General features: G+C 70.0%; 97 protein-coding genes and 3 pseudogenes (1 of these 100 running past the window's edge). 27 read left to right on the top strand and 73 right to left on the bottom strand.

From position 1 onward, the window contains the following. Positions 1-12 precede the first annotated feature (12 nt). The 8 genes from casA to K311_RS0106710 form a co-directional block, all read right to left on the bottom strand. Positions 13-1,629 carry a type I-E CRISPR-associated protein Cse1/CasA gene (gene casA, locus K311_RS17580; protein ID WP_051239648.1) on the bottom strand — a complete coding sequence of 539 codons (1,617 nt, stop codon included), beginning with the start codon at positions 1,627-1,629 and terminating at the stop codon, positions 13-15. A 165-nt stretch (positions 1,630-1,794) separates the two neighbouring features. Beyond that, positions 1,795-4,575, bottom strand: a complete 2,781-nt coding sequence (cas3, locus tag K311_RS0106740; RefSeq protein ID WP_154659473.1) for a CRISPR-associated helicase Cas3' — start codon at positions 4,573-4,575, stop codon at positions 1,795-1,797. A 148-nt stretch (positions 4,576-4,723) separates the two neighbouring features. After that, entirely contained in the window at positions 4,724-5,830 is a 1,107-nt protein-coding gene (locus K311_RS0106735; protein WP_026816675.1) for an alpha/beta fold hydrolase, read from the bottom strand. Positions 5,831-5,921: 91 nt separating this feature from the next. Beyond that, positions 5,922-7,217 (bottom strand): ABC transporter permease, encoded by a 1,296-nt coding sequence (locus K311_RS0106730; protein ID WP_026816674.1) that lies wholly within the window; start codon positions 7,215-7,217, stop codon positions 5,922-5,924. After that, positions 7,214-7,933 carry an ABC transporter ATP-binding protein gene (locus K311_RS15800; protein ID WP_043797855.1) on the bottom strand — a complete coding sequence of 240 codons (720 nt, stop codon included), beginning with the start codon at positions 7,931-7,933 and terminating at the stop codon, positions 7,214-7,216. Before K311_RS15800 ends, K311_RS0106730 begins: the two co-directional genes overlap by 4 nt. After that, the gene (locus K311_RS15795) at positions 7,930-9,423 is read right to left on the bottom strand and encodes an efflux RND transporter periplasmic adaptor subunit (RefSeq protein WP_051239645.1); all 1,494 of its coding nucleotides are present in this window, start codon (positions 9,421-9,423) and stop codon (positions 7,930-7,932) included. The genes K311_RS15800 and K311_RS15795 overlap by 4 nt, the downstream gene beginning before the upstream one ends. 172 nt (positions 9,424-9,595) lie before the next feature. Beyond that, positions 9,596-10,897, bottom strand: a complete 1,302-nt coding sequence (locus K311_RS0106715; RefSeq protein ID WP_026816673.1) for a sensor histidine kinase — start codon at positions 10,895-10,897, stop codon at positions 9,596-9,598. Positions 10,898-10,917: 20 nt separating this feature from the next. Beyond that, the gene (locus tag K311_RS0106710) at positions 10,918-11,631 is read right to left on the bottom strand and encodes a response regulator transcription factor (protein ID WP_026816672.1); all 714 of its coding nucleotides are present in this window, start codon (positions 11,629-11,631) and stop codon (positions 10,918-10,920) included. 150 nt (positions 11,632-11,781) lie between these two features. Here K311_RS0106710 and K311_RS0106700 point away from each other — a divergent pair, with 150 nt between their 5' ends. Further along, the gene (locus K311_RS0106700) at positions 11,782-12,129 is read left to right on the top strand and encodes a DMT family protein (RefSeq protein WP_026816671.1); all 348 of its coding nucleotides are present in this window, start codon (positions 11,782-11,784) and stop codon (positions 12,127-12,129) included. Positions 12,130-12,255: 126 nt separating this feature from the next. Here the strand turns inward: K311_RS0106700 and K311_RS0106695 are convergent, their stop codons facing one another. The 4 genes from K311_RS0106695 to nudE form a co-directional block, all read right to left on the bottom strand. Next, entirely contained in the window at positions 12,256-12,561 is a 306-nt protein-coding gene (locus K311_RS0106695) for an Mpo1-like protein (protein ID WP_026816670.1), read from the bottom strand. 205 nt (positions 12,562-12,766) lie between these two features. Beyond that, positions 12,767-13,633, bottom strand: a complete 867-nt coding sequence (gene mazG, locus K311_RS0106690; protein WP_026816669.1) for a nucleoside triphosphate pyrophosphohydrolase — start codon at positions 13,631-13,633, stop codon at positions 12,767-12,769. Between the two features lie 15 nt (positions 13,634-13,648). Further along, positions 13,649-14,473, bottom strand: coding sequence for a 3'(2'),5'-bisphosphate nucleotidase CysQ (gene cysQ / locus K311_RS18820; RefSeq protein ID WP_281168213.1), 825 nt, complete (start codon positions 14,471-14,473; stop codon positions 13,649-13,651). Continuing rightward, positions 14,470-15,015, bottom strand: a complete 546-nt coding sequence (nudE, locus tag K311_RS18815; protein WP_026816668.1) for an ADP compounds hydrolase NudE — start codon at positions 15,013-15,015, stop codon at positions 14,470-14,472. The genes cysQ and nudE overlap by 4 nt, the downstream gene beginning before the upstream one ends. Positions 15,016-15,121: 106 nt before the next feature. Between nudE and bioA the strand changes: the two genes are divergently transcribed. The 3 genes from bioA (at position 15,122) to K311_RS0106665 (ending at position 18,005) form a co-directional block, all read left to right on the top strand. After that, the gene (gene bioA, locus K311_RS0106675; RefSeq protein ID WP_026816667.1) at positions 15,122-16,510 is read left to right on the top strand and encodes an adenosylmethionine--8-amino-7-oxononanoate transaminase; all 1,389 of its coding nucleotides are present in this window, start codon (positions 15,122-15,124) and stop codon (positions 16,508-16,510) included. Between the two features lie 8 nt (positions 16,511-16,518). Further along, a complete protein-coding gene (locus K311_RS0106670) occupies positions 16,519-17,250 on the top strand; it encodes a 16S rRNA (uracil(1498)-N(3))-methyltransferase (RefSeq protein WP_026816666.1) in 732 nt (243 codons plus the stop codon). 284 nt (positions 17,251-17,534) lie between these two features. After that, positions 17,535-18,005 carry a hypothetical protein gene (locus K311_RS0106665; RefSeq protein ID WP_026816665.1) on the top strand — a complete coding sequence of 157 codons (471 nt, stop codon included), beginning with the start codon at positions 17,535-17,537 and terminating at the stop codon, positions 18,003-18,005. Between the two features lie 385 nt (positions 18,006-18,390). Here the strand turns inward: K311_RS0106665 and K311_RS0106655 are convergent, their stop codons facing one another. The 7 genes from K311_RS0106655 to pilG all read right to left on the bottom strand — a co-directional run bounded on the left by K311_RS0106655 (position 18,391) and on the right by pilG (position 32,333). Further along, positions 18,391-19,287, bottom strand: coding sequence for an IS1595 family transposase (locus K311_RS0106655; RefSeq protein ID WP_026816664.1), 897 nt, complete (start codon positions 19,285-19,287; stop codon positions 18,391-18,393). A 169-nt stretch (positions 19,288-19,456) separates the two neighbouring features. Further along, entirely contained in the window at positions 19,457-19,930 is a 474-nt protein-coding gene (locus K311_RS0106650) for a chemotaxis protein CheW (RefSeq protein WP_026816663.1), read from the bottom strand. A 14-nt stretch (positions 19,931-19,944) separates the two neighbouring features. Then, on the bottom strand, positions 19,945-22,092 hold the full coding sequence (locus tag K311_RS15785; protein ID WP_154659472.1) for a chemotaxis protein CheB: 2,148 nt from the start codon (positions 22,090-22,092) through the stop codon (positions 19,945-19,947). Then, entirely contained in the window at positions 22,085-29,194 is a 7,110-nt protein-coding gene (locus tag K311_RS18750) for a FimL-related protein (protein WP_026816662.1), read from the bottom strand. Before K311_RS18750 ends, K311_RS15785 begins: the two co-directional genes overlap by 8 nt. A gap of 76 nt (positions 29,195-29,270) precedes the next feature. Beyond that, the gene (locus K311_RS0106630) at positions 29,271-31,313 is read right to left on the bottom strand and encodes a methyl-accepting chemotaxis protein (RefSeq protein ID WP_026816661.1); all 2,043 of its coding nucleotides are present in this window, start codon (positions 31,311-31,313) and stop codon (positions 29,271-29,273) included. A gap of 53 nt (positions 31,314-31,366) precedes the next feature. Continuing rightward, entirely contained in the window at positions 31,367-31,924 is a 558-nt protein-coding gene (locus K311_RS0106625) for a chemotaxis protein CheW (protein WP_051239643.1), read from the bottom strand. Between the two features lie 7 nt (positions 31,925-31,931). Next, on the bottom strand, positions 31,932-32,333 hold the full coding sequence (pilG, locus tag K311_RS0106620) for a twitching motility response regulator PilG (RefSeq protein ID WP_154659471.1): 402 nt from the start codon (positions 32,331-32,333) through the stop codon (positions 31,932-31,934). A 169-nt stretch (positions 32,334-32,502) separates the two neighbouring features. Between pilG and gshB the strand changes: the two genes are divergently transcribed. Then, positions 32,503-33,459, top strand: coding sequence for a glutathione synthase (gene gshB / locus K311_RS0106615; protein WP_026816658.1), 957 nt, complete (start codon positions 32,503-32,505; stop codon positions 33,457-33,459). A gap of 1 nt (position 33,460) precedes the next feature. Beyond that, positions 33,461-34,327, top strand: coding sequence for a TonB family protein (locus tag K311_RS0106610; protein ID WP_026816657.1), 867 nt, complete (start codon positions 33,461-33,463; stop codon positions 34,325-34,327). A 125-nt stretch (positions 34,328-34,452) separates the two neighbouring features. On the opposite strand, the gene K311_RS0106605 is transcribed toward K311_RS0106610, so the two are convergent. From K311_RS0106605 to K311_RS18060, 6 genes and pseudogenes are all read right to left on the bottom strand, one after another. Then, the gene (locus K311_RS0106605) at positions 34,453-35,406 is read right to left on the bottom strand and encodes an aspartate carbamoyltransferase catalytic subunit (protein WP_026816656.1); all 954 of its coding nucleotides are present in this window, start codon (positions 35,404-35,406) and stop codon (positions 34,453-34,455) included. Then, positions 35,403-35,861 carry a Holliday junction resolvase RuvX gene (ruvX, locus tag K311_RS0106600; protein ID WP_026816655.1) on the bottom strand — a complete coding sequence of 153 codons (459 nt, stop codon included), beginning with the start codon at positions 35,859-35,861 and terminating at the stop codon, positions 35,403-35,405. Before ruvX ends, K311_RS0106605 begins: the two co-directional genes overlap by 4 nt. After that, positions 35,858-36,379: a YqgE/AlgH family protein gene (locus tag K311_RS0106595; protein ID WP_051239679.1), complete on the bottom strand. Its 522-nt coding sequence runs from the start codon at positions 36,377-36,379 to the stop codon at positions 35,858-35,860. Before K311_RS0106595 ends, ruvX begins: the two co-directional genes overlap by 4 nt. A gap of 66 nt (positions 36,380-36,445) precedes the next feature. Then, positions 36,446-37,288 (bottom strand): hypothetical protein, encoded by an 843-nt coding sequence (locus tag K311_RS15780; protein ID WP_051239641.1) that lies wholly within the window; start codon positions 37,286-37,288, stop codon positions 36,446-36,448. A 182-nt stretch (positions 37,289-37,470) separates the two neighbouring features. Then, positions 37,471-38,601, bottom strand: coding sequence for a PilT/PilU family type 4a pilus ATPase (locus K311_RS0106585; protein WP_026816653.1), 1,131 nt, complete (start codon positions 38,599-38,601; stop codon positions 37,471-37,473). 39 nt (positions 38,602-38,640) lie between these two features. Next, positions 38,641-39,645: pseudogene (locus K311_RS18060) on the bottom strand (type IV pilus twitching motility protein PilT); the annotation flags it as partial. Positions 39,646-39,731: 86 nt separating this feature from the next. On the opposite strand from K311_RS18060, the gene K311_RS0106580 reads away from it, so the two are divergent. From K311_RS0106580 to K311_RS0106560, 5 genes are read left to right on the top strand one after another with little or no spacing between them, the layout of a single operon-like run. After that, positions 39,732-40,430 carry a YggS family pyridoxal phosphate-dependent enzyme gene (locus tag K311_RS0106580; protein WP_051239639.1) on the top strand — a complete coding sequence of 233 codons (699 nt, stop codon included), beginning with the start codon at positions 39,732-39,734 and terminating at the stop codon, positions 40,428-40,430. A gap of 9 nt (positions 40,431-40,439) precedes the next feature. Beyond that, positions 40,440-41,261, top strand: coding sequence for a pyrroline-5-carboxylate reductase (gene proC / locus K311_RS0106575; protein ID WP_026816651.1), 822 nt, complete (start codon positions 40,440-40,442; stop codon positions 41,259-41,261). Positions 41,262-41,265: 4 nt separating this feature from the next. Then, complete coding sequence (locus K311_RS0106570; protein WP_026816650.1) at positions 41,266-41,949, top strand: histidine phosphatase family protein; 684 nt, start codon at positions 41,266-41,268, stop codon at positions 41,947-41,949. Positions 41,950-41,956: 7 nt separating this feature from the next. Beyond that, positions 41,957-42,457, top strand: coding sequence for a hypothetical protein (locus tag K311_RS0106565; RefSeq protein WP_026816649.1), 501 nt, complete (start codon positions 41,957-41,959; stop codon positions 42,455-42,457). Further along, entirely contained in the window at positions 42,454-43,494 is a 1,041-nt protein-coding gene (locus tag K311_RS0106560; protein WP_043798073.1) for a phosphotransferase family protein, read from the top strand. Before K311_RS0106565 ends, K311_RS0106560 begins: the two co-directional genes overlap by 4 nt. A 204-nt stretch (positions 43,495-43,698) precedes the next feature. Here K311_RS0106560 and K311_RS0106555 read toward each other — a convergent pair whose 3' ends face one another. Continuing rightward, a complete protein-coding gene (locus tag K311_RS0106555) occupies positions 43,699-44,541 on the bottom strand; it encodes an ABC transporter substrate-binding protein (protein WP_043798105.1) in 843 nt (280 codons plus the stop codon). Then, on the bottom strand, positions 44,514-45,149 hold the full coding sequence (pdxH, locus tag K311_RS0106550; RefSeq protein ID WP_051239635.1) for a pyridoxamine 5'-phosphate oxidase: 636 nt from the start codon (positions 45,147-45,149) through the stop codon (positions 44,514-44,516). The genes K311_RS0106555 and pdxH overlap by 28 nt, the downstream gene beginning before the upstream one ends. A 317-nt stretch (positions 45,150-45,466) precedes the next feature. Between pdxH and K311_RS0106545 the strand changes: the two genes are divergently transcribed. The 4 genes from K311_RS0106545 (at position 45,467) to hemE (ending at position 48,482) form a co-directional block, all read left to right on the top strand. Further along, a complete protein-coding gene (locus K311_RS0106545; protein WP_026816645.1) occupies positions 45,467-46,006 on the top strand; it encodes a shikimate kinase in 540 nt (179 codons plus the stop codon). Then, positions 46,003-47,067 carry a 3-dehydroquinate synthase gene (gene aroB / locus K311_RS0106540; protein ID WP_026816644.1) on the top strand — a complete coding sequence of 355 codons (1,065 nt, stop codon included), beginning with the start codon at positions 46,003-46,005 and terminating at the stop codon, positions 47,065-47,067. Before K311_RS0106545 ends, aroB begins: the two co-directional genes overlap by 4 nt. Positions 47,068-47,154: 87 nt before the next feature. Next, complete coding sequence (locus K311_RS0106535) at positions 47,155-47,406, top strand: WGR domain-containing protein (RefSeq protein WP_026816643.1); 252 nt, start codon at positions 47,155-47,157, stop codon at positions 47,404-47,406. After that, positions 47,400-48,482 carry a uroporphyrinogen decarboxylase gene (gene hemE / locus K311_RS0106530; protein ID WP_026816642.1) on the top strand — a complete coding sequence of 361 codons (1,083 nt, stop codon included), beginning with the start codon at positions 47,400-47,402 and terminating at the stop codon, positions 48,480-48,482. Before K311_RS0106535 ends, hemE begins: the two co-directional genes overlap by 7 nt. 27 nt (positions 48,483-48,509) lie before the next feature. Here hemE and K311_RS15775 read toward each other — a convergent pair whose 3' ends face one another. After that, complete coding sequence (locus K311_RS15775) at positions 48,510-50,366, bottom strand: ATP-binding response regulator (RefSeq protein ID WP_154659470.1); 1,857 nt, start codon at positions 50,364-50,366, stop codon at positions 48,510-48,512. A 117-nt stretch (positions 50,367-50,483) separates the two neighbouring features. Here K311_RS15775 and K311_RS15770 point away from each other — a divergent pair. Both K311_RS15770 and K311_RS0106515 read left to right on the top strand, forming a co-directional pair. Beyond that, positions 50,484-51,026: pseudogene (locus K311_RS15770) on the top strand (cytochrome b); the annotation flags it as partial. A 131-nt stretch (positions 51,027-51,157) separates the two neighbouring features. Beyond that, positions 51,158-51,706 carry a YceI family protein gene (locus K311_RS0106515; protein WP_026816641.1) on the top strand — a complete coding sequence of 183 codons (549 nt, stop codon included), beginning with the start codon at positions 51,158-51,160 and terminating at the stop codon, positions 51,704-51,706. A gap of 95 nt (positions 51,707-51,801) precedes the next feature. On the opposite strand, the gene K311_RS0106510 is transcribed toward K311_RS0106515, so the two are convergent. Beyond that, complete coding sequence (locus K311_RS0106510; RefSeq protein WP_026816640.1) at positions 51,802-52,026, bottom strand: glutaredoxin family protein; 225 nt, start codon at positions 52,024-52,026, stop codon at positions 51,802-51,804. Positions 52,027-52,188: 162 nt separating this feature from the next. Between K311_RS0106510 and K311_RS0106505 the strand changes: the two genes are divergently transcribed. Beyond that, the gene (locus K311_RS0106505) at positions 52,189-53,571 is read left to right on the top strand and encodes an L-serine ammonia-lyase (protein ID WP_026816639.1); all 1,383 of its coding nucleotides are present in this window, start codon (positions 52,189-52,191) and stop codon (positions 53,569-53,571) included. On the opposite strand, the gene K311_RS0106500 is transcribed toward K311_RS0106505, so the two are convergent. Continuing rightward, complete coding sequence (locus K311_RS0106500) at positions 53,552-53,878, bottom strand: hypothetical protein (protein WP_026816638.1); 327 nt, start codon at positions 53,876-53,878, stop codon at positions 53,552-53,554. The genes K311_RS0106505 and K311_RS0106500 overlap by 20 nt on opposite strands. A 147-nt stretch (positions 53,879-54,025) precedes the next feature. On the opposite strand from K311_RS0106500, the gene K311_RS15765 reads away from it, so the two are divergent. The 6 genes and pseudogenes from K311_RS15765 to K311_RS15740 all read left to right on the top strand — a co-directional run bounded on the left by K311_RS15765 (position 54,026) and on the right by K311_RS15740 (position 63,883). Further along, positions 54,026-57,079, top strand: a complete 3,054-nt coding sequence (locus tag K311_RS15765; RefSeq protein WP_051239629.1) for a ligand-binding sensor domain-containing diguanylate cyclase — start codon at positions 54,026-54,028, stop codon at positions 57,077-57,079. A 116-nt stretch (positions 57,080-57,195) separates the two neighbouring features. Next, the gene (locus K311_RS17575) at positions 57,196-59,391 is read left to right on the top strand and encodes a putative bifunctional diguanylate cyclase/phosphodiesterase (RefSeq protein ID WP_051239627.1); all 2,196 of its coding nucleotides are present in this window, start codon (positions 57,196-57,198) and stop codon (positions 59,389-59,391) included. Positions 59,392-59,570: 179 nt separating this feature from the next. Next, the gene (locus K311_RS15755; RefSeq protein WP_051239625.1) at positions 59,571-60,263 is read left to right on the top strand and encodes a M23 family metallopeptidase; all 693 of its coding nucleotides are present in this window, start codon (positions 59,571-59,573) and stop codon (positions 60,261-60,263) included. Between the two features lie 27 nt (positions 60,264-60,290). After that, complete coding sequence (locus K311_RS15750) at positions 60,291-61,412, top strand: phytase (protein WP_051239623.1); 1,122 nt, start codon at positions 60,291-60,293, stop codon at positions 61,410-61,412. 155 nt (positions 61,413-61,567) lie between these two features. Then, a pseudogene (locus K311_RS15745) lies at positions 61,568-63,160 on the top strand (peptide chain release factor 3); the annotation flags it as partial. 201 nt (positions 63,161-63,361) lie between these two features. Next, a complete protein-coding gene (locus K311_RS15740) occupies positions 63,362-63,883 on the top strand; it encodes an REP-associated tyrosine transposase (RefSeq protein ID WP_051239621.1) in 522 nt (173 codons plus the stop codon). 109 nt (positions 63,884-63,992) lie between these two features. On the opposite strand, the gene K311_RS0106465 is transcribed toward K311_RS15740, so the two are convergent. From K311_RS0106465 to mtgA, 3 genes are all read right to left on the bottom strand, one after another. Next, on the bottom strand, positions 63,993-64,421 hold the full coding sequence (locus K311_RS0106465) for a CBS domain-containing protein (RefSeq protein ID WP_026816637.1): 429 nt from the start codon (positions 64,419-64,421) through the stop codon (positions 63,993-63,995). A gap of 28 nt (positions 64,422-64,449) precedes the next feature. Beyond that, the gene (locus K311_RS15735) at positions 64,450-65,424 is read right to left on the bottom strand and encodes a glycosyltransferase family 2 protein (protein ID WP_081683316.1); all 975 of its coding nucleotides are present in this window, start codon (positions 65,422-65,424) and stop codon (positions 64,450-64,452) included. Positions 65,425-65,512: 88 nt separating this feature from the next. Continuing rightward, on the bottom strand, positions 65,513-66,220 hold the full coding sequence (gene mtgA / locus K311_RS0106455; RefSeq protein ID WP_026816636.1) for a monofunctional biosynthetic peptidoglycan transglycosylase: 708 nt from the start codon (positions 66,218-66,220) through the stop codon (positions 65,513-65,515). A gap of 169 nt (positions 66,221-66,389) precedes the next feature. Between mtgA and hslO the strand changes: the two genes are divergently transcribed. From hslO to K311_RS0106440, 3 genes are all read left to right on the top strand, one after another. Then, positions 66,390-67,286, top strand: a complete 897-nt coding sequence (hslO, locus tag K311_RS0106450) for an Hsp33 family molecular chaperone HslO (RefSeq protein WP_026816635.1) — start codon at positions 66,390-66,392, stop codon at positions 67,284-67,286. A 119-nt stretch (positions 67,287-67,405) separates the two neighbouring features. After that, positions 67,406-68,389 (top strand): XOO1806 family protein, encoded by a 984-nt coding sequence (locus tag K311_RS0106445; protein ID WP_026816634.1) that lies wholly within the window; start codon positions 67,406-67,408, stop codon positions 68,387-68,389. Between the two features lie 60 nt (positions 68,390-68,449). Further along, positions 68,450-69,754, top strand: coding sequence for a hypothetical protein (locus K311_RS0106440; RefSeq protein WP_026816633.1), 1,305 nt, complete (start codon positions 68,450-68,452; stop codon positions 69,752-69,754). A gap of 6 nt (positions 69,755-69,760) precedes the next feature. Here the strand turns inward: K311_RS0106440 and K311_RS0106435 are convergent, their stop codons facing one another. From K311_RS0106435 to K311_RS17565, 40 genes are all read right to left on the bottom strand, one after another. Continuing rightward, on the bottom strand, positions 69,761-71,125 hold the full coding sequence (locus tag K311_RS0106435; RefSeq protein WP_051239619.1) for an FAD-binding oxidoreductase: 1,365 nt from the start codon (positions 71,123-71,125) through the stop codon (positions 69,761-69,763). Between the two features lie 16 nt (positions 71,126-71,141). Beyond that, complete coding sequence (locus tag K311_RS0106430; protein WP_026816631.1) at positions 71,142-72,128, bottom strand: NAD-dependent epimerase/dehydratase family protein; 987 nt, start codon at positions 72,126-72,128, stop codon at positions 71,142-71,144. Beyond that, positions 72,125-73,288: a glycosyltransferase family 4 protein gene (locus tag K311_RS15730; RefSeq protein WP_043798079.1), complete on the bottom strand. Its 1,164-nt coding sequence runs from the start codon at positions 73,286-73,288 to the stop codon at positions 72,125-72,127. The genes K311_RS0106430 and K311_RS15730 overlap by 4 nt, the downstream gene beginning before the upstream one ends. 10 nt (positions 73,289-73,298) lie before the next feature. After that, a complete protein-coding gene (locus K311_RS0106420) occupies positions 73,299-74,222 on the bottom strand; it encodes a sulfotransferase (protein WP_026816630.1) in 924 nt (307 codons plus the stop codon). After that, positions 74,219-75,094 (bottom strand): sulfotransferase family protein, encoded by an 876-nt coding sequence (locus tag K311_RS0106415; RefSeq protein ID WP_026816629.1) that lies wholly within the window; start codon positions 75,092-75,094, stop codon positions 74,219-74,221. The genes K311_RS0106420 and K311_RS0106415 overlap by 4 nt, the downstream gene beginning before the upstream one ends. 1 nt (position 75,095) lies before the next feature. Beyond that, on the bottom strand, positions 75,096-76,295 hold the full coding sequence (locus K311_RS0106410) for a glycosyltransferase (protein WP_026816628.1): 1,200 nt from the start codon (positions 76,293-76,295) through the stop codon (positions 75,096-75,098). A 54-nt stretch (positions 76,296-76,349) separates the two neighbouring features. Beyond that, positions 76,350-77,765, bottom strand: a complete 1,416-nt coding sequence (locus tag K311_RS0106405) for a hypothetical protein (protein ID WP_154659468.1) — start codon at positions 77,763-77,765, stop codon at positions 76,350-76,352. A 12-nt stretch (positions 77,766-77,777) separates the two neighbouring features. Next, on the bottom strand, positions 77,778-79,202 hold the full coding sequence (locus tag K311_RS15725) for a polysaccharide deacetylase family protein (protein ID WP_051239615.1): 1,425 nt from the start codon (positions 79,200-79,202) through the stop codon (positions 77,778-77,780). Beyond that, positions 79,202-80,173, bottom strand: coding sequence for a GNAT family N-acetyltransferase (locus tag K311_RS0106395; RefSeq protein WP_026816626.1), 972 nt, complete (start codon positions 80,171-80,173; stop codon positions 79,202-79,204). The genes K311_RS15725 and K311_RS0106395 overlap by 1 nt, the downstream gene beginning before the upstream one ends. After that, positions 80,170-81,048, bottom strand: coding sequence for a sulfotransferase family protein (locus K311_RS0106390; protein ID WP_026816625.1), 879 nt, complete (start codon positions 81,046-81,048; stop codon positions 80,170-80,172). Before K311_RS0106390 ends, K311_RS0106395 begins: the two co-directional genes overlap by 4 nt. After that, entirely contained in the window at positions 81,045-82,034 is a 990-nt protein-coding gene (locus K311_RS0106385) for a sulfotransferase family protein (RefSeq protein ID WP_026816624.1), read from the bottom strand. The genes K311_RS0106390 and K311_RS0106385 overlap by 4 nt, the downstream gene beginning before the upstream one ends. Continuing rightward, entirely contained in the window at positions 82,031-83,275 is a 1,245-nt protein-coding gene (locus K311_RS0106380) for a lipopolysaccharide biosynthesis protein (protein WP_026816623.1), read from the bottom strand. Before K311_RS0106380 ends, K311_RS0106385 begins: the two co-directional genes overlap by 4 nt. Then, the gene (locus tag K311_RS0106375; protein WP_281168212.1) at positions 83,263-84,360 is read right to left on the bottom strand and encodes a DegT/DnrJ/EryC1/StrS family aminotransferase; all 1,098 of its coding nucleotides are present in this window, start codon (positions 84,358-84,360) and stop codon (positions 83,263-83,265) included. The genes K311_RS0106380 and K311_RS0106375 overlap by 13 nt, the downstream gene beginning before the upstream one ends. Then, the gene (wbpD, locus tag K311_RS0106370) at positions 84,360-84,941 is read right to left on the bottom strand and encodes a UDP-2-acetamido-3-amino-2,3-dideoxy-D-glucuronate N-acetyltransferase (RefSeq protein ID WP_026816621.1); all 582 of its coding nucleotides are present in this window, start codon (positions 84,939-84,941) and stop codon (positions 84,360-84,362) included. The genes K311_RS0106375 and wbpD overlap by 1 nt, the downstream gene beginning before the upstream one ends. A 1-nt stretch (position 84,942) precedes the next feature. Next, positions 84,943-85,893, bottom strand: coding sequence for a Gfo/Idh/MocA family oxidoreductase (locus K311_RS0106365; protein WP_026816620.1), 951 nt, complete (start codon positions 85,891-85,893; stop codon positions 84,943-84,945). Positions 85,894-85,924: 31 nt separating this feature from the next. Further along, positions 85,925-87,202 (bottom strand): nucleotide sugar dehydrogenase, encoded by a 1,278-nt coding sequence (locus tag K311_RS0106360; protein ID WP_026816619.1) that lies wholly within the window; start codon positions 87,200-87,202, stop codon positions 85,925-85,927. A 52-nt stretch (positions 87,203-87,254) separates the two neighbouring features. After that, positions 87,255-88,262, bottom strand: a complete 1,008-nt coding sequence (locus K311_RS0106355; RefSeq protein WP_026816618.1) for an NAD-dependent epimerase — start codon at positions 88,260-88,262, stop codon at positions 87,255-87,257. Further along, on the bottom strand, positions 88,259-89,635 hold the full coding sequence (locus K311_RS0106350; RefSeq protein ID WP_043818006.1) for an O-antigen ligase family protein: 1,377 nt from the start codon (positions 89,633-89,635) through the stop codon (positions 88,259-88,261). Before K311_RS0106350 ends, K311_RS0106355 begins: the two co-directional genes overlap by 4 nt. Positions 89,636-89,741: 106 nt before the next feature. Then, positions 89,742-90,185: a hypothetical protein gene (locus tag K311_RS0106345; protein ID WP_026816616.1), complete on the bottom strand. Its 444-nt coding sequence runs from the start codon at positions 90,183-90,185 to the stop codon at positions 89,742-89,744. A gap of 130 nt (positions 90,186-90,315) precedes the next feature. Beyond that, positions 90,316-91,653 (bottom strand): tetratricopeptide repeat protein, encoded by a 1,338-nt coding sequence (locus K311_RS0106340; RefSeq protein ID WP_026816615.1) that lies wholly within the window; start codon positions 91,651-91,653, stop codon positions 90,316-90,318. Next, positions 91,640-93,259: a J domain-containing protein gene (locus K311_RS0106335; protein ID WP_154659467.1), complete on the bottom strand. Its 1,620-nt coding sequence runs from the start codon at positions 93,257-93,259 to the stop codon at positions 91,640-91,642. The genes K311_RS0106340 and K311_RS0106335 overlap by 14 nt, the downstream gene beginning before the upstream one ends. Before the next feature lie 7 nt (positions 93,260-93,266). Then, positions 93,267-95,546, bottom strand: coding sequence for a GumC family protein (locus K311_RS15720; RefSeq protein ID WP_043796936.1), 2,280 nt, complete (start codon positions 95,544-95,546; stop codon positions 93,267-93,269). Positions 95,547-95,565: 19 nt separating this feature from the next. Continuing rightward, positions 95,566-96,288, bottom strand: a complete 723-nt coding sequence (locus K311_RS15715) for a polysaccharide biosynthesis/export family protein (protein ID WP_081683313.1) — start codon at positions 96,286-96,288, stop codon at positions 95,566-95,568. Between the two features lie 101 nt (positions 96,289-96,389). After that, a complete protein-coding gene (locus tag K311_RS0106320; protein WP_026816613.1) occupies positions 96,390-97,400 on the bottom strand; it encodes an NAD-dependent epimerase in 1,011 nt (336 codons plus the stop codon). After that, positions 97,397-98,176 carry an acyltransferase gene (locus K311_RS0106315; protein ID WP_026816612.1) on the bottom strand — a complete coding sequence of 260 codons (780 nt, stop codon included), beginning with the start codon at positions 98,174-98,176 and terminating at the stop codon, positions 97,397-97,399. The genes K311_RS0106320 and K311_RS0106315 overlap by 4 nt, the downstream gene beginning before the upstream one ends. Then, positions 98,173-98,853, bottom strand: a complete 681-nt coding sequence (locus K311_RS0106310) for a sugar transferase (protein WP_026816611.1) — start codon at positions 98,851-98,853, stop codon at positions 98,173-98,175. Before K311_RS0106310 ends, K311_RS0106315 begins: the two co-directional genes overlap by 4 nt. After that, entirely contained in the window at positions 98,853-100,040 is a 1,188-nt protein-coding gene (locus K311_RS0106305; RefSeq protein ID WP_026816610.1) for a UDP-N-acetylglucosamine 4,6-dehydratase, read from the bottom strand. Before K311_RS0106305 ends, K311_RS0106310 begins: the two co-directional genes overlap by 1 nt. Beyond that, a complete protein-coding gene (locus tag K311_RS0106300; RefSeq protein ID WP_026816609.1) occupies positions 100,037-101,218 on the bottom strand; it encodes a LegC family aminotransferase in 1,182 nt (393 codons plus the stop codon). Before K311_RS0106300 ends, K311_RS0106305 begins: the two co-directional genes overlap by 4 nt. Further along, a complete protein-coding gene (locus K311_RS15710; protein ID WP_043796939.1) occupies positions 101,215-102,366 on the bottom strand; it encodes a glycosyltransferase family 4 protein in 1,152 nt (383 codons plus the stop codon). Before K311_RS15710 ends, K311_RS0106300 begins: the two co-directional genes overlap by 4 nt. After that, a complete protein-coding gene (locus K311_RS15705) occupies positions 102,359-103,879 on the bottom strand; it encodes an MATE family efflux transporter (protein WP_043796940.1) in 1,521 nt (506 codons plus the stop codon). Before K311_RS15705 ends, K311_RS15710 begins: the two co-directional genes overlap by 8 nt. 219 nt (positions 103,880-104,098) lie before the next feature. Continuing rightward, entirely contained in the window at positions 104,099-104,572 is a 474-nt protein-coding gene (locus tag K311_RS0106285; RefSeq protein WP_026816608.1) for a VanZ family protein, read from the bottom strand. Between the two features lie 99 nt (positions 104,573-104,671). Beyond that, positions 104,672-105,682 carry an NAD-dependent epimerase gene (locus tag K311_RS0106280; RefSeq protein ID WP_026816607.1) on the bottom strand — a complete coding sequence of 337 codons (1,011 nt, stop codon included), beginning with the start codon at positions 105,680-105,682 and terminating at the stop codon, positions 104,672-104,674. Beyond that, positions 105,683-106,948 carry a glycosyltransferase family 4 protein gene (locus tag K311_RS0106275; RefSeq protein ID WP_026816606.1) on the bottom strand — a complete coding sequence of 422 codons (1,266 nt, stop codon included), beginning with the start codon at positions 106,946-106,948 and terminating at the stop codon, positions 105,683-105,685. It lies immediately after the preceding gene. Further along, positions 106,945-108,564 carry a heparinase II/III family protein gene (locus tag K311_RS0106270; RefSeq protein WP_026816605.1) on the bottom strand — a complete coding sequence of 540 codons (1,620 nt, stop codon included), beginning with the start codon at positions 108,562-108,564 and terminating at the stop codon, positions 106,945-106,947. The genes K311_RS0106275 and K311_RS0106270 overlap by 4 nt, the downstream gene beginning before the upstream one ends. Continuing rightward, positions 108,557-109,663, bottom strand: coding sequence for a non-hydrolyzing UDP-N-acetylglucosamine 2-epimerase (gene wecB / locus K311_RS0106265; protein WP_043796943.1), 1,107 nt, complete (start codon positions 109,661-109,663; stop codon positions 108,557-108,559). The genes K311_RS0106270 and wecB overlap by 8 nt, the downstream gene beginning before the upstream one ends. Before the next feature lie 580 nt (positions 109,664-110,243). Next, complete coding sequence (locus tag K311_RS18055) at positions 110,244-111,113, bottom strand: glycosyltransferase family 4 protein (protein ID WP_169742228.1); 870 nt, start codon at positions 111,111-111,113, stop codon at positions 110,244-110,246. A gap of 227 nt (positions 111,114-111,340) precedes the next feature. Continuing rightward, the gene (locus K311_RS18050; protein WP_081683310.1) at positions 111,341-112,414 is read right to left on the bottom strand and encodes a glycosyltransferase; all 1,074 of its coding nucleotides are present in this window, start codon (positions 112,412-112,414) and stop codon (positions 111,341-111,343) included. A gap of 98 nt (positions 112,415-112,512) precedes the next feature. Then, the gene (locus K311_RS18045) at positions 112,513-113,727 is read right to left on the bottom strand and encodes an O-antigen ligase family protein (RefSeq protein ID WP_081683309.1); all 1,215 of its coding nucleotides are present in this window, start codon (positions 113,725-113,727) and stop codon (positions 112,513-112,515) included. After that, positions 113,724-114,923, bottom strand: a complete 1,200-nt coding sequence (locus K311_RS18040; RefSeq protein WP_161627303.1) for a lipopolysaccharide biosynthesis protein — start codon at positions 114,921-114,923, stop codon at positions 113,724-113,726. Before K311_RS18040 ends, K311_RS18045 begins: the two co-directional genes overlap by 4 nt. A 53-nt stretch (positions 114,924-114,976) precedes the next feature. Further along, positions 114,977-115,343 carry the 3' portion of an acyltransferase gene (locus K311_RS17565; RefSeq protein WP_161627302.1) on the bottom strand. It continues 203 nt past the right edge of the window, so 367 of the gene's 570 nt are visible here — the last part of the coding sequence; the start codon falls outside the window, past its right edge — the gene reads right to left on this strand; it ends in the stop codon at positions 114,977-114,979.

Genomic DNA, 115,343 nt, shown 5'->3' with positions numbered 1-115,343 from the left:
CCCGATCATTGCTCATGCTTCCGTCCTCCGCTTGCTCCCGGTGCGTCCCCGCTTCTCGTCTGCCGGCGCCAGACCGAGGACCTTGTCGAGGCCGAAGTGCACCGCCCGTGCCAGCTCCGCGTGGGCGCGAGAGGTGCGTTTCAATGCCTGCAGGGACATTTCCGCAGCATCGCCGCGCTCTGCGTGACGCCTGAACACATCCATCGCGGCCCGCACCAGACGCCCCTTCCACTGCGTGCGCATCCGGCGGTGCGCGGCGACGATCACTTCCCCGGAATCGGTGACCAGCGCCGCGCGCTCGACGAGCAGGTCATAGAAGTCGCTTTCGGTAGCCGCGTACAGCTCGCGCTCGGCCACGCTGGTACCACTCGGCTTGTCGGCTCCCCACGCCTGGCGCAGGAGCCTGGTCAGCAGGTCGCGCACCGACTTGACTGCCCCGATCCAATGTTGGGCCTCCGCGAGCACACCCGCCGCACGCTCGGAGTCTTCGATCGCCAGGTAGCGGAACCGGGTCTCGTGCCAGGCCAGACACTTCATGTTGTCGAAGGCGAACCCGAAGGCCCATACGGCATCCGGCGGCAGTTCGCGTGCCAGGGCCAGACCGAGCCGATCCGTCGACAGGACCGCTGGACGGGCACTTGCGTCATCCTCCGCCTGGGCCGTCACCCAATCGGCGTAGGTGAAACCGGTGGGGCCGAGGTGCCGGGGCAACCAAGCGCCGTTCTTGTCCCGGTAATACGGCGACAGCGGATGCCGGAAGAGTTCGCTGCGGTAGTTGGCGCCGAGATTGCGCGCCAGCATGCCGACCGCGCAGGGCCCGCGCTCTCCACTCAGCGTGCAGCAGCGTTCTTCGGAGAAGCGCAGGCGGATGCGGCGGGGCGTGGCGAAATAGCAAAGCAGGGTCAGTTCCAGGCGAGTCGGCGACCGCGGTGACAACTGGGCGTGCACGTCCTTGCCTTCTTCGCTGGTCAGGCTGTCGGCCATCCACGGGAAGATGACTTCCGGCCGCGGTTCCGGATCCTCCTCGATCACGATCGTGTTGAGCCAGAGCTTCCGCCACAGCGGCACGGCCTCCCCGCCGATGCGTGCTGGCCACAGCAGCATCGTCAGCGGGCCGCCGCCGCGCAGCGACGTGCGATGACCCTTGCCACCCGACGGCGCATTGGTCTGCAGCGTCAACAGGGCCTGCGCCGCCAGCGACAGCGACAGGCACATCCCCGGACTGCGCTTCACGAACAGGTCGGCGTTGTTCCTGGTCGTGTTTCCGCCGGGGGCATCGAGCAGGAGGGCGGAGACATCGTCCTCCTCGTCGCCCGCTTCACCGAGCGCCATGTCCTGCATGAAGCGACGGGCGCCCGTGTCGAATTCGAAACAGGGGGCCAGCTCGCGCCAGCGCGCCAAGTCAGGAAGCCGGCGACCACTCGCGACTTCGCGCCAGTCGGAGGCCGACGGGGGCACCAGCCACTGCACCATGCCGATCAGGAGCTGGACGATGGCGGCGCCGAAATCGGGCCTGATCGCCGCGATGTCGACGACCGGATCTTCCCCGACTAGATCCAGTGGGGAAATCACGCGCTCCCGGCCGCTGGCAGTGCGAACCGGAATCCACGGATCGTTGACCAGATTCACTCGACCTCCTCTCGTCGAAAGACGGATGCCATTCACTCAGGTCTTGAGGCAGGATTTACGCCCACCGACGTTCGCTGTCAACATCTCCGCTCCCTGCCCGTGCAGGGATCCTCCGACGGAGGCCGTACGGTCTGGTCGTAATCGTTCCCCGCATCCCGCGGGGATTCAGCCCGGAGAGCGGAATAACCCGCGCCTGTCGCAATAGCTGAGACGCAGACGGGAGGAGCCGGCGAACTCGCAAGTCGCGGCGCCGCCCTCCCCGGTGCTCAATGGGATGACGAGCCGGTGCCGCAGTGCCGGCCGTGCCTGCGTGAGGCTCTCGACGAGGGCGGCGATCCGCGCATCGCCGATCACTGGAGGCGACTCCGACGAAGCCAGCCAGAAGCCCGGCACCCGGATCGCGCTCAGCTCCCAGACGTCCTCATCGGGATCGCATCGCCCGCACGCCCAGGGCTCCAGGCCGGACTCCGTCACCCGCAGCAGCACCGCTTCGATGCTGTCGCCCAAACGGGTACCGATCCGCTCGTCGGCGGTCCATCGATCTCCCCCGTATCCTTTGCCGAGGTCGATCGCGTTGTTGTCGGCGTGCGCCGACTGTGCACTGGCTGTGCCCAAGGCCCGATCCTCCGCCGTCCGCAAGCATTCGGGCAGCTCCGGCCCATCTTTCGCGTAGACGGTCTCCACCAGCGTGCGGAACTGCGCAGGCAGGTCGATTCGGTTTCCGATCGCCAGCGCGGTTCGGTGAACGACGCCGTGCGCGGCGTAGACATGTGCGCCGCCGCGGGAGAACCGCGAGTACCAGGCCGAATCCGGAACGGCATCGCGATCGGGACCGAAAACGACGACCGCCGACGGTGCGCGCCCATCCGCCGCCGCGCCTGCCGGCAACCGGTTGCCGGAGTCGTCGCGCGGGTGTCGGCGCCAGCGGCCCATCCGCTGCAGCAACACGTCCGCCGGACAGAGATCGCAGACCATCTGGTCCGCATCGATGTCCAAGCTCTCCTGCAGCACCTGGGTGGCGACGACGATGCGCCCCCGGCGCATACCGGCGTCACTGTCCCGGCCGAGCCCGCGCAAGACGCCATCCTGGATCCGGCGCCGGTCCACGGCGGCGAACCGCGAATGGAACAAGGTGCAGGCGGCATCGCCGAAGCATTGCGCTAGCAGCGACCAGGCGGCGATCGCGTCGCCGACGGTATTGCGGACCCACACGACCGCATCGCCACGCTCGTGCCAGAGCGAGATGCGCGCCAGCACTTCTTCCAGCCTTGCGACATAGTCGACCGGGATCGAGCGAACGCTGTGGGCGGCCGCCGGGAACGCAAACTCGGCCACCGAGCGCTGCATCGATGGCGCCCACTGGGTCAGCAGCGGGTAGCTGGTCGACTCGACCCGGGGTCCTTCACCGGAGTCGACCGGACGCCGAACGCGCGCGGATGCCGGTCGCGAACACCTCAGTCCCCGTTCGACACCCCGCGCGTGCGTACGCAGGAACTGAACGCGCAGGTCGCAGGGCAAGGTGGCGGACAACAGGATCGTGCTGCCACCGGCCGCGGCATGCAGCTCCACCGTGGTCAGGAGCAGCTTGCGCAGGTACGGATCGAACGAATGCACTTCGTCGACCAGCAGCACCTTCCCGAACAGACCCAGCAGTCGCAGCGACTGGTGCTTGACCCGCAATGCTGACATCAGGATCTGGTCGATCGTACCGACGCCGATCTGCGCCAACAGGGCGCGCTTGTTCCCCTGTGCCAGCCATTCGGTCATGCCCAGCGTCGCGGTGTCGGCTTCGTCGCGCAACTGATCGTCGACCGCGGCCAACCGGCGCAACAACCCCAACGTCTGATCCCGTGCGCTGTGGGCGAGCACGAAACTGACGATCGAGGGATCGTGGAACCAGCCGGGGATATCGGCGAGCACCCGCTCGTAGATCTGGTCCGCCGTCGCCTGCGTGGGCAAGCCGATGAACATGCCGTCGGCGCACCCGGCATCGATCAGTCGCGCCGCGAGGATCAGCGCCGCCTCCGTCTTTCCCGACCCCGTCGCGTCCTCCAGCACGAGGATCTGCGGCTCCGGGGGCAATGCGATCTCGCTCGCGAGCACCTGCGCAGGACGCAGTGGAAAGGCGGAGAGTCGGGGGAGCAGGGTCACGACATCGAGATACGGCTTGGGAGGCACGCGGAGCACGCCCGTCTCGGTCAATGCTTTCCGCGCCCGGACCAGGGCGTGCTCCTGCCAGTAGTGATCGAGCGGGAGCTGCCGCATGTCCTCGGTCGCGTACGGAAACCAGGTCGTGTTCGAACCGATCCAATCGGCAAGCACGGCCAGCCCTGCGATCCACCAGCTCGCCAGGTTCGCACCTTCATCATGGCCGACCGGCAATCTCCCGAAGGCGAATGTCGACGCACACCAGCCGAAGAACTCGAAGGCTGCTTCCCTGCTCCGGTGGGACATCCGGTCGTTCAGTTGCGTATGCAGGGCGCCCGTCCCGGGATCGGCCGCCGGCTTTCCGTGGTGCCCGAAAGAAGCCCCGAGTATCACGGCGAGGACATCCACGTCGGCGCCCTTCAACTCGCCGGGTAGTCGTCCTTCCGAGACGAGCCAGGCGAAGAAGAGCCGTCCGATGCCGTCATGGCGAAGCCCGTCGTCCAGTCGCTGCGGCAAAGGCTCGGCGAAGCACCGTCGAACGATCTCCGGCTGCCGCGACTGGAACGCCTCCGAGAACTTGCCGATGTCGTGCACGGCCAGAGCGAACGTCAGCAACTTCAGCGCCGCATCGGCATCGATGCCGAGCCAGCACGCCAGCCGGCGCAGCAACGCTGGATTGGCCTCGAGATAGAGCCGGCCACAGGCGGCGACATCGAGACTGTGGAAGACGAGTGGATGATCGAGTAGCTGTTCCCCGCAACGCGCCGACTTTCCCCAGTAGGTCTTGAAGTCGTCCACCGAAGGCTCTCCTTCACATCTCCCGCAACCACCCCACGTCGCGACGCGAAACAATCGGCCGTCGCAGGGCGACGCACCTGCCACGCGCCAGCCCCCCCCCCCAGCCGGTGCCGGGTTCAAGAGCAGCGGCAACAGGTGCTGGCGGCGCTCAACGTGTGGGCGATTCCTGTGCCAGCGGCCGCACGTGCTCCAGCAGCGCCACCAGCGTGTGCCCCGGCTCCTCCCACGGAATCATGTGCGCGGCGTGCTCGAACCAGACCGCGCGCTTGTGCGGCGCCTGCACGCGCTCCAGCCACTCCGCGGTCGGCGCCGACGGCGTCGTGTAGTCGTGGCGGCCGAGGAACATCACCACCGGGATCGGGAAGCGCTCGACCGGCAGGAAGTCGACGGTCAGGAATTCGTCCAGCACCTCGTTCAGGGTGAATACGTTGCCGGCGAAGAAGGCCCGGCGGTCGGCGCAATCGTATTCCGGCGACAGCAGCGAGGCGCCGTAGTAGTAGTCCTGCTCGGCGTCGCGGTAGGCGTTGAGGCCGCCGTAATGCTGCGGCCACTTGCGCGCGACGATGATGCGGTCGCGGGTGATCGGCTGGTCGCCGGGATAGGGCGCGATCGATTCGAGCTCGGCGACCGCCGTCGCGTTGCCGTCGGCGCGTGCGCGCTGCAGGCCGTACTCGAAGCTCAGCCGCTCGTTGAGTCGCGTGTTGATCACCTGGCCGATGCCGACGTAGGCATGGAACAGGTCGGGCCGCGCCAGTGCCGCCTTCATCCCGACGACGGTGCCCCAGCTGTGGCCCACCAGGATCAGCTTCTCTTTGCCGAGGCGTTCGCGCACGTGTTCGGCGATGGCGATCGCGTCCTGCACGTAGCGGTCGATCGCCAGCGTGCCGGCGACGGCATCCGCGTCCGCGCTGCGATGGGTCTTGCCGGCGCCGCGCTGGTCGTAGTGCACGACGGTGAAGAATTCCTCCCAGCCGCGCTGGAACTGCCAGTGGCTCGGCATCGCCGGCGAGGCCGGGCCGCCGTGCACGAACAGGATCACCGGGTTGTCGCGGTCCTCGCCGCGGATGTCGATCCAGTGCTCGACGCCACCGATCGGCGTCGCGTAGGTCTCCTGCACGCCGTTCGGGGTGACGATGCGCTGCAGGTCGGCGATGACGGCGCGGGCGCGGGCGTCGTCGGCGCCGGTGGGGCAGTCGGCGGCGGTGGCGGTGGCGGCCAGCGTCGCGAGTAGAAGCAGGAGAACGATGTGGCGCATCGGAGACCCTCCGGTGGGGAGGGCTCCAGTCTAGTCAGTCGGGAGAGGGATCGCGGCTGAAGCCGCTCCTACAAAAAAAAGCGGGAGGGGCTCAGCCCTGGTGGCGGAGGGCTTCGATCGGGTCGAGGCGCGCGGCCTTGCGTGCCGGATAGAAGCCGAAGAACAGGCCGGTCGCGACCGAGAAGCCGGTCGCGAGCAGTACGACCTGGGCATCGAGTTTCACCGGCAGCGTCGCGAACTTCGCGGCGAGCAGCGCACCGCCGACGCCGAGGGCGATGCCGATGAAGCCGCCGCCGAGCGAGATCAGCATCGCCTCGGCGAGGAACTGCCGCTGGATCTCGCGCGGGCCGGCACCGACCGCCATGCGCAGGCCGATCTCGCGGATACGCTCGGTCACCGACACCAGCATGATGTTCATGATGCCGATGCCGCCGACGATCAGCGAAATGCCGGCGACCGCGCCGAGCAGGATCGACATCAGCCGCGTCGTCTCGGTGCGGGTGCTGACGATCTCGGCGATGTTGCGCACCGCGAAGTCGTCGTCGGCGCCGGGCTGGATGCGGTGGCGCTGGCGCAGCAGCGCGGCGATCTCATCCTCGACGTAGGCCAGGTCCTCGGCGCGGGTGACGCCGACCGAAATCTGCTGCACGGTACGCGCCTGCCGCGGCTGCGAGGCGCCGGCGGCGGCCGTGCCGGAAGCGGTGGCCGAAGCCGGCGTGGTGTTCGCGGCCGGCGCGAGGCGGCGGCGGCCGGTTTCGATCGGCACCAGGATCACGTCGTCGGCGTCCTGGCCCCAGCTGCCCTGCCCCTTCGGCGCCAGCACGCCGACCACGCGCAGCGGCACGCGGCCGAGGCGGATCGTCGCGCCGATCGGGTCGTCGCTGCCGAACAGCTCGCGGCGCACGGTTTCGCCGAGGATCACCACTTTCGCGGCGCTGCTGTAGTCGCGGGCGCTGAATTCCTCGCCGAGCCCCATCTTCCAGTCGTTGACCGGGAAGTAGTCGCTGTTGACGCCGTACCAGCTGGTGGACCAGTTGTTCTCGGCGAAGACCACCTGGCCGCCGCCACGGTTCTGGATCGCGACGTACTGCACTTCCGGGATTTCGCTGCGGATCGCGTCGGCGTCGTCATCGGTGATGGTGCCGCCGCTGCCGGCGGCGCCGCGCACCGGTGACGGGCCGCGGCTGCCGGCCGAGAACACTTCGAGCCGGTTCGAGCCCAGGCGCGAGATCATCTGGTCGAGCTCGCTCTGCGTGCCCTGGCCGACCGACACCATCACGATCACCGCGGCGATGCCGATGATCACGCCGAGCGCGGTCAGGATGCTGCGCATCCAGTTGCCGCGCAGCGACGACACCGCCGAACGCATCACGTCACCGAGCGTCATGCCGTCGCCTCCGCGTGCTGCGGCACCCAGCCATCCGGGTGCAGCTCGCCGTCGTGCATCACGACGATGCGGTCGGCGTGTTCGGCTACAGGCCGTTCGTGGGTGATGATCACGACCGTGCGGCCGCTGGCCTGCAGGCGTTCGAACAGCGCCATGATCTCCTCGCTGGTGCGCGAATCGAGGGCGCCGGTGGGTTCGTCGGCGAGGATCAGCGCCGGTTCGTTGATCAGCGCGCGGGCGATCGCCACGCGCTGCTGCTGGCCGCCGGAGAGTTCGTTCGGCTTGTGGCGGGCGCGTTCGGCGAGGCCGACCTCGGCCAGCGCGGCCAGCGCGCGCGGTTCGCGTTCGTGCACCGGCACGCCGGCATAGGCCAGCGGCATCATCACGTTCTCCAGCGCGCTCTGCCGGCTCAGCAGGTGGAAGCCCTGGAACACGAAGCCGAGCTTCTCCAGGCGCAGGCGCGCGAGACCGGTCGCGTCGAGGCCGCCGACGTCGACGCCGTCGAGCCGGTAGCTGCCGGCGGTCGGGGTATCGAGGCAGCCGAGCAGGTTCATCATCGTCGACTTGCCGGAACCCGAAGCGCCCATGATCGCCAGGAATTCGCCGCGTTCGACCCGCAGGTCGACGCCGCGCAGGGCCAGCACTTCGCCGGCGGTACCGGCGTTGTAGACCTTCGTCAGGTCGACCGCGTCGATGATCGGGACCGCGGCGCTCATGCCGACGGACGCTCCTGGCCGGTCACGACCCGGGTGCCTTCCTCGACCGCCCCGTCGACTTCGGTGACGGTGCCGTCGGAGGCGCCGAGGCGTACCGGCGCCGGCTTCAGGCGGCCGTTCTCGAGCACCCAGAGCAGGCCGCGGCGGGCGGTGGCCTGGGCGCGCAGCGCGGCATCCCAGCGCTGCTGCTGATCGGGGCTCAGGGTGGCGCGGAACGGCGCGAAGTTGCGGTTCATCGCCTCGGCCATGCGCGCGCGCATCGCCTCCTGCGAGGGACCGCCGGCGCCGGGACCGCCGGGGCCGCGCATGCCGCCCATGCCGCCCGGCGCGCTGCTTGACGGCGGCGCCTGGCGGGAAGCGGCGCGCTCGCGCAGCTGCGCCATCGCCGCGTCGAAGGCGGCCTGCTGGTCGGCGTTCAACTGCAGCTCCGCGGCGATGCGCGGCAGGTCCTGCATCATGCCGCCGCGACCGCCACCGGTGCCGCCGGCCTGCCCGGCCGCCGCGGCGACGTCTTCCGGCGGGGTGAAGCGCAGCGCGGCATTCGGCACCCGCAGCAAGTTCTCGCGCTGGCTGACGACGATCTCGGCGCTGGCCGTCATGCCCGGGAGCAGGCTGAAGTCGGGGTTGTCGACGATCACGACCACCGGGTAGCTGATGACGCCCGACGTCGCGGTCGCGGACAGCCGCACCTGCTTGACCTCGCCGTGGAACTGCCGGTCGGGGAAGGCATCGACGGTGAACGCGACCTCGAGACCCTCGCGGATCTGGCCGACGTCGGCCTCGTCGATGCTCAGGTCGATCTGCATCTGCGCCAGGTCCTCGGCGATCTGGAACAGCACCGGCGTCTGGAAGCTGGCGGCGACGGTCTGGCCGGGCTCGACCTGGCGCAGCAGCACGACGCCGTCGACCGGCGCACGGATCGTCGTGTAGTCGACGTCGAGGCGGGCGTTGCTCACGGCCGCCAGCCGCTGCTGCACCGCGGCCTGGGCGGACACCACCCGGGCGCGCGCCTGGTCACGCGCGGCCAGGGCCTGGTCGGCCTCGCTGCGGGCGATCAGCTGGCGGGCGACGAGGTCGGCCTTGCGGGTGTAATCGGCCTCGGCATTCTTCAGCGTCGCCTGCGCTTCGTTGACCGAGGCGCGGGCGCTGGCGAGGTCGGCCTCGGCCTGCTGCAAACGGGTCTGGAACGGCGCCGGATCGAGGCGGGCGATCGGCTGGCCCTTCTCGACACGATCATTGAAGTCGACCAGCACCTCGAGCACCTGGCCGCTGACCTGCGAGCCGACGTCGACGGTGGTGGTCGCGCGCAGCGTGCCGGTCGCCGAGATCACCACGCGCACGTCGCCACGCTCCACCGCCGCGGTGCGCCAGGCACCGGTGGCCGACGCGCCGCGCTGGCTCCACCACCACCATCCGCCGGCCAGCAGGGCCAGCACGACGACGACGGGAATCAGGGGGAAGCGCGTACGCGCGGATTTGGCGGCGGGCATTTGAACTCCGGAATGACGCGGGGTGCCGACCTTAACGCACGACGTGCGGAAAGGTTGACGGGAGGCCGGGGATTTTCGGCTGACGACACTGAAGACGCAGTGAGAGGCGAAGAAAGCAGAAGTAGCGGAAGCAAGGTCCCGGCCGCCCACTACGTCCTGCCGCCTGTTTCCCCTACTTCTGCTTCTCCGGGAACGCCAGGGTCGCCACCGTGCCCTCGCCCGGCGTGCTCTGCAGGCCCACCTGCCAGCCGTAGCGGCCGGAAAGCCGGCGCACGAGCGACAGGCCGAGACCGCGACCGTGGCCGCCGAGCGAATGCCAGGCGGCATCGAAGGCGTGGCTGAGTTCCTCGGCGCTCATGCCGACGCCGGTGTCGGCGATCGTCACGAGGCCGGGCTTCAGGCTCACGGTGATGCTGCCCTCGTCGGTGTGCTGAACGGCGTTGCGCAACAGGTTCGCGACGATCACCGCGAGTACCCGCGCCGGCGCGCGCAGGTGGAAGTCGGTGTCCTTGACCAGCTCCAGCGCGACCGGCTTGGCGCCGAGCATCACCCGGGCCTTCTGCACTTCCTCGTCGAGGATGTCGCCGACCGCGAAGTCGTCGTCGGGCAGTCCGGTATCGCCTTCGCGCGCGAGGATCAGGAACGCCTCGATCAGCGCCTCCATGTCGCGGCCGGCGCCCTGGATGCGGGCCAGCGCGCGGCGCGCCATCGGCGACAGCCCGGCATCGGCCGACATCATGTCGCCGGCGACGCGGATCACCGCCAGCGGCGTGCGCAGTTCGTGCGAGGCGTCGCGGGTGAAGTCGCGCTCGCGGTCGATGAAGGCGCCGATGCGGCTGGCGTAGTCGTGCAGCGAGTTCGCCAGCACGCGGCTCTCGCCCTCCACGCCCTCCGGCAGGTTGCGCGGATGCAGCACGCTGGTTTCCGGGCGCATCGGGTCCCAGCGCTGCACGACCTCGGCGAGCCAGACCAGTGGCGCCACCGCGCGACGGGTCGCGCGGTAGGCCAGCCAGGCCAGCACCCACATCGCGATCAGCATGATCGCCAGCGGCGACACGCCGAGCCACCAGGCCAGGCGGTCGACGACTTCGGGATGGAAGGCCGCGGCGATCGTGCTGCCGTCGGCACCGACGTCGACCAGCACCAGGTATTCGACGTCACTGCCGGGCGGCACGTGCGGGTGGTAGCCCGGTGGCAGCGCCTGCAGCCAGTCCGGGAAGGCCGCGCGTTCCTCGGGGCTGCGCGCGTACCAGACGTCGAGACGGGCGGTGTCGGGCAAGGCCGCGCCGGGGTCGGTGGCCAGCCGCTCGCGCAGGTAGGCCACCTCCTCGGTCAGCGCGCGGTGCACCAGCACCTCGCGCATCAGTATCGTCGCCGCGATCACGCTCAGCATCGCGACGATCGCGATCGCCGACGCCTGCCAGAGGAAGGCGGTACGGAGCTTGCTGCGCAATCCCTGGCGCGTGGTCGGCATGCGGAGAGTCTAGTCGTGGATCAGGCGGCCGGCGGCGCGTCGAGGTCGGCGATGCGATAGCCGGCCGTCTGCACGGTATGCAGCAGCGGACGCTCGAACGGACGATCGATGGCCTTGCGCAGGTTGTACAGATGGCTGCGCAGGGTATCGGAATCCGGCAGGCCGTCGCCCCAGATCTCGCGCTCGATGTCGCGGCGGGAGACCACGCGCGGCGACTCGCGCATCAGGATGCCGAGCAGGCGCAGACCGATCGGCGACAGCTGGATCTCCTGGTTCCCACGGGTCACGCGCAGGCTGGCGGTGTCGAGCACGAGGTCGGCGACCTTCAGTACTTCGGCGCTCACCTGGCGACGATCGCGGCGGATCAGGGCGCGGACGCGGGCCTCGAGCTCCTGGATCGCGAAGGGCTTGACCAGGTAGTCGTCGGCACCGGCCTCGAGGCCGACGACCTTGTCGTTGAGGGTGTCGCGGGCGGTCAGCATCAGCACCGGCGTCGACTTCTTGGCCTCCGAGCGCAGCCGGCGGCAGACCTCGAGGCCGTCCAGGCGGGGCAGCATCAGGTCGAGCACGATGACGTCGTAGCTGTTCTCGGCCGCCAGGCGGTAGCCGTCCAGGCCGTCGCTGGCGTAGTCGACGCCGAAGCCTTTCGACTCCAGGTATTCACCGACCATCTCGGAAAGGTTGCGGTTGTCTTCGACGACGAGGATCAGACCGGCGGGATCGTCACGACGCATGGGAAAGTCCTTCTGTGTCAGGGTGGAGGGGGAGGGCTTCAGGTTTGTGAACCTTCACATCGGGACGGTGATACGGGTGTGAAGCCCCTGCCCGGGGACACGTGGAAGGTCTAAGCTCGCGCGATTTTCCCCAGCCCGCGTCGCCTTCCCATGAATGCCCTGTCCGCCTACGTCGTGCCGGTCGTGCTGCTGCTCGTCGCCAACGTGTTCATGACGTTCGCGTGGTACGGGCACCTGAAGTTCAAGGGCAGCGCGCTGTGGCTGGTCGTGCTGGCCAGCTGGGGCATCGCCTTCTTCGAGTACTGCCTGCAGGTGCCCGCGAACCGGATGGGCCACGCGGTGTATTCGGCGCCGCAGCTCAAGGGCATCCAGGAGATCCTGACCCTGCTGGTGTTCGCCGGCGTCTCGGTCTGGTACCTCGGCGAGCCGCTGAAGTGGAACCACATCGCCGGCTTCGTACTGATCGTCGTCGCGGCGTTCCTGATCTTCCTCGACTGACAACGGGGGTTAACAACTGGGGTCAGATTCCTTCGTTAAGGCGGGTGACGGCCCTCGGGATCCTGCCGGACAGCGTTCGACTTAACGAAGGAATCTGACCCCAGTTGTTAACCCCCCGTTGTCAAGTCAGAACGGGATGCGCCCCGTGAGCATGTCCCTGAACATCACCCAGTCCCCGGCGAAGGAATAGAAGGGGTGTTTGAAGGTCGCCGGCCGGTTGTGCTCGAAGAAGAAATGGCCAACCCAGGCGAAGGCGTAGCCGCTGAGCAGCGCACCGAGCAGCCACCACGCGTTGAGCGTGACGATCGCCGCGGCGATGAAACCGAGCGCGACGCAGCTTCCGGTGAAGTGCAGGCGGCGGCAGATCCGGTTGGCGTGTTCGCCGAGATAGAACGGGTAGAAATCGCGGAACGAGGCGAAGGGACCGGGCATGTCGGGTTCTCCGTCGGATGCCGGAATCCTGCCTTCACAGCCCTGCCGGCGTCGAGTGCCGTCGCGACTGCCATCCCCGATGCCATCCCGGATGCCATCCCGTAGGAGCGGCTTCAGCCGCGATGCCTTTCCGGATGCGGCGCCATACGCGATCGCGGCTGAAGCCGCTCCTACAGGGGTGAGGTGATCGCGGCTGAAGCCGCTCCTACGGGGGGTGTTTTTCTTCGGCTTTGGCGCGGTCCCAGTAGCGGTCCTGCGCGACCAGGTCGAGGTCGGACAGCGCCACGCCGTCCTCGGACGCCAGCTGCTCCATGCGGCGGAAGCGGCGTTCGAACTTCGCGTTGGCGCGGCGCAGCGCCGCGCCGAAATCGACCTTCGCGTGGCGGGTGAGGTTGGCGACGACGAACAGGACGTCGCCGAGCTCGTCTTCGAGACGGTCGCGTGCAGCCGCGTCGTCCGGCGCTTCGGCGACGGCATTGAACTCGACGCGCACTTCCTCGATCTCCTCGTGCAGCTTGGCGATCACCGGCGCCGGTCCGGGCCAGTCGAAGCCGACGGTCGCGGCGCGCTTCTGCAGCTTCACCGCGCGCTGCCATTCGGGCAGGCCGCGGGCGATGCCGGCGAGGGCGCTGGGGTCGGGAGCGGAAGAAGTAGAAGAAGTGATCGCGCCTGAAGGCGCTCCTACGGGGGGGCGGGATTCGCGCTCGCGGCGCTTGATGTCTTCCCAGGCGGCGAGCTGGGCTTCGGCGTTTTCGGCGCGCGCCTCGTCACCGAAGACATGCGGATGCCGGCGCAGCATCTTGTCGACGATCGCGGCGACCACGTCGGCGAAGGCGAAATGCCCGGCCTCCTCGGCCATCCGCGCGTGGAAGACGACCTGCAGCAGCAGGTCGCCGAGTTCGTCGCGCAGGTCGTGCATGTCGTCGCGCTGGATCGCGTCGGCGACCTCGTAGGCTTCCTCGATCGTGTACGGGGCGATCGTCGAGAAATCCTGGGCGACGTCCCAGGGGCAGCCGCGCTCGGGATCGCGCAGCCGCGCCATGATCGCCAGCAGTTCGTCGACCTGTGCCATCGCCGCCGTCCCCGCTCAGCCGCCGGCCGCGGCGGCGCCCGCGGCGCCGGTGTCGGGGTCGAGCCAGTCCCGCCACGGCAACGCGGCGTCGCCCAGCGCGATGAAATCGGGATTGAGGATGTTCTCCTTGCGCCCGTAGTCCAGCGGCTGGCCGTCCAGCCGCAGCACGACACCGCCGGCGGCCTCGAGCACGCACTGCGCGGCGGCGGTGTCCCATTCGCTGGTCGGGCCGAAGCGTGGATAGACGTCGATCACGCCTTCGGCGATGCGGCAGAACTTCAGCGACGAACCGAGGCCATGACGCTCGGTCTCGCCCATGCGCTCGAGCGCGGCGGCGGTGCGCGGGTCCAGGTGCGAGCGGCTGGCGGCGACCCGCAGCGGCGCGGTCGCCGGCCGCCGGGTCGACAGCGCGACATCGCCGCCATCGCGGCGCAGGAAGGCGCCGGCGCCGCGTTCGGCATGCAACAGGTAGTCGAACACCGGCGCGTAGACGACGCCGAGCACCGGCTGGCCGTCCTCGACGAGGGCGATGTTGACGGTGAACTCGCCGTTCTTCTTGACGAACTCGCGGGTGCCGTCGAGCGGATCGACCAGCCAGTGCCGCTTCCAGTGGCGGCGGGTTTCCCACGGGATGTCGGCATCCTCCTCGCTGAGTACCGGGATGTCCGGCGCCAGCGCGCGCAGGCCGTCGACGATGATGCGGTGCGAGGCCAGGTCGGCCTGGGTCAGCGGCGAGGCGTCGTCCTTGAACTCGACGTCGAAGTCGCGCGCATAGACCTGCATGATCGCCGCGCCGGCCGCCTGCGCCAGGCCGACGCAGGCTTCGCGCAGGCCGCTCAAGCGCGCCTCCGCACGAGTTCGCGGACGATGAAGAGCGCGGCCAGCGAGCGCCCTTCCGAGCAGTCGTCGCGCAGCATCAGCTCGTGCAGTTCGTCGAGTTTCCAGGGCACCACTTCGAGCTCCTCGGGTTCGTCGCCGGGCAGGCGTTCGGGATACAGGTCTTCGGCCAGCACGAGGTGGATCTCGTGGGTCATGTAGCCCGGCGCCTGGGTGATCGCCCGCAGGCGGGTCAGCTTGCGGGCGCCGTAGCCGGCTTCTTCCTTGAGTTCGCGGTTGGCCGCGGCCAGCGGGTCCTCGCCGGCGTCCATCCGCCCCTTCGGCAGGCCGAGCTCGTAGCGCTGGGTGCCGGCGCAGTATTCGCGCACCAGCAGTACGGTGTCCGGATCGGGCAGCGCGGCGATGATCACCGAGCCGTGGCCACTGCTGACCAGGCGGTGGTAGCGGCGGCGCTCGCCGTTGCCGAACTCGAGGTCGAGCAGCTCCCGGCGCGAGTCCACCACGTGTTCCGTGCGGGAATGGATGATCGGCAGCGGGCGCATCAGCGGCGCAACCCCGGGCGCGTGTCGAAGGCAGGCATGTCCCGATTCTAGCCGCGAACGCGCCGTTTCCGCCGTGGACAGTGCCGGCCGCGGCGCGGATCATCCGCACATGGACGACGCAGCACGCCGCCTCGCCGAGGCCCGGGCCTGGCGCGACCGCGACCTCGCGGTGCTCTGGCATCCCTGCACGCAGATGAAGGAGCACCCGGACACGCTGCCGCTGGTGCCGATCCGGCGCGGCCGCGGCGCCTGGCTCGAGGGTGTCGACGGCCGCCGCTACCTCGACGCGGTCAGCTCCTGGTGGACCAACCTGTTCGGCCATGGCGAGCCGCGCATCGCCGCGGCGATCGCCGCCCAGGCCGGCGAACTCGAGCACGTGATCTTCGCCGGCTTCTCGCACGAGCCCGGGCTGAAGCTCGCCGAAGCCCTGCTCGCGGCGGCGCCGCGGCAGCCGGACAGGCCGCCGCTGGCGCGCGTGTTCTACGCCGACAACGGCTCGGCGGCGATCGAGGTGGCGCTGAAGATGAGCTTCCACGCCCATCGCAATGCCGGCGACACCCGCCGCAGCCGCTTCATCGCGCTCACGAACGGCTACCACGGCGAGACCATCGGAGCGCTGTCGCTGGCCGACATCCCGCTGTACCGCCGCGTCTACGCGCCGCTGCTGCTGGAGCCGCTGTTCGCGCCCTCCCCGGATGCCTACGAGGCCGAGCCCGGCGAGTCCGCCGAGGCCTGCGCGCACCGCCGCGCCGATGAACTGGCGGCGATTTTCGCGGCCCACCCCGGCGAGATCAGCGCGCTCGTCGTGGAACCGCTGGTGCAGTGCGCCGGCGGCATGCGCATGCACCACCCGGCCTACCTGCGCCGCGCACGCGAACTCTGCGACGCCCACGGCGTGCACCTGATCGCCGACGAGATCGCGGTCGGCTTCGGCCGCACCGGCACGCTGTTCGCCTGCGAGCAGGCCGGCATCGCCCCGGATTTCCTGTGCCTGTCGAAAGGCCTGACCGGCGGTTTCCTGCCGATGTCGGCCGTGCTGACGACCGCGGCGGTCTACGAAGCCTTCCTCGACGACTCGCGCGAGCGCGCGTTCCTGCATTCGCACAGCTACACCGGCAACCCGCTCGGCTGCGCGGCCGCGCTGGCCTCGCTCGGCATCTTCGCCGAGGACGACGTGCTCGCCGGCAACGCTCGCCGTGCCGCGCGCATGGCCGAACTGGCGGCGCCGCTGCGCGATCACCCGAACGTGGCCGAAGTCCGGCAGACCGGCATGATCCTGGCGATCGAACTGGTCGCCGACCGCCCGACGCGGGCGCCCTTCGCCGCCAGCCGCCGCGCCGGCCTGCGCGCCTACCGGCACGCGATCGAACGCGGCGTCGTGCTGCGTCCGCTCGGCGACATCCTGTACTGGATGCCGCCCTACTGCGTCGGCGAGGAGGAACTGCAACACCTCGCCGACGTCACCACGACGGCGATCGCCGCCGCCTGCGCCGACTGAGACCCCCGATGCGCACCATCCGCTGCCATGTCGATGCCCCGCTGGCGCCCGGCGCCACGGTGACCCTTCCGGAGAGCGCGAGCCAGCACCTGCTGCGCGTGCTGCGCCTGGCCGTCGGCGACGAGGTGCGCCTGTTCAACGGCGACGGCCACGACTACCCCGCCCGCGTGACCGCGGCCGGCAAGCGTGGCGCCGAGGCGGAAGTCACCGGCAGGATCGCCGTCGACAACGAATCGCCGCTGCGCATCACCCTCGTCCAGGGCATCGCCCGCGGCGAGAAGATGGACCTGGTGCTGCAGAAGGCGACCGAACTCGGCGTCGCCGCGATCGTGCCGGTGGTCACCGAGCGCACCGAGGTGAAGCTCGACGCCGAGCGCGGCGCCAGGCGGCTGGCGCACTGGCGCGGCGTGATCGTCGCCGCCTGCGAGCAGAGCGGCCGCGCGACGATCCCGCAGCTCGCCGAACCGCGTCCGCTGTCGCACTACGCCGGCAGCGAAACCGCCACCCATCGCCTGGTGCTGGACCCGCGCAACGGCGTCGGCCCACGCGCCCTCGCCCTCGCCGCCGACACCAGCGTCGCGCTCGCCGTGGGCCCCGAGGGTGGCCTCGCCGATCGCGACCTGGACACGCTGCGCGCCGCCGGCTTCACCGGCCTGCGCCTCGGCCCGCGCGTGCTGCGCACCGAGACCGCCGGCCTCGCGGCGATCTCTGCCCTCCTCGCCCTCTATGGGGACTACTAGTTCGTAGTTCGTACGAGGTACGAGTTAGTTGTCGACTGCCTAGTTCGTAGTTCGTACGAGGTACGAGTTAGTCGTCGCCCACGACTTCCCCTCCACCCGATCGAACGAATCCGTCTGGTGGAAAGCCCCCCTTGGTAAGGCGATTATGTAGCTGACAAACCCACAACTGCTAACCCATCCGGCCATCCGGGTGGAAGCGTTGGGCTGAACGCCACTTAAACGCCGTGATCGTTAGTTAAATTACACAACTGTGACGCGCTCCTGTCATGGGATATGCTCGCGTCATGGACAACAACGACACCCGCTCCATCCCCGACCTCATCGCTGAGCGCAAGGCTTTAGCGAGGCAGGCAGCGGAGATTAATACCAAGCTCGAAGTGATCGACCGGGCGCTGTTTGCGCGCCTGGAATCGGCGCTCGACGCCTTCGGCGTGCGGCCGCAAGCCACGCTCTTCCCTGATCCGCCGCCGCCCGCGCCCATCGCGCCGCCTTGGGTGAAGCCGGCGAATACTCTGGTTCCGCCGCCGCCCGCCCCTCAGGCCCCTAAGGCCAATGAGGGCACCCAGATCATCATGCGCGGCGTCCGCGAAATTCTGGCGTCGGGTCGCCCCATGAAGATTCGAGAGATTTACGACGCCCTGATGGCTAGGAACATCAAAATCCCGGGCAAGGTCCCGATGAATAATCTGAGCGCTCACATGTCGCGCTCAAAGGAGTTCGCGTTGGTGAGCGGTAATCGCTGGACATTAGCTTGAAAAAACAAACGACCCCCGAAGGGGTCGTCTGAGGTTCGTGGGGCAGGATGGTCGGGCGGTCGGCTACCCACCTGTACAGCCCGGGGGTTCGAGTCCCCTCTGCTCCACCATTTTGTACAACCTGTGCCCGTGTGGCGAAATTGGTAAACGCAGCGGTCTTTAAAACCGAAGCTGACTAGGCAATTGCGGGTTCGAATCCCGCCGCGGGCACGCCTCTTTGTACACTATTAGCCCCCAAGTTCAAGAGCTTGGGGGTTTTTTCTTACGCTTGGGGACAGGATTGGGCGTTGGAGGAGTCCCCAACAGCTTCAGCAGAACCTGATCGAAGGTCGGGGCCGCTTCCACCGCCGCGATCTTCGGCTTCTTCGCCGGTGCCGGCGTCTTTTTAGGCACGGTACGTCAGCCTCTTTCCTGCAACTGATTGCAGCAGCTTGTCGCTACGCTCCCGGTCCGAAATCTTCCGATGGTTCCAGCGGAAGTCGAACTCGGTCACGTACCGCTGAAGGTGCTGCTCGCCCACATGGTGGAAGGTGCCGATCAGGCCGCGCTTCAGCAGGCTGAAGGACGACTCGACTGTGTTGGAGTGCGTGTTGCCGTCGGCGTACTGGCCGGACTGATGCGTCGTGAAGCGATGGGACGCGAACTCCTTGCCCAGCTTCTTGTAGCCGCCGAACTCGTCGGTCATCAGATGGGCGGACTTGCACACGTTCGATTCAAGGACGACTCGAAGCGTCTTCGAATTGACACTCGGCACGACGATCGAACGCTTCTCGCCGCCGCGTTCGACCAGCGAAACCACCTTCATCTTGTGCTCGTAACCGCGCGCGTTCACCGGCTTGGACTTAGATGTACCCCAGTACGTTTCGTCGGCTTCGACCACGCCGCCGTTGGTGCCCATCAGGCCGGCGTTTCCCGGCTTCATCGCCTCGCGTACGCGGTGAGTCATGAACCACGCGGACTTGTACGTGATGCCGATCATGCGCGAGATCTGAAGGCTAGAAATCGCCTTCTTGCTCGCGCACATCAGATGCACAACCATCAGCCACTTGTTGAGCGGAACCTTGCTCTTCTCGAATACGGTGCCCACGGTGACAGAGAACTGCTTGCGGCAGTCCTTGCACTTCCACAGGCCCGGGCGATGCGCCGCGCCTTTCAGCGCGTAGTGCTCTCCTTCGACCCCGCAATGCGGGCAAACCGGGCCGTTCGGCCAGCGCAGCTTTTCCAGATACGCGCGAGCCTTATCAGCGTCGTGGAAGTGCGGGGCAAAGAGGTCGGCGGTCATGACTGGCAACTCCTAGAGTGGGTCCAGTTTCGGCCCCTCTCGTGGGTTTGTCAAGTATATAGTCGCCCTTGGTAAGGGGGGCGCGCCGAAGGCGCGGGGGATTGGAAGTGATGAGCTTGGGGCCCGCGCTTTGCGCAGCAAAGCGTGGGGTAGTTCCGCGAATGCGGAACTACGCGGCCACCTGGTCGAGCGCCTTCTGGATGAGGAGCTCGATCGACATCAGGTCGGGGACCGCCGCCGGGTCGTCGTTGAGGGACACGCGCGAGTGCACGCCGAGTGGCAGTTCCTTGATCTCGTGCGCTTCGGCCAGAGCGGTGCGGGACACCGTGACCAGGCGCGGGAAGCCCTGCGACAGCACCGCGAAGAACGGCAGCTTCGGGTTGCCGCCGAGCGCTTTCAGCACCGCGACCTTGGCGCCGAGATGGCCGTCTTCGTGCGACCAGTCGGCCAGCCGCGAGAAGGAGATCAGCGGCAGCCGCCAGCCGCGCCAGCGCACGCGGCCCAGCAGCCATTCCGGGGCGTTCTGCACGGCTTCCGGTTCCGAATACGTGATGACCTCGGCGACGCTGGCATTGGGCAGCAACAGGCGGCCGCTGGTGACGGAGATCAGCACGCCGCGGATGTCACGGGCGGGGGCATTCATGGTCGGTACGGTCCTCAGCTCCAGCGTTCGATGATCCGGCGCGCCAGTTCGGCGATCGCACCGGTGCTGCCGCCGGCAGCGATGGCCGCCTGCGGCGCGACCGGGTCGAAACAGGTTTCCGGGTCCTGTGCCAACAGCAGGCCACCGGCGGCGCCCAGGGCCAGCGCCGCCGGCATCACCGCCGGATCGGCACCGCTGAGCACCAGCACCGCGCTGTCGGCCGCCGGCAGCGCGGCGACCACCGCGGCGAGCCCCTCGGAGCCTTCGGTGAACTCGACGTGCTCGCCGCGCACGCTGATGCCGATGCCGGGCTGCAGCACCGCGACGCGGCCCGGGAACGCCATCTTGCCGGCGACCGCGAGGTCGAGCGGCAGCTTGCTGGCCTTCGACAGCTGGGTGACCAGGCGCTCGTGCTTGCCGGTATCGAGATGCTGGTACAGCAGCACCGGCACCGGCAGCGTCGGCGGCAGCGCCGCGAGCAGCTGGCGCACGCCGTCCGGACCGCCGAGGCCGGCGACCACGAACAGCGCGCCCGACACCGCCTGCACATTGCGGGTTTCGTTCTCGCCGGCGAGGTTCAGCACCGTGCGCTTTTCGGCGACAGCGGCCAGCGACGGCGCCGGCGGGGTGTTGGCGTCGGCGGCGGTGACCTTGCCGAGGTCGGCATCCATCGGCACCAGCTCGAGGTTGTCGAACAGGCTGCCACCGGCGGCGGGCGCGGCCGGCGCGGCAGGCGCACCCCGACCAGGACCCGCGGCGGCCGCCGGAGTCGGCGACGGGTCGAGCGCGATGTTGGCGAAGTCCGGCTCCCGCGGCATTTCGCGGGTGTCGTTGGCTTCGAAGGCCTCGAGCTGGGCGGCCAGTGCGGCGACGTCGTCGTCCATCGCCGGCTCGGCCGGGGCCCCTTGCTCATCTTCGGTGAAGGTCGAGAAACGCACCGGACCGTCGCCGATCTCGAGCTCGGGCAGCGGTGCGTCGTCGCCGGCGGCGACCGGCACGTCGACGCCGGAGTCGAGATCGAGGTCGAGATCGCCATCGGCGGCCGGTCCTTCGCTCTCGGCGGCGTCGGCGGTGAAATCGAGCGGCGTGTCTTCCATGCCGTCGAAGGCCATCGGCTCGTCGGCGGAAGCGAAGTCCAGCGGTGCCTCGTCGCTGGTCTCCAGGTCCAGTGGCGCCTCTCCGGCGGGGTCGAAGTCCAGCGGCACGTCGCCGGCGTCGAAGTCCAGTGGCGTGTCGTCGGCCTCGAGATCCAGCGGGGCGTCGCCGCCGTCGAAGTCGAGCGGTGCGTCGGCAGCCTCCAGTTCGAGCGGGGCGTCAGCGTCCTCCAAGCCCAGCGGGACCTCGGCGGTCGGGGCCTCGGCGCTCGCGGGCGCGCCGGCCGCGGTGTCCTCGAGATGCAGCGGCACCTCGTCGGCGTCGAGCTGCTGCGGCACGTCGATGCCGGAGGCTTCGAGCGCGCTGGCCAGGGTCGGCGCCGCGGCATCGGCGCCGGCGGTCAGTGCCTGCTCGAGGCCGGCGAGGTCGAGGTCGAGGTCGAGTTCCAGGGACGGTTCTTCGCCGGCCGCGGCATTCGCCTCGGCGAGCGGCGCCTCGACCGGTTCGGCGGCGAGCGAGGGATTGCTCGGGACCCAGTCGGACAGTTCCAGCGATTCGGCGGCGTAGTCCTCGAGCTTCTCGGCGTCCATCTCCTGCGCCGGCGTCGGCGGCGCCCCGGGCTGGATCGCCGCCGGATCGACTTCCGGCAGTTCCAGGGCCGGCGCATCGTCGGCGTCGGCGGGCGCGGCGACGGGAACGTGCAGTTCCTGCCCTTCCGGCGCCGGCGGCAGCACTTCGGTCGCGCCGGTCAGCTTGGCGGCGAGGTGGCGGGCCCAGCGCGCGAGGTCCCAGCCGTCGAGCTGGCGGGTGACCTCGGCGTCGTCGTAGATCACTTCGATCGCGTCGGCATGCAGCAGCTCGTCGAAGCGCTCGAGCGCTTCCTCGATCGCCGGCTCCAGGCTGACGACGACGATGCCGGGCTGGCCGCCGGCGACGGCTCCCGGATCGAGCTCGGCCGGATCGCCCTCGGCGACCAGTTCGGCACCGGCGTCGGCGAGCGCACGCCGCAGCTGGTCGCGGGCATCGCCGGGGCGGGCCAGCAGGGCGACGCGCACGGCCTCAGGCATGGGCGGGCTCCAGGCCGAGCATCTCGAACACGTTCCGCATCAGTTCCACTTCCTGGTAGGGCTTGCCGAGGTAGCGGTTGACGCCGATGTCGAAGGCGCGCTGGCGGTGCTTCTCGCCGGTACGCGAGGTGATCATGATGATCGGCACGTCCTTCAGGCGCGGATCGGACTTCATGTTCTGCGCCAGCTCGTAGCCGTCCATGCGCGGCATCTCGATGTCGAGCAGCATCAGGTCGGGCACGCGTTCGGCCATCTTCTCGATCGCGTCGACGCCGTCCTTCGCGGTGATCACTTCCATGTTGTGGCGCTCGAGCACGCGGCCGGTGACCTTGCGCATCGTGATCGAGTCGTCGACCACCATCACCACCGGCACCCGCTGCGCGACCGCCTGCGGCGCCGGCGGCGCGGCCTCGGCGGCACGGTCGAGCACGGCCTGACGGCGCACCAGCGGCGCGACGTCGAGGATCACGACGACGCGGCCGTCGCCCATGATCGTGGCGCCGAAGATGCCGGGGATCGAGTTCACCTGCGGGCCGACCGGCTTGACGACGATTTCGCGGCTGCCGAGCACCTGGTCGATGCAGATCGCCGCGCGCAGGTCACCGGAGCGGGCCAGCAGCAGCGGCATCTGCAGGCTGTCCTGCGCCTTCGCCGGCGCATGCCCGATCAGCTTGCCGAGGTCGTGGATCGCATAGCTCTCGCCGGCGTAGACGAAGCTCGGCGACTCCGAGGCGAGCTGCTTGTCGAGCTCGTCGCGGGAGATGCGGCCGACGCCCTGCACCGAGGCGATCGGCACCGCGTAGCTGGTCTCGCCGATCTTCACGAACACCGCCTGGGTGACCGCGAGGGTGAACGGCAGGCGGATCGTGAAGGTGCTGCCCTTGCCGGGCTGCGAGTCGATCGTCAGCGAACCGCCGAGCTGGCGGATCTCGCTGTAGACCACGTCCATGCCGACGCCGCGGCCGGCGAGGCGGCTGACCGACGCGGCGGTCGAGAAGCCGGACTCGAGGATGAACGCGTAGATGGCCTGGTCGGACAGTTCGGCATCGGCCTTGGTCAGGCCGCGCTCGATCGCCTTCTTCAGGATCGCGTCGCGGTCGAGGCCACGGCCGTCGTCGCTGACGCGCAGCACGACTTCCGAGCCCTCACGCAGCACCTGGATGCGGACGGTACCCTCTTCGCCCTTCTTCGCCTTGCGGCGATCGGCGGGCGCCTCGAGGCCGTGGGCGACCGCATTGCGCAGCATGTGCTCCAGCGGCGCGGTCATGCGGTCGAGCACGTTGCGGTCCATTTCACCGCTGGCGCCGTCGACCTTCAGGTTGACCTGCTTGCCGGTTTCGCTGCCGGCCTGGCGCAGCACGCGGCGCAGGCGCGGTACCAGCGCGTCGAAGGGCACCATGCGCGTGCGCATCAGGCCTTCCTGCAGGTCCGAGCTGACGCGCGACTGCTGCAGCAGCAGGGTTTCGTACTGGCGCACGAGGTCGTCGAGCGACTGCTGCAGGCTGGTCAGGTCGGCCGCGGACTCCGCCAGCGAGCGCGACAGCTGCTGCTGGGTCGTGAAGCGGTCGAGCTCGAGCGGATCGAACTCTTCCGCCGCCTCGTCGCCTTCGCGCTGGTAGCGGGCGACGATCTGCGCCTCGGTCTCGATGTCGAGCTTGCGCAGCTGCTCGCGCAGTCGCGTCGTCGTCTGCCCGAGCTCGCCGAGGTTGGCGCGGAAGGCACCGAGCTGCTGTTCCAGACGGGCGCGGTAGATCGCGACCTCGCCGGCGTAGTTGACGAGGCGGTCGAGCAGGTCGGCGCGGATGCGCACCTGCTCCTGCGGCGCCGCGACACCGGCGGCATCGCCCTCCTCGCCCAGGCCCTCGATCGGCGCCGACAGCGGCGCCATCGGGCCGGTAGCAGCGCCGGCGGCCGGTCCGCGCGGGGCGACCGGACGCGCGACCGCGGCTTCCTCCGCGGCGGCGGCCTGCCGATCGAGCGCGGTTTCGGCGGGTGCCGCGCGCGGCGCCTCGGCCGGCTTCGCGCCTTCCGCGGCCGGCGCCGGGGCGACTTCCAGCGGCTTGCCCTTGGCGAGCGCGTCGATCTGCGCGATCAGGTTCGCCGGCAGTGCGAGCGCCTTGCGCTCGCCGACGCGGGTGACCATGCCGTGCAGGCGGTCGAAGGCGCGTTCGAGCACGACCAGGCCGGCCTGGTCGAACTGGCGGCGTCCCTCGGCGACGGCCTCGAGCAGCGATTCCATCGCGTGGCCGAGTTCGCCGACCGCGAAGATGCCGGCCATGCGCGCACCGCCCTTCAGCGTGTGCAGGTCACGCTGCAGGCCGACCACGATCTCGCGGTCGCCGTCGGCATCGCGCAGCCGCGCCAGCAGGCCGTCCGAGTGGTCGAGCAGGTCGGCCGATTCCTCGAGGAAGATGTCGAGCAGATCGACGTCCAGGTCGCTGGTGTCCAGCGCCTCGTCCGGATCCGGCGGGTCGACGGCGACCGGCACGTTGACGGTGGCGTCCTCGGCGTCGGCGTCGACTTCCGCGGCGGCGGCGGCGACGGGTTCCTCAGCAACGGTTCCCTCAGTGACCGGTTCTCCCGGAACGGTTTCGTCGGCGGCCGGTTCTTCGGCGGCGGGTTCGGCCGCGGCGAATTCGGGCTCGGCGGCGGCTTCGGCTTCCGCGGCGGCTTCGGCTTCCGTGGCGGCTTCGACTTCCGCGTCGGCCTGCGCATCGGCGGCCGCCTCGGCGGCGAAGTCCTCCTGCGCCGCCTCGTCGACCGCGAACATCGCCGACAGATCGACGTCCTCGGCGTCGGTGACGGACTCGGCGGCCGGACCGGCAACCTCGACCTCGCCAGCGGCCGTATCGGCATCGACCACCGGCACCGCCTCGACGGCATCGGCGTCGGGGATCGGCTCGGCCGCGGTCTCGGCGTCGTCCAGCGACAGCGGTTCTTCGGCGAGGGCCTCGACCGGCGTTTCGAGGTCCGGCGTACCGGCCAGCATGTCCTCGATGGAGGCGTCTTCGGCAGGCGCCGCCGCGGCAGTCGGCTCGTCGGAGGTGACGTCCGCGTCGCCCAGGTCGAGCGGCTCGTCCAGCGATTCGGTCGGTGTCGTGGCCGGGAGATCGGGCGCGGTGAGCGCCTCGAGTTCCTCGAGAGTGAGATCGCCGAAGCCCTCGAGGCCGCTGGCCTCGGTCGGCGTTTCCTGGGCCTCGGCCGGCGTCGGCTCGACCGCACCCATCTCGCTCAGCAGCGCGGCCTCGAACTCGGCGGCGGCGGCTTCGGCGGCGGCAGCCTCGGCGGCGGCGGCTTCGGCGGCGGCGGCTTCGGCGGCAGCGGCTTCGGCGGCGGCGGCTTCGGCGGCGGCGGCTTCGGCTTCGGCGGCGGCGGCGGCTTCGGCGGCTTCGGCGGCGGCGGCGGCGGCTTCGGCGGCAGCGGCTTCGGCGGCAGCGGCTTCGGCGGCAGCGGCGGCAGCGGCGGCGGCCTCGGCGGCAGCGGCTTCGGCAGCGGCGGCTTCGGCAGCGGCGGCTTCGGCGGCAGCGGCAGCCTCGGCGGCAGCGGCGGCTTCGGCAGCAGCAGCCTCGGCGGCAGCGACTTCGGCGGCGGCGGCTTCGGCAGCAGCGGCTTCCGCAGCGATCGCCTCGGCAACCGGGTCGTAGCCGTCGCTCAGCGACAGCGCCGGCGCGTGCTCATCCGCGGCTTCGACGACGGTGAAGGCCGCGGCGTCGGACGGAATCGCATCGACCAGGAAGGCGTCGAGAGAAATGCGCTCCTGCGCCTCCGTCGGCATCTCCGCGGGCGCTTCGTCGTCGGCGGTGGCGGTATCGAAGACCGGCAGTTCGGACGTATCCGGCGGCGGCATCGGCACCGGGGTCGGCAGGACCTCGGTGATCTCGTCGGGCGTCGGCATCGCCAGCGAGCCGGCGGCTTCGGGCAGGCTGTCGCGCGCGCGTTCGGCACGGCCGGCGAGTTCGGAGTAGTCCGGCAGGCCGCGGCGCGGATCCTCGAGCGCGGCGATCACCGCGCGGATCGCGGCGGCGGACTCGGCGACCAGCTGCACGCCGTCGACGTCCGGCGTGCGCTGGTTGGCCAGCGAACGCTTCATGAAGCCTTCGAGCGGCGCGGTGACCTCGGTGAGCGCGGTCACCTCGGTCATCGCGAACGCGCCGTTCATCGTGTGCACCGAGCGCAGCAGCGGATCGCTGATCGGCTGCGGTCCGCCCGCCGCGCAGGCGGCGAGCCAGGCGTCGACGGTCTCGAGATGGCCGGCGACTTCCGGCTTCAGGATCTCGAACAGCACCGGATCGATGACGAAGCCGGCCTCGGCGATGTCTCCGGCCGGGGTCTCGGCGGCCGGCGCCGGCGCGGACTCCGTTTCCCGGGTCGCTTCCACCACCGGCTCGGGCTCGGGCGCAGGCGGCGCTATGTCGGCGACCGGCGCCGCGGCTGCGGCCTCGACGACCGGTTCCGGCGCCGGCGCTGCTTCGACCGCGAAGGGCGCGGCGGCGGGTTCGCTGTAGAAGGCGTCCTCGCCGGCGGCGACGCGGTCGGCGATCGCCTCGATCCCGGCCAGGTCGGCGTGCACGGTGGCGCCGCCGAGCGCATCGCGCAGCAGCGGCAGGGTGTCGTAGGCGCGCTGCACGAGGGCGACGACCGCCGGGCTGGCCGGGCGGGTGCCGTCGAGCACGCGGTTGAGCATGCTCTCGATCTTCCAGCTGAACTCACCGAGGGTCCTGGCGCCGACCAGGCGGCCGCTGCCCTTCAGCGTGTGGAACACGCGGCGGATCGGCCGCAGCTGCTCGACGTTGTCCGGCTGGCTGCGCCAGGTCGGCAGCAGCTGCTCGAGGTTGGCGATCTCTTCCTGGAACTCCTCGAGGAAGACCTCGCGGATCTCGTCGTCGATCTCATCGCTCGAGCCGTCGAAACCGCCGACGACCGGGAACGCCGCGGCCGCGGCGGGCGCGGGCGCTTCGACGCCGCGCTCTTCGACGGCCGGTTCCGGCGCCGTCTCGACCGCCGCAGGCGCTTCCGCGACCTCGGGTTCGGTCGGGAGCTCGAGCGGGACCTCGGGCGCCGCCTCGGGCACGGCCGTGGCGGTTTCGACCGGCGCCGCCGGCGGTGCCAGCGGCTCGATCTGGAAGACGGGGACGAACGGCGCTTCCGCGGGGGCCGGGGCCGGCGCGGGGGCGGTTGCAGGCGCGGCTGCAGCGGGCGCCGGTTCCGGCGCAGGTTCGGCGGCCGTGAACGGCTCCGGAGCAGGCTCCGGCGTGGGTGCCGGTGCCGGTTCGGGCATCGGGCCCGGCGCGATGTCAGCCACCGGCGGCGGCGCGGCCGGTGCCGGCGCCGGCGCGCTCACCTTCTGGGCCGGCGCCATCGCCTCGAGATCCTCGGCGGGCAGCGGCCAGTAGCCGAGTGCTTCCAGGTTCTGGCGGACGGTGTCGAGGATCTGGTCGCGCTTCGGGCGGCGGTCGCGCAGCGCCTCGAGGTAGTACTCGAGGCCGGCGAGCACGTCGGCGAGGCGGTCCATCTGCTGCCCGTTCGGCACGCGCTGGCGGCGGACGAGCTCGATCTCGGAGAAACGGCGGATCGCCGCGAGGTATCTCGGCGCATCCTCGAGTTCGAGGATGCGCAGGGCGCCGGCGACTTCCTCGAGCAGGCGCGGCACGTCCGCGAGCTGAGCGTGGTCCCAGTGCGTCTCGACGAAGGCGACGAAACACTGGCGGGCCTGGGCGAAGTTGCCGATCGCCTCCTTGACCAGCACCTCGAGGACCTTGCGGGCCTCGCTGCCGGGCAGCATCGACCCGTCCGGCGCCGGCGCCGCGGCCTCGCCAGCCGGCGCCGGGGCATCGGCCTCACCGAGGCGGGCGACCTGGTCGTCGAGCGAGGCTTCGACGTAGAGCAGGGCGCCGGCGATGTCGAGCAGGTTCGACTCATCGGCCGCGCGCTGGCCACCGACGATCGCCTGGATCGCGCTGCGCTGGTCCTGCACGACCCGGCGCGGCACGCCGAGGCCGAGCATGCCGAGGGTGTCGGCGACGCGGTCGAGCGCCTCGACCTGGTCGGACAGCGCCAGCGAGGGCGCGTCGGGGGTGCGCATGTGCAGGTCGAGGGCGTCCTTGACCCGCAGCAGGTCTTCCTTGATCGCCGCGGCGACCGTCGACAGCAGTGCGCGGTTGCGGCCGCTGAGGCTGCCGCGGGCGTGCGCGAGTTCCTGCTCGCTCGGCAGGTATTCGCCGAGGCCGAACACCTGGCGGATCTCGCCGATGCGGCCGCCCTCGGTCGGGGCGTGCGCGACGAAGTAGAGCAACTGCCGGGTCAGTTCCAGCGGCGGGTCGCTGCGGAACGCGGCGTCACCGCCCTCGGCGAGGCGCTTGATCTCGCGCTCGAGCTTGGCGATCGCCTGCTTCAGCGACTTGTCCGGCTCGAAGGCGTGCTTGGCCAGCGCGTCCAGGGTGCCGGCGGCGACCCAGAACAGGCGGCGGGCGTGCTCGGAATCGGTGATCGGCACCAGCTGTTCGCAGACGTCGGTCAGGTCGCGCACGGTGGCGGCGCTGTCGTCGTCCTTCAGCCAGCGCAGCAGGGCCGACTGGAACAGGCTGCGCAGCATCTCGGCGCGGCGCTTGACCTCTTCCGGCGGCAGGCTCGCCTTCGGGCCGGCGGCACTGGCCGGCAGCGGCCGCGACAGGTCCGGCGAGAACAGCACCGCCTCCGACAGTCCCTTCTCGCCGCGCGGCTCGCGCAGTTCGTTGAGCAGCGGCAGCAGCACGATCGGAATGTCGCGGTGGCCGCTCTGCAAACGCTCCAGATAGTCGGGCAGCTGCACGATGCCGCGCATCAGCGCGGCGTAACCGCTGTCGCGCTCGGCGACCTGGCCCTCGACGAGGGCGCGCGCGAGCTGCTCCATTTCCTCGGCGACCATCGCCGCGCCGTACAGCTCGACCATCCGCAGGGTGCCGGACACCTGGTGCAGATAGGTGGCGCAGGACCGCAGCTGGCCGGGGTCCTCGCCGTCCTCGACGTAGGCCTCGAGCGCTTGCCGCGCCTGCCGGAGCGTCTCGTCGAGCTCCGGCTTGACCCAGGTGAGGGTGGTGAAATCGATATTCTCGTGCAGCCTCATCGCGAGGTCCTTGCAGGGTCAGGACGCCGGGAGGGACGTCCTGACCGTGGGTTCAGGGGCGGCCGGATCCGGGGGATCAGTCCGGCAGCTTGAAGTCCGCGACCGAACGGCGCAGGTCGGCGGCGAGCTGGGCCAGGTTGCCGATCGACTCGGCCGTCTGGTTGGCGCCCTGCGAGGTCTGCGTCGTGATCTCCTGAATCACGCTCATCGTCGCCGTGATGTTGGTCGCCGCGGTGGACTGCTGGCGCGCCGCCTGCGAGATGTTCTGGATGAGGTCCGCGAGGTCGTTCGACACCTTTTCGATCTCGCCCAGGGCCAGACCCGCGTCCTCGGCCAGGCGGGCACCGGCGACCACCTCGGCGGTCGTCTGCTCCATCGAGCTGACCGCTTCGTTGGTGTCGGACTGAATCGTCTGCACCAGCGCCTCGATTCGCTTCGTCGCGTTGGACGCGCGTTCCGCGAGTCGCTGCACTTCGTCCGCGACGACCGCGAAGCCGCGGCCCGCCTCACCCGCCGAGGCCGCCTGGATCGCGGCGTTCAGCGCGAGGATGTTCGTCTGTTCCGAGATGTCGTTGATGAGTTCGACGATCGAGCCGATTTCCTGCGAGCTCTCACCGAGGCGCTTGATTCGCTTCGAGGTCTCCTGGATCTGGTCACGGATGTTGTCCATGCCCTGGATCGTCTGGCGCACGACCTCGGCGCCCTTCGCGGCGATCTGCACCGAGCGCATGGCGACGTCCGCGGATTCGGCGGAGTTCTTCGACACCTCGTCGATCGAGCTCGCGATCTCGTTGATCTGCGCCGAGGCGCTGGTGATCTGCTGCGCCTGGTGTTCCGCGGCTTCCGCCAGGTGCATCGCGGTGGCCTGGGTTTCCTGGGCCGCCGCGGCGACCTGCACCGCGGTCTCGTTGATCGTCGACACCAGGGATCGCAGCGCTTCGACCGCGAAGTTGATCGAGTCCGCGATCGCGCCGGTGATGTCCTCGGTGACCGTCGCCTTGACCGTCAGGTCGCCTTCGGCGAGCGAGCCCATTTCGTCCAGCAGGCGCAGAATCGCCTCCTGGTTGCGCTGGTTCAGTTCCTGCGTGCTGCTGAGGCGGCGACGCTGGTCGCGGAAGATCGTGAGCAGCAGGCCGAGCAGCGCGAGCAGCGCGCCGGCGCCGCCGACGAAGGCCCAGTAGACGTTCGGGAAGCCGCGTTCGGTGTTGATGTTGTCGAAGCTGTCGAACAGGTCCTCGGCGCCCTGCAGCAGCACGTCGGACTGCATCGAGATCTCGTTCTGCGCCTGCTGCACCTCGGCCAGGTCGGCGGAGGCGCCGAGCACGACGTCGAGGTCGCCCTGGGCCTCGGCGTACAGCTGCTCGACCGCGGTCAGCGCGGCGACACCCGCCGGCGAGGTGATGCGGGCGACGTTGCTCTCCGAGTCGCCCTGGCGGAAGTCCGCCAGCACGTTCGCGAACACCGTGGCGTCGCGCGAGAGCGCGTCCGCCGCCGACACCGTGTTCTCGCCGCCGGCGACGATTTCCGTCACGCGGCGCGACATGCGGTCGGCGAGCACGATCTGGCGGTTGGCCAGCGAGATCTGCGAGGCCGGGGCGTTGGAGTCGGACAGCGCGCGCACCACCTCGTCGAGCTGGAAGGCCAGGCGCGGCACGCGGGCGGTGAACTGGTTGGCCGTGTCGGCGAGATTGAGCACCTGCTCCTCGGCGGCGGCGATGCGGTCGGCCGCGGTGGCCATCGGCTGCCAGGTGTCGACCACCTTCTGCAGCGCGGCGGCGACCGCCGGGGCGTTCACGCTGCCGGCGTAGGCGTCGACGTCCTCGGTCGTGCTGCCGGTCTGCAGCGCCGCGACGATCTGGTCGATGCGCAACTTGGTGTCCTTGAACGCGGTGAAGGCCTCGGCCTCGCCGTCGACCGCCTGCTGGGTGAACTTCGCGAGCCGCTGCGAGAGCACCTGCATCTCGGCGGCGAGCGCGCGGGCGTTGTTCTCGCGGTCCGCCAGGTAGGCGGCGTAGAGGAAGTTGGCGCCGAACAGCGCCAGCGACACGATGAGGACGGTCGCCCATACGCCGATACCGAAGGTCGGCAATTTGTCGGTGAACGAGCGCTTGGTGCTCATGGCGTGACCTCAACCCCTGATTGAGAAGAACTGCAATGGAACACGTTGGCCACTCATGTGGTGGCCTGGCGGAATTCCGGCGTACGGGTCAGCAGCGTCATGCTGAAGACCCCCCAGGTATGTTCGGCCAGGCGGTAGGCCTGGGACACGAAATAGGCGTAGCGGCCGTCGTCGAGGCCTTCGGCCCCGGCGCGGTGGGAATCGTTGAAGGTGCGCTGGCCGAACAGCTCGTCGATGATCACGGCGACGTTACCGCCGGCCTGGCGGACCACCAGCACGCGCTGGCCCTCGTGGACGATCGTGCGTTCGCCCTCGAGGAAGAGCTTGAGGTCGACCACCGGCACCAGGTTGCCGCGGACGTTGGCGACGCCGAGCATCCACGGCTGCGCCCCCGGCACCGGCGTCACCGCCGGCAGCGGCAGGATCTCGACCACCTCGTCGAACGAGGCGACCAGCCGGCGCTGCCCGAGGCGGAAACCGACGCCGCGCCAGTGGCCCGGCGCCTCGATCATCTCCGGACGGCCGGCGACGTGGGCGAGCGAGCGCTCCTCGTAGTCCAGCAGCGTCTCGAACGGTCCGGTGCGGCGCTTGGTGGCGATGGCCTGGTTCATGGCGCCCTCAGCCGGCCGGGACGTACTTGCGGATCGCGGACAGCAGTTCGTCGCGGGTGAAGGGCTTGGTCAGGTACTGCTCCGAGCCGACGATGCGGCCGCGCGCCTTGTCGAACAGGCCGTCCTTCGAGGACAGCATGATCACCGGCGTCTGCTTGAACATCTGGTTGTTCTTGATCAGCGCGCACGTCTGATAGCCGTCCAGGCGCGGCATCATGATGTCGACGAAGACGATCTGCGGCTGGTGGTCGGCGATCTTGGCCAGCGCCTCGAAGCCGTCCGTCGCGGTCACCACCTCGCAACCCTCCTTCTTGAGCAGGGTCTCGGCCGTGCGCCGGATCGTCTTCGAGTCGTCGATGACCATGACCCGCAAGCCGGCCAGGTGGTTGTCTTCCATCGTGGTCCCCATGTTTCGTTCCTGGCCGCGGCGTCCATCTCCGGGCCCCCGCAGATGGCTAGCTTATATCCCAGCCGGCGCTGAGTGTGTCAAGCCGAATGACCCGAAAACCACGGCCTGCACGTTTCGCGGCGAGCGCCTGCTAGGCTAGGCGTCCCGAGGAATGGAAGTGCGAGCGCCGATGGCTCTGGACGTGGCCGTGGTGATGGACCCGATCGAGAAGATCAGGATCGGGAAGGACACGAGCTTCGCCATGTTGCTCGAGGCCAGCCGTCGCGGCCATCGCCTGCACTACGTGCTGCCCGGTGGGCTGTCGCTCGACGGCGCGCGGGCGATGGCGCGGGTCGCGCCGCTGCAGGTCCGCGACGACCCCGCCGGCTGGTACAGCCTGGGCCCGGTCGCACGGCGGCCGCTGGCCGAGGTCGACGTGGTGCTGGTGCGCACCGACCCGCCCTTCGACGCCGACTACCTCTACGACACCCACATCCTCGACCTCGCCCGCCGTGACGGCGTCATGGTGGTCAACGACCCCGCCGGCCTGCGCGACATCAACGAGAAGCTCGGCGCCCTGCTCTTCCCGCAGTGCTGCCCGCCGAGCCGGGTGTCGCGCGATGCCGGCGAACTGAAGGCCTTCGTCGCCGAACACGGCGAGGCGGTGCTCAAGCCGCTCGACGGCATGGGCGGCCGCTCGATCTTCCGGGTCCGCGCCGGCGAACCCAACCTCAACGTGATCCTGGAGACGCTGACCGGCGGTGGCCGCCATCTGGCGCTGGCGCAGCGCTGGATCCCGGAAATCCGCGACGGCGACAAGCGCATCCTGCTGGTCGACGGCGAGCCGGTGCCCTACTGCCTGGCGCGCATCCCGCAGGGCGACGAGTTCCGCGGCAACCTCGCCGCCGGCGGCCGTGGCGAGGGCCGCCCGCTGAGCGAGCGCGACCGCTGGATCGCCGCCCAGGTCGGTCCCGAGCTGAAGCGCCGCGGCATGCTCTTCGTCGGCCTCGACGTGATCGGCGACTGGCTGACCGAGGTCAACGTCACCAGCCCGACCTGCGTGCGCGAACTCGACGCCCAGTTCGGCCTGAACATCGCCGGCCTGCTGTTCGATGCGATCGAGGCCCGCCGGCGCGGCGCCGGGTGAAATGAGCGCGGCGGCTCCCGGCATCCGCCCCGACGACCGCCTGGGGGCGACCCTGACCCTGTCGGCGGTGCTGTTCGGGGTGCTGATCCTCGGCATCGGCTTCGCGCGCGACATGGCCGCGCCGGTGGTGCCGACCCTCGACGTGATCCTGACCGAGACCCGCAGCGAGCAAGCCCCGGACGAGGCCGACTTCCTCGCCCAGGCCAACAACCAGGGCGGTGGCAACGACGACGAGGCGCGCCGACCCCGCGAAGAGCAGCTGGCGCCGGTGCCCAAGCCCTCCCCGGGCGTCGCGCCGGAGGAAATGCGCGCCCAGGCGCCGCAGCCGGAACCGGCACCGACGCCGCGCCTGCTGGCGAGCACCGGCGAGAGCCCGCTGCGGGCGCCGCGTCCGGAGGACCTGCGCGACACCCCGCCGCTGCCGCTGAATCCCGGCGACGAGCTGGTGGAACAGGACCTGGAGATCGCCCGCCTCGCCGCCGAGATCGAGCGGAAGCAGGAACAGCGCGCGCGCCGGCCGAACCGCAAGTTCATCACCGGCAGCACCCGCGAATACGCCTACGCGGCCTATCTGCGCGCCTGGGACGAACACGTCGAGCGCATCGGCAACCTCAACCTGCCGCAGGACACGCTGCGCCGTGGCCTCAACGGCGCCGCGATCATCACCGTGTCGGTGCGCCGCGACGGCAGCGTCGAAGACGTCGTGGTGACCACGCCGAGCGGCGTCCCCGCCCTGGACCGCGCCGCGATCCGCGCGGTCCGGCTCGCCGAGCCCTTCCCGACGCTGCCGCGCACGGGCGACAACGTCGAGATCCTGCACATCACGCGGACGTTCATCTATACGAACGGCCAGGTAGCCTCCGAGTAACGCGTCGTAGGAGCGGCTCGTAGGAGCGGCTTCAGCCGCGATCCCTGTCCACTCCCGCAAAAGCGCGCCGCGCCGCAGCGCGATTCGTTCCTCGTTCCTCGTTCCTGCTTTCCAGCGCCGGGTGCTCAGTCCCCCAGCAGCGCCTCGATGACGGCCATGCGCACCGCCACCCCGTTCCCGACCTGCTCGAGCACCCGCGACTGCGGCCCGTCGGCGACGTCGCCGGCGATCTCGACGCCGCGGTTCATCGGGCCGGGGTGCATCACGATCGCGTCGGGTTTCGCCAGCGCGAGGCGGCGGGCGTCGAGGCCGTAGTCGCGGAAATAGCCTTCGAGCGACGGCACCAGGCCTTCCTCCATGCGTTCGCGCTGCAGGCGCAGCATCATCACCGCGTCGGCGCCGGCGACGGCCTCGTCGAAGTCGGCGAACACCCGGCAGCCTTGCAGCACGTCGGGGCCGGGCAGCAGGTTGGCCGGACCGCAGACGCGGATCTCGCCGCAGCCGAGCGCGCGCAGGGCGTGCAGGTCCGAGCGGGCGACGCGCGAGTGCTTCACGTCGCCGGCGATCACCACGGTCAACCGCGAGAAATCGGGTCCCTTCGCGCGGCGCAGGGTCAACATGTCGAGCAGGCCCTGGGTCGGGTGCGCATTGCGGCCATCGCCGGCATTGATCACGCGGGTTCCGGGGGCGGCGGCGGCGGCGAGCGCGGCGACGGCGCCGTCGTCGGCATGGCGGATCACGAAGACGTCGACGCCCATGGCCTCGAGCGTGCGCAGGGTGTCGAGCGCGGTTTCGCCCTTCTTCGTCGACGAGGTGGAAGCGTCGAAGCCGAGTACGTCCATGCCCAGCCGGGTCGCCGCCAGCTGGAAGCTGCTGCGGGTGCGGGTGGAGGCTTCGAAGAACAGCGTGCACAGGGTGCGGCCGGCGAAGCTCCGGCGCAGCGCGGTGCCGCCACGGGCGTGCCCGCGCAGCGCGTCGGCGCGCTCCAGCAGGGCGGTCAGGATCGGCGCGGGCAGGCCGTCGAGGCTCAGCAGGTGGCGCAGGCGGCCGTCGGCGGCCAAGGAGTGGTCGGCGGTCATGGCTCGGTACCGGAGGGGAAGTCGGGGTCGGGTTCGGCCAGCCAGCGCTCGAGGATCACGACCGCGGCCAGCGCATCGAGCTGTCCGGCATCGCGGCGACGGCGGGCGCCGGCGGCGCGGCCGGCAGCGAAACGCTGCGCGGCCTCGACCGAGCTACGCCCCTCGTCGACCTGCTGCACCGGCAGGCCGTAGCGGCATCGCAGCGCGCGGGCGAAGCCGCGGGCACGGGCGCGCGCGGGCTGTTCGCCACCGTCGGGCGCAACCGGGTCGCCGACGATCAGTGCGTCGGGACGCCATTCGCGCACCCAGCGGTCGAGCCGGGACCAATCGGGGCCGGCGGCGAAGACGTCCAGCACCCCGAGTTCGCGGGCACTGGCGGAAACGGTGTTGCCGACGGCGACGCCGATGCGTCGTGCACCGACGTCGAAGCCGAGCAGGGTCACCGGCGCGCTCATGCGTGGCCGGCGTAGTCGGCGAGCTGGTCCGGATCGATGCCGAGGACGCGCGCCGCGGCGTGCCAGCGCTCGGCCAGCGGCGTGCGGAACAGGATCGCGCGCTCGGCCGGCACGGTCAGCCAGCTGTTCTGCGCCAGTTCGTCCTCGAGTTGCCCCGCCTCCCAGCCGGCGTAGCCGAGGGTGACCAGGACGTTCGCCGGGCCGTCGCCGCGCGCGAGCGCGTCGAGGATGTCGCGCGAGGTCGTCACCGCGAGACCGTCGCCGAAGCGCAGCGTCGACGGCCAGCTGCGCGGGTCGTCGTGCAGCACGAAGCCGCGGTCGCGCTGCACCGGCCCACCGGCGATCACTCCGGTCTCGCGCAGGTTGCGGTCGCCACCGTCGATCTTCAGCTGGCTCAGCAGTTCGCCGACCGTGCAGTCGGCGTCGCGGTTGATCACCAGACCCATCGCGCCGCTCTCGTCGTGCTGGCAGATCAGGGTGACGGTGCGATGGAAATTGGGATCGTCCAGCGCCGGCATGGCGATCAGCAGGTGGTCGGCGAGGGACAGGATGCTGGACACGCGGGAATTGTAGCCCGCGGGCGTTCAACGCACCCGCAGGAAAAGCGAGGGCCCGCGCAGGTCGAGGTCGAAGCGCAGCGTCCCTTCGCCGCGCACGCGGTCGAGGCGGATATGGGTGGCGCCGTATTCGAGGGCCAGTCCCCAGTGCCGGGTCGGGAACCACTCGAATCCCACGCCCGCATCGACGATATGCCCCTGCAAGGGGCCGCTGTCGCGAGTGACGCCGGACAGGTCGGCATAGGCCCGCCAGCGCTCGGAAAACGCATGCCGCCAGCCGAGCGAGGCCAGCGGCGCCATCGCCGCGTCCGAGGTACGCAGGCTCGCGGAAGCGGTGCCGCCGTTGACGGTGGCCTCGCCGTCGAAGGCGGTCTCGACCCGGTAGTGGGCCACGCCGAGGCCGAGCCCGAAGACGGTGGCGCCCTCGCCCATCCACCAGCGCCAGGCGGCGCTGGCGAACCCGAACTCGATCGCGCCCGAGACGTCGGCGGTGGTGTCGAACACCTGGCCGTCCCATTCGATGCGGCGCTCGAGGCGATGCGCGGTGTCGCGCGCGTAACCGAAGTACTCCAGCGACAGGCCGTTCGCCCGCCCCACCAGCACGTCCAGGCGGCCGTGGCCGACGGTGGCGCGGCGATCGAGGCCGAGGTCGTCCTCGAGGCCGAAGTCGCCCTCGCCGCTCCAGGTGTCGTTGTCGGCACTGAAGGCGAAGCGGGTGTCGCTGCGGGCATTCAGGGCGCCGGCCCACAGGCTCACGCGATCGAGCGGGCGGGCGCGGTCCCCGGAGTCACTGGCGGTCGCCACCGGGGTCGCCAGGGTGAGGGCGACAGCGAGGGCGACGGCGAGGACGAACAGGCGCTGCGTTGGCATCGGGCGGCTCCGGGAGGGTGCGGATACCGTAGCGGCGGGACGGGGCCACAAAAAGTGAAGCCGGGCGGGGCCCGGCTTTGCTTCGGTTGGTTGTAGGGCATCGCGCCTGAAGGCGCTCCTACATCAAGAGCATCGCGCCTGAAGGCGCTCCTACATCAAGAGCATCGCGCCTGAAGGCGCTCCTACTTGGCTTCGGAGAGTTCGACGCCGTCGAGGCCCTGGCTGAGCGTGCGGGCGTCGCCGCCCTGGGCGAGCTTGATCTTCAGGCGCACCTCGTTGGCCGAGTCGGCGAAGCGCAGCGCGTCCTCGTAGCTGATCTCGCCGGCCTGGTAGAGCTCGAACAGCGCCTGGTCGAAGGTCTTCATGCCCAGGTTCGTCGATTCCTTCATGACGTCCTTGAGCTTGTGGATCTCGCCGTCGCGGATGTAGTCCTGCACCAGCGGCGTGCCGAGCAGGATCTCCATCGCGACCCGCCGCGACTTGCCGTCCGGGGTCGGGATCAGCTGCTGGGCGACCACGCCCTTGAGGTTCATCGAAAGATCCATCAGCAACTGGTTGCGGCGGTCTTCCGGGAAGAAGTTGATGATGCGGTCCATCGCCTGGTTGGCGTTGTTCGCATGCAGGGTGCACAGCACCAGGTGGCCGGTTTCGGCGAAGGCGATCGCGTGGTCCATGCCCTCGCGGGTACGCACCTCGCCGATCATGATCACGTCGGGCGCCTGGCGTAGGGTGTTCTTCAGCGCCGCTTCCCAGCTGTCGGTGTCGATGCCGACCTCGCGCTGGGTGATGATGCAGCCCTCGTGCTTGTGCACGAATTCGATCGGGTCCTCGATCGTGATGATGTGGCCCGAGGAGTTCATGTTGCGGTAGCCGATCATCGCCGCCAGCGAGGTCGACTTGCCGGTGCCGGTGGCGCCGACGAACAGGATGATGCCGCGCTTGGTCATCGCCAGCGTCTTGATGACCGCCGGCAGGTTCAGCTCCTCGACCGTCGGGATGCGCGTCTCGATGCGACGCAGCACCATGCCGACCTGGTTGCGCTGGTAGAAGCACGACACGCGGAAACGGCCGACGCCGGAGACGCCGATCGCGAAGTTGCACTCGTGGGTCTTCTCGAACTCCTCGCGCTGCGAGGGGTTCATGACGTTCAGCACCAGGTCGCGCGACTGCTGCGGGGTCAGCGGGTTCTGGGTGATCGGCGACAGCTTGCCGTGCACCTTCATGCTCGGCGGCACGCCGGCCGTGATGAACAGGTCCGAGGCCTTCTTGTGGGCCATCAGCTTCAGGAACGAGGTGAAGTCGATGCTGCTCATGTTGGGTTCCTGGTCCTCTGGGGCGGCCGCCGAGTCGAATCGCGCCTGCAGCTTCGTGACCAGGCCGCGCTTGACCATGTCCTGCAGGCACTGGTCGAGGGTCTGCATGCCGACGTTCTGGCCGGTCTGGATCGCCGAGTACATCTGCGCGACCTTGTCCTCGCGGATAAGGTTACGGATGGCGGCGGTCGCGACCATGATCTCGTGGGCGGCGACACGGCCGCCACCGACCTTCTTCAGCAGCGACTGCGAGATCACCGCGCGCAGCGACTCGGACAGCATCGAGCGCACCATCGGCTTCTCGCCGGCGGGGAACACGTCGATGATGCGGTCGATGGTCTTGGCGGCCGACGAGGTGTGCAGGGTCGCGAACACCAGGTGGCCGGTCTCGGCGGCGGTCAGCGCCAGGCGGATCGTCTCGAGGTCGCGCATCTCGCCGACCAGGATGTAGTCCGGGTCCTCGCGGAGGGCCGAACGCAGCGCCTCGTTGAAGCCGTGGGTGTCGCGGTGCACCTCGCGCTGGTTGACCAGGCACTTCTGCGAGGTGTGCACGAATTCGATCGGGTCCTCGACCGTGAGGATGTGGCCGAACTCGTTCTTGTTGATGCTGTCGATCATCGCCGCCAGCGTGGTCGACTTGCCCGAGCCGGTCGGTCCGGTCACCAGCACGAGGCCCTGCGGCTGCTGGCAGAGCTCGGCGAAGATCTTCGGCGCCGCGAGTTCCTCGAGCGTCAGGATCTGGCTCGGAATCGTACGGAAGACCGCGCCGGCGCCGCGGTTCTGGTTGAAGGCGTTGACGCGGAAGCGCGCCAGGCCCGGGATCTCGAACGAGAAGTCGACCTCGAGGAATTCCTCGTAATCGCGCCGCTGCTTGTCCGACATGATGTCGTACACCAGCGAATGCACCTGCTTGTGGTCGAGTGCCGGGATGTTGATTCGACGGACGTCACCGTCGACCCGGATCATCGGCGGCAGGCCGGCGGAAAGATGCAGGTCGGAGGCCTTGTTCTTGACCGAAAACGCAAGCAGCTCGGCGATGTCCATCTGGCGATTCCCCTCGGCACGTAACGGATAGGCGACCGCGTGTCCCCGGGGCAGTATAGCGCCAACCCGTCAGGCCGATACCAGCCATGGAAGCGCTCCACCGAAGCCACCGCGATATTCGGCAACGCCTTGAAAACGCTGCGATCCTGGCAGGACGGCCAGGCGGGGTGGAACTGCTGGCCGTCGCCAAGACCCAGCCGGCGGCGGCGGTGCGTGCGCTCGCCGCCTGCGGCCAGTCCGCATTCGCGGAGAACTACGTGCAGGAAGCCGCGGGCAAGATCGGCGCGCTCGCCGACCTCGGGCTGACGTGGCACCTGATCGGTCACCTGCAGTCGAACAAGGCGGCGCAGGCGGCGGAACTCTTCGACTGGGTGCAGTCGGTCGACCGCCCGAAACTCGTGCGCGCGCTCGCCACCGGCCGAGCCGCCACGAGGCCGCCGCTGAACGTGCTGGTGCAGGTCAACGTCGACGGCGAGACCGGCAAGTCCGGCTGCGCGCCCGCCGAGGTCGCGGCGCTCGCCGACGCCGTCGCCGCCGAGCCGCGGCTGCGCCTGCGCGGGCTGATGGCGATCCCGGAGCCGCATCCCGACCCCGGCCACCGGCGGGCGGCGTTCCGGGCGATGCGCGCGCTGTTCGACGAACTCGCCCGCCGCCATCCCGGCATCGACACGCTGTCGATGGGCATGAGCGACGACTTCGAGCTGGCGATCGCCGAAGGCGCGACGATGGTGCGCGTCGGCACCGCCCTGTTCGGCGCGCGGCCGGCGAAGCCGCGCGCGGATTAACATCGGCACATGGACAGCTTCCCGACCCTCGCTTTCATCGGCGGCGGCAACATGGCACGCAGCCTGATCGGCGGCCTGGTGCGCACCGGCCTTCCCGCCACGAAGATCCGCGTCGCCGAGCCGGTACCGGCGCTGCGCTACGCCCTCGCGGCCGACTTCGGCGTTGCCGTGTACGCGGACGGCCCCGCGGCCGCCGACGGCGCCGACGTCTGGGTGCTGGCGGTGAAGCCGCAGGTCATGGCCCAGGCCTGCACCGCGCTGGCCGACCTGGCGCAGACCCAGCGGCCGCTGGTCGTGTCGATCGCCGCCGGCATGCCGAGTGCGCGCATCGATGGCTGGCTCGGCGGTGCCCAGGCGGTCGTGCGGACGATGCCGAACACGCCCGCCCTGCTCGGCGCCGGCGCCACCGGTCTGTACGCCAATCCGGCGGTGGATGCCGAACGGCGCGCGATCGCGGAAACGCTGATGAAGGCCGCCGGCCTGACCGTGTGGATCGCCGACGAGGCGCTGATGGACGCGGTGACCGCCGTGTCCGGCAGCGGCCCGGCCTATGTGTTCCTGCTCGCCGAGGCCCTGCAGGCGGCCGGCGAAGCCGAGGGCCTGCCGGCGGAGGCCGCGAAAGCGCTGGCGGTGCAGACCCTGGTCGGCGCCGCCCGCATGCTCGGCGAATCCGGCGAGGACGCCGCCACCCTGCGCCAGCGCGTCACCTCGCCCAACGGGACGACCCAGGCCGCGCTCGAGGCCTTCGCCGCCGGCGGTTTCCACGAACTGGTCGCGACCGCCGTCGCCGCTGCGGTGCGCCGCGGCCGCGAACTGGCCGCGGCGGGCTGAGCCGGTGAGCCTGCTGCTGGTACGCCACGGCCAGGCGAGTTACGGCGCCGCCGACTACGACAATCTCTCCGAACGCGGCTGGCTGCAGGCGCGCCGCCTCGGCGACTGGCTCGCCCGCGGCGGCCACCGCTTCCGCGCGGTGGTCGTCGGTGGCATGCGCCGGCACCGGCAGACCGCCGAGGCCGTCCGCGAGGGCTTCGTGGCCGCCGGGCTGGCTATGCCGGAGTGGGTCGACGACGCCGGCTTCGCCGAATTCGACCACCAGGCGGTGTTCTCGACCTGGATGAAGCGCAATGCCGACGACCCGATCGCGCTCCGCGCCGCCAGTGGCCAGCCCAAGGACGTCGGCGCGATGCTGCAGGCGGCGCTGCTGGCCTGGGCGCGCGACGAATTGCCCGGACTGCCGGAGAGCTGGGGCGGATTCGGCGCCCGCGTGCACGCCGCCGGCGAGCGCCTGCAGGCCCTGGCCGGCGGCGACGAGGCGCTGGTGCTGACCTCGGGCGGGGTGATCTCGCGGCTCGCGCAGATCGCCCTCGACGTGCCTGACCACCGCGCGGTCGAACTGAACCTGGCACTGCGCAACAGCGCCCTGAGCGAATTCCACCCGCACGCCGGCCGCCTGCGCCTGGGCAGCTGGAACGCGTTGCCGCACCTGCACGGCGAGCGCGAGCTGTGGACGTACTACTGAGCCGGCGGTGCCCTTCACTCCCGTCCATCTCGGCCCCGGGCTGGTGTTCAAGGCGATCGGCGGGCGGCATTTCAGTTTCATGGTGTTCGGCGGCGCCCAGGTGCTGATGGACCTGGAGCCCCTGTTCGGCATCCTGCTCGACTGGCCGATACTGCACGGGCGCACGCACTCCTTCGTCGGCGCCACCGCGATCGGCCTGGTCGCGGCGCTGACCGGACGGCCGCTCAGCCTGCCGGTGCTGCGCTGGCTGCGGGTGCCGCATCCGCCGTTCACCTGGACGGCGTCGTTCCTCGCCGCCTTCGCCGGAACGTATTCGCATGTCGTGCTCGACGCGATCATGCATGCCGACAGCGAACCGCTGTGGCCATTCGCGCCCGGCAATCCCTGGCTGTCGGCGGTGTCGATGGAGATTTTGCACCTGGGCTGCTTCGCCAGCGCCGCGGTCGGCCTCGCCGGGATCGGGCTGCATGCGCTGTGGACACGCCGTCTTCGGAAAGGAACCCCATGACCACCGCGAACACCGTCGTCGATCCGGCCACGCTGCCGCTCGATCCCCTCGCCGCCTGGCTGGCGCCGCGCCTGGCGGGCTTCCAGGGGCCGCTGCGCGCGCGGAAGTTCGCCGGCGGGCAGTCCAACCCGACCTTCCTGCTCGAAGCCGGCGACCGCCGCTGGGTCCTGCGCCGCAAGCCGGCGGGCCGGCTGCTGCCCTCGGCGCATGCCGTCGACCGCGAGTTCCGCGTGCTGCAGGCCCTGCACGGCGGTCCGGTGCCGGTCGCGCGGCCGCTGCTGCTCTGCGAAGACACGGCGGTGATCGGCGCGATGTTCTATGTGATGGCGTACGTCGACGGCGTCGTGCACTGGGATCCGTCCCTGCCCGACGCCACGCCGCAACGCCGCGCCGACATCCACGACGCGGTGCTGCGCACCCTCGCCGCGCTGCACGCACTGGACCCGGCCGCGCTCGGCCTCGGCGACTACGGCAAACCCGGCAACTACTTCGCCCGCCAGCTCGCGCGCTGGAGCGACCAGTACCGCGCCAGCGAAACGCAGCCGATCCCGGCGATGGAGACGCTGATCGCCGAACTGCCGCGGCGCTGCCCGGCCGACGACGGTGCGGTGGCGCTCGTGCACGGCGACTTCCGCGTCGACAACCTGCTGTTCGCGCGGGACTCGGCGCAGGTGCTGGCCGTCGTCGACTGGGAACTGTCGACGCTCGGCCACCCACTGGCCGACCTCGGCTACTACTGCATGGCGCTGCGGCTGCCGCGCAATCCGGCCCTGCCCGGCCTCGCCGGCATGGACCGCGCGGCGCTCGGCATCCCCGACGAGGCGGCGATGCTCGCGCGCTACGCCGAACTCAGCGGCCGGCCGATCCCCGCCGACTGGGGCTTCGTGCTCGCGTTCAGCTTCTTCCGCCTCGCCGCGATCGCCCAGGGCGTCGCCAGACGCGCCCAGCAAGGCAACGCCTCCAGCACCCGCGCCGCCGAGGCCGGCGCCATGACCGCGATGCTGGCGACGCTGGGCCTCAAGGCCTTGGGGGATTGAATCCTTGCCACTGACGAGCACCGACAAGGCAAAGGCAGGTCTACAACGGACAGGAGCCGAAAACGCCGATCAATCGCGCGCAGGCGGTCGTATTCCGGCGGGGCTTCGCCGCGAGGCCCGTGGACATCCGGAGGCTGCGGAAAAATCCGGGAGGATCGGCTTTGATCCGATGTCGAAAAAGCCTTGTCCGTCCGCAGCGAGGATTCAGCTGTCCGGGGTCGTTCGGGCCCAGCGGGCGATGTGGGTGTGGAGCGCGCGGAGGCCGTCGGTGAGGGCGGCGGGGCCGGGCTGCAGGATGATCGGCGACTTGATCTCGTGCAGTTCGCCGTCGCGCACCGCCGGCACGTTCTGCCAGCCGGGGCGCGCGGCGACGCGGGCGGGCTGGAATTTCTTGCCGCACCAGGAGCCGAAGACGATGTCGGGGGCGCGGCGGATGATCTCGTCGTCGTCGGCGAGGATGCGCTGCTTGGCCAGCGGCTCGGCGGCGAGTTCCGGGAAGATGTCGTCGCCGCCGGCGATGCGCACCAGTTCGGCGACCCAGCGGATGCCGCTGATGCGTGGCTCGTCCCATTCCTCGAAGTAGACCCTGGGTCGCCGCGGAAGCAACGCCGCCTGTCCGGCAATCCTGTCGATACCCCGCTGCAGCTCCCCGGCATAAGCCTCGGCCTTTGCGGCACAACCGACCAGCGCACCGAGCCGGCGCACGTAGTCGAGGATCTCCCCGACGCTGCGGTGGTTGGCGATCCACACCTCGACGCCGCGGCGCACGAGTTCGGCGGCGATATCGGCCTGGATGTCGCTGAAGCCGATCGCGAAATCCGGTTTCAGGGCCAGGATCGCGTCGATCTTCGCGCTGGTGAAGGCGCTGACCTTCGGTTTCTCCCGGCGCGCACGCGGCGGGCGGACGGTGAAGCCGCTGATGCCGACGATGCGCTCCTGTTCGCCGAGCGCGTACAGGACCTCGGTCGGCTCCTCGACCAGGCAGACGATGCGGCGCGGACCGTGGCGCGCCGGCGTGCTCACGGGAACAGCTGCCGCAGCGTCCAGGCGCCGTCGATGCGTTCGTAGACGTCGCGGTCGTGCAGGCGGAAGCGGGCGCCGTACCAGAACTCGATCAGCTCCGGCACGACGCGGAAGCCCGACCAGTGCGGCGGCCGCGGCACCGGGCCGTCGGCGAATTCCTTCTCGTAGGCGCTGACGCGGGCGTCGAGCACCGAGCGTTTCGGCAGCGTCTGCGACTGCAGCGAAGCCCAGGCGCCGAGCTGGCTCACCCGCGGCCGGGTCGCGAAATAGGCATCGGCCTCGGCCAGCGACACCGGCTCCACGGTGCCCTCGATGCGCACCTGCACGCCGTCGCGCAGGGTCTTCCAGTGGAACAGCAGCGCCGCCTGCGGGTTCGTCGTGAGCTGGCGGCCCTTGGCGCTGTCGAAGTTGGTGTAGAAGACGAAACCGCGTTCGTCGTGCGCCTTCAGCAGCACGGTGCGTGCATGCGGGCGGCCGTCGGGGTCGGCGGTGGCGACGGTCATCGCGGTGGATTCGGGATCGCCGGCGGCGGTGGCTTCGGCGAGCAGCGACGAGAACGTCGCCAGGGCTTCGGCATACAGGTCTTTCGATTCGCTGGTCACTTGCTTCGCCGCCGTCGGTGGGGCGGCCATTGTCGCGCTCCGGCTCGGCCTGCTCCAGTTGTTGGTTGCGGGTGTCGCCGGGAGGGCCGCTACGTCGCCACTCCGGAACAGGCCGATCCGGCGCGCGAAACGGCGACGCCGGCGGCGCTCCTTCCTGATTGCGGACGAGCCGCCGGCGGTGTGATCGGAGACCGTGCGGGGCACCGGCGGTACTCGTCGGCGCGCGTCGATCGCAGCGCCGGCGGTTCGTCCGCGAACGGGAAGTAGCTTGGCGGTGATCCTGCCGCGAGCGCCCAGGCAGCGTCGAAGTCCCGGGACCGAATGACCGGATGCTACGATCCACGTGCATGAATCCCGCGCCCAACCTCGTCCTCGTCGGCCCGATGGGCGCCGGCAAGACGTCCATCGGCAAACGCGTCGCCGCCAGGCTCGGCCTGGTCTTCGTCGACTGCGACCAGCAGCTGGAGGCCGCGACCGGCGCCAGCGTGCCGGTGATCTTCGAATGCGAGGGCGAGGCCGGTTTCCGCACCCGCGAATCGGCGCTGCTGGCGAACCTGTTGCAGGGCGAAGGGCAGTTGCTGGCGACCGGCGGCGGCGCGGTGCTGGCGGCGGCGAACCGGCGGCTGATGCGTGAACGCGCCTTCGTCGTGCACCTGCCGGCCAGCGTCGACGAGCAGCTCGAGCGGCTCTGCCGCGACCGCACGCGGCCGTTGCTGGCCGTGCCGGACCGGCGGGCGCGGCTGGAAGCGCTGGCGGAAGCGCGCGGGCCGCTGTACCGGGAAGTCGCCGATCTGGAATTCACGCCGGGGTCGCTCGGCGTCGGCTGCGCGGCCGAGCAGCTGGCGGCGCGGGTCGCCGCGCTCTGGCGGCGCCCGGAGGCGGCATGACGGCGCACCGCCAGCTGCACGTCGCCCTCGGCGCCCGCAGCTACCCGATCACGATCGGCCGCGGCCTGCTCGACGATGCCGGCGCGCTGGCGGCGCTGGTGCCGGGGCGGCATGCGTTCGTGCTCAGCGACCGCAATGTCGCGCCGCGCTACCTGGCGAAGGTCGAGGCGGCGCTGGCCGGGCGCACGCTCGGGACCCTGGTGCTGCCGGCCGGTGAACAGGAGAAGACGCTCGTCCGCTTCGGCGAGGTGATGACGGCGCTGGCGGCGCTCGGTGCCAGTCGAGACGCCACCGTGATCGCGCTCGGCGGCGGCGTGGTCGGCGACCTGGCCGGCTTCGCGGCGGCCAGCTGGATGCGCGGCGTGCGCTTCGTGCAGCTGCCGACGACCCTGTTGGCGATGGTCGATTCCGCGGTCGGTGGCAAGACCGCGGTCGACCTGCCGCAGGGCAAGAACCTCGTCGGCGCCTTCCACCAGCCGGCGGCGGTGCTGGCCGATACCGCGACCCTGGACAGCCTGCCCGATCGCGAGCTGTCGGCCGGGCTGGCGGAAGTCGTCAAGTACGGCGCGATCGCCGATCCCGCCTTCTTCGCCTGGCTGGAGGTGAACGCCGAGGCCCTGCTCGCCCGCGATCCGGCGGCGCTGGCGGAGGCGATCGCGATCAGCTGCGCGCACAAAGCCGGCATCGTCGCCCGCGACGAGACGGAGCAGGGCGAGCGGATGCTGCTGAACTTCGGCCACACCTTCGGGCATGCGATCGAGACCGAGCAGGGCTACGGCGGCCTGCTGCACGGTGAGGCGGTGGCGGTCGGGATGGTGATGGCGGCGCGGCTGTCGGCAGCGCGGGGAATGGCGCCGGCGACGGATGCCGATCGGCTGGCGGCCCTGCTCGCCCGCTTCCGCCTGCCGGTGGAGTTGCCGGCCGGGCTGTCGCGGGAGGCGCTGGCGGCGCGGATGCAACTCGACAAGAAGGCCGTCTCCGGCCGGCTGCGGCTGATCCTCTGGCACGGCGTCGGCCGCGCCGTCACCGTAACGGTGTCAGAGACAGTTATTCCCGGGTGACCAGGCGGCGGGATAACTGTGCCGCGCACCGTTAATTTCGATTAACCGTGCCCGGCACACTTCGGACAGCGTTTAGAATGCGCGCCCATGCGCCTGCTCATGCAACAACGTCCGATGTCCGGCGAAGCGCCGAAGTATGTCCAGCTGGTGCTCCAGCAGGACCTGCTCGGCGGCTGGACCCTGCTGCGCGAAACCGGCCAGATCGGCGGCAAGGCGCAGCTGCGCCGTGAGCAGTACCTGGAGCGCGACGCCGCCCTGGCGGCATTCGAGAAGGCCCGCGACGCGCAGGTGCGCAAGGGCTTCCAGGTCATGTTCACCCAGGGAGTCAGCGGATCTTGAGCAGCTTGAAGAACGACCGTTTCCTGCGCGCGCTGCGCCGCGAGCCCGTCGACACCACGCCGGTGTGGCTGATGCGCCAGGCCGGGCGTTACCTGCCGGAATACCGCGCCACCCGCGCCCAAGCGGGCAGCTTCATGGGCCTGGCGACCAATCCGGAGCTGGCCTGCGAGGTCACCCTGCAGCCGCTGCGCCGCTTCCCGCTCGACGCCGCGATCCTGTTCTCCGACATCCTGACCATCCCCGACGCGATGGGCCTCGGCCTGTATTTCGCCGAAGGTGAGGGCCCGAAGTTCGAGCGCCCGGTGCGCAGCGCCGCCGACATCGCCAAGCTCTCGGTGCCGGACATCGGCACGAAGCTGCGCTACGTCACCGACGCGGTCAGCCTGATCCGCCGCGAGCTCGACGGCCAGGTGCCGCTGATCGGGTTCTCCGGCAGCCCGTGGACGCTGGCCTGCTACATGATCGAAGGCGGCGGCAGCGACGACTTCGCCCGCGTGAAGGCGCTGGCGATCGAAGACCCCGCGTCCCTGCACCGCCTGCTCGGCGTGGTCACCGACGCGGTGATCGCCTACCTCGACGCCCAGCGCCAGGCCGGCGCCCAGGCGATGCAGGTCTTCGACACCTGGGGCGGCATGCTGGCGCCGCACCTGTACCGCGAATTCTCGCTGCGCTACCTGCAGCGCATCGCCGCCGAACTGCCGCGGGGCGAAGGCGCCGACGCCGCGCCGCTGATCCTGTTCGGCAAGGGCAACGGCCCATACCTGGAAGAACTGGCGGCGACCGGCGCCGAAGCGATCGGCGTCGACTGGACGGTGTCGCTCGGCGACGCCCGCCGGCGTACCGGCGGCCGCGTCGCCCTGCAGGGCAATCTCGACCCGTCCACGCTCTACGCGAACCCGGACGCGATCCGCGCCGAAGCCCGCCGCGCCCTCGACGACTACGCCGCCGCCAACGGCGGCTCCCGCGCCGGCCACGTGTTCAACCTCGGCCACGGCATGGCGCCGTCGATGGACCCGGAGCATGTGCGGGTGCTGGTCGAGGCCGTGCACGAGGTGGGGGCGACGCCGGCGGCCTGAAGCGAGAAGCGAGGAACGAGGAACCAATCAGGGCCCGCGCGTTCCGCGCGCGTGGGGGTAGGGATCGCGGCTGAAGCCGCTCCTACCCATCGTTCCTCGTTCCTCGTTCCTCGTTTCTCCCACCCCCTCCCCCTCGAGCAGCGCGGTGATGAGCTGGTCGAGTTCCTCGCCGCTCACCGGCTTGCGCACGAAGGCGGCCATGCCGGCGGCGCGGGCCTGGGGCTCGGCGTCGGCGTCGGCGCGGGCGGTCAGGGCCAGCAGCGGCAGCGACCAGCGGCCCTGGATCAGGCCGGCGAGCTGCAGGCCGTCGATGCCGGGCAGGTCGAGGTCGACGATCGCCAGGTCGTAGGCGGCGCAATCGAGTTCGGCCAGCGCCGACAGCGCGTGCGCGGCGTGCACGACGGTGTGGCCGCGGCTGCGCAGCAGGCCGGCGATGACCTCACCGACCAGCGGATCGTCCTCGACCAGCAGCAGGCGGCGGCCCGCGGCCGGCAGGTTCGCGACTTCCGGCGGCGGCGCCGGCAACGGCGCATCGGTGCCGGGCAGCGGCAGTTCCACTTCGAACCGCGCGCCCTGCCCCGGCGCGCTGTGCACTTCGATGCGGCCGCCCATCGCCACGGCCAGCTCGCGCGAGATCGCCAGCCCGAGTCCGGAACCGCTGCCGCCGCTGCCGCCGGCCTCGAAGCGCCGGAACAGGCGCGACTGCTGCTCGCTGTCCAGCCCGGGGCCGTCGTCCTGCACGATCAGGTGCAGGCCCTGCGGCCACAGCGGTTCGACCTGGATCGTCACCTGGCCGCGGCGGCAGAACTTGATCGCGTTGTGGCCGAGGTTGAACAGGATCTGCCGGATCCGGGTCGGGTCGCCGCTCAGGGCTTCCGGCGTCTGCGGGCTGCAGGCGAGGCCGAACTGCAGGCCCTTGGCCTCGGCCATCGGCTGCAGCAGCGCGCTCACCTCCTGCAGCAGCGGCCACAGCGCGAACGGCCGCTGTTCGATCTGCAGCCGCCCTGCCTCGATGCGGGCGAGGTCGAGGGCGTCGTTGACCAGCCGCAACAGGTGCCGGCCGGCATGGCCGATCGCCTCGACCTGCAGCCGCTGCGCCGGGTTCAGTTCCCCGCCCTGTAGCAGCTCGGCCATGCCGAGCACGCCGGTGAGCGGGGTCCGCAGCTCGTGCCCGAGGGTCGCCAGGAAACGCGTCTTCGCCTCCGACTGCCGCTCCGCCTCCTCGCGCCGCGCCTGGCTGCGCTGCCATTCGGCGGCGCGCCGGCGGCGACCGTGGTCGTAGACCGCGGCACCGGCGACGCCGGCGAGCATCAGTGCGCCGATCACCAGCAGCACGCCGCGGGTCTGCCACCACGGCGAGTCGACCAGCAGCAGGCGCTCCTCGGCGAGTTCCCAGCCGTCGCCACGGTCGACGCCGATGCGCAGGGCATTCGGACCCGGCGGCAGCCGCGGCCAGCGCATCTCCGCCGGCCAGCGCAGTTCGCGCCAGTCGTCGTCGACACCGACCAGTTGCAGGCGCCAGCGCCAGGCCAGCGGCGCCGGCGGTGGGCGCAGGCGCAGGTGCAGGTCGTGGTCGCCGCGGCGCAGGTGCAGGTAGCGGCGGTCGAGCGGCAGCGCGAGGCGCACGCCGTCGCGTTCGATCTCGAGGGCTTCGACCAGGCCCGGCGAGGGCAGCGGTGGCGGCACCCCGGTGGCCGGCGCCGCGGTCACGGCGACACCGGGGATGCCGGCGACACCGGCGACACGCTGCGTTGCCGCGACGTCCGCGCAGGCGAGCGCCAGCAGCGCCGCGAACAGCGCCGCGAGCGCGCCGCGACGCGTCCCGCAAGCCTGCAGGCCCCCGTCCGCCACGCGTCCGCCGCTGCCGTCACCGGCCATGGCCATCCCCGCATCCCTGCTGCCTGCGCCTAGACTACGGACCGGCGTGCGCGAGGGCAGTAGGAAAACCGCTCGCGAACGCAGCGACCGCCGATGCCGGCGCGAACGACGAGGTCACCGACGATGCCGCACGTGTTCCGCAACCGCGACGATTCCTGGGGCTGGGTCAGCATCTCCCTGCACTGGCTGGTGGTGCTGGCGGTGCTCGGCCTGTGCGCGGTCGGCTTCCTGATGCAGGAGCTGCCGAACCGCCCCTACAAGGTCGAGATCTACGCGCTGCACAAGAGCTTGGGCCTGACCGTGCTCGGATTGACCGTGCTGCGCCTGCTCTGGCGCCTGGTCGCCGGCACGCCGGCGCCGGCGCCCGGCATGCCGCGCTGGCAGCGCTGGCTGGCCAGCGCCAGCCACGGCGCCCTCTACGCGATCCTGCTGGCGATGCCGCTCAGCGGCTGGCTGTACAACTCGGCCTCCGGTTTCCCGCTGCAGTGGTTCGGGGTGTTCTCGCTGCCGAAGCTCAGCGGACGCGATGCCGGCATCCGCGGGTTCGCCCACGACATGCACGAATGGCTGTTCATCGCCCTGGCGGTGGTGGTGACCGTGCATGCCTTCGCCGCGCTCAAGCATCATTATTTCGACCGCGACCGCACGCTGGTGCGGATGCTGCCGTGGTGCGGCGAACCGAAGACGGCGAAGCCACCGGCCGCGCCCGTCGCGACGGCGCCGGCGGCAGCGCCGGTCGCCAGCGACGACGACTTCGCCGACCCGCCGAATGCCGACACCTATTCCGGAGACCGCTGATGTCCCTGCTGCGCAATGTCCTCGCCCTCGCTGCCGCGGTCTTCGTGCCGAGCGCCGACGCCGCCGACTGGAGCGCCGGCGCCGCCTCCACGCTCGGCTTCACCGCCCGCTACCAGGGCGAGGAGATCCATGGCCGCTTCCCCGGCTTCAGCGCCCGCATCGGTTTCGATCCGGCGGCGCCGCAGGACTGCCGCTTCGAGGTCGACATCCCGCTGCAGGCGGTCGTCGTCGACATGGACGACGCGGCCGGCATGCTGCAGGAAGCCGAGTTCTTCGCCACCAGCGAGCACCCGCGCGCACGCTGGACGGCGACGTCCTGCCGCGCCGACGGTGCCGGATTCATCGCCGCGGGCACGCTCATGCTGCGCGGTGTCAGCAAGCCGGTACCGCTGCGCTTCACCTGGACCGCCGGCGCGGCGCCGGTGCTGAGCGGCGAAGCCACCGTCGCCCGCCTGCAGTTCGGCGTCGGCGGCGGCGAATGGGCGGATACGGGCTTGCTGCCGGACGAGGTGCGGGTGGTGACGCGGCTCACGCTCGAAAGCGAGTAACGAGTGGAGAGTAACGAGTAACGAGTAGTGCGCGCGCTGACTGACACCTCGCGCGAAGCGCGGGCTTTCACTCGTTGCTCGTTGCTCTCCACTCGTTACTCGCCCTTCAGGAAGTCGCGCACCTCGCCCGCCCCGAACGGCCAGCCGAGCTCAGCGCCGTCGTCGCGCCGCAGCACCGGCACGCGTTCGCCGTAGGCGGCCTCGAGCCCGGGATCGCCGTCGATCCACAGCGAATCGAAATCAGGCACGCCGGCGGCGGCCAGCACGTCCCAGGCGCGGTCGCAGAGTTCGCAGTCGTCCTTCTGGATGAGAACCGGCATGGTCGGCGTTCGGCGTTCGAGGTCCTGGCGGCACACTCTAACGGCTTCACTACCTCGTACCTCGTACGAACTACGAACTGCGAGGGGGGGAGCATCGCGGCTGAAGCCGCTCCTACAGGGGGGCGGGGGTAGAATGCGGGTCCTCGCACGGAACCCCCGGCCATGGCTGTCAGCACCTTCGACCTGTTCAAGATCGGCATCGGGCCCTCGTCCTCGCATACGGTGGGGCCGATGCGGGCAGCGGCGCGCTTCGTCGCGCACTGGCTCGAGGAGAAGGGCAATCTCGCCCGCACCGCGCGCGTGCGCGCCGAGGTGTTCGGCTCGCTGGCGCTGACCGGCCGCGGCCACGGCACCGACAAGGCGGTGCTGATGGGCCTCGAGGGCCACTGGCCGAACCAGATCGATCCCGACCTGATCCCGGCGGCGCTGGAACGCATCCGCGGCACGAAGCGCATCCGCCTGCTCGGCCACCACGAGATCGGCTTCGACGAGAAGCACGACCTGATCATGAACAAGCGGCAGAAACTGCCCTTCCACACCAACGGCATGCGCTTCATCGCCTACGACGCCGAGGGTGCGGTGATCGCGACCCGCGATTACTACAGCGTCGGCGGTGGCTTCGTGGTGAACCAGGACGAGGCGGCGGAAGACCGCATCGTCGCCGACACCACCGAACTCCCCTTCCCCTTCCGCTCCGGCGATGAACTGCTGGCGCGGGCCCGCGAGAGCGGCCTGACGATCGCCGGCATGATGCTCGCCAACGAGCAGGCCTGGCGGTCGCCGGAGCAGGTCGCCGAGGGCCTGCGCGAGATCTGGCAGGCGATGCAGGACTGCGTGCGCCGCGGCATCCGCGAGGCCGGCACCCTACCCGGCGGCCTGCGTGTCGCCCGCCGCGCACCGGCACTGTACGCCGAACTGTCGTCCAAGCCCGAGGCGGCGATGCGCGATCCGCTGACGACGCTCGACTGGGTGAACCTGTACGCACTGGCGGTGAACGAGGAGAACGCCGCCGGCGGCCGCGTCGTCACCGCGCCGACCAACGGCGCCGCCGGCATCATCCCGTCGGTGCTGCACTACTACGACCGCTTCTGCCCGGGTGCGAACGAGAAAGGCGTGTTCGACTTCCTGCTCACCGCCGCCGCGATCGGCATCCTCTACAAGGAGAACGCCTCGATCAGCGGCGCCGAGGTCGGCTGCCAGGGCGAGGTCGGCGTCGCCTGCTCGATGGCCGCCGCCGGGCTCACCGCCGCGCTCGGCGGCAGCCCGGCGCAGATCGAGAACGCGGCCGAGATCGGCATGGAGCACAACCTCGGCCTGACCTGCGACCCGATCGGCGGCCTCGTGCAGATCCCCTGCATCGAACGCAATGCGATGGGCGCGGTGAAGGCGATCAACGCTTCGCGCATGGCGCTGCGCGGCGACGGCAGCCACAAGGTGTCGCTGGACAAGGTCATCAAGACCATGCGCGACACCGGCCGCGACATGCAGGACAAGTACAAGGAAACCAGCCGCGGCGGCCTCGCCGTCAACGTGATCGAGTGCTGAGGCTCACTCGCGCCGCAGCAGCATCCGCGTGCCACCCTCGTTGGCGCGGGCGATGATCTCGATCGCCCTCGATCACGCCTTCGGAGTACAGCCACACCGGCTCGCCGGCGTCGTCGTAGGTGTACCAGTAGAGGATCGCGCGGTCGCGGGAGAAGATCTCGAGGTTGAAGCCGCTGCCCGATTCCGGGGGGTTGTACCAGGACCCGCTGTACGACGGGTCGATCGCCGCCGCCGGCAGGGCGAAAGCGAGGGCCAGCGTACCGGCGGTCGCCGCGATGGCGTGCTTGCGGGTTGCGTGTCGTGTCATGTCGACTCCTGTGGTTGCGAAAGCGCGGGATCGTCTTGACGCATCCACGGCCCGGCATGTGACGCGAGTTGCTGGCCGCCTTTCCGCTTGCCTGCGTTGCCGCGTCATCCGATAGTCGTGCCATCGTCGACCTGGGACGTGTCCGCCATGCGCCGCACCGCGACGCCCCGCCTGTCGCTCATGCTGCTGTCCTTCCTGCTGGCGCTGGCCCCGGCGGCACAGGCGCTGGACCCGGACAAGGCCTTCCACCACTACGTCCGCAACAACTGGTCGATCGAACAGGGGCTGCCGCAGATCTCGGCGCTGTCGCTGGCGCAGGACCGGCAGGGCTACCTGTGGGTCGGCACCCAGGCCGGGCTCGCGCGTTTCGACGGCATCCGCTTCGTCGTCCACAACCCGGACAATGCACCGGGGCTGCGCGGCATCTGGATCCACGATCTGCATGCCGACGACGACAACCGGCTGTGGATCGCCACCTACCGCGGCGTCTCGGTGCACGACAGCCGGGGCTTCCACGCGGTGCCGCTGCGCGACGGCGACCCGGACCGGCTGCTCGACACCAGCGACCTGCAGGCGATGCCTTCCGGCGAGATCATGGTGGCCGCGCCGGACGGTGTCTGGCGCATCCGCGACGACGCGCTCGAACTCGCGCATCCGCTGCCGTTGCCGGCCAGCTCGCTGATGGCGCGCGGCGACGAGCTCTGGGTGGGCAGCCGCGGCCGCGTGTTCCGCATCGCCGACGGCCAGGTGCACGTGCTGCCGTTGCCGGAAGGCGACGACGACACCGTCGTGACCCACCTGCTCGAGACCCAGGGCCGGGTCTGGGCCGGTACCAGCGCCGGCCTGTTCTTCCGCGACGGCACCCGCTGGTCGCGCCATGAAGGCGGCGCGCCGCTGTCGGAATCGCCGATCGAGGCGCTGTACGCGGACCGCGACGGCAACCTCTGGGTCGGTCTGGTGCGCGACGTGGTGCGGCTGCGCGCCGGACGCGTGCGCGAGGTGATCAGCGGCGACCGCCAGGTGTCGGCGGTGCGCGCGGTGTTCGAGGACCGCGAGGGCAACCTCTGGTTCGGCAGCCACTGGCAGGGCCTGAACCGCGTCTGGAACGGCTGGACCCGCCGCTACAGCGAGCACGAGGGCCTCGCGGACCCGATCCTGTGGTCGGTCGCGCGCGGCGGCGACGGCCGCATCTGGGTCGGCACCAACGACGGCCTCGCCGAACTGCGCAACGGCCGCTTCGAGATGATCGTGCGTGGCGAGGACCTGCCGCACCCGAACGCCTACACGCTGCTGCCCGAGGCCGACCACGTCTGGATCGGTACCCGCCTCGGCGTCGTGCGCTGGAACGGCCGCGCGCTGGAGGCGCCACCGGAGCTCGCACCGCTGCGCGCCGCGCAGATCAACGGCATGCTGCGCGACCGCGCCGGTGCCCTGTGGCTGGCGACCAACAGCGGCCTGTACCGGCTGACCCGCGACGGCCTGCGCGGGTTCGGCGCCGCCGAAGGCCTGCGCGACCCGCGCACGCGCCTGCTCTACCAGACCCGCGCCGGGCGGCTGCTGCTGGGCACCCAGACCGGCCTCTACGAAATCGTCGGCGAGCAGTTGCAGCCGCTCGGCACCGACAGCGGCCTGCGCCCCGACCTCGACGTCACCTCGATCCACGAACTGCCCGACGGCCGCCTGGTGATCGGGGCGCTGAGCGAGGAGATCTTCCTGTTCGACGGCGAGCGCTGGACCGGCTTCGGCAGCGAACAGGGCCTGCCGGTGAATTCGGCCTTCTTCATCACCGACGACCTCGACTACCTGTGGGTCGCCGGCATGCGCGGCATCTTCCGGGTGCCGATCGCCGACCTCACCGCGGTCGCCGCCGGCCAGGCCGAGCGCGTCGCCGGCGAGATGGTGCTCAACGAACGCGGCGACCGCCACGGGGGCCAGAAGGGTTTCTGCTGCAACGGCGCCGGCAATGCCAAGGGCTTCTTCGACCGCGGCCAGCTGTGGCTGCCGACCCGCGACGGCCTGGTGGCGATGGCGACCGCCGGCATCGTCAGGAACCCGGTGGCGCCGCGCACCCTGATCGAGCGCGTGCGCGTCGGCGAGCAGTGGCGCGATGCCGATCCGAGCGCCGACTGGACCCTCGAACAGGGCGAGCGCGACCTCAGCTTCGAATTCACCGTGCTCAGTTTCCAGGACCCCGGCAGCACCGACCTGCGCTACCGGCTGGTCGGCTACGACGCCGACTGGCGCACGCTCGACGACATCAACCGGCGCACGGTGAACTACACGAACCTGCCCCCCGGCGACTACGTGTTCGAGGCGATCGGCGCCAACAACGCCGGCCTGTGGAGCCCCGCCGCGGCCCAGCTCGGCTTCACCGTGCAGCCGTATTTCCACGAAACGCGGCTGTTCCAGGGGCTGATCGTGGCGCTGGTGCTGACCGTGCTCTACGCCGGCTGGCGCCAGCAGCTCGGCGCGCACCGCCGGCAGCGGGCGGCGCTGGAGCAGCTGGTGCGGCAGCGCACCGATGCGCTGGAAGCCGTCAACCACCGGCTCGAGGACGCCAGCCAGAGCGATCCGCTGACCGGCCTGCGCAACCGCCGCTACCTCGCCAGCCAGATTCCGGCCGACCTCGCCTTCTACTCGCGCGAGGCGCTGCGCCCCGGCGCGCGCGACGAGGTGATGGTGTTCGCGCTGCTGGACATCGACCACTTCAAGGCCATCAACGACCGCCACGGCCACGCCGCCGGCGACCGCGTGCTGCAGCAGGTCGCGCAGCTGCTGAACCAGCAGGTGCGTGGTGGCGACTACGTCGCGCGCTGGGGCGGCGAGGAATTCCTGCTGGTGTTCCGGCCGCTGCCGCCGCAGCACCTGCCGGTGATCGGCGAGCGCCTGCGCGCCGCCGTCGCCGGCCACCGCTTCGACATCGGCGGCGCCGAGCCGCTGCACCTGACCTGCTCGGTCGGCCTGGTCGAGGTACCGACCCTGCGCGACAGCCGCGGCACGCCCGGCTGGGAGCAGTGGGTCGAAGTCGCCGACCGCGCGCTCTACCACGTCAAGGCGAACGGCCGCGACGGCTGGGCGGCGTTCCGCTTTCCCGCCGGTGCCGATGCGGCGCAGCTGATGCAGGCGCTGGGCGGGGATGTGGCGGGCTTGGTGGTGGCGGGGCGAGTGGAGCTGGTCACGTCGCGGCCGGGGCGGCGTTGAGGTTGGGATCGCGGCTGAAGCCGCTCCTACAGTCTTTCTCGGCTCCCCTACCCGCTTCCCGGGGTGCCCACCCTGCCCTCGGCGGGTATGCTGGGGTCGGGGTAAAGGGGGTGGGCATGCGCCGGGCCGCGGTCTTCGTCGTGCTGGTCGCGCTGTACGTCGCCGGTGGCGGCTACTCGACCCTGCTGATCGACGGGCCGGGACAGGTCGCGCTGTTCTGGCCGGCCTCCGGCGTCGCCCTCGCCGGCGTCGTGCGCTACGGCCTGCGCTGGGCCTGGTTCGTGCCGCTCGGCGGCCTGCTGGTGCACCTGCTGTTCGATCCGGTACCACCGGCCTTCCTGTTCTGGTCGCTGACGAGCAACTTCGTCGGCGTGCTCGTCGGCGCGTGGCTGGTGCTGCGCGGGCCGGTCACCGATCCGCTGACGGTGCGCTTCGGACTGCGCGCACTCGCGGGCGGCCTGGCGATGGCACTGGTCAGCGCCGGCGTCGGCACCTTCGGCATGCAGCAGGCCGGCATCATCACGATGCCGCAGGTGCCGGCATCGGCCTTCCGCTGGCTGCTCGGCGACCTGCTCGGCGTCACCAGCGTCGCGCCGGCGGTGATGCTCGCGCTCGGCCGCGGCCATCCGCGGCTGCAGCCGCCGGAAGGCAGCGCTTACGGCCCGGAATCCGAGAAGCTGCTGTGGAACGTGGCGCTGGTCGCCAGCTTCCTGCTGATGGCCTGGGGCGGCAGCCTCGGCGGCCCCTATGCGCTCGGCCTGGTGGCGCTGCCGCTCGGCGTGCTGGTCTGGAGCGCGATCCGCTTCAGCCCGATGCACACCGGCCTGGCGATCGCGGTGACGATGCTGCTGATCGCCGGCATGGCCGGCTTCGGCCTCGCCGGCTATCCGGCGCCGACGCAGGCGCGTGACGGCCTGAACCTGCTCGCCTTCCTGATCGTGGTGTCGTCCCTGCCGATGATGCTGGCGTTCGCGATGCACCAGCAGCGGGTCACCGCCGAACGGCTGACCCAGCGCGCGACGATCGACCCGTTGACCGGCCTGTACAACCGCAATGCCTTCGAGGACCTGGTGCGCCGCGACGTCGCCGGCACGACCGCGCCGATGGCCCTGGCCTACGTCGACCTCGACCACTTCAAGCTGATCAACGACACCGCCAGCCACGTCGCCGGCGACGCGGTGATCCGCGGCGTCGCCGGGGTGCTGCAGGCGCACAGGCATCCCGACGACCTGCTGGCGCGCACCGGCGGCGACGAGTTCGCGCTGCTGCTGCGCAACTGCACGGCGATGGTCGCCGAGGACCGCCTGCGCACGATGCTGCGGGCGATCGAGGGCTACCGCTGCGGCTGGGACCGGCAGATGCTGGCGACGACCGCCAGCGCCGGCCTGATCGCCTTCCAGCCCGGCCAGGGCGATTTCGCCCAGCTGCTTTCGCAGGCCGACGCGGCCTGCTTCACCGCGAAGGAACAGGGCGGCAACCGGGTGTGCCTGGCCAGCGTCGACGGCGGCGAACTGCTCGACCGTACCGCGGCGATGCGCTGGGTGGTGCGCATCCGTGAGGCGCTCGAGGACGACGCGCTGGAGCTGTACTGCCAGAGCATCGCGCCACTGCGGCCGGAGGCCAACGGCGGCCGCCATTTCGAGATCCTGCTGCGCCTGCGCGACCCGCGCAGCGGCGAGCTGATGATGCCGGGCATGTTCATGCCGGCCGCCGAGCGCTTCCACCTCGGCAACCGCATCGATCGCGAGGTGGTGCTGCGCACGCTCGACTGGCTCGAACGGCATCCGAAGGAAGCGGCATCGGTGGCGGTGTGCAGCGTGAACCTGTGCGGCGAGGCGATCGGCGACGAGGGCTTCCTCGGCTTCCTGACCGACCGCCTGCGCCGCACCGCGTTCCCGCCGGACCGCCTGTGCTTCGAGCTGACCGAGACCAGCGCCGTGCGCGACCTGGCGCGCGCGCAGCGCTTCATCAACCAGCTGCGCGCGCTCGGCTGCCGTTTCGCGCTCGACGACTTCGGCACGGGCTTCTGTTCGTTCAACTACCTGCGCGCGCTCGACGTCGACTACTTCAAGATCGACGGCAGCTTCGTGCGCGACATGGATTCGTCGCCGCTGGCGCTGGCGGTGGTGCGCTCGATCAACGAGATCGCCCACGTGCTCGACAAGAAGAGCATCGCCGAACGCACCGAGACCGAGCGCGAACGGCAGGCCCTGCTGGCGCTCGGCGTCGATTACGCGCAGGGCTACGTGTTCGACCGGCCGACGCCGATCGACGACTACTTCGGCGTCCGCCGCGACGAGGCCGCCGCATGACCCGCTTTCCGTGGGAGCGGCTTCAGCCGCGATGCTTCCCCCTGTTGGAGCGGCTTCAGCCGCGATCTCTGTGGGAGCGGCTTCAGCCGCGATGCTTTTCGCGCCTGAAGGCGCTCCTACAGGGGGGCGGGGCGGCGGCGCTGCTCGCAGCCGGCGCGGCCAGCGCGCAGACCGCCGAAATGCAGACGCTGCGCCGCGGCGACCGGCTGCTGGTGACGGCGGTGAACCGCAGTGCCGGTCCGGTCGAGGTCGAGCTGACCGGCACCGCCGCCGGCGACCAGCCGCTGCCGGTACGCGCGGTGGTGCCGGCGCACCGGTCGCTGACCCTGCTGCAGGTGCCGGTGAGCGCCGGTGCGCCGCGGCTCGAGCTGCGCGCGGTTCCCGGCGAGCCCTACCGGGTCGCCCGCGACGTCGTCTATTCGCTGCCGGTCGAGGAGTCGCGGGTCGAGCTCGGCCAGGGCTTCCACGGCGGCTTCAGCCACGACGACCCCGGCAACCGCTATGCCGTCGACCTGATCGTGCCCGAGGGCACGCCGGTGTTCGCGGCGCGCGCCGGCGTCGTCGTGCAGACCCGCGCCGGCCATTCCGAAGGCGGCGTCGACCCCTCGCTGCGCAGCCGCGCGAACTTCGTCCGCGTGCTGCACGACGACGGCAGCATGGCGCTGTACGCGCACCTGCGCGAGAACGGCGTCACCGTGCGCCCGGGCCAGCAGGTCACGCTCGGCCAGGTGCTCGGCTATACCGGCAACACCGGCTTCTCCAGCGGCCCGCACCTGCATTTCGCGGTGCAGGTCAACGTCGGCATGCGCCTGGAGTCGGTGCCGTTCCGGATGATCGGGCCGCAGGGCCTGCTGAGGCTGGACAGGAGGTAAGGGGTCCCGCTGTTCCATAATCACGGCATGCGCCGCGCCCTCCCCCTCCTCGCCCTGTTCCTCGCCGCCTGCGCCGGCACCCCGCCCCGCCCCGACCTGTCCGGTTCCTGGTCGAACCGGCTGGAGCCGCACCACGCGGCGGCGGCGACGCGGGTCGCCGAGGTCTTCCTGACGGCGCCGCTGCCCGGCCACGAGATCGATTCGGTCGCCGCCTGGCGCACGCCGGATGGCGACACCTGGCTGATCGCCACCGGCAAGGAGAGCGACAGCCTGGTGGTGTACGACGGCGATGACGGCGCGTTGCTGCGCACCGTCGGCGGGCCGGGCACCGCGCCCGGGCGTTTCGACCGGCCGAACGGCATCGCGGTGTTCGCCGATCTGGTGTTCGTCGTCGAACGCGACAATCACCGCGTGCAGGTGCTGGCGCTGCCCGACTTCGCGCCGCTGGCGGTGTTCGGCGAGCGCGAACTGAAGAGCCCCTACGGCCTGTGGCTGCACGAGCTGGCGCCGGGCACGCTCGAGGTGCTGGTCACCGACAGCTTCATGGCCGACTTCCGCACCGAGACGCTGCCGCCGATGCGCCAGCTCGCCGAGCGGGTGAAGCGCTACCACGTGCGCCTCGACGGTGCGGCGCCGCAGGCGCGCCTGGTGCAGCGCTTCGGCGACACCACCGAGAAGGGGGCGCTGCGGATGGTCGAGTCGATCGCCGGCGATCCGCCGCACGACCGCCTGCTGATCGCCGAGGAAGACGTGCGGGTCGGCACCACCCTGCGCGAATACCGCATGGATGGCCGCTACAGCGGCCACGACGTGCCGCGCGACCACTTCCAGGCGCAGGCCGAGGGCGTGGCGCTGTGGGCCTGTCCCGACGGCAGCGGCTACTGGATCGCCACCGACCAGTTCGCCGACCGCACGGTGTTCCGCGTCTTCGAGCGCCGCGACCTGCGCCTGGTCGGCAGTTTCGCCGGGGACCACGCGGCGATGACCGACGGCATCTGGCTGCAGGCGGCCGGAACCCGCGCCTTCCCCGAAGGCGTGCTCTACGCCGCCCACAACGACGAGGGCGTCGCCGCCTTCGCCTGGCGCGACATCGCCGCGGCCCTCTCCCTGCCCCTCACCTGCGACTACGCCGCTGTCCCAGGCCGCTGACAGCGCGGTTCAACAACGGATCAGAGCGGATTCGCCCGGATCTGGAACGCGGAGAGCGTGTCCGCGGCGAAGACCCTGAAAGCCCCGTCCACCGCCGCCCGGTATAATCCGCGGTTTTCCGGACCCGACCTGGCCGCGTGCGCGGCCCCGCCCCCATGCCCGACCACCTGACCGAGACCCGGCGCCGCCGGACGTTCGCGATCATCTCGCACCCCGACGCCGGCAAGACCACGCTGACCGAGAAGCTGCTGCTGTTCGGCGGCGCGATCCAGATGGCCGGCTCGGTGAAGGGCCGCAAGGCCGCCCGCCACGCCACCTCGGACTGGATGGCGATGGAGAAGGAGCGCGGCATCTCGGTGACGTCGTCGGTGATGCAGTTCCCCTACGAGGGCCGCATCGTCAACCTGCTCGACACCCCCGGCCACGCCGACTTCGGCGAGGACACCTACCGCGTGCTCACCGCGGTCGACTCGGCGCTGATGGTCATCGACGTCGCCAAGGGCGTCGAGGAGCGCACGATCAAGCTGATGGAGGTCTGCCGGCTGCGCGACACGCCGATCATGACGTTCATCAACAAGCTCGACCGCGAGGGCAAGGACCCGATCGATCTGCTCGACGAGGTCGAGACCGTGCTCGGCATCCAGTGCGCGCCGATCACCTGGCCGATCGGCATGGGCCAGCGCCTGAAGGGCGTCGTGCACCTGCTGACCGGCGAAGTGCACCTGTGGGAGCCGGGCCGCAACCACACCCGCCAGGATTCGACGATCTTTCCGTCGCTGGATGCGCCGGGGATCGAGGCGCGCATCGGCGCCGAGATGCTGGCCGCGCTGCGCGACGAGCTCGAGCTGGTGCAGGGCGCCTCGCATCCGTTCTCGCTCGAGGATTACCTGGCGGGCAGGCAGACGCCGGTGTTCTTCGGCTCGGCGGTGAACAACTTCGGCGTGCAGCCGCTGCTCGACTTCTTCGTCGAACATGCGCCGTCGCCGCAGGCGCGCGCGACCACTTCGCGCACGGTGTCGCCGGAGGAGGAGACGTTCTCCGGCTTCGTGTTCAAGATCCAGGCGAACATGGACCCGCAGCACCGCGACCGCGTCGCCTTCCTGCGCGTGTGCTCGGGCCACTACGAGGCCGGCATGAAGGCCTTCCACGTGCGCAGCGGCAAGGAGCAGAAGCTCGCGAACGCGCTGACCTTCATGGCCAGCGACCGCGAGATCGTCGAGACGGCGTACCCGGGCGACGTGATCGGCCTGCACAACCACGGCACGATCTCGATCGGCGACACGTTCACCGCCGGCGAGGCGCTGTCGTTCACCGGCATCCCGAACTTCGCGCCGGAACTGTTCCGCCGCGCGCGCCTGCGCGATCCGCTGAAGCTCAAGCAGTTGCAGAAGGGCCTGGCGCAGCTCAGCGAGGAAGGCGCGACGCAGTTCTTCCGGCCGCTGATGTCGAACGACCTGATCCTCGGCGCGGTCGGCACGCTGCAGTTCGACGTCGTCGCCTACCGGCTGAAGGACGAGTACGGCGTCGACGCGAGTTTCGAACCGGTCACCGTCGCCACCGCGCGCTGGATCCGCGGCGGCACGCCGAAGAAGCTCGAGGAGTTCCGCGAGAAGGCGGCGATGAACCTCGCGGTCGACGCGGCCGGCGAGCTGGTCTACCTGGCGCCGTCGCGCGTCAACCTCCAGCTCACCATCGAACGCTGGCCGGAACTCGAATTCGCCGCCACCCGCGAACACGCCCACACCCGCCCCCCCCCTGTAGGAGCGCCTTCAGGCGCGATGCCCTTCTGTAGGAGCGCCTTCAGGCGCGATGCTGTCCTGTAAGAGCGCCTTCAGGCGCGATGCTCTCACCCCGGAATCAAAATCATCGCGGCTGAAGCCGCTCCTACCTACGGCACTCCGGGCAGACTTCCGATAGGCGGCAGGCACCCACACCGGCAAAGCTGAGCCATGCTCAGCTACCCACCCGGCCCCGGTACCTCGGCCCTGCGCCGCGGCCGCTTCTCCGAACCGCAGCGGCCCTGCTTCGTCACCTGGGTCACCACGAACCGGGAGCGGGTCTTCGCGGACTTCGAGCCCGGCTGCTGGATGGCGCGGCTTCTGGATGACGTCGCCTGCTGGCCGGGCGCGACGGTGGACGCCTGGATCCTGATGCCTGACCACGTGCACGCCCTGATTCGGCCCGACGAGCGCCCGCTGTCGGATGTGATCGGGCGGGTGAAAGGGCGAACGGCCTTCGAGTTCAACTGCCGCTTCGGCCGGAAGCGACCACTCTGGCAGCGTGGCTTCCACGACCGCGCGGCGCGCGCGCACCTGAACCTGGTCGATGCGCTGCGCTACATGCTGCAGAACCCGGTGCGGGCCGGGCTGGTGCAGGAGCTCGGCGAGTATCCGTTCTGGAACTGCCGCTGGGCGGATGCGCCCGGCTGGCTGGATTCGCTCGATCGCGGAATGCTCGGCGCTGGCCCGTAGGAGCGCCTTCAGGCGCGATGGCTTTGCCGATGGAAAGAAGAGCATCGCGGCTGAAGCCGCTCCTACAAGAGCATCGCGGCTGAAGCCGCTCCTACGAGAAGGGGGAGGGTCAGCCGGCGATGTACTGCTGGAGCTGCGCGATCTCCTGCTGCTGGTCCTCGATCACCGCCTTCACGAGGTCGCCGATCGAGACCATGCCGACGAGGCGACCGGCATCGAGCACCGGCAGGTGGCGGATGCGGCGTTCGGTCATCAGCGCCATGCAGGTCTGCGCGGTGTCGTGCAGGCCGACGGTGAGTACCGGGCTGGACATGATCAGGCTGACCGGGGTGTCGGACGAGGAGCGGCCCTGCAGGATCACCTTGCGCGCGTAGTCGCGTTCGGTGGCGATGCCGGCCAGGGCGTCGCCCTGCATCACCAGCACCGAGCCGATGTGGTGCTCGGCCATCAGGCGGACCACTTCGAGCACCGGCGCCTCCGTCGGCACCGTCACGAGCCGTCCCGGCTTTCCCGCGAGGATCTGGTTCACGTTGCGCATATCCATGCCCTCCGTCGACCTGGGTCGATCATAGTCCCGCGGGCGGGTCGCCGGGAGGGTCGGCGGCCGCCGGCACCGCGTCGGCCACGAGATACAGCGGCCGCTGCTTCGCCTCGAGATACAGCCTGCCGAGGTATTCGCCGATCACCCCGAGCGCCATCAGCTGCACGCCGCCGAGGAACAGGATCACCGTCATCGTCGACGCCCAGCCCTGCACCGGATTGCCCCAGGCCAGGGTGCGCACGATGATCGTGACGCCCCAGATGAAGGCCAGCAGCGCGGTCAGCACGCCGACATAGGTCGCCACCCGCAGCGGCACCGTCGAGAAGCTGGTGATGCCCTCGATCGCCAGGTTCCACAGCCGCCAGAAATCGAACTTGCTGCGGCCGGCGAGGCGCGCGCCGGCCTCGTAGTCGAAAGCGATCTGGCGGAAGCCGACCCAGGCGAACAGGCCCTTCATGAAACGCTGCCGCTCGCGCACGCCGCGCAGCGCATCGAGCACCGGCCGCGCGATCAGGCGGAAGTCGCCGGTGTCGCGCGGGATCGGCGTCGGCGACAGCTTCTCCATCACCCGGTAGAAGGCCGCCGAGGTGAAGCGCTTGAACCAGCCCTCGCCACGGCGAAGGCTGCGGCGGCCATAGACGACGTCGTAACCCTCGCGCCAGCGCGCGACCATCTGCGGGATCAGCTCCGGCGGCTCCTGGCCGTCGGCGTCGATCACCACCGCCGCATCGCTTTCCACCCGGTCGAGACCGGCCGTGAGCGCCAGTTCCTTGCCGAAATTGCGTGCCAGCCGCAGCAGCGACACCCGCGGATCGGCAGCGGCGAGGCCGCGCATCACCTCCCAGGTGCCGTCGCGGCTGCCGTCGTCGACGTAGAGCACCCGCCCGTCGACATCCGGCATCGCGTCGAGCGCCGCCTGCAGCCGCGGGTGCAGCAGCGGCAGCGACGCGGCTTCGTCGTAAGCGGCCACCACGATGGTGAGGGACTGGCGCGGATTCACTCTCTTCCCTTCCTGAGTTCGTAGTTCGTACGAGGTACGAGCCAGTGGAGCGTGCCCCTATCTTCCCCTACCTCGTAGCTCGTACGAACTACGAACTGCCTTCCAGATAGGCCGGCCCGCCGAGCTGCCGCACCTGCCGCTGGATCCACGCCGCCCGCCGCTGCACATAAGGCCCGGGGTTCGCGGCGCTCCAGCGCCGCGGTGCCGGCAGCACGGCCGCCAGGCGCGCGGCCTCGGCGGCGGTCAACGCGCTGGCCGGCTTGCGGAAGAAGGCCTGCGCCGCCGCCTCGGCGCCGTACACGCCGTCGCCGAATTCGGCGATGTTCACGTAGACCTCGAGGATGCGCTGCTTCGGCCACAGCAGTTCGATCAGCAGCGTGTACCAGGCCTCGATGCCCTTGCGCACATAACCGCCGCCGCTCCACAGGAACAGGTTCTTGGCGACCTGCTGGGTGATCGTGCTGGCACCGCGGATCCGTCCGCCGCGGGCATTGCCGGCGTGGGCGGCACGCATCGCGTCGAGGTCGAAGCCGTGGTGCTGCGGGAACTTCTGGTCCTCGGCGGCGACCACCGAGATCGGCAGGTGCGGCGAGATCGCCTCGAGGTCACGCCACTGCTGGCGCAGCGCGAAGCCCTCCTCGCCGGCGCGCCAGGCATCGACCTGGCGGATCAGCATGAAGCTGCTCGTCGGCGGATCGATCCAGCGCAGCGCCAGCACCTGCAGGACGCTGAACGCGGCGAGCCAGACCGGCAGCCAGAGCAGCTTCTTCCAGCGGGAGCGCTTTCTCGCTTTCAAGGCCGAGTTCGTAGTTCGTACGAGGTAGTAGGTAGTAAAGCAGAGCGGCGCCCCACTCCACTCGCTCTCCTAACTACTACCTCGTACGAACTACGAACTCGACCCATCGAAGCGGGAAACCGTCGCGCCGAACCCGGGCTTCACCCGTCCCCGCGCTAAAATGCCGCCAATGACCCCGCCCCATCCCGACGCCGACACCCTCACCCGCTTCCTGCTCGAACGCCCCGGCGTACGCGGCGTGCTCGTGCACCTGGACGCGACCTGGCACCAGATCGCCGGCCGCCGCGGCTACCCGGCCGCCGTCGCCGACCGCCTCGGCGAAACCTGCGCCGCCGCCGGGCTGTTCGCCGGCCACGTGAAGGTCGACGGCCGGCTCAGCGTGCAGCTGCGCGGCACCGGCGCCCTGCGCACGCTGTTCGCCGAATGCACCGCCGCCGGCACCCTGCGCGGCATCGCCCATTACGAGGAACCGCTGCCGGAGCCGCTGACCCCGCGCGCCTTCGGCGAGGGCTCGCTACTGGCGATCACCATCGAGAGCAATCCGCCGGGCAGCACCGACCCCACCCGTTACCAGGGGCTGGTCGGGCTGGACGCAGACAGCCTCGCCGAGGCCTTCGAGGGCTATTTCCGCCAGTCCGAACAACTGCCGACCCGGCTGCTGCTGGCCCCCGCCGGCGAGCGCGTCGCCGGCCTGCTGCTGCAGCAGCTGCCCGGCGGCCATGGCGACGCCGACGGCTGGAACCGCTGCGAGGCGCTATTCGCCACCCTCGGCGCCCGGGAGCTGGCCGACACCCCGGCCGAGACCCTGCTGTGGCGCCTTTTTCACGACGAGGGTGTCAAGGTCCTCGAGCGCCGGTCGCTGGCCTTCGCCTGCTCCTGCTCGCGGGAGCGGGTGGCGGACATGCTGCGCAGCCTCGGCGAGGAGGAGGTCCGCGCGGCCCTGGCCGGCGACCAGGTCGAGGTGCACTGCGACTTCTGCGGCCAGGGCTACCGGTTCGGGGCCGACCAGGTCGAGGCGCTGTTCCGGCAGGGCCCCACGGCCCCGGGCAGCGGGACCTTGCAGTAGGGCGCTTTACAAGCGGGCAGAAAGGGTTAAATTCCTGTAAAATCGGCCAGCCCGGAAGGGAACTTCCGGCCCGGTCCAGGTTCCAACGACGGCCCAAGAACGGAGATCCACCCGCCGCCATGTCCCCGCTGCGCAGCCTCACCGCCGCTGTTCTGGTCGCCCTCGCGGCGTCCGGCGCGCAGGTGCATGCGCAGGCGCCGGCGCCGCTGGTCATCGGCCAGCAGCAGGACGACGGCGAGACGACGGCGCTGCCGATCATCCGCAACAACCAGGTCGAAGCCTTCCTGCTGATCGAGTCCGGTCCGTCCACCGACGCGCGCTCGTCGCTCGACCGCATCATCGGCCGCCGCAACGCCGCGCCGTCGATCGGCGCCGGCGTCGCGATGCCGCTGAACGGCGGCCGCCGCGCCAGTGCCTCGCTGGCGCTGGAAACGAATCCGACGATCGGCCTGCTCTGCAACGGCAGCGCGGTCTCGCGCAGCTTCGGTGCGCTGGCCGAACACTGCCTGGTCGCGAGCCTCGGCCCGCAGAACGGCCCGCTGTCGCTGGCGCAGCCCGGCGCCCGTGCCGAAGTCGCGCTGGAAGGCGACCGCGGCGCGCTGTCGGCCACGCTCGGCCTGAACACCTTCGACGTCGGCCCGGCGCCGATACCCGGCGACGACGGCCCGAGCTTCAGCGCGCTCGGCCTCGCCCTCGCCGGTGCCCGCATCGAGCAGGAAGACATCGGCCTGCTCGGCGAGATGAAGGTCGGCGAATCCGGCTGGGTCAGCATCGGCGGCACCCTCGCCCGCGCCCGCATCGTGCCGGCCAACCAGCTGCCCGGGGGCGTGCCGCCGCAGTGGAACACCGGCACCCTGACCGTCGGTGGCGGCGTCGGCGACTTCGGCGGCGAGATCATCGGCCGCGTCGTCGAGATCCCCGGCAGCAGCGTGCGCTACAGCAACATCGGCCTGGGCCTGACCTGGCGGGCGCCGTGGCGCGCGCGCCTGAGCGTCGGCGCCGAGAACGTGATCAGCAACGGCCCGAACCCCTTCGTCCCGCGCAGCGACGACGACGGCAGCGAGAACCGCATGCCGTACATCCGCTACGAGCAGGACCTCTGACGGCGCGACCGCGCCGCTGCCGGCACGTGCCCTGCACGCCGCCGCCCGCATGATCCGGCGATGCAACGACGCGACTTCCTGCGGACGCTGACCCTGAGCCTGCTCGTGCCGGCTGCGGCCACCGCCTCGCGCCGCCAGCTGCCCGGCGAGCGCCTGTTCCTGCCCGAGGACTTCGGCGCGACCGGCGACGGCGTCGCCCGCGATGACGATGCCTTCGACGCCCTGCTCGCCGAACTGCACGCCGCCGGCGGTGGTGTGATCCGCTGCCGGCCGGACGCGATCTACGCGATGCAGCGCGACAAGCGCATCGCCACGTCCGACGTCGAGATCGACGGCCGCGGCTGCAGCTTCACCGGCGACGGCCGCTGGCTGGTCGACGGTGATCCGGGTGTCGCCGGCGGCACGCCGCGCGTGCGCAACGTCCATCTGCACGATTTCAGCCTGCGCGAGCACGGCGCCTTCCCTGCCCCGCGCGGGCCGCGGCTGGACTGGGTGGCGGCGTCGAGCCTGGTTCGGATCGGCAAATACGGCCGCACCGGCACCTATTTCAACCTGCACAACTGCCGCGACTGCCACGCCAGCGAACTCGAGGGTGTCGGCAGCCGCGGCGCGATCGGCATGCTGCTGTTCCATTGCCACGACTGCACGGTGGCCGATTCGGACTTCCGCGACGGCGACGGCGACGACGGCACCCATTCGATCGTGCTGCAGGTCAAGGGCGGCAGCGGCAACCGGATCCAGCGCGTGCGCGCGGTCGGCATCCGCGGCCGCAGCGTGCGCGGCGTCTTCTACTGCCGCGGCGACGCACCCTGGCGCGCGGCGCCCGACGCCGGCACCTATCCGTACGCGAACGGCCGTGACTGGTCGCAGGTCGATCCGGACCGCCAGACCCGCGACACCCTCTGGGAGGACTGCGAGGCGGTCGACTGCGGCAACAGCAATACGGTGCTGTGCCAGGAATCGTCGCGGATCGTGTTCCGGCGCTGCCGTTCGATCGGCGCCGGCACCTTCCGCGTGGTGTCGACCCGCGGCGGCCCGGTGGAGGACATCGTGTTCGAGGACGTGGTGTCGGAACGCGCCGGCAGCCATGCCTTCGACATCGCCGGGCACGATGCCGACGCGCCGATCCGCGGCCTCGTGGTCCGGCGCGCGCGCATCAGCGCCCCGGAAGGCGCCGGCCTGCGCCTGCGCCATGCCGAAGGCGTGGTCGAGGACGTCGAGATCGTCGAGCCCGGCGGCGACGGCGTCGTCGTCGCCGACAGCGCCCGGGCGCGCTTCGCCGGGGTCGTCATCGACCGGCCGCGGGGGCGCGTCGCGCGTGCTGCCGGCAACGGCCTGCCGGCCGGGATCAGCGAGCGCCGCTGAGCGCGCTCAGTCGAAGATCTTGCCGGGATTGAAGATGCCGGCCGGGTCGAACACCCGCTTCAGCCCACGCATCAGCTCGATTTCCGCCGGCTCGCGGCTGCAGCCCAGATAGGGCTTCTTCAGCAGGCCGACGCCGTGCTCGGCCGAGATCGTGCCGCCGAATTCGCCGAGAAGGTCGGCGAGGCGTGCGGTCACCCGCGCGCAGGCGGCCACGAAGTCCGGATGCGGCATACCGACCGGCGGCAGCACGCTGACGTGCAGGTTGCCGTCGCCGATGTGGCCGAACCAGATCACCTCGAAGTCCGGGTACTCGGCGGCGAACAGCGCGCCGGCGCGAGCGAGGAATTCCGGCACCCGCGCCACCCGCACCGCGATGTCGTTCTTGTACGGCCGCCGCGGCGCCAGGCTTTCGGTGATCGATTCGCGCAGCCGCCACAGCTCGGCCGCCTGCTCCTGCGACGACGCCAGCACGCCGTCGGCGACGAGCCCGCGCGCCAGCAGCGCCTCGAACAGGCGAAGCGCCGCCGGCTCGTCGGCATCGAACTCCGCGAGCACGTAGCAGGCCGCCGCTGCGGCGAACGGCCGGCGGCCGCCGCGCGCGAGCACGTGCTGCAGGGCCGGCTCGGTCAGGAACTCGAAGGCGCCCAGCGCCAGCGTGTCGCGCGCCGCCGCGAACACCGGCATCAGCGCCTGCAGCGCCGGCAGCGCGAACAGCGCCACCTGCTGCGGTGGCGGCGGTGGCCGCAGGCGCAGCGTCGCCTCGACGATGATCCCGAGCGTGCCCTCGGACCCGGCGAACAGGTGGCGGAAGTCGTAGCCGGTGTTGTTCTTCAGCAGGCCGCGGTTGCAGTCGAGCACGCGGCCACCGCCGGTCACGGCGCGCAGGCCGAGGACCTGGTCGCGGGTCATGCCGTGGCGCAGCACGTGGATGCCGCCGGCATTCGTGGCGATGTTGCCGCCGATGTGGCTGGAACCGCGGCTGCCGAAGTCGACCGGATAGTGCAGGCCGTGCGCGTGCGCGGCCTGCTGCACGGCCGCGGTGGTGACGCCGGCCTCGACGGTGATCGTGCCCTCGCCGGCATCGACGGCGAGGATGCGGCGCATGCGCTCGAGCGACAGCACGACCTCGCCGCGCGCCGCCAGCGCGCCACCGGACAGGCCGGTGCGGCCGCCCGAGGGCACCAGCGCGGTGCCCGTGGCTTCCGCCCAGCGCACCAGTGCCGAGACCTGGTCGACGCTGCGCGGCAATACGATCGCCGCCGGCGCGGGCGGCGCGAGATGGGCCCAGTCGTCGCCGTAGTGGCGAAGGTCGGCATCCGCGGTCGACACCCCGTCGGCGCCGACGATCGCCGCCAGCGCGTCGACGTCCACCGCGACGGGGGCGGCCTCACTCACTGTAGAACAGCACCTGGTCGCCGTGATCGGCGATGAACTCGTGGTGCACCGTGCGCTCGAGCGCCTCGGCCAGCCCCACCGGCGCGACGAAGCCGGACGATGCCGCCGCCGACGCGAACTGCGTGGTCGCGGTGAACTTGCGCACGCGGATCGCGCTGACGACGAAGTTGCGCCGGGTCACCGCCGCCACCAGGTCGAGCGCGTGCCCGGCGGCCAGGCCCATGAACAGCGGCAGGCGCAGGCCGACGCCGTCGCCGGCACCGAGCCGGCGGCGCACCGTCGACACGAGCGTGTTCATGTCGAGATCCGGCTTGTCGATGTAGTTGTACAGGTGGCGGCCGTCGGGCAGCGTCAGCGTGTGCTGCAGGAAGGCGGCGACGTTCTCGACGTAGGCCATCGACTTCACGTTGCGGCCGTCGCCGATCATCAGGAAGCGGCCGCGGGCGATCTGCGACAGCAGGTTGTAGACGTTGCCGCGGTTCTGTTCGCCGAAGATCACCGTCGGGCGGACGATCACCAGGCTGCGCTGCTCCGGCGCCTCGTCGCGCCAGGCCTCGAACACGCCCTCGGCTTCGTACTTGGTGCGGCCGTAGTCGTTGAACGGGGCGATGCGGCCGTCCTCGCCGGTGTCCGGCGGCGCGAAACCGTAGACCGCGACCGAGCTGGTGAACACGATGCGGCGGATGCCGCGCTCGGCGGCCACCGCGACGAGGTTGCGCGCGCCGCCGACGTTGACCTCGTCGTACAGGCTGCGCGGACGCACGTCGTCGCGGTGTTCGGCCGCCAGGTTCACCAGCACCTCGGCCTGTGGAATCGCCTGGCGCAGCTGTTCCGGGTCGCGCACGTCGGCGATCCGCACGCGGTCGGGAAACGCCGCGCTGGGATTCTTGTCGACGATGACGAAATCCTGTCCGGCCGCCTGCAGGCGCCGGCAGAAACGGGTGCCGACGAATCCCGAACCTCCGACCACCACGATCACGAAACCACCTCCGCCGCGGGCGCTGCCGCGATACCTGGCCGGATCCCCATGATCCGCCCCATCTCGGCATTCACCGCCTCGGCGTCGAAACGCTCGAGGGCGATGCGCCGGCTCTCGGCGCCCATGCGCTGGCGCCGCCCGGGATCCTCGCACATCGCCAGCATCGCGGCGGCGAGCGCGTCGACGTCGCGCGGCGGCACCAGGATGCCGTTGCGGCCGTCGCGGACCGTCTCGCGGCAGCCCGGCAGGTCGGTGGTGATCACCGGCAGCGCGGTCGCCATCGCCTCGAGCGCGCTGCGCGGCACGCCTTCGCGGTAGTACGACGGCAGCACGAAGACCGAGGCCTGGCGCAGGCGGTCGGGAACGTCGCGCACGGCGCCCGGCCACTCGACGACGCCGGCGTCGACGAAGCGCGCGACCTCGTCGGGCTTCAGCGCCGACGGGTTGTCGTCGATGTCGCCGAGCAGCATGAAGCGCGCGCCGGGATGGCGCTGCTTCACCCGTTCGGCGGCCTGCAGGTATTCGCGCGCGCCCTTCTCGGCGATCAGCCGGCCGACCATCACGAACACCGGGTCGGCCACCGGCGGATCGACCGGCGAGTAGTGGTCGATCTCGACGCCGGAACCGTTCACGACGTGCGCCTTGCGCGCCGGGCAGATGCCGGACTCGACCATCTCGGCGAGGTCGTCGGGATTCTGGAAGATCACCCCGCTCGCGGAGCGGAACGCCAGCGAGTACAGCATCTTCATCGCCCAGCGGGTGAAGCGCCGGCGCAGCGTCTGCCCGCCGATCGTGATGAAGGCGTAGCCGAGGCCGCCGACCAGGCAGTAGCGCTGCGGCACCCGCGCCAGCCACGCCGCGATCGTGCCCCACACCACCGGCTTGGCGTTGTTGCTCAGCACGATGTCCGGGCGCTCGCGGCGCAGGATGCCGACCATCCCGAACAGGTTGCGCACGTCGCGCACGGGGTTCATGCCGGTCGAGTCGATCTCGTAGGTCTCGCCGCGGATGCCCTTCGCGGACAGGATCGCGAGGTGCGACGGGCTCATGTTCGGCGCGTAGCAGACGACCTCGAGGCCTTCGCGGACCAGGTATTTCATCAGCGGCAGGCGCAGGCCGATCAGGTAGTCGGCATTGGTGTGGAACAGCACGAGCTTCATCATCCAGTCCTCATTGTCCTTCCGCGTCCTGCGCCGCGCCTGCGAGCAGGCGGGCGTGGATCGGAACGGCGAACCAGCGGCAGGCGAACTCCGCCAGGCGTGACGGCAGGCGTTCCACCGGCGGCTGCGGTGCGGGCAGCACCACGCCGCGGCGGGCCATGCGGTTGCCGGCGACCAGATGGCCGACCGGAAGGGGTTCCGCGCGCTGCAGGCGCTCGGCGACCTCCGCGAAATCGGCATCGAGGAAGCGGCCGATGCGGGCCAGTTCCTCGCCGGGCGCGGCGACCAGCCGCTCGTACTGCACCAGCAACCGCGGCCGGCCGAGGCGGCGGGCGTTGAGCGCGGCGCCGAGGTTGGCGACCAGCCAGCCGACGAGGGCGATCGCCCAGGCCGCCGGGCGCACGCTCTCGTCGCCGACCGCGAGGCGGCTGTTCTGGCCCTTCATGCACGACAGCACCACCGCGCGCGGATCGCGCACCAGGTGCAGCACGCGCACGTCGGCGCCGGCGTCGCGCGCGAGCGCGCTCGGCCGCCAGAAATAACGGTAGGCGGTCTTGCTCGAATCGATCAGCAGCGGCGTGCCGTGGGCCTGCGCGAGGGTGGCGAACACCTGCGCCCAGGCGCGGCCGTAGCGGTCTTCCACCGCGGCGCGGCGAGGCGCGAAGAAACCGCGGAACCAGCCCTCGCGCCGGTGGGCCGCGCGGTCGCGTGCGATCGCCTCGCCGGATTCGACCCCGGCGACCACCGGTGCCCACACCGGGCAGTCGCGCAGGCGGGCGCCGCAACTGCAGGCCTCGGCATCCTCGCCATGGCGCAGCCACAGCATGCCGGTCTCGCCGAGCGAAGTCGCACCCGCGGCGGCGCCCAGCATGATGTCGAGCAGGGTCGAGCCGCTGCGGCCGTAGCCTGCGACATAGGCGATGCGGAGGGTCACGCGGCCCCGGGCAGGTCGATCTGCGAGGGCGCACGCCAGATGTCGAGCGAGCGGCCGAGCAGGATTTCCAGGCGGGCGATGTCGTCGGCGAAGCAGGCGTCGAGACGGGCGCGCTCGGCATCCGGCAGCGGCGGCATGCCCTTGCGCACGCCGAACAGCTTCATCACCCCGGCCTTCTTCGCCAGGTTGATGATCCAGTCCATGTCGCGGCCGCGCAGGCGGTTGCCGAAGCGGGTCGCCAGCGAGCGCGCGCGCGCGAAGCGCGGACGCTCGGACGCATTGACCTGGTCGTCGACGCGGTCGCCGTCGAGCAGGCCGGTGTCGACGCCGAGGAAGCGGCAGACTTCGTCCAGCGCCGCGACGCGGTCGGCCATGACTTCCTCGAACAGCATCACCAGCACACGCTCACGCGGGAACAGCGCGAAATAGCGTTCGAGCTGCGCCGCGTAACGGCCGCGTTCCACCGCGTCCGGCTGGTCGGCGAGGAACTCGGCGAAACCGCCGCCGCGGGCGTAGCGGCCGACGTGCAGGCCGTACTGCGAATAGGCGCGCTCGGTCGGGTTGCGCAGCACCACCAGCAGCTTCGCGTCCGGGAACTCGGCGTGGATGCGGCCGGCGCAGGCGGGATCGAACAGGTATTTCGGGGTGATCTCGCCGACGGCGCGGCGGCCGGCGATCTCCTCGTCCGGGAAGAACTCGCGATACCAGGCCGGACCGCGGTCGTGGTACTCGTCGAAGTAATGCACTTCCTTGCGCCGCTGCGGCAGGTAGAGCTGCGGATGCCGGCGCAGCTGGGTGTCCAGCCAGGTGGTGCCGCAGCGCTGGGCGCCGATGCCGATGAAGTCGGGGACGTTGCGCGTGTTCGTGCTCATCTCAGGCCTCCGCCAGTTCGAGGCCGCGCGCGCGCCAGGCGGCGAGCCGCATCGCCAGCGCCGCGTCGATCGACAGGTGTTCCTCGGCGTAGCGGCGGGCCTTCGCGGCGAACGCCTGCCGCTGCGCCTCGTCCCAGCCCAGGTACTCGCCGACCGCGCGATCGAAGCCCGCCTGGTCGGTGGCGTCGACCAGGGCGCCGAGGCCTTCGTCGCCGATGAACGCATTGATGCCGGCGGCCGCCACCACCGGCTTGCCGCTGGCGATGTACTGGCGGATCTTCTGGTTCGAGCTGCCGACGACGTCGCCGCGTTCCGGCAGGTCCATCGCCACGCCGACGTCGAACGAGCGCACCCACAGCGGAACGTCGTCGTAGGGCACGTGGCCGACGATCCGGCAGCGGTCCTCGACCCCGAGTTCGCGCGCGAGCGCGCGCATCCGCTCGAGGCCCTCGCCGGCGCCGCCGACGACCACGCCGAGGATGTCCGGGAAACGTCCGCGCAGGGCCGCGACCGCCCGCACGATCCGCATGCCGCCGCGTTCCCAGGGCACGCCGCCGACGTAGCCGAAGATGTGGGCGTCGCGCGGCAGCCCGAGCCGCGCGCGCGCGGCGAAACGGTCGCCGGGCTGGAAGCTCTCGACGTTCGTCGCGTTGTCGACCACGAACACCTTGTCGGCGGGCAGGCCCGGCAGCCAGCTGAGGTTGCGGCGCACGAGCTGCGGCGTGCAGCAGTCGATCGCCAGCGCATGCTGCGCGATCGTGCCGGCGACGCGCAGGTTGAACGGCCGCAGCCGGCGCGCGACCCAGCCCTTCAGCCCGGGCTTGCGGCACAGGTAGTCGATGCTCGGGTCGCCCTGCGTCTTCATCACGATCGGCACGCCGGCGCGGCGCGCGAAGGCCGCCAGGCCGAACTGCAGCTGGCCGATGCGCATGATCACCGCCTGCGGCTTCTGCCGGCGGATCTCCCGGCGCAGCAGCCGGTACATCCGCCACTGGCTGAGCCAGCCGAGCAGCGGCGAGCCGGCGCGCTCGTAGAGCTGCACGTTCGGCAGGCCCGCGAGCACGGCAGGATCGCGCGGACGCGGCAGCAGCACCCGCGCACGGTCACCGAAGCGGCGCGCGAGGGCATGCACGAACTCGCGTTCGTTCACGCCGGGACCGTTGCCGAGGGAAATGTCGACGGGTGCTACGTAGATCAGCATGGGGGGCTTGCCATCCTCGAAACGTGGAAAGGGACCGGGGGGGAAGAGTTCCCTCTAGCGCATCGGCGCGCCCCGCAGCGGAGCGGGGGGCGGCGTGCGTCCCGACGTCGATGCGATGCGCGCGGCGAACACCCGGCCGAAACGCGCCACCAGCGCATGCAGCAGCAGCAGCGCGCCGAACACGATCAGCTGGCTGCCGATGCCGATGAAACCCGAGCGCAGCAGCTGCACGCTCATGAAGGCCAGCGAGGCCGCCGCGGCGAGCCGCCACTGCGTGCGCACGCGCGAGAACAGCCACAGTTGCGCCTTGCCGATGGCCATGCCGATCAGCAGGAAGATCGGCACCAGGCCGGCCATGCCGAAGTCGACGTAGACCGTCGACAGGTAGGTGCCGCTGAGGAAGGTGGTGCGCCGGCCGCCGGGATTGAGGATCACGTACAGCTCGTGCGCGAGCGGCACGCCGTAGTTGACGCCCGGGATCGCCGCGACGGCGTCGCGGAAATGCACCCTGCCCCAGCGCTTGGGCAGGTAGTCGTTCTCGACCAGGTCGACCGCGATCACGTCGTTCATGCCGTTGCCGAGCACGATGCGGTTGGTGATCTTGGCGCTGGCGTCGGCGATGAACTCGCGCGGCGACAGCTCCTCGAGCGAGCTGTACATCTTGTTCGAATACATGCTCAGGCCGATCGCCAGCGCGAAGCCGCCGGCGAACAGCGCCGTGACCGTGCGTGCCGACAGCGGCTGGCGCAGCGAGTACACCGCCACGACCACCATCATCACGTTCAGGAACGGACCGCGGGTGCCGTCGCCGGCGACGAACATCCAGGCCAGGAACACGCCGCCGGCGAAGGCCGCCAGGCGCAGGCGGCTGCGCCGGCGGTCGAGCCAGCGCAGCAGCAGGTAGCCCAGCATCAGCGTCCAGCCGATGCGCTGCACCGAGTTGATCAGGCCCTGGCCGCGGTACTGGGCGCCGAAGTACGCGCCCTTGGTCAGTTCGAAGCGGCGTTCGCTGACGAAGCCGGCGAGCTCGCGGCCGTCGTCGCCGCTGAACATGCCGGCGAGCGCCTGGCCGACCGGCGGCAGGCCGCCGAACAGCCAGAGGCCGGAACCGATCAGCACCAGCAGCACCGCCATCGCGCCCATCAGTTCACCGCGGCGGCTCGGCAGGTCGCCGGTGTTCACGCGCGCGAGTGCCACGGTGCGCGTGCGCGAAGTTCCCTTGTAGCCGTAAGCCAGCACGAAGCCCGCGAGCGCCGAGATGTAGGCGAGCAGCGCCGCCATCAGCGGCGTGATCTCGTCGGTCACGCCGAACTGGCCGGCGATGAAGAACGGCGGCAGCACGCGCACGAGTTCGAAGAACGCCAGGAACAGGAACGGCGTCACCACGAACTTCCAGCCGCTCTCGACCCGCCACACCACGAAGAAACTGACGAGGACGAACACGGCCAGCAGGACTTTAAGCAGGATCATCGATCACTCCGCTCAGGCTGGCCGCCCGGCCGCCAGACAGATGTCCAGCGCATCCAGGTATTCGCGCCTTGCATCGCGCGTCAGCATCTTACTGTTGTGCCACAGCAGCGTCATATCGCCGGAATACGCGTGGCACGTGGCCGCCAGGCGGCGCACGATCTCCGGCCGCTTCGCCGCGGGCAGCGCCATGTACTGCGGCGACATCAGCGTGGTCTCCATGAGCACCAGCGGCCGCTCGCGCAGGCGCAGCGCCCGCCGGCCGACGATGTCGTACACCGGGTATTCGTGGCAGGTGCCCGCCCGGAACCCGGGGTGGTCGGCGAAACAGACGCTGCTGTCGTAGTCGAGTCCGGCGGCGTCCCAGTTGGCCCACGTGGTGCCGGCGCACCAGCGCAGGAAGTGCTGCCGCCCGCCCCAGCACGCCTGCTCGACGCCGCATTCACGCGCAGCGTCGACGAGGGTGCGGAACTGGCGCGCGGTCTCCTCCGGATCGAGGTAGGTCGCGAAGCTCGGGTGCAGGCCGACCTCGTGGCCGCGCTCGCCGATCCGCTTCACCAGGCCGCGAACCCACGGATGCGCCATCGTGTAGTCGGCGTCGCGGCGGGTGTCGCCGCCGGTGATGAAGTAGAAGGCGCTGCACAGCCCGCGCTTCTCGCTCTCGCCCATGATGAAGTCGAAGGTGTCGAACGGATCGCCGGCGTAGTGATTGCGGGCGCCGGTGAGGCTGGAGCGCAGGCGCCGCCAGGCGAGACCCGGATCGCGGCGCGACAGCACGTCACCGGCGAGCGCCGAGGCCAGCCGCCGCGGCGTCAGCCCGAGCGCGAACAGCGGATTGTCGACGTCGTGGCTGACGAAGAAGCGGTAGCTGCGCGGCTTGCGCACCAGCGCCGGCCACAGCCGGCGCAGGCAGGCCCAGAGGCATTCGACGTATTCGTCGACCAGCGGCCGCTCGAGCACGCCTTCGCTGTACAGCAGCGAGGCCTGCGCCGGGAAGCGGTCGTGTTCGTCGCGCCGGCCGGGACCCGGCACGCCTTCCTCGTAGCGCGACAGCAGGAAGAAGGCGGCGCCCGGCAGGTCGAAGCGCACATGCAGGCCGGCGGTGGTCTCCTCGACCGCGGCCCCGTCGGCCGGCCCCCAGGGCGCGACCAGGGCGCTCGGCACGAAGGCCGGCAGGCCGAGCCATTCCGGCACCGGCAAGCGCGGCAGCGGCGTCGGCGGCAGGCTGGCCTCGCCGAGCCAGTCGGCGTCGGCGCGCGCGAAGAAGCCTTCGGCGAAACTCAGCTCGCGCGTTTCGCCGGGCATCGACACGCGCGCGAGCGCACCGTCGTCGACGACGACCTCGACCTCCAGGCCGAGGCGTTCGCGCAACAGCACCGCGAACGCGTAGCGGCGCTCGGCCGCGGCGCTCGCCGGGATGCGGACGGTCAGCGCGGCCATCAGTCCTTCCCCCGCAGGACGAGCAGCGCCTGGCGCAGGCGCATCAGCATCGACGGCATCCGCGAGACCCGGAAATACGGCGTCTGCACCGCGCCGAAGCCGCGGAAGAAACGTTCGATCGGCGCGACCATCGAGCCCTCGAAGTCGAAGCGCTGCACCTTCTCCGACGCCTCGACGATCGCCGACCACATGCACAGGCTGGTGGCGCCGCTCTTGCGCAGTTCGGGATCGCCGCCGCCGACGAGGTAGTAGGCGCAGTGGTCGTCGCGGACGATGTAGACGCCGGCGTGGGCGCGGCCCTCGCCGTCACGGGCGATCACGATGCTGCGGGCGTCGTTGGCGACGCAGGCGGCGTCGAGCCGGCGCAGGAAGTCGCCGGAATACGGCAGCGGCCGGCCCTGGCGCGCATAGGTCAGCGTCGCCAGCCGGATCATCTCGTCGATCGTCGGCGCCGGGTCGATCACCAGCCCGGCGCGGCTCTGCGCCTTGCGCACTTCGCGGCGCACGTTCTCCTGCAGGCCCGCCCACAGCGCGTCGCGGTCGGCCAGCGACGGCAGCACGTAGGTGTAGCGCGTGGTCTGCCGGAAGCCGGCCCAGTGCAGCGGCAGCCAGTTGCCCGCATGCGGTCCCCACTGCTGCTGCAGGTAGTCGTAGGGCAGCAGCTGCGCATAGAGCTCGGCGATCAGCTCGTGCTCGTTGCCGAGCCGGGTCGCCGGCTTGCCGCCGGTTTCCGCGAACCACGGCCCGAGCCACGAGGTCAGCGGCGCATGCTTGACCAGGCGGAAACCGGCGCGCTTGCGGTAGACGTAGGGCATCGTCGCGAGCACCTGGCCGCCCTTCTCGACCAGCGACACCTGCCAGCCGTCGGCACCGGCGACCGCGTCGAGCCACCAGGGACGGCTGAACAGCGGGATGCGCGTTTCGGTCGCGCAGAACTCGCGGTAGCGCGCCTTGCGCGCGGCCGGCGTCACGACGCCACCCCGTCGCGGCGGAATTCCGGCAGGCCGCCGCCGCGGCGGCCGCAGCCGATCCACTGCCCGATCCGTGCGACCAGTTCCGGCGAGAAGTCGTTGTAGCGCACCTGCATCACGTTGCCGGCCGGGAAGCGGGCGCAGTCCTCGGCGATCTGCGCCTCGATCCGCGCCACCTGCGCGCGCACCATCGCCTCCTCGTCGAGCGACAGCAGCTCGCGGTAGCCGCGCGGCTTCACGCTCCACCACTCGCCACGGCCGATGCCGCGGCTGCGGCGCGCCGCCAGGATCGACCTCACGGTCGGCTCGGTATCGCGCACGACGTGGATCAGGCGCGCGTCCGGGAAGGCCTTGAGAATCAGGCGCAGGCGCTGGCCGGCATTGAGGTTCTTGAACATCAGCGGCCTGTCGAAGCGGTTGACGACCGCGGTCAGCTCGCGGCGGATCGCGGTGACGATCGCCGGCGTCGCCTGGTCGTCGTCGACGAAGTGTTCGTCGCGGTCGAGCCAGCGGTACCAGAAATCGCCGCATTCGCTCGGCGCGTGGTCGCCGTAGGCGCTGGTGTTGCCGAGTTCGGCCTTGAAGTTGTCGTGCGGGCGGTCGCCGAAACGCGCCCGGCTCAGCGCGAAACCGTGCAGCAGGTTGCGGTGCCAGCGGCAGACCAGGTTGTCGATGTACAGCACGTCCAGGTCGTTGGTCAGCGCCTGGTAGAGGATCGTCGATCCGGTGCGCGGCGCGCCGATGATGAACACCAGCGGATGCCGCGGCGCGCCCTCGCCGAGACGCCGCAGTTCGCCGGCCTCGCGCAGGCGCAGCAGCGGCGCCGCCATTGCGTAGCGGGCGCGGGACAGGCGGCGGGCGAGCTTGCCGATCATGGATTGCGGTAGTTCACGTGCAGGCGGCGCAGCAGGCGGGCGCGCTCGGGCACCGGCGGGCCACCGCCGCCGCGCCGGCGCAGCAGCTTCAGCGCACCGTGGAAGCTGCGCCGCCAGTCGGCCTCGAAACGGCCGACCGGGCGCGTGCGCGTCGTCGCCCGCGTGTAGCCCAGGTACTGCATCGGCAGCGCGCAGGTCACCTCGATCCGGGCGATGTCGGCCTTGCCCATCTCGCGCAGGAACTTGCCGGCGTTGTCCTTCATCGTCGCGGCGTCGAGGTTCTTCCACTCGTGCACCGGGCGCACGACGTTGTCGTCGACCTTCGCGGCCGCGGCCGACAGCTCGACGCCGAGGAAGCCGCACAGCCGCGCCAGCGTCGCCTCCTCGTCGGCGATCAGCTCCTCGTACGACACCCGCGTGCAGCGCGCGCCGAGCGCGGCGGCGACGCGGATCGAGCGCACCTGCTCGTATTCCCACAGCCGCGCATGCTCGATCACGTCGCGCGAGGCGCCGGGCCGGCGCGTCTGGCTCAGCACGAAGTCGCGCGGGTCGCGATACAGGTAGATGAAGCGGGCGTCGGGCAGGCGCGCGGCGATGTCGAGCGCGAACTCGTACAGCCAGTTGTCCTTGCACAGGTAGCCGCTGCGGCCGGCGTCGCCGGCGTAGCGCTGCATCAGGTAGTCGGAAAGCAGCACGCTGTCGCGCGGCCGGCCGGCGAAGGCGGCGACGACCTCCGCGACCGTGTAGCGGTACTTCCACGGCGCGAAATGCACGTAGCAGAGCTGAAGCGCGTCTTCGACCAGGGCGGCGAAATTGCGGTCGTCGGCCAGGTCGCCGTAATACGGCTCGCGGTAGTACAGGTGCTTCAGGAACTGCGCCGGCGCGGGTCCGACGTAGACCTGCTGGCGTTCGGTGATGCGCTTGCGCAGCAGGTTGGTGCCGCTGCGCTCGGACGCGATCAGGTAGACGGGTCCTGCGCGGGTCATTTCTGCCGGGCCTCCAGTTTCGCGTCCATCCGGCGCGCGATCGTGTTGATCGACACGATCTGCGCCAGGAACATCGCCGACGCGGCCAGCGAGTAGATCAGGAACATCGGCTCGAGGGTGTCGAAGAACAGGTGGGCGATCCAGATCGACAGGAAGGTCGCGATCACCAGCGCCACCTGGTAGACCAGGCCGAGCTCGTTGCTGCCGATCACCGCGAAGCCCGGCAGGCAGCGCGACACGAAACCGACCAGCAGCACCGGCATCAGGTACAGGGCCAGGGTGTCCAGCGGCGCCCATTCCTGGCCGAACAGCCGTCCGTAACCACCGAGCAGGCAGAAACCCGCCATCACCGCCGACGCCGCCAGCGAGCCGAGCGCCAGCTTCGAGGTCAGCCGGCCGACGAGCTTCCCGACCGGCTTGCGCTCGGCCAGCATGCGCGTGACCTTCTGGATGAACACCGTGTTGATCGAGCCGGACGCGAGCACGATGGGCGCCATCAGCGTGCGGTAGACGAACGAGTAGTAACCGGCGGCCTGCACGCCGAACCAGGTCGCGATCAGGAACACCGGCAGCTGGGTCGAGAATGAACTGGTCAGCACCGCCGGCAGCGAGAACTTCAGGAACTTGTCGTGCCGGCGCATCCAGAAGCCGATCCGGTGCAGCGGGAACGCGCGGAACAGCCGCCCCTCCACCTGGTATTCGATCACCAGCGTCGCCGCCACCGCGATCGCCGTGCCGGCGAGGAAGCCGTAGACCAGGCCGTGCTCGAAGCGGTACAGCGCCGCCGAAACGCCGACGATCGCCAAGGCGCGCACCAGCTGCACGAGCACCGTGTGCTTGTAGCGCTTCTCGCGGTTGCGCTTGAACGCATAGGTCTGCAGCGCGGCCATGCCGAGGGTGATCGCGCCGATCTCCCACCAGAAGCCGGCCCAGGCCTTGCCGGTGACCAGCCAGGTGCCGAGGATCACCAGCGAAAGTGCGACCGAGATCGCGGTCGCCAGGCTCAGCGCCGTCCACAGCGCCAGGTTCGCGACCCGGTCGCTGCGCGGCAGCAGGATCGTCATGTCGTAGCGGCAGGGCGCGGCGACGCCACCGACGGTGGCGATGCCGAGCACGATCGCGAAGGCACCGAACTGCGACGGCGTGTACAGGCGCGCCAGCAGCGCGATGCCGATGAAGTTGATCGCCTGCGCGGCGGCGTTGCCGACCGACAGCGTCGCGGCGTTCTTCAGGAACGACATTGCACCACGGCTTCGACGACGCGGCGCTGCGCGGCCTCGTCCAGGTACGGATGCATCGGCAGGCTGAGCACCCGCGTCGCCAGGCGGTCGCCGACCGGCACCACCGCGTCCGGATCGGCCACCGCCGGCTGCCGGTTCAGCGGCGCCGGATAATGCACCGCGGTCGGCACGCCGGCCTGCTTCAGGTGCGCGGCGACGGCGTCGCGGCCGTCGACCTGGATCGTGTACTGCGCCCAGGCGCTGACGTTGCCCGGCGCGAGCTGCGGCAACTGCACGAAATCGCCGGCGCCGGCCTCGGCGAACAGGCGGGCATAGCTGTCGGCGACGCGCTGGCGGGCGGCGATCTCGTCGTCGAGGATCTCGAGCTTGGGCAGCAGGATCGCCGCCTGCAGGGTGTCGAGCCGGCTGTTCACGCCGACCCGGACGTGGTGGTAGCGGCGTTCCTGGCCGTGGCGGGCGATCTGCCGCATCACCTTCGCCAGCGCCTCGTCCGCAGTGAAGATCGCGCCGCCGTCGCCGTAGCAGCCCAGCGGCTTGCTCGGGAAGAAACTGGCGCAGGCGATCGTCGTCAGGTTGCAGGAACGGCGGCCGCGATAGCTGGCGCCGAGGCTCTGCGCGGCGTCCTCGATCACCGGGATGCCGTGGCGGGCGGCGATGGCGTCGATCGCGTCGTAGTCCGCGCACTGGCCGTACAGCGACACCGGGATGATCGCCTTCGTGCGCGGCGTGATCGCCGCCTCGAGCAGGGCCGGGTCGAGGTTGTAGCTGTCGGCGTCGACGTCGACGTAGACGGGCCGGGCGCCGAGCAGCGCCGCGGCCTCGGCGGTGGCGATGTAGGTGAACGAGGGCGTGATCACCTCGTCGCCGGGGCCGACGCCGAGCGCCATCAGCGCGATCTGCAGCGCGTCGGTCCCGTTGGCGACGGTAATGCAGTGCGGCGCGCCGGTGTAGGCGGCGAGCTTTCCCTCGAGCTCGGCGACCTCCGGGCCGAGGATGTACTGGCCGTGCGCGAGCACGCCGGCGATACCGGCCTCGATGCGGTCGCGGATACGCGCCTGCTGGGCGGCGAGATCGATGAAGTCCATCAGCCTTCCTGCCTGGTCAGCACGCCGCCGGCGAGCACGTAGCGGGCACCGGTGTGCGGGCAAACCGTTTCGCCGTCGCCCTGCACCGGCAGGTCGAGACGTTCGCCGAACTCGCTCATCCACGCGACCTGGCGCGCCGGCACGCCCACCACCAGGGCATAGGCCGAGACGTCGCGGTTGACCACCGCGCCGGCGCCGACGAAGGCGAACTCGCCGATCGTGACGCCGCAGACGATGGTGCAGTTGGCGCCGAGGGTGGCGCCGCGCTTCACCAGCGTGTCGCGGTACTGGTCCTTGCGCTCGATCAGGCCACGCGGGTTCACGACGTTGGTGAACACCATGCTCGGACCGCAGAACACGCCCTCCTCGAGCGTCACGTTGTCGTAGACCGAGACGTTGTTCTGGATCTTGCAGCGGTCGCCGATGAGCACGCGGTTGCCGACGAACACGTTCTGGCCGAGCGAGACGCCGGCGCCGATGCGGGCACCGCCGCAGACGTGCACGAAGTGCCAGACCCGCGAGCCCTCGCCGATCTGCGCGCCGTCGTCGACGATCGCGCTCGGATGCTGGTAGTGCGCCACGTCAGACCCTCCCGGCGAGGAAGGGATGGCCGTCCGCGCCGGCCGCCACCGGCGCCAGCTTGCGGATCGCCGAAACCGTCTCGATCGCGACGCGGTTCTCGTCCAGGCCGAATCCGCGGCCGGCGAGGATCTCCTCGTAGCTGCGCGTGTGCAGGTCGGTGAAACCGCCGGAGAACTCGATCTCCTCGCCGCCGACGGTGATCGAGCGGTAGGTGCGCTGGCCGGCCTCGCGCTGGGGCGCCGGCACGTCGGCGACGTCGACCGACAGGAACCAGCGCACGCGGGCGCGCTCGTATTCGAGGTAGCCGGCGGCGCAGGTCGGCGTCGCCAGGTGCACGCGGTTGTCCTGCAGCGCCCCGAAGATGAAGTGCAGCATGTCGAAGAAGTGCACGCCGATGTTGGTGGCGATGCCGCCCGACTTCTTCTCGTCGCCCTTCCAGCTCTGCAGGTACCAGTTGCCGCGCGAGGTGATGTAGCTCAGGTCGACCTCGAACTTGCGATCGGCCGGCGCCGCCGCGACCTTCTCGCGCAGGGCGATGATCGACGGGTGCAGGCGCAGCTGCAGGATCGTGTTGATCCGGCGGCCGGTGTCGCGCTCGATGTCGACCAGGCCGTCGATGTTCCAGGGGTTGAGGACGAGCGGCTTCTCGCAGATCGCGTCGGCGCCCGAGCGCAGCGCGAAGCGCATGTGCGCGTCGTGCAGGTAGTTCGGCGAGCAGATCGACACGTAGTCGACCGCGCGCACGCCCTCGCTGCGCCGGCGCTTGTCGATGTGGCGGTCGAAGCGCTCGAACTCGGTGAAGAAGTGCGCGTCGGGGAAATGGCTGTCGATGATCCCGACCGAATCATTCGGGTCGTAGGCGGCGACCAGCTGGCCGCCGACGGCCCGGATGGCCTGCATGTGCCGCGGGGCGATGTACCCGGCGGCGCCGATCAGCGCGAACTTCTTCATTTGCCGCGTTCCCTCCGTTGCCCTTCTGGGCTCACAGCCGCGCGTCGACCTCTTCGGCCGGCAACAAACCCTTGATGTCGTACACCACCGCCCGCCCGTTCGCGAGCGCCCGGATCCCCTCGGCGCCCAGCGCCCGGAACTGGTCGTGCGCCACCGCGATCACCACCGCGTCGTAGGCGCCAGCCTGCGGCGGTTCCGCGAGCAGGTCCACCCCGTATTCCCGGCGGGCCTCGTCGCGGTCGGCCCAGGGATCGTGGATCGCCACGTCGGCACCGAAGCCGCGCAGCTCGTCGACCAGGTCGACCACGCGCGTGTTGCGCAGGTCCGGGCAATTTTCCTTGAACGTGAAGCCCAGCACCAGCACCTTGGCGCCGGCGATCGCATGACCCTTGTGGATCATCAGCTTCACGACCTCGGCCGCGACGTGCCGGCCCATCGCGTCGTTGATGCGGCGGCAGGCGAGCAGGATGTCGGGGTAGTAGCCGACGCTCTGCGCCTTCTGGATCAGGTAGTACGGGTCGACGCCGATGCAGTGGCCGCCGACCAGGCCCGGCTTGAACGGCAGGAAGTTCCACTTGGTGCCGGCGGCCGCCAGCACGTCCTGGGTGTCGATGCCCAGGCGGTGGAAGATCATCGCGAACTCGTTGATCAGCGCGATGTTGGCGTCGCGCTGGGTGTTCTCGATGACCTTCGAGGCCTCGGCGACCTTCAGGCTCGGCGCCTTGTGGGTCACTTCGACGATCGCGCGGTAGAGCGCGTCGACGAAGTCGGCGGTCTCCGGGGTCGATCCCGAGGTCACCTTCGGGATGTTCGTCAGCCGGCGTTCCTTGTCGCCCGGATTGATGCGCTCCGGGCTGTAGCCGACGGTGAAGTCGACGTTGAACTTCAGGCCCGAGCTGGCTTCCAGTTCCGGCACGCAGACCTCCTCGGTCGCGCCCGGATAGACGGTGCTCTCGTAGATCACCAGGTCGCCGGCGCGCAGGTAGCGGCCGATCATCCGGCTGGCCATGATCAGCGGCGTGAAATCCGGATGCTTGTGCTCGTTGATCGGCGTCGGCACGGTGACGATGTAGGTGTTGCGCCCGGCCAGCGCGTCGGCGTCGGCGCTGAAGTTCAGCTTTTCGGCGTGCGCGAACTCTTCCGGCGAGACCTCGAGCGTGTGGTCCTCGCCGCGGCGCAGTTCCTCGACACGCGCGGTGTTGATGTCGAAGCCGAGGGTGTCGAATTTCCTGCCGAACTCGATCGCCAGTGGCAGGCCCACATAGCCGAGGCCGATCACGGCGATCCGGGTATCGTCGAACGAACGCATGCGTGTATCCCCTGTTTGCTGCGAAAGCCGGTGGACGGCTGTGTTGTTTTCTTCAGACACGGTAATAGTCGCGGTACCACTGCACGAACCGCGGCACGCCGACTTCGACCGGAGTGGACGGAGAATAGCCGGTATCGGCCATCAGGTCGGTGACGTCGGCGGCGGTGTCGGGCACGTCGCCGGGCTGCATCGGCATCAGCTCCATCACCGCCTTGCGGCCGATCGCTTTCTCGAGCAGCTCGATGTACCGCAGCAGCTGCACCGGGCGCGCATTACCGATGTTGTAGATGCGCCAGGGCGCGCTGCTGGTCGCCGGATCCGGCGCGTCGCCGCGCCAGCCGGCAGCGGCCGCGGCCGGACGGTCGAGGGCGCCGACGACACCGGCGACGATGTCGTCGACGTAGGTGAAGTCGCGGGTGTGGTGGCCGTGGTTGAACACCGGGATCGGCCGCCCCTCGATGATCGCCCGGGTGAAGCTGAAGAAGGCCATGTCCGGCCGGCCCCAGGGCCCGTAGACGGTGAAGAAGCGCAGGCCGGTGCACGGCAGGCCGTAGAGGTGGGCGTAGCTGTGCGCCATCGCCTCGTTGGCCTTCTTGGTCGCGGCGTAGAAGGTCAGCGGGTGTTCCGTCGGCTGGTGCTCGCTGAACGGCAGCGCGGTGTTGCCGCCGTAGACCGAACTGGTGCTGGCGAACACCAGGTGCTGGACGCCGTGGTGGCGGCAGCCCTCGAGCACGTGCAGGAAGCCGGTGAGGTTGCTGGCCGCATAGACGTGCGGGTTCTGCGCCGCGTAGCGCACGCCCGCCTGGGCGGCCAGGTTCACGACCCGCTCCGGCCGGTGGCTCGCGAACAGCTGCTCGACCGTGGCCCTGTCGGCGAGGTCACCGGCGACGTGCGTGTAGCCGGGCCGCGCGAGCAGGCGGTCGAGCCGCGCCTGTTTCAGGCCGACGTCGTAGTAGTCGTTGAGGTTGTCCAGCCCGATGACGTCGTCGCCGCGGTCGAGCAGGACATGGGCGACGTGGGAACCGATGAACCCGGCACTGCCGGTGACGAGGACTTTCATGTGTGCGATGGCGCTCCTTGCGAATTCCCTTCCCTGCCCCGGCGCGGCGGCATCAGGGCGATGCCGGCGAGCACGCCGGCGGTCGCCAGCATCGCCGTCGTGCGCAACGGATAGTCGACCAGCGAATGCACGCCGAGCAGCAGCAGGCTGATGCCGGCGGCACGCGCCAGTGCACGCACACGCGGGTCGCGGCCTTCACCGGCCGCGAGCAGGCGGCGCCGGCGCAGCAGCCAGACCACGACGCCGGCCGCCGAGACCAGCACCACCGCCGCGGCGGGCCAGCCGCCGTCGAGCCAGAGCTCGATGTAGTCGTCGTGGGCGTGGTTCACGAAGCTGCTGCCGAAGGCGGGATCGGAGGCTTCGAACGCGCGCCGGAAACTGCCGAGGCCAGCGCCCCAGGGCAGGTGTTCGTCGGCCACTTCGAGCACCGCCGGCAGGTAGAGCAGACGCGCGTCGTCGAGCGGATCGCGTTCGAGCCGCTTCAGGATGCCGATCAGCGCGAACTGGATGCTCAGCACCAGGCCGGCAGCGATCGCCAGCAGCAGCCAGCGGCGGCCGCCGCGCTGGCGCGACAGCATCGTCACGACGATGCCGCTGGCGATGAAAGCGATCATCCCCATCAGCAGGCCGGCGCGCGAACGCGCCATCGCGATGCCGAGGATCAGCAGGATCACCACGCCGGCGCCGACCGCGACGTCGACCCCGCCGCGCGAACGGCCGCTCTCGATGTGCGCCTCGCGCAGCAGGGCGGTGCCGATCACCACCACCGGCAGCGCGACCGCGAGCAGGCCGGCGAAGTGGTTGCGGTTGGCGAACAGGCCGACGGCCTCGCTCTCGTTGGTGATCGCGTACGGGCGCAGCAGCGAATCCGGGCCGGCGCCGAGCTGGGCGATGCCGAGCACGACCGACACCACCGCCACCGCGACCAGCACGATCAGCAGCGCATTGCGCCGGCGCTGGTCCATCTGCAGCGTCGCCAGGTACAGCGCGACCGCCGGCAGCAGCCAGTACAGCGCACGCTCGGTCGCCACCGGCGACAGGCTGATCCGGTGCAGCGGCGACTCGACACCGGCGGCGGCGAGGTCCTCGCCGAGCGCGGCGCGCACCGGCACCGCGTTCCACAGGCCTTCGGGCAGCGGCAGCAGCTGCAGCAGCGGCAAGGCGAGCAGCGGCGCGACCAGCCACGCGATCGCCGGCAGGCGCGCGGCGGGTGACTGCACATGGCGCCAGACCACCACCCCGATCAGCAGCAGGGCCAGCAGCTGGCAGAAGGTGTCGCCGAGGGTGCCCTGGCCGCCGCCCAGCACGAGACAGGCCAGCAACAGCAGCAGGCTCAGCGTCGCATGCAGATTTCGGGAGTCGGCAGCTGGCATCCGTGCCTCACGGAGAGTCGGCGTCGCGGGGGAGAGCCGAGTCTAAACGACACAACGAAAAAGGGCCGCTCGAAAGCGGCCCTTTTCTTCGACGGGCGATCAGCGCTTACGGGCTGACCGGCTCGTCGTCGTCGCCTTCGACCACGAAGCCGACGGTCAGGACGACGCCGCCGATGATCAGGGCCTGGGTCAGCGCCGAGACGCCGGCACCACCCTCACCGACCGCCTGGGCGAACTGGGCGCCGACCGGCTGCATCGCCAGCTGCGCGCCGGCGCAGGTCGACTGCTCCGGAACGACGATCATCGAACCCGGCTGGGCTTCGAGGACGCAGCCGTCGTTGAAGGTGATCTGGGCGCTGGCGCCTTCCATCAGCATCACCTGGTCGCCGGCCTGCAGGGCCTGGGCGTCGGTGGCGGTGACGAACTCGTCGCCGGCCTTGACCAGCACGGTGCCCTCGATGCCGTCGATCGAGGCGAGCGGCGCGGCGGCGAACGCCGGGGCGGCTGCGAACAGGGCGGCAGCGACAAGGGCGCGATGGATCTTGGTCATGGTCGGTCTCCAGGCGGCTCGAGGCCGTTTCATGGTTGATGGCGAAACTGGGCGCGAGAATAACCCCGCTTCCGGGCTTGAAGCAAGCAGTTCGTCACGCTGCGTGAAAGTCTTACGCGGCTCGCGGGGATCAACGGACACGGGTGATGCGCAGGTCGTCGAACCAGGCATGGCCGCCGATCCGCTGCTCGGCGGCGATGCGCGCCGGGTGGCGCAGAACCAGCCACTGGCCGACGCAGCCGTTGGCCGGCACCTCGAAGTCGACCTCGAAGCTGCGCCAGTCGCCGTGACCCTTCAGCGGCGCGGTCCGCGCCAGCGGCGTGCCCGGGCGGCTGAAGCAGGCGACTTCCCAGACCAGGCCGGGCTGGGTGCGCAGGTTCTGCGGGCGCGCGCGGCCGGTCAGCCGGTAACTGCCCGGCGGCAGCGCCAGCAACTGGCGCACGTGCGAGAACGGCACCCGGCGGTCCTCGAAGGCGACCCGCAGCGCGACTTGCCCGTCGGCGCCGGTGACCGCGAGGCGGTCGATGCGGGCGCCGGCGATGCGGGTGAAGCGCCAGTCGAAGCCGCCGCGCCGCGGCGCCCATTCGAAGCTGCCGTTGTAGACGTTGCCCAGCCGCTGCAGGTGCTCGGGCGGCAGGGTCGAGGCCCAGGTCACGTAGGCCTTGCCGATCTGGCCGTCGCGCACCAGGCGGTCGGTCCACGCGCCCAGTTCGAGGTCGGACAGGCCGCCGGGGCCGTTGCGCAGGGCATCCATCAGCGGCGCGACCGCGAGACTGTCGGCGGCGTCGCGGGCGATCGCGATCACCACCCGCTGCCGCCACGGCGGCTGCCGGCCGAGCAGTTCGGCGAGCGCCTGCTGGGCCGCCGGCACCGCCGCCAGCTGCGCCATCAGCGGCGTCAGCTTCGCGACCAGCGGCGGCGACACCCGCATCAGCGCATCGACGCGGGCCAGGGCCGGCGCGACTTCGCCGCGGCTCAGGTGGTAATCGACCAGCCAGGCCTGGGCCGACAGGTCACGCGGCGTGCGCCGGATCGCCAGGGCATTGAGGAAGGCGGCGCGCTCACGGTCGCCGGCGGCGGCGGCCAGCTGGGCGAGGACGCGGAAGGGCCGGCCGTCCAGCGGCTCGCGGCGCAGGGCCTCGCGGGCGTGTTCGGCGGCGGTTGCCGCGGCAGCAGGATCCGCAACCGCGGAAGCGGCGGCGGCCGGTGCCACGGCCGCATCGGCGTCGTCGCTGGCCGCGCCCTCGCCCGCCGCGGGAACCGCGCCGGTCGCGGCGGCCAGGCGCTCGGCCTGGCGCAGGTTCGCGCCGGGGTGGTCGCCGCGCCACTGCAGCGCCCGCGCCGGATCGACGCCGGCGAGCTGGTCGGCCATGCCCAGGGCCAGCACCCGCCAGCCGGCGAACAGCAGCACTGCGGCGATCGCGGCCAGCGCCAGCCGGCCGTGGACGCTGCCCTCAGTCGACCTCATGCAGCACCTGCGCGATCTTCACGAGCCCCTCGTCGAGCACCAGTTCGAAGCGGATGACCCCGGAGCTGCGGTCGGGCAGCCACAGCCCCGGCTTGCGCACCGAAACGTTGTAGCGGGCGAGCACGGTGACCCCGTGCTGGCGCTGGAACAGCGCGGTCGGCACCAGGCTCAGCTCGCGCTTGCGCGAGTTCTCGAACAGGTCGCGGTAGTCGGCGGCGATGGCGTCGCGGCCGCCGCGGTTGTTGCGGGCGTCGCGGGTGAACAGCGACATCAGCAGTTCGAGGTCGCCGGCGGCATAGGCGGCCTCGAACTGGCGCATCAGGGTCTGGGCGCGGGCGTCGTCGATGCCGAGGGCGTCGGCCGGGGCCGGCGCCGCGGTGGCGGCAGGCGCGGCAGCGACGGGCGAGGCAGCGAAGGGCGAGGCAGCGACCGGCGAGGCAACGGCAGGCGCAGCAGCCACGGGCGGCGCCGCGACCGGCGCCGCGATGGGCGCCGGGGCGGGCGCGCTGGCCCCCGGCGCGACGGCCACCGGGCGCGGGGCCGGCGGCGTCTCCGCAGGAGCCATCGGCGCGGCCGCCACCGCCGCGGACTCCGCGACCGGGGCGACGCGCACCGGCGCCTGCGCCGGCGCCGGCGCTGGCGACGGCGCTGGCGACGGCAGCCGCTCGGTACCGGCCCCCGGGGCCGCGAGCGCCGGCGCCGGGAGGGCGATGCCGTCGTCCTTCGCATGGCGCGGCGCGGGCGCCGCCGCGGGCACATCGTCGTGATGGGCCGGGTCGACGGGGGCGATCACCACGCGATCGGCGACCGCGAAAAGTTCGGCCTCGCCCGCTTCGGTCACCGCGGCGAGGTCGATGCCGCCGGCCTCGCCAGCCTGCAGCGCCGCCAGCGCCGCGTTCTCCGGCGCCGGCACCGGGGCGATGCTCGCCGGCGGCGCGATCGGCCGCGCCTGCCCGAGGTTGCGGCCGTACCACATGATGCCGAGGATGCCGGCGGCCACCAGCGCCAGCATCGACACCACGATCTGCGGCAGGTAGCGGCCGCGCCGGGCCGGCGCCGGCGGCGCCGTCTCGTGCAGCATCAGCAGCCGCGGCGCCGGCGACGGCGGCGGCGGGTAGTCGTAGGCCGGCGCCGGGTGCTGGCGCTCGGCGTCGTAGGCGCGGCGGCGGGCCGGCGTGCGCAGGTCCTGCCAGGCCCGGTTCACCCGGTCGGCGTAGGCGCTCTCCCAGCCATCGTGGTTGCGGTCCGGGTGCAGCCAGTGCACCAGCAGGCGGTAATGCTCCTTGATCCGCGCGTCGGCCGCGTCCGGGGTGACGCCGAGCACCCGGTAGCTGTCGGCCTGCGGCAGGAACTGCAGCTGCTGGATGTAGAACGAGGCCGCCTCGACCACCGTCTCGACGGGCTCGCCGCAGGCCCGCGCCGAACTGGCGGCGAGCGCCTCGTCGCCGGCGACGATCCGCAGCAGCACCGTCATGTCCGGCGGCAGCGGCCGCGCCAGCGCCGCCGCCAGCAAGGCCGGCACCCGGTGACAGGCCAGCGCCTGTTCCAGTGCCTGCGTGCCGGCCGGTGTCCGGGCGCGCGCGTCTTGCCGGGTCCCGGGGCTCATGGCGTCCTCAGCGCGTTCCCAGCTGCTTCTGCGTCTCGCCGGAGGCGCCGTACGAGTAGTAGCTGTAGCCGCCGTAGGCGTAGCCGCCCTGCTTCGAGCTGTACTTGGTCAGCAGCGCGCCGATCACGTGCGCGCGCGCCGCGTACAGGCGCTTGAGCGCATTGCGGGCGACCGAGATGCGGGTCGAGCCGGCCTCGACGATCAGCAGCGTGCCGCTGGCCATGTTCGCCAGGATCGGGGCGTCGGCCAGGCCCATCACCGGCGGGCCGTCGATGATCACCTGGTCGTACTTCTCGCTGGCCACCCGCACCAGCGCCACCATCTTGGCGCCCATCAGCAGCTCGGCCGGGTTCGGCGGCAGCGGGCCGGTCGGCATGAAGCTCAGGTTCGGGACGTCGGTCGGGCGGATCACGTCGACGGCCTTCGCGGCGCCGGCGAGGTAGTTGCTCAGGCCGGTGCTGTTGTCGCTGGAAATCATCCGGTGCAGCGACGGATTGCGCAGGTCGCCGTCGATGATCAGCACCCGCTTGCCGAGCTCGGCGAAGTTGCGGGCCAGGGTCAGCGCGGTGGTCGACTTGCCCTCGGACGGGGTCGCGCTGGTCACCAGCAGGCAGCGCGGCACCCCGGTATCGGTGGAGAACTGCAGCGCGGTGCGCACCGAGCGGTAGGCCTCGGCGAAGGCCGAGCGCGGGTCGGCCAGCGCCTGCGCCGGGGTCATCGGCGCCTTCAGGCGCGGGATCACGCCGAGCACCGACTGGCCGAGCAGGCGCTCGATGTCCTCCGGGCTCTTCAGGCTGTCGTCGATCAGCTCGAACAGGAAGGCCAGCAGGATGCCGAGGAACAGGCCCAGCAGCAGGCCGATCGCCAGGTTCAGGCCCAGGCTCGGGCTGTGCGCGAAGCGCGGGCGCTCGGCGCTGTCGACGATCGAGATGTTGTTGGTGCCGACGCCGCCGGCGACGCCGATCTCCTTGTAGCGCTGCAGCAGCGCCTCGTACTGCTGGCGGTTGGTGTCGACCTCGCGGCGCAGGATGTTGAACTGGATGCTGCGGCTCTGCAGATCCAGCACCTCGTCCTTGACCGTGTTGATCTGGTTGCGCAGCAGCTGCTCCTGCGCCAGCGCCGCCTGGTACTCGGCGCGGATCGAGAGCTTGATGTTGGCGACCTCGGTGGCGATCAGGCGGTCGAGCTCGTCGATCTGCGCCTGCAGCTGCTGCATTTCCGGGAACGCCGGCTTGAAGACGCTCAGCTTCTCCTGGTACTGCGCCTGCAGCCCGGCGCGGGTTTCCTGCAGGGTCTGGATGATCGTGCTGCCGAGCACCGAGCTCAGGCCCATGCCGCTGGCGGCCTCGGCCTGGCGCCAGCGCGCCTCGGCACGGATGCGCTCGTCCTGGGCCTTGGCCAGCGCCGTGTTGAGTTCGGCCAGGCTCTGCGCCGGCAGCGGGGTGCCGTTGGACGAATCGACGATGCGCTCACGCTGGGCGAAGGCGACCAGTTCCTTCTCCGAATCCTCGAGCTTGATCTTCAGCTGCTCGAGCCGCTCTTCCAGGTAGGTCTTGGCGTAGGACGAAGCCTCGAAGCGGCGCTCGAGATTGCTGGCGATGAAGGCCTCGGCCAGCGCGTTGATCACCCGCTGCGAGAACGCCGCGTCCGGGCTGTCGAAGTGCACCCGCACCAGGCGCGAATTGCGCACCGGCTCGACGCTCAGCCGGTTCAGGAACGCGGTGATCATCGCGCTCTGGCGGTCGGACTCGGCGGCCTCGGCGACCGCGGCATCGACCACGGTGTCCTCGTCGCCGCCGCCGGAGCCGAACAGCGCCTTCCACGGCGAGGGCGCGGTCATCGCCTGGTAGGCGGGGTCGTTCTCGAGGTCGAGTTCGCTGATCACCCGCTGCGCCAGCGAGCGGCTCTTCAGCAACTCGTACTGGGTCATGTAGAAGTCGCCGCCGACGCCGGATTCCTCCGGCGTGAAGCCTTCGACCTGCACGACCTGCATGGTGTCGCGCTCGATCTGCAGGGTCACCGAGGCGCGGTAGATCGGCGTCATCAGCAGGGTGCCGACCAGGGCCGTCACCAGCACGATGGCCAGGGTCGCCAGCACCGTCCAGCGGCGCTTGACGATGACGCGCCAGTAGTCGAGCAGGCTGATTTCGTCGCCGCCGTCGCCGTTCTCGGGCGGCGAGACCTCGGTGCTCAGCGGCCGGTCTCGCGGAAGCGCCAGCTGGCGGTTCGGCTGCCCCGCGGGGGTGGGAAGGCCGGAGGCGTCGTTGGTATCGATGGCGTCAGTCATTGGCCGGGGGGTCCAGGAATCAGAAGGTGCGGAAACCAACGATGCCGCGCAGGCTCTCGGTGATCGTCTTGAGGGCGGTACGCGGGCCGGACTGGTCGATGACGATGATGTCGTCGCCGTAGACCTGCGGGTCCTCGGCGTTGCCGGCGCGGATCTCGCGCAGGTCGAACAGCGCCGCCATCCGCTGGCCGCCGATCGTGCGGAACACCACCACCGCGCCCGGGTCGGCCAGCGGGGTCAGGCCCTCGCTCATCGCCACCGCCTGCAGCAGGCTGGTGCGGCCGGTGATCGGGAAGATGCCGGGCTTGTTCACCGCGCCTTCGACGGTGACGCGCTGGCTGGTGTACTCCTTCACGAAGACGCTGACCTGCGGGTTCTGCAGGTAGTCCTCGGTGAGTCGCGAGGCGATCTCCTGCTCGAGCTCCGGCACCGTCTTGCCGCCGGCGGCGACCGCGCCGATCAGCGGCAGCGAGATCATGCCCGACGAGTTGACGCGGACCTCGCGGCTCATCGCGTCGAGCTGGAAGACACTGACCTGCAACAGGTCGAGGGCACCGATACGGTAGTCGGGCACGCCGGTGTAGGCGCCACCGGCGCCGGTGCTGTCGGGGGCGGGCAGCGACTCGGCCGCGACCACGGCGCGGGCGTTGCCGGCGCGGAGGTTGCCGGTGTTGCTGGTCACGCAGGCGGACAGCAGGAGGACGGCGAGCACGAGCAGGGCCCGTATCAGGTGGCTTCTCATGGGAACTCCGCAGGGGGACGCCGGATTATGCCCCGTCGGGGCAATGCCGCAAAAACCGTCGCGTGATGGGCCCTGAAGGCTGTTGCCGTGGGGCGACGGGCTCAGAGACGGTAGTAATCGCGGTACCAGGCCACGAATCGGGCCACGCCCTCCTCCACCGGCACCCGCGGCCGGTAGCCCAGGCAGTCGGCGAGGCGGCCGACGTCGGCCTCGGTGTCGGGTACGTCCCCGGGCTGCAGCGGCAGCAGTTCCAGTACCGCCTTGCGGCCCAGGCACTGCTCCAGCACTTCGATGTAGCGCAGCAGTTCCACCGGCTGCTCGTTGCCGATGTTGAAGATCCGGTACGGCGCCACCCCGCTCACCGCCGGGTCCGGCGCGTCGGCCGACCAGTCCGGATCCGGCGCCGGCGGGTTGTCGAGCACGCGGACGACGCCGTCGACGATGTCGTCGACGTAGGTGAAGCTGCGCCGGTGGCGGCCGTGGTTGAACACCCGCAGCGGCTCGCCGGCGAGGATCGCCCGGGTGAACAGGAACAGCGCCATGTCCGGCCGGCCCCAGGGCCCGTAGACCGTGAAGAAGCGCAGGCCGGTGCAGGGAAAGCCGTAGAGGTGGGCGTAGGCGTGCGCCATCATCTCGTTCGCCTTCTTGGTCGCCGCGTACATCGTCAGCGGGTGCTCGGTGCCCTGCCCCTCGGTGAAGGGCATGCGCCGGTTGGCGCCGTAGACCGAGCTGCTGGAGGCGAACACCAGGTGTTCGACGCCGTGATGGCGGCAGCCCTCGAGCACGTGCAGCATGCCGACCACATTGCTCTGCGCGTACACGTGCGGGTTGCCGGCGGCGTAGCGGACCCCGGCCTGGGCCGCGAGGTGCACGACCCGCTGCGGCCGGTGGCCGGCGAACAGCGCCTCCACCGCGGCGCGGTCGGCGAGGTCGGCATGCACGTGCGAATAGCCCGGCGATGCCGCCAGCCGCGCCAGCCGCGCCCGCTTCAGGTCCACGTCGTAGTAGTCGTTGAGGTTGTCGAGCCCCACGACCTCGTCGCCGCGCGCCAGCAGCGCCGCCGCGAGGTGGTGGCCGATGAAGCCGGCGCTGCCGGTGACCAGGATCTTCATGGATCGTCCCCGTGCCTGACCGGTTCGCGGTCGCCGAGCCGCACCGCCTTCGCGCCGACGTAGATGCCCCAGGGCTCGGTGGCGCGGGTGATCACCGCGCCGGCCCCGACCACCGACCCGGTGCCGATCTCGACCCCCGGCAGCAGCGTCGCGCCGGCGCCGATGAAGGCGTCGCGGCGGATCAGCACCTTGCCGCGGAAGACCTTGCGCTGCGCGGCGCTGACCATCGGTCCGGAGCAGCGGGCGCCGTCGGCGAGCACCTCGGTGGAGGTGATCACATTGGTGTTGGTGGCGATGCAGGCGTAGTCCTCGATCTCGAAATCGCCGCCGCCGCTGACGAACACCCGCGGCGCGATGTGCACCCGCCGGCCGACCTTCACCGTGCGGCTCATCAGCAGCACGTTCTTGTCGATGTAGGCGAACTCGTCGAGGCGCACCGCCCGCGGGAACGCGAAGAACACGCCCTGGTCGATGAAGACGTTCGGCGCCATCCGCCCGAGCTTCCGGCGCCAGTACAGCGCGCGCACGTACATGCCGCCGTAGGCCGGCAACCCGCGCATGTGGGTCGCCACGAAGCCGACGACGCCGGCATACAGCGGTATCGGCAGCGCCAGCAGGAAGCCGGCGACATGCTCGAAGATCCCGAGCGGCCAGCGCAGCAGCGGATTGGCCAGCAGGCGCTCGGCGAGCGCCAGCAGCCTGGAGTCGCGGCCGTGCTCGGCGATCCGCGCCTCGCGGATGTGGCGGACCATCCTCTCGTCGAAAACCAGCTTCACCGGCGGTCCCTCCAGGCGAGCGGAGCCGCCAGTTCCGGCGGCGGCGGCGGCAGGTCCGGGAACAGCGTCCACACCGCGCCCGAGCGCGGCCGCAGCACGACCCACACCGTCAGCGCCAGGCAGGCCAGGTAGACGCGCAGCCCGCGCCGCGCCACGTACCACTCTTCGATCAGTCCCTTGTACGGCATGATCACGCGGTCGTAGAGGTCCTCGGCGGCGCCGTCCTGCAGCAGCTGCTCCTCGTCGTGGAAGACGATCGCGCCGATGCCCGACATCCCCGGCGGCACCTGCAGGATCGCCGCGCGCGAGCGTTCCGGGTAGGCCTCGAAGCAGCGCGTGGTCTGCGGCCGCGGCCCGACCAGGCTCATGTCGCCGCGCAGCACGTTGAGCAGCTGCGGCAGCTCGTTGATCTTGTAGCGGCGCAGGAAGCGCCCCATCGGCAGCACCCGCGGGTCGTCCTTCAGGGTCACGGTGCCGGTGCCCATCGACGGGCTGTCGCGCAGCATCGTCGCGAACTTGTACAGACCGAACGGGCGGCCGTGGCGGCCGATCCGCGACTGTACGAAGAACACCTCGCCCTCGCCGCTCAGGCGCAGCGCCAGCATCACCGGCAGCATCAGCGGCAGGAAGACCAGCAACGCGAAGCCGGAAAGCAGGATGTCGAATACCCGCTGCATCACATCCTCCCGTCCAGGAAGCGGCCGGTGTCCTGGTGGCGGAACTCCGGCAAGGTGCGCTTGAAGAGTTCGACCAGGTCGCCGCGCTCCCAGCGCGGGCGCCGGCGCAGTTCCTCGATCGCCTGCAGGAAGGCGTCGAGCCGCGCCGGGTCGTGGTCCGGGCGGGCGCGGATCACGCCGATGGCCTCGAAGCGCGCCAGGTCCAGGTCCTCGTCGCCGGTGTAGAACTCCTCGACGTCCTTCTCGCCGGTGGTGTCGCTGGCGAAGAAATAGACCGGCCAGCGCCGCTGCGCGATCAGCTCGGCGGCGCGGCCGCGGGCCTCGTCCTCGTCGGCGCATTCGTAAGGAACATAGCCGCGCGCCTGCAGGAAGCGCACCGCGATGTCGGAGAAGCGCGCCGGCGCGATCGTGTCGGCGAACTTCGGGAAGAACACGTCGCGGTTGTCGCCGAGCAGGGCCGAGGCCAGGCACAGCTCGCCGGCTTCCTGCGGCGTCAGGAAATAGCGGCGCACGTCGTTCGGCGCCGAGATCGGCTGGCCTTTCGCCAGGCGCCGCTCGAAACCGTGCAGCAGCGATCCGTCGGAGAACGCGACATTGGCGAAGCGCGCGGTCGACACCGGCATGCGCGCGCTGGCGCGCATCAGGAAGCGTTCCATCAGGCGCTTGCTGGCGCCCATCATGTTCACCGGGTTGGCGGCCTTGTCGGTCGACACGCTGAAGTAACGGCGGGCACCGGCGCGCTGCGCGTGTTCGAGCGTACGCAGGGTGTCGAGCACGTTCACCCGCACCAGCCGCATCAGCGTGAACGGGTCCTTCTCGCTGCGCACGTGCTTGAGCGCCGACAGGTTGAAGACGACGTCGTAGCCGTCGACGGAATTCATCAGCGCCGCGAACTCGCGGCCGCCGCAGTCGATCGCGAACGCGCGGAAATCGCCGTCGATGTAGCCGAGGGTGCTGCGCAGGTCGCGCACCAGTTCGACGGTGTTGTTCTCGCTGATGTCGACGACGTGCAGCACCTTCGGCCGGCGCCGGAAGATCTCGCGGGTCACCGCCTGGCCGATCGAGCCGGCGCCGCCGATCACCAGGAACCGGCCGGCGCGCACCTGCGCCGTGAGCTCCTCCTCGTGGCGGCCGATGTCCGTGTCGAACATCGGCCCGTCGCGGCCGAGCAGTGCCAGCAGGTTCACGGCCGCAGCCTCGCGAACTCGCGCTCGGGCACGCTCGACGGCAGGTTCAGCAGCCGCGGCGCCAGTTCGCGGCTCACCGCCAGGCCGTCGTGCGCGCAGTGCGCGTACATCGGCAGCTGCGACAGCAGCCGCCAGACCGGCCGGGTCATGACGCCGGCGCGGGCGGTGGCTTCGAGCAGCGGCTCGCGGTCCTCGGCCGAGGCCAGCACGATCGCGTTGAGCCAGTGGTTGCTGCTGGTGTCCGGCAAGGGTTCGACGAAGGCGACGCCGCGGTCGCGGAAGAAGCGCCGGTAGCGCGCGGCCACCTCGGCCTTGATCGTCAGCATCATCGGCAGCGACTCCATCTGGGCGCAGCCCAGCGCTGCATTGAGGTTGGGCAGGCGGTAGTTGAAGCCGACTTCGTCGTGCACGAACTCGTAGGGATGCGCGCAGCGCGCGGTGGTGCCCAGGTGGCGTGCGCGGGCGGCCAGCGCGGCGTCGTCGGTCAGGACCGCGCCGCCGCCGCCGGTGGTGATCACCTTGTTGCCGTTGAAACTGAGCACGCCGAGCGCGCCGAAGGTGCCGGCGTGGCGGTCGCCGGCGCGGCTGCCGAGCGCCTCGGCGGCGTCTTCCACCACCGGAATGCCGTGCGCCGCGCAGATCGCCACCACCGCGGCGATGCGCAGCGGATTGCCGAAGGTGTGCATCGGCACGCAGGCGGCGATGCGGCGTCCGCTGCGGCGGTTCCAGGCGCGGCCGTCGTCGCGCCGTTCGGCGTGCTCGTGCAGCCACGCCGCCAGCGCCACCGGCGAGAGCCCGAGGCTGTCGGCGTCGACGTCGAGGAAAACCGGCTCGGCGCCGGTGTAGGCGATCGCGTTGGCGGTGGCGACGAAGCTCAGCGCCTGCGTCAGCACCTCATCGCCGCGCTCGACGCCGGCGACGCGCAGCGCGAGGTGCAGCGCCGAGGTGCCGTTGACGGTGGCGACCACGTGCGCGGCGCCGGTGAACGCCGCGAGCCGGCGCTCGAACTCGCCGACCAGGCTGCCGGCGGTCGACACGAAGTTGGATTCCACGCACTCGCGCAGCCAGCGACGCTCGTCGCCGACGAAGACCGGCCGGTGCAGCGCAACCTCGCCGTCACCGTATTCCCGCCGTATGTGCCCGAGCAGGTCCTCTGCCGCCGGCCCATCTGCGGTCACCCCATGGTGGGGCCGTCCCTGACGATGGGCGCCATGCCCATTTCGCGCAACATCACCGCATTGACCTTGCGTACGTCATACCTGTCCTCCGCGATCCTGCGAGCCTGTCGCCCCATGCGCGGGGCGAGGTCCGGGTCTCTTACGAATTCCAGCATCGCCGCCTCGAGGGCGTCGACCGAACGCAGCGCGACGAGGACACCGTTCTCCCCGTCGATCACCGTCTCCCTGCAGCCGGGTGCGTCGGTGGTGATGACCGGCCGCCCCATCGCCATCGCCTCGAGTACCGTGCGTGGCGTCCCCTCCCGGTAGGAGGGAAGCACATACACCGTGCAATCTGCAACCGCGCCACGGACATCGTCGAGGCGGCCGAGGAACTCGAGCGTGCCGGCGGCGATCCAGGCCTCGAGCTCGCCGGCGGCGATCGCATCGGGGTTGTCGTCGATCCAGCCGGCGAGCCGGAACCGCGCCTGCGGATGCCGCGCCCGCACCCGCGCCGCCGCCGCCGCGTATTCGCGCACGCCCTTGGCGACCAGCAGGCGCGCGATCAGCAGGAACACCGGCGGTCCCGCCGGCAGCGGGGCCGGCGCGAAATGGTCGACGTCGACGCCGGAGCCGGCGACGACCTGCGTGCGCTGCCCCGGCGCCAGCAGGCCTTCGCCGGCGAACAGGGCCTGGTCGTCCGGGTTCTGGAAGAACACCGCATCGGCGCGCCGCAGCGCGGCGCGGTAGAGCCCGCGGGCGATGCGCGCGAGCCCGCCGCGGCCGTCGGCGAACGCGTAACCGAGGCCGGTGATCAGCGCGTAGCGGCGCGGCACCCGCGCCAGCCAGGCCGCGAGCAGGCCGTAGACCACCGGCTTGATGGTGTAGGCGAGCATCAGCGCCGGCCGCAGCCGCCGCTGCAGGCGGTACAGCCGCCACAGCAGCAGGGCGTCGGCGAAGGGATTCGTGCCGGTGCGCGCGAAGGCGATGTCGTGGCAGTGCACGCCCCAGCCGCGCAGGATCGCGGTCACCGCCGGCGACGCCTGCAGCCCCGGCGCGACCACGTGCACGGCGAAGCCCTGTGCGCGCAGGTCGCGCAGCAGGTCGCCACGGAACACCGTCAGCGATTCCGGGTAACTGGCGATCACCAGCGCGATCGGCTCAGGCATGTCCGTTCTCCGTCGGCCGGCGCCGCCAGGGCAGCAGTCCGAGCAGGCGCCGGCGCGAGGCGGCGCCGAGCAAGCCGAACCATGCCACCGCCACCACCCCGGCGAACACCGGCAGCGCCAGCAGCGTCGCCGGCCGCAGCGGCGCCGCGCCCGCATACAGCCACTCGGCGGCGAGCCCGCAGGCGCCGACCAGCGCGACCCCCGCCAGCGTGCGCAGCCACTGGCCGCGCAGCGCCGGGCCGACCACCGCCGCGGCGAGGCGCGGGAACCGCAGCGACATCAGCAGCCGCCCGGCGATCACGCCGGCGGGGATCGCCCAGACCTCGCCCACGAGCCGCCAGGCGAGGTCGCCCAGCAGCAGCGCCAATACCGTCGCCACCACGCCGATGCCGACGCGGCGGCCGATGCGCAGGCCCAGGTCCTGCAACTGCGCCTCGCTGCGGATCAGGATCAGCTGCAGCGCCTCGAGCACGATCAGGAACTCGAACAGGCCACCGAGGTGGTGTTCGCCGCCGACCCACAGGGCGACGAAGGGGCGGTTGAACAGCAGCGCGCCGGCGCACAGCAGCACTGCCAGGAACAGGGTCAGGTCGCGCACGCCGGCGGCGGCGGCGGCGATCCGCGCGGCATCGCCGCCGCCGACCAGGCGCCCCACCCCGGGCATCGACGCGCTGCCGGTCATGAAGGCCAGGCTGATCGCCACCTGCGCCGCGTAGGCGGTGAACACGTAGTCGGTGACCGCGCCGGCGCCGAGCCGGAACCCGATCAGCAGCAGGTCGCTGGCCAGCAGCAGCTTCACGACCACCGACCACAGCACCACGCCGCCGCTGAAACCGAAGAAGCCGCGCACCTGCGGCCGCGTCGGCCGGGCGACGCCGAACCACGGCACCCGCCGCCGCGCCTGCCGCCAGATCAGCAGCGCGAACAGCAGCGAGCTCGCCAGCACGATCGCCGCCAGCACCGGCAGGCCGTGCCCGCGCCAGGCGGCGACCAGCATCACCGCGTTCGACGCCGCGAACAGGCCGGCGCGCAGCAGCACCGACACATGCCCCTGGTTGGTGCCGACCAGCACCGCGTCCGGCGCCCCGAGCAGCGGGATCAGCAGCAGGTTCAGCGCCAGCAGCACCGCCGCCCAGCGCAGCGGCGCCGCCAGCTCCGGCGGCACGCCGGCGATCAGATGCGGCAGCGCCCACACCAGCCCGCCGCAGACCAGCAGCGACAGCGGCAGGAACAGCGCCCAGACGATCAGCGCGCTGCCGACCGCCTGGCGCTGGGCGTGGTCGTCGCCGGCTTCGACGCCACGGGCGACCAGCCACTTCAGCGCCTGGGTCGCGCGGCCGTCGGCGACGGTGCCGAAATCCATGATCCGCTGCAGCGCGCGCCACAGCCCGAAGGCCACCGGCCCGAGGTACTGGACCAGCAGCGGACTGGCCACCAGGGTCACGACCGTGGTCACCGCGAAGTGCAGGTAGTTGGCGAGCGCATTGCGCCCGGCCGCGCGTAGCAGGCTCAACAGGCTCCCCCGGGTCCCGTCGGTGCCCATCCTTACCATATCGGGGGGACGCAGCGGGTCCCGGCGGATCCGCGAAGGTCCCGGAGTCGTTCCGGAAGGGGCCGGATCCATTCGCGAATGTCCTGGAGTGATTCGCGAAGGAGCCGGATTCATTCCGGAAGGGTCCGGATTCATTCGCGAATGACCCGGATTCATTCCGGGGAGCGCCGGTCGGGCGGCTCAGGCCGGAGGCGGCGGCCCCCTGCCCCGCCACCAGGCGATCGGAAGGGCCACGGCCAGGCCGGCAGCGCTGCCGAGCAGGTTGGTGAAGACGTCATCCAGCCGCGCCTGCCGGTAGGCACCGATGCCCTGCATCAGCTCGCCGGCGACCGCCAGCGCCACCAGCACCCCGACCGCCCGCCAGCCGCGCCAGTCCGGCCGCGACAGCCAGAGCACCGCGGCCAGGCCGGCGAAGGCGAGGAAATGCGCCATCACGCTGACGTCGAACGGCGTGCCGGCGAGGCGCTTGCCGAGCCAGCGCACGTTGCGGCGGCCGAAGGCCTGCTCGAGCGTCTCCAGCGGCAGGAACATCGCCGCCGACACCAGCAGCACCGCGATCACGACGACGATGCGCACCCGCGGCGGCGCCCGCAGCGACAGCCAGACGCTCAGCAGCAGCGCGCTGGCGAGGGTCAGGAGTTCGGGGAAGCTCAACGGGGGGTCCGGCGGCGCATGGCGGGACAAGGTGACCGGTTCGGTGTGAACCGGCAATCCTTGTCACAAAACGATTACCGGGTCGCCGCGGCCGCCCTGCTACACGCGGTAGTAGTCCCGATACCAGGCAACGAAGTTCGAGACGCCTTGCTCGACGCTCACCTGCGGCCGATAGCCGACGGCATCGACCAGGCTGGAGACGTCGGCTTCCGTATCCGGCACGTCACCGGCCTGCAGCGGAAGCATCTCCATCTTCGCCTTGCGGCCGAGGCATTCCTCGAGCACCTCGATGTAGCGGAGCAGTTCGACCGGCTGCTCGTTGCCGATGTTGAAGATGCGGTACGGCGCAACGCCGCTGGTAGCGGGATCGGGATTCATGCCGTCCCAGGCCGCGTCCTTCCCCGGCGGGCAATCAAGCGCGCGCACGACGCCTTCCACGATGTCGTCGACATAGGTGAAGCTGCGGCGGTGATGGCCGTGGTTGAAAACCTTGATCGGCTCACCAGCCAGGATCGACTTAGTGAACAGGAAGAGCGCCATGTCCGGGCGGCCCCACGGGCCGTAGACGGTGAAGAAGCGCAGGCCGGTGCACGGGAAGCCGTAAAGATGGGCGTAGGAGTGCGCCATCATCTCGTTGGCCTTCTTGGTAGCTGCGTACAGGGTCAACGGGTGCTCGGTGCCCTGGTGCTCGTTGAACGGCATCGCGCGGTTCGCGCCGTACACCGAACTCGTCGACGCGAAAACCAAGTGCTCCACACCGTGGTGGCGACATCCCTCGAGGATGTGCAGCGTTCCGGTCACATTGCTGGACACATAGACGTGCGGATTCTGGGCCGCGTAGCGAACTCCGGCCTGAGCCGCGAGATGCACGACCCGCTGCGGTCGATGTGTCGCGAATACATTCTCGACAGCCGCCCGGTCGGAAAGGTCCGCCTGCACGTGGGTATAACCGCGCTGATCCAGCAAGCGCGCCAGGCGGGCTTGCTTCAGCGACACGTCGTAGTAGTCATTGAGGCTATCGAAGCCAATGACCTCGTCGCCGCGCGACAACAGAACCTGCGCGACGTGACTGCCGATAAAACCGGCAGTACCGGTGACAAGAACCTTCATCTATTGATCCCCTTGATCATTGGCGAAACTTTCCAGGACAGGCCCCATCTCGGCCGTCCGCTCCATCAACCTCAACATTCTTTCAGCCTGCGTTTCTCTCGAGTACTCGACCGCGGCCGAACTGGCGTTAGTGCGCAGTCTTTCGAGCCTGACCGGATCATCTGCAAGACCGCGAATGGCGTCCGCCATCGCAGCGGGATCTTCGGGAGCCACCTGCACACCACAGGCGGACCGGCGGACGATGCCGGTCGCCTCGCCATCCGGCACGCTGATCAGGATCGGCACGCCCATGCCCATCGACTCGAAGATCTTCGACGGGATCACCGTCGCGAACACCGGCGTGTCGCGCAGCGGCACGATCGACAGGTCGCAGATGCTCCACAGCGCCGGCATGCGCTCCTTCGGCTGGCGTGGGATCAGGCGGACGTTGTCCAGGCTGCGCTCCGCGACCATCTCCTCGACCTTGGCGCGTTCGGCGCCGGAGCCGGCGAAGAAGAACACGATGTCGTCGCGGTCGCGCAGCAGCTCGGCGGCTTCCAGCACCTTCGGCAGCGCATGCGCCATGCCGTGGGTGCCCATGTAGCCGGCGACGAACTTGCCGGCGAGGTCGAACTCCGCCTCCAGCTCCTGATCGCGCGGCCGCGGCTCGTAACGGTCGAGGTCGACGCCGTTGACCACGACCTCGATCTTGTCGCCGTCGATGCCGCGTTCCACCAGGTCGTGGCGGAAGCTTTCGGTGACCGAGACGATCAGGTCGGCGCGGCGGTACAGGAACAGCTCGAGCTTCTCGAGCATCCGGATCGCGAAACTCTTCTCCATCGCCCCGACCGCCATGATCGAGGCCGGCCACAGGTCGCGCAGCTCGAACACGAACGGCCGCCATTTGGCCACCGCCAGCATCCAGCCGCCGAGCGCGCAGAAGAACTGCGGCGAGGTCGCGACCACCACGTCGGGGCGGCGCTCGAACAGGCCCATGAAGAAGCCCATCAGCATGAAGCTCAGGTAGTCGAGCGTGCGCCTGAGGAAACCCTCGTTGGCGGTGATATAGGTCTTCACCCGCACCACGCGGATGCCGTCGAGCTCCTCGACCTGGCGCCAGCGGTTGCTGTAGCCGGGGAAGAGCTTGCCTTCCGGGAAATTCGGCGCACAGGTGATCACCGTCACCTCGTGACCGGCGCGCACCCAGCGCATCGCGTGCTCGTGGAGCCGCGTCGCCGGCGCATTTCCCTCGGGCGGGAAATTGTCCGAGAGGAACAGGATCTTCATTGTCGGGTCCAGGCGAATTGCGTGGCGAAGGCCGGGCCGTCGCCGTGGACGGTCAGGACCTCGCAGGACGATTCGGCGCCGAAGCGCGGATACCACGCGCCGGCCTCGATCGCCGCGGGAGCCGAAGAGCTCCAGGTGAGCGGCGGCGGGTCGGTAGGTGCGAAGCGGAACCTGGCGGTCGCTCCGGAGAAGCGGCCGGTGAGTGCGTCGCGCACTTCCAGCCCGTGTTCGTCCAGTCGCCAGGTGCGCGCATGGTACACGCGCCCGGGCAGACGCCGGTAGCCGTCGTGGGCGCCGTGAACGACCAGCGTGTCGCCTTCACGCCGCCAGGCGACATCGAAGGGCCGGGCGCGGCGGGCGACCCGGAACGCGCCCCAGACCTCGGACGAATCGGCGCCGTCGACGGTCACGGTGTTGTGCGCGGCCGTGCGGCGCTGGCGATGCCGCAGCGGGCCGGCGTCGTAGGTCGAGATGCCGCCGTTCACGAGCGCCCGGCGCCCGTGCAGCGACAGCTCGAAGGACAGGGTATCGGCATGGGCGTGGCCGGGGATGTAGTCCGGCCCGACCGGGGCGATGTCGGCGATCAGCACCGCCGGGCCGGCCTGCAGGCGCACGTAACCGGAGTCGGGCAATGCCTCGATCTCGGCCAGCGGCGCGGTGTCGAAGGCGATGCCGAGCGCGGCGGCATAGGCCTGCAGCTCGGCCAGGCGCGGGGCGATGCCGAAGGCGGCGTCGTTGAAGAAGGCGATCTCGCCGTCGGGGTGGCTCATCACCCGCAGCCAGCGCAGCATGCGCGGCGCGGCGGCGGCCAGCGTCGCGACCAGGTCGACAGGCAAGGCGCCCGGGAAGGCACGGTCGAGCTGCAGCAGGTCGAGCACGTCCTCGAGCAGGATCGCGTGGTACATCGGGCTGCGCTCGAAGTGGCCACCGTCGGCGAGGATCTGCTCGTCGAGTTCGTGGCGCAGGATCGCCGCGCCCTTGCGCAGCCAGCCGGCGGCCTCGTCACCGCTGAAGAAGGCGCCGGCGAACAGCAGGCCCTTGGCGTTCGCCCACAGGTGATTGCCGAGCAGGTGGATCTCGAGGCGGCGGCGCAGGAAGCGCGCCTGCACGGCGAGGCTGTGCACCGCTTCCGGCGCCAGCGCTTCGACGGCCAGCGCCCACTTGATCCAGTTGACGATCCGCAGCGAAGCCGGATACGGCTCCCAGCCGTTGCCGGCCGGCGGCGGATTCTCGGCGATCCAGCGCCGCATCAGCTCGCGATGCCAGCCGGCACGCGCGTCGGCGTCGTCGGCGGCGAGGTCGTCGAAGTAGTGCGCGTTGTACAGCCACAGCTTCGGCCAGTCGGCGCGGTTCCAGTCGCCGGGCCCTGCGAGTTCGCGTTCGACCCCGAGGAAGCGCAGCCTGCGCGGCCCGGTCATCGACGCCGCGCGGGCGCAGCGCTGCCAATGCGTCGCCGGTATGCGCAGCGCCGGCGGCGGCGACTGGTCCGGGCGCGGCCGCGCCAGCCGGAACCAGGCGCGGCCGTAGATCTGCACCGGCTTCAGCCAGCGCAGGGTGTGCCAGTAGCGGGACAAGGCGCCGGAAGCGGCCGCCTCGGGCTGCGTCGCATCAGGCAAGGAGCTTCTCCAGCGCGGCGACGATGCGCGGCGCCGTCTTGCCGTCCCACAGCTCCGGGATCGCGCCGCCCTTCCACTCACCGGCGAACAGCCGGTCCAGCGCCGGCTTCAGCGCCGCCGGGTCGGTGCCGAGCAGTTCGTTGGTGCCGATCGTCACCGTCTCCGGGCGTTCGGTGGTCGTGCGCAGGGTCATGCAGGGCACGCCGGTCACCGTGGTCTCCTCGGTGACGCCGCCGGAGTCGGTGATCACGCCCTTGGCGTGCTTCACCAGCCAGTTGAACTCCAGATAGGGCTGCGGGTCGACCAGGTGGATCGACGGTGGGAAGCCGTCGAGTTCGCGCAGGGTCTTCGCGGTACGCGGATGCACCGGGAACACCACCGGCAGGCCGCGGGTGGCCTCGGCGATGGCCTGCAGCAGGTTGGCGAAGTGGCCGGCGGTGTCGACGTTCGACGGCCGGTGCAGGGTCAGCACGAAATAGCCGCCGGCCTGCAGGCCGAGCTCGTCGACGAAGGCCGGCGGGCGCAGCCGGTCGATGTTCGCCAGCAGCGTGTCGATCATCGTGTTGCCGACGAAGAAGATGCGCTCGTCGGGGATGCCGGCGGCGCGCAGGTTGGCGTTGGCGACTTCGCTGGTGGTGAAGAACCAGTTGGTGATCGCGTCGGTCACCATCCGGTTGATCTCCTCCGGCATGCCCCAGTCGCCGGAGCGGATGCCGGCCTCGACGTGCGCCACCGGCACGTGCAGCTTCTGCGCGGCGATCGCGCAGGCCATCGTCGAGGTGACGTCGCCGACCACCAGGCAGAGTTGGCTGGGCGCGGCGAGCAGCAGCTTCTCGTAGCCGACCATGATCCCGGCGGCCTGCTCGGCCTGGGTGCCGGAGCCGACCTCGAGGTTGACGTCCGGTTCCGGGATACCGAGCTGGGCGAAGAACTCGCCCGACATGCGCGGGTCGTAATGCTGGCCGGTATGGACCAGCCGGTAGCGCAGCGGGCCGCCTTCGGCCTCACGCGCCTGCAATGCCTTGATGAGCGGCGCGACCTTCATGAAATTCGGGCGCGCGCCGGCGATGATGTCGATCAATCTGGAACGTGTGCTCACGACTTCCCCAATGAGTTCAGCGGAATCTGCCTCTCTGCCAGACCGGCGCGCCAGGGAGCACCGGTTCTCACTTCCGCTTGGCTACGTGATTGTCAATCTTTCAGCTATCCAGGTGGATTGCACGCATCACACATAAGCAAGCGAATCAGTTCGTACCTCACCTAGACCCGTGACACCGGCTTGGCGGGCGCACCGACGACGACGCACCCGGGCTCGACGTCGTGGAGAACAACACTGTTGGCACCGATCTTCGCGCCGTCTCCAACGAAAACCCCTCCAACAATCACAGCCCCCGACCCAACATAAACACGGTTCCCGAGCCGCGGAATTCCATCCTTTGTGCCATTTCTCCCGATGGTCACATTCTGGGAGATTATGCAATCGTCCCCTATGACTGCCTCTTGATGGATCACAACCCCAAGACCCCAATATCCACAAACAAAATTTCTACCGATCGAAGCAGAGCCCGGAATCCATGCGGAAAAAATGAGCCGGTTGAGCCATGAAAGTGCCCACGAAACCCTACTAAAGCCCGCCCGATGGAAACGATTGGCAACTCTGTAGACCGAGACGGCCGGATTCATGACAAGACCTCTGCAATACGTTCCACAGCACAACGCTCCGTGTTCTGTCGAACCGCCCTCTCGTATGCGGCACATGCGTAACGGATCCGGAAAGATTCCTCTGTCGCCAATGTAAGAACATGCGAGGCCAAATCCTCAACATCACCGATTGTCGCCAGAAGACTAGACTCTTGGTGAACTAGAAAATCCTCCACCGCGCCGACACGCACGGAGATTATGGGAACCTTCATCGCAACGGCCTCCAGCACTGAATTCGGGAACCCTTCCGAATGAGAAGCGAACAGAAGAGCGTCCAACCTTCGCAACCGTTCGAACTTCATATCTGCAGATAGCCAGCCCCCGCAAAGAATCACGCCCCCCATATCGTTCTCGCGTATCCAAGCTTCTACAGCAGGCATTGCCGAGCCGTCACCGTATATAAGTCCCCGGATGTGAGGCTCCCGGATGTGAGCACGCCTTATAGCCTCAAGGTAGTCAAAAATTCCCTTCTCAATCTCAACTCTGCTAAAGAAGCCAACAACAAAGGTTTCCTGCTCACTCTTTGCCACAGCTGCGCTCGAAGAGGCGAAAGACGAGCCCGGAATCCAATTTTCCACTACCTCGAGCTTAGATTCGTTTGACCCAAGGCTCAGGAAGTAGGAGCGCCATCCCTCCGATTGACAAACAACTCTGTACGCACAAAGAAATACCATTCGCGCGAACAGGCGCATGATTCGCGACGATTCAAGGTTCTCACGAAGAGGGCCCGACCTTGGCATCAGAATTCCTCTGACGCCGAGAAGTCTGGCAATTACCACCATTACGCCCTTCTCCACGAAGCTTAGTCCGCTGCTTGAGAACACAAGGGCCGCGTCAGGTCTGTGCACGACACAGGCCCAAACAAACCTCACTAGGCGAGCGCACGCGGCCGGAAGGCGATGAAAGCCGCTTCGTGCGCGGATGGACTCGATTGATGAATCGATCCCATGAACGACCCAGCCCCGGGCAGCAAGCGCCTTGGCCAAACTTGTGCAGGCAAACGTTTGCCCACCTGACCTGTGGTCACTCAGCGATGCGCGAAGCGCCCCGACAAGAACTACCGAATGGACCTTGCTCATTTCAGGACCGTATGCCCGTAAGCCGCCAACACCCTTTCATTGACCCCGCTAACGTAAGCATCAATTGCCTCACGGCTTGCGCGATATCGTGAAGGGTCCCTTCGCACGTCTCTCAGACGACCAGCAAGCGCACCCGGATCGCGTGACTCTACAAAGCACTTCTCATCAAGCTGAAACAGAAGAGCCAGATCTTCGAATGTTTCCCGCCTTCCAACGACCACTATGCACATTCCAGCTATAACCGCTTCGAGAGCTGCATTTGGGAAACCTTCGTGGATCGAACAGATTACGAACACACCGCCGCGCTCGTATGCAGATTCCACATCACTAACAAAGCCATGGAAATGATAGGACCCGCTTTGCAACTGCATGGACGCCTGCGCCTCTAGGTGGGGACGCATCGGTCCATCTCCGTAAACCTCCAGAACGACCTCTCCGCCCAGCATCCCCACCGCACTAATCGTCAAGTCAATCGACTTCACCGGATCCAGTCTGGATAGCACCACCACCCTCAGACCGAAGTCAAACGACTTCACTGCGCAGGGGCGAACGCGAAGTGGGTTAGGCGCCAAACTGGCCTTCGCCGCGTAGCGCTTCGAGAGCATTGAAAGTCCAGGCAACACGCTCCGAGAGGGCACCAGCACGCGATCTGCTCTAAGCGACATCAGCCAGTAGAGCATCCGCGTGTAAAGGACCCTATAGCGTGCTCCCCCGGCAAGACGCTCGTAGAGGCATGTCGTCTCTCGAAGCACAACTTCGCCGCGATAGCCCGCAATGATCGACGCCAACACTACGATGACATTGCAGCGAAACAGCGTGCTGACGATTCTCGCCGGGCGCTCTCGCTTGAGGTACTGCACTAGAAATGGAAGATCCTTAAGCGTTCTCGTAGTGCCCGTTTCTATGGCCGGAATGGCCGAACTCAAGAAGTGATGTGCCGCGCCGCGACGGCTAACTACTACCTCAACCTCCACCCCGTGTGCGGCAAGAAGATTGGCAACACTCGCCAACACGAGTTCCGCCCCTCCAAAATTGAACTCATGGAGGTAGAAAGATGTCGCGCTCTTCATTCTTACTCACTTGTGCTAACTGAGGCGCGACATAAGTGCGCTTGTTCACACGTCGCAGTCTAGTGTCGCCGCACCAATGCCTGGTCTGTTTCCGTCACTCAGCGTCTTACGGCTGACCTGAGGCTCGCCTGACGAACCACCAAAACACCATGGCCCAACAGGACGCTAGTTAGTAGCCAGTTGATCTTGTCATAGTAAGAGACTGAGAACAGATCCGAAACAAGCAAGACAACCGAAAAGAAAAGCAACCAAGATCGTTCGGCCAGCGCCTCCTGAGAGCTAGACTTTCTCCGGAGTTTAAAGGCACGAGCTGTCGTCATGAGAGGTGCAAAGTAGACCAACAGCAGACCAACGAAACCCAACGTACAGAGAACCTCTAGAAAGTTGTTGTGAGAATACGTTCCGAAGGAGGCCACCACTCGAAAGCTGTCTAGCCCAACCCCTCCAACGGGGTGTTCAGCCCAAAGTCTAGTGGCTTCCTCAGCCATAGCCGACCTGACGCCGAGGCTCTGCTCGCGTATGAGTTCACCACCGCCGAGGTAGGAGAACAGGCTTTCTAAGCGGAAGTAGAACGTACTCTCAACGATCAATGGGGCCGCGAAGGTCGCAAGAGCGGCTGCGCAGGCGAACGCCCCCACCTTTCGCATTGTTGTCCTTGCCGAGAACGCCCATTGAACGGAAATGTAGCAAGCGCATATGGCCATCCCAATGATCGCCCTTCGAGACCCGGCCGAGTAGAACGCGAGATAGAAGCAACAAGCGAAGACTCCAAATATCCCAGTCGCCGCGACGAAGCTGATTCGTGCGGAACGAAGTAACAAGACCGTCCGCCGAGTAGCGAAGAGCGACGCACCAACAATTACGGTGGCGAGATCGTTTGCATGACCTAGCGCACCACCAAGGCGTTCGGCGTCATCACTATGGTGGTTTGCTGAGAGGAGCAGCGAGGCAAAAACTCCAATGTAGAAGGCTAACTCAACTACCACGACCACGCCGGCTTGGCTAAGTAGCTGCGCGCACATAAGCCCAACCACGATCACCTGAATTAGTGTGATGAGACGGCCCGTTTGGGGCTCTGACGACCAAGTTAGGCTCAACGCTGCCCATGAGATGAGCAGGATGTACGGAAGCCAGAACCACTGGGGCCTGCTTTCAGGCGCCCCGGAGAGCATCGTCAGCAAGTACGCGGCTGCGAGAAGTCCAGCCGCGACCGCTACGAGGGAAACTAAGCTCTCATTGCCGCCGGCCACGCACACTGCAACGGCGTAGATGAATAAGCTGCTTGCGCCGAGAGCCCGTTGACTTATCTTCATCGCAGGTCCTGACGAAAGACTTCTCTGCGAACCTTGGCAATCAGGAGCACGTTCATCGCGAAGCCCGATATCGAGAATATTCCAACTAGAACAATGGGGTCCTGAGTCAGAAAGCCGATAAGAACTGAACCAATACGCGTTGTGAGGAGTCCAGCTTCATATCTGACGTACCAAGAATCGAGCCGAAGCGGCGAAATAAGCGCTGAACTTGGAATGTTCGAGATGGCGCTCCACCAGAAGATCGCCAACAGAGACATGAGTGGCGCCGCTTCTACCCATTGGGGCCCGAACGCTAAAGCAAGGACCTCAGAGCTAAAGATCGAAATTGGAGCGAAGAACAGAAGCGCGGCTGACGCAACGCCAACGGTAGCCGACAGGTGGAGCGTCTGCACCTCCCGACGCGCCCTCGTCCTAGACGCGGCCTCCGCGAAGTACACACCACGTAGAACCTTCCCAAAAACTTGACTTGGCGTACATAGGATCCGGTTGGAAACCACGTACCAGCCACCCACCGAAGCACCAAAGAAACCTGGCAATGCAATCGGCAGGGCGTTCAGCCCTATCCGCGACAGGACCTGCTGGACCGCCTGCGTCCGCATCAAGTATGCATATCGACGGGCAGTCGACCAGGCTTCTTCAATTACGTGCTTCCGGCGGGTGCGCAATGTCTGAAGGACTACAGGGCCGTACACGACCAGCGACAAGGCTTGGCCCGCCACCGCGCCGAGAACCAGAGCGGCAGCAGGCCGATCCGGGTCAAGTACAACGCCCCCGAGCTGAATACTCCCGATCAGGACCGGACGAAGCAGGGAGTAGCCCGCCACGACTTGATGTCGAGCCAATCGCAGAGCGAGAAATGCAAGAACCTCACCTAGAACGAGCGTGACTGTCCCGAATCCCACAGCGAAACAAGCTTCAAGCCGACCGATTGTCGTAGCGTCTTGGCCAAGAAGGGCGCCACCGAAAGTGACCACAGCGCCCGTTGCCACTCCAGCCAAAACTCCGACCACGATCGCCGCGCATAAAACTAATACGAGCACGGAGGCCAACTCGAAATCGTCATCGACCAGGCTGAAAGAAAGCTCGAACCGAAACGCGCCGAGCGCAGTCGATAGAGCAAGTACAGCCATGAATGCGCCATACAACCCGAAATGCTCCGGCGCTAGCAATCTCGCTAGTACAACGAAGACAGCCACTTGGACGATTTGGCCTGCAGCTGTCGCAAGCGATATCGACGCAATCCTCCGGATCACGCTTGCCTTCCCAGGTACTTTCTCGTGAGCGCCTCTCTGCGCGCTCCTCCAGTCAGCCCAAAGAACTCGGTTGTTATTGATGATTCGTTCTTTGCAAAATAGTCGTCAACGGTACCGAGGACCTTGGCAGGGACCCCCCCAATTACGCTCCGAGGGGGAAAACTGCCTCTTACGACTGCGCCAGCTGCCACGATGGAATCGTCCGAGATTACGGATCCAGGCAGGATGATCGCATTCACACCGATGAAGACCCGACTGCCGATCTCGATCGGTGCAAAAAGCTCGATCTTCGGAGTCGCCTTTCGGAAGATCCAAAGCCCACCGTCATGTGTAATCAGCTTGACTCCATCGGTGATGGTGACG

Origin of the sequence: Arenimonas composti TR7-09 = DSM 18010 (genome assembly GCF_000426365.1) — a bacterium.
In the GTDB taxonomy this organism is placed as follows: domain Bacteria; phylum Pseudomonadota; class Gammaproteobacteria; order Xanthomonadales; family Xanthomonadaceae; genus Arenimonas; species Arenimonas composti.
This window is presented reverse-complemented; position numbering and strand designations above follow the sequence as displayed.

What these genes read in the sequence shown, in the direction of transcription:
- K311_RS0106735 (WP_026816675.1), bottom strand. Translation starts at nt 5,830, where the DNA reads ATGCGCCACATCGTTCTCCTGCTTCTACTCGCGACGCTGGCCGCCACC.
- K311_RS0106730 (WP_026816674.1), bottom strand. Translation starts at nt 7,217, where the DNA reads ATGACGCTCGGTGACGTGATGCGTTCGGCGGTGTCGTCGCTGCGCGGC.
- K311_RS15800 (WP_043797855.1), bottom strand. Translation starts at nt 7,933, where the DNA reads ATGAGCGCCGCGGTCCCGATCATCGACGCGGTCGACCTGACGAAGGTC.
- K311_RS15795 (WP_051239645.1), bottom strand. Translation starts at nt 9,423, where the DNA reads ATGCCCGCCGCCAAATCCGCGCGTACGCGCTTCCCCCTGATTCCCGTC.
- K311_RS0106715 (WP_026816673.1), bottom strand. Translation starts at nt 10,897, where the DNA reads ATGCCGACCACGCGCCAGGGATTGCGCAGCAAGCTCCGTACCGCCTTC.
- K311_RS0106710 (WP_026816672.1), bottom strand. Translation starts at nt 11,631, where the DNA reads ATGCGTCGTGACGATCCCGCCGGTCTGATCCTCGTCGTCGAAGACAAC.
- K311_RS0106700 (WP_026816671.1), top strand. Translation starts at nt 11,782, where the DNA reads ATGAATGCCCTGTCCGCCTACGTCGTGCCGGTCGTGCTGCTGCTCGTC.
- K311_RS0106695 (WP_026816670.1), bottom strand. Translation starts at nt 12,561, where the DNA reads ATGCCCGGTCCCTTCGCCTCGTTCCGCGATTTCTACCCGTTCTATCTC.
- mazG (WP_026816669.1), bottom strand. Translation starts at nt 13,633, where the DNA reads ATGGCACAGGTCGACGAACTGCTGGCGATCATGGCGCGGCTGCGCGAT.
- bioA (WP_026816667.1), top strand. Translation starts at nt 15,122, where the DNA reads ATGGACGACGCAGCACGCCGCCTCGCCGAGGCCCGGGCCTGGCGCGAC.
- K311_RS0106670 (WP_026816666.1), top strand. Translation starts at nt 16,519, where the DNA reads ATGCGCACCATCCGCTGCCATGTCGATGCCCCGCTGGCGCCCGGCGCC.
- K311_RS0106665 (WP_026816665.1), top strand. Translation starts at nt 17,535, where the DNA reads ATGGACAACAACGACACCCGCTCCATCCCCGACCTCATCGCTGAGCGC.
- K311_RS0106655 (WP_026816664.1), bottom strand. Translation starts at nt 19,287, where the DNA reads ATGACCGCCGACCTCTTTGCCCCGCACTTCCACGACGCTGATAAGGCT.
- K311_RS0106650 (WP_026816663.1), bottom strand. Translation starts at nt 19,930, where the DNA reads ATGAATGCCCCCGCCCGTGACATCCGCGGCGTGCTGATCTCCGTCACC.
- K311_RS15785 (WP_154659472.1), bottom strand. Translation starts at nt 22,092, where the DNA reads ATGCCTGAGGCCGTGCGCGTCGCCCTGCTGGCCCGCCCCGGCGATGCC.
- K311_RS18750 (WP_026816662.1), bottom strand. Translation starts at nt 29,194, where the DNA reads ATGAGGCTGCACGAGAATATCGATTTCACCACCCTCACCTGGGTCAAG.
- K311_RS0106630 (WP_026816661.1), bottom strand. Translation starts at nt 31,313, where the DNA reads ATGAGCACCAAGCGCTCGTTCACCGACAAATTGCCGACCTTCGGTATC.
- K311_RS0106625 (WP_051239643.1), bottom strand. Translation starts at nt 31,924, where the DNA reads ATGAACCAGGCCATCGCCACCAAGCGCCGCACCGGACCGTTCGAGACG.
- pilG (WP_154659471.1), bottom strand. Translation starts at nt 32,333, where the DNA reads ATGGGGACCACGATGGAAGACAACCACCTGGCCGGCTTGCGGGTCATG.
- gshB (WP_026816658.1), top strand. Translation starts at nt 32,503, where the DNA reads ATGGCTCTGGACGTGGCCGTGGTGATGGACCCGATCGAGAAGATCAGG.
- K311_RS0106610 (WP_026816657.1), top strand. Translation starts at nt 33,461, where the DNA reads ATGAGCGCGGCGGCTCCCGGCATCCGCCCCGACGACCGCCTGGGGGCG.
- K311_RS0106605 (WP_026816656.1), bottom strand. Translation starts at nt 35,406, where the DNA reads ATGACCGCCGACCACTCCTTGGCCGCCGACGGCCGCCTGCGCCACCTG.
- ruvX (WP_026816655.1), bottom strand. Translation starts at nt 35,861, where the DNA reads ATGAGCGCGCCGGTGACCCTGCTCGGCTTCGACGTCGGTGCACGACGC.
- K311_RS0106595 (WP_051239679.1), bottom strand. Translation starts at nt 36,379, where the DNA reads ATGCCGGCGCTGGACGATCCCAATTTCCATCGCACCGTCACCCTGATC.
- K311_RS15780 (WP_051239641.1), bottom strand. Translation starts at nt 37,288, where the DNA reads ATGCCAACGCAGCGCCTGTTCGTCCTCGCCGTCGCCCTCGCTGTCGCC.
- K311_RS0106585 (WP_026816653.1), bottom strand. Translation starts at nt 38,601, where the DNA reads ATGAGCAGCATCGACTTCACCTCGTTCCTGAAGCTGATGGCCCACAAG.
- K311_RS0106580 (WP_051239639.1), top strand. Translation starts at nt 39,732, where the DNA reads ATGGAAGCGCTCCACCGAAGCCACCGCGATATTCGGCAACGCCTTGAA.
- proC (WP_026816651.1), top strand. Translation starts at nt 40,440, where the DNA reads ATGGACAGCTTCCCGACCCTCGCTTTCATCGGCGGCGGCAACATGGCA.
- K311_RS0106560 (WP_043798073.1), top strand. Translation starts at nt 42,454, where the DNA reads ATGACCACCGCGAACACCGTCGTCGATCCGGCCACGCTGCCGCTCGAT.
- pdxH (WP_051239635.1), bottom strand. Translation starts at nt 45,149, where the DNA reads ATGGCCGCCCCACCGACGGCGGCGAAGCAAGTGACCAGCGAATCGAAA.
- K311_RS0106545 (WP_026816645.1), top strand. Translation starts at nt 45,467, where the DNA reads ATGAATCCCGCGCCCAACCTCGTCCTCGTCGGCCCGATGGGCGCCGGC.
- aroB (WP_026816644.1), top strand. Translation starts at nt 46,003, where the DNA reads ATGACGGCGCACCGCCAGCTGCACGTCGCCCTCGGCGCCCGCAGCTAC.
- K311_RS0106535 (WP_026816643.1), top strand. Translation starts at nt 47,155, where the DNA reads ATGCGCCTGCTCATGCAACAACGTCCGATGTCCGGCGAAGCGCCGAAG.
- K311_RS15775 (WP_154659470.1), bottom strand. Translation starts at nt 50,366, where the DNA reads ATGGCCATGGCCGGTGACGGCAGCGGCGGACGCGTGGCGGACGGGGGC.
- K311_RS0106515 (WP_026816641.1), top strand. Translation starts at nt 51,158, where the DNA reads ATGTCCCTGCTGCGCAATGTCCTCGCCCTCGCTGCCGCGGTCTTCGTG.
- K311_RS0106510 (WP_026816640.1), bottom strand. Translation starts at nt 52,026, where the DNA reads ATGCCGGTTCTCATCCAGAAGGACGACTGCGAACTCTGCGACCGCGCC.
- K311_RS0106505 (WP_026816639.1), top strand. Translation starts at nt 52,189, where the DNA reads ATGGCTGTCAGCACCTTCGACCTGTTCAAGATCGGCATCGGGCCCTCG.
- K311_RS0106500 (WP_026816638.1), bottom strand. Translation starts at nt 53,878, where the DNA reads ATGACACGACACGCAACCCGCAAGCACGCCATCGCGGCGACCGCCGGT.
- K311_RS15765 (WP_051239629.1), top strand. Translation starts at nt 54,026, where the DNA reads ATGCGCCGCACCGCGACGCCCCGCCTGTCGCTCATGCTGCTGTCCTTC.
- K311_RS17575 (WP_051239627.1), top strand. Translation starts at nt 57,196, where the DNA reads ATGCGCCGGGCCGCGGTCTTCGTCGTGCTGGTCGCGCTGTACGTCGCC.
- K311_RS15755 (WP_051239625.1), top strand. Translation starts at nt 59,571, where the DNA reads ATGCAGACGCTGCGCCGCGGCGACCGGCTGCTGGTGACGGCGGTGAAC.
- K311_RS15750 (WP_051239623.1), top strand. Translation starts at nt 60,291, where the DNA reads ATGCGCCGCGCCCTCCCCCTCCTCGCCCTGTTCCTCGCCGCCTGCGCC.
- K311_RS15740 (WP_051239621.1), top strand. Translation starts at nt 63,362, where the DNA reads ATGCTCAGCTACCCACCCGGCCCCGGTACCTCGGCCCTGCGCCGCGGC.
- K311_RS0106465 (WP_026816637.1), bottom strand. Translation starts at nt 64,421, where the DNA reads ATGCGCAACGTGAACCAGATCCTCGCGGGAAAGCCGGGACGGCTCGTG.
- hslO (WP_026816635.1), top strand. Translation starts at nt 66,390, where the DNA reads ATGACCCCGCCCCATCCCGACGCCGACACCCTCACCCGCTTCCTGCTC.
- K311_RS0106445 (WP_026816634.1), top strand. Translation starts at nt 67,406, where the DNA reads ATGTCCCCGCTGCGCAGCCTCACCGCCGCTGTTCTGGTCGCCCTCGCG.
- K311_RS0106440 (WP_026816633.1), top strand. Translation starts at nt 68,450, where the DNA reads ATGCAACGACGCGACTTCCTGCGGACGCTGACCCTGAGCCTGCTCGTG.
- K311_RS15730 (WP_043798079.1), bottom strand. Translation starts at nt 73,288, where the DNA reads ATGAAGCTCGTGCTGTTCCACACCAATGCCGACTACCTGATCGGCCTG.
- K311_RS0106415 (WP_026816629.1), bottom strand. Translation starts at nt 75,094, where the DNA reads ATGAGCACGAACACGCGCAACGTCCCCGACTTCATCGGCATCGGCGCC.
- K311_RS0106410 (WP_026816628.1), bottom strand. Translation starts at nt 76,295, where the DNA reads ATGCTGATCTACGTAGCACCCGTCGACATTTCCCTCGGCAACGGTCCC.
- K311_RS0106405 (WP_154659468.1), bottom strand. Translation starts at nt 77,765, where the DNA reads ATGATCCTGCTTAAAGTCCTGCTGGCCGTGTTCGTCCTCGTCAGTTTC.
- K311_RS15725 (WP_051239615.1), bottom strand. Translation starts at nt 79,202, where the DNA reads ATGGCCGCGCTGACCGTCCGCATCCCGGCGAGCGCCGCGGCCGAGCGC.
- K311_RS0106390 (WP_026816625.1), bottom strand. Translation starts at nt 81,048, where the DNA reads ATGATCGGCAAGCTCGCCCGCCGCCTGTCCCGCGCCCGCTACGCAATG.
- K311_RS0106385 (WP_026816624.1), bottom strand. Translation starts at nt 82,034, where the DNA reads ATGACCCGCGCAGGACCCGTCTACCTGATCGCGTCCGAGCGCAGCGGC.
- K311_RS0106380 (WP_026816623.1), bottom strand. Translation starts at nt 83,275, where the DNA reads ATGTCGTTCCTGAAGAACGCCGCGACGCTGTCGGTCGGCAACGCCGCC.
- K311_RS0106375 (WP_281168212.1), bottom strand. Translation starts at nt 84,360, where the DNA reads ATGGACTTCATCGATCTCGCCGCCCAGCAGGCGCGTATCCGCGACCGC.
- K311_RS0106365 (WP_026816620.1), bottom strand. Translation starts at nt 85,893, where the DNA reads ATGAAGAAGTTCGCGCTGATCGGCGCCGCCGGGTACATCGCCCCGCGG.
- K311_RS0106360 (WP_026816619.1), bottom strand. Translation starts at nt 87,202, where the DNA reads ATGCGTTCGTTCGACGATACCCGGATCGCCGTGATCGGCCTCGGCTAT.
- K311_RS0106355 (WP_026816618.1), bottom strand. Translation starts at nt 88,262, where the DNA reads ATGAAAGTCCTCGTCACCGGCAGTGCCGGGTTCATCGGTTCCCACGTC.
- K311_RS0106350 (WP_043818006.1), bottom strand. Translation starts at nt 89,635, where the DNA reads ATGCCAGCTGCCGACTCCCGAAATCTGCATGCGACGCTGAGCCTGCTG.
- K311_RS0106345 (WP_026816616.1), bottom strand. Translation starts at nt 90,185, where the DNA reads ATGACCAAGATCCATCGCGCCCTTGTCGCTGCCGCCCTGTTCGCAGCC.
- K311_RS0106340 (WP_026816615.1), bottom strand. Translation starts at nt 91,653, where the DNA reads ATGAGGTCGACTGAGGGCAGCGTCCACGGCCGGCTGGCGCTGGCCGCG.
- K311_RS0106335 (WP_154659467.1), bottom strand. Translation starts at nt 93,259, where the DNA reads ATGAGCCCCGGGACCCGGCAAGACGCGCGCGCCCGGACACCGGCCGGC.
- K311_RS15720 (WP_043796936.1), bottom strand. Translation starts at nt 95,546, where the DNA reads ATGACTGACGCCATCGATACCAACGACGCCTCCGGCCTTCCCACCCCC.
- K311_RS15715 (WP_081683313.1), bottom strand. Translation starts at nt 96,288, where the DNA reads ATGAGAAGCCACCTGATACGGGCCCTGCTCGTGCTCGCCGTCCTCCTG.
- K311_RS0106320 (WP_026816613.1), bottom strand. Translation starts at nt 97,400, where the DNA reads ATGAAGATCCTGGTCACCGGCAGCGCCGGCTTCATCGGCCACCACCTC.
- K311_RS0106310 (WP_026816611.1), bottom strand. Translation starts at nt 98,853, where the DNA reads ATGCAGCGGGTATTCGACATCCTGCTTTCCGGCTTCGCGTTGCTGGTC.
- K311_RS15710 (WP_043796939.1), bottom strand. Translation starts at nt 102,366, where the DNA reads ATGCCTGAGCCGATCGCGCTGGTGATCGCCAGTTACCCGGAATCGCTG.
- K311_RS0106280 (WP_026816607.1), bottom strand. Translation starts at nt 105,682, where the DNA reads ATGAAGGTTCTTGTCACCGGTACTGCCGGTTTTATCGGCAGTCACGTC.
- K311_RS0106275 (WP_026816606.1), bottom strand. Translation starts at nt 106,948, where the DNA reads ATGAAGATCCTGTTCCTCTCGGACAATTTCCCGCCCGAGGGAAATGCG.
- K311_RS18050 (WP_081683310.1), bottom strand. Translation starts at nt 112,414, where the DNA reads ATGAAGAGCGCGACATCTTTCTACCTCCATGAGTTCAATTTTGGAGGG.
- K311_RS18045 (WP_081683309.1), bottom strand. Translation starts at nt 113,727, where the DNA reads ATGAAGATAAGTCAACGGGCTCTCGGCGCAAGCAGCTTATTCATCTAC.